The 113938-nt window shown below is 55.9% G+C and carries 107 protein-coding genes and 3 pseudogenes (2 of these 110 only partly in view); 65 read left to right on the forward strand and 45 right to left on the reverse strand.

The window, feature by feature from the left end; translation table 11 throughout:
- From ACR0EF_RS03010 to ACR0EF_RS03025, 4 genes are all read left to right on the forward strand, one after another.
- Positions 1-544, forward strand: the 3' end of a protein-coding gene (locus tag ACR0EF_RS03010) for an amidohydrolase family protein (RefSeq protein ID WP_253284273.1). The gene continues 875 nt to the left of window position 1, outside the view; 544 of the gene's 1419 nt are visible here — the last part of the coding sequence; the start codon falls outside the window, past its left edge; the stop codon is at positions 542-544.
- 26 nt (positions 545-570) lie between these two features.
- On the forward strand, positions 571-1335 hold the full coding sequence (locus tag ACR0EF_RS03015; RefSeq protein WP_170357374.1) for a DUF3299 domain-containing protein: 765 nt from the start codon (positions 571-573) through the stop codon (positions 1333-1335).
- Complete coding sequence (locus tag ACR0EF_RS03020; protein WP_170357375.1) at positions 1332-2510, forward strand: carbohydrate porin; 1179 nt, start codon at positions 1332-1334, stop codon at positions 2508-2510. The genes ACR0EF_RS03015 and ACR0EF_RS03020 overlap by 4 nt, the downstream gene beginning before the upstream one ends.
- Positions 2511-2624: 114 nt before the next feature.
- Positions 2625-3005 carry a hypothetical protein gene (locus ACR0EF_RS03025; RefSeq protein WP_170337130.1) on the forward strand — a complete coding sequence of 127 codons (381 nt, stop codon included), beginning with the start codon at positions 2625-2627 and terminating at the stop codon, positions 3003-3005.
- A gap of 745 nt (positions 3006-3750) precedes the next feature.
- Here ACR0EF_RS03025 and ACR0EF_RS03030 read toward each other — a convergent pair.
- The gene (locus ACR0EF_RS03030; protein ID WP_254433938.1) at positions 3751-4143 is read right to left on the reverse strand and encodes a helix-turn-helix transcriptional regulator; all 393 of its coding nucleotides are present in this window, start codon (positions 4141-4143) and stop codon (positions 3751-3753) included.
- Between the two features lie 1430 nt (positions 4144-5573).
- Between ACR0EF_RS03030 and ACR0EF_RS03035 the strand changes: the two genes are divergently transcribed.
- From ACR0EF_RS03035 to ACR0EF_RS03045, 3 genes are all read left to right on the forward strand, one after another.
- A complete protein-coding gene (locus ACR0EF_RS03035; RefSeq protein ID WP_170343549.1) occupies positions 5574-5711 on the forward strand; it encodes a hypothetical protein in 138 nt (45 codons plus the stop codon).
- Positions 5711-6400 (forward strand): hypothetical protein, encoded by a 690-nt coding sequence (locus ACR0EF_RS03040; protein ID WP_170357376.1) that lies wholly within the window; start codon positions 5711-5713, stop codon positions 6398-6400. Before ACR0EF_RS03035 ends, ACR0EF_RS03040 begins: the two co-directional genes overlap by 1 nt.
- A gap of 74 nt (positions 6401-6474) precedes the next feature.
- Entirely contained in the window at positions 6475-6723 is a 249-nt protein-coding gene (locus ACR0EF_RS03045; protein WP_170357377.1) for a ParB N-terminal domain-containing protein, read from the forward strand.
- On the opposite strand, the gene ACR0EF_RS03050 is transcribed toward ACR0EF_RS03045, so the two are convergent.
- Together ACR0EF_RS03050 and ACR0EF_RS03055 are read right to left on the reverse strand one after the other, a co-directional pair.
- Complete coding sequence (locus tag ACR0EF_RS03050; RefSeq protein WP_170357378.1) at positions 6715-7722, reverse strand: fatty acid desaturase; 1008 nt, start codon at positions 7720-7722, stop codon at positions 6715-6717. The two genes, ACR0EF_RS03045 and ACR0EF_RS03050, sit on opposite strands and share 9 nt — an antisense overlap.
- Before the next feature lie 72 nt (positions 7723-7794).
- Positions 7795-8001 (reverse strand): cold-shock protein, encoded by a 207-nt coding sequence (locus tag ACR0EF_RS03055; RefSeq protein ID WP_170357379.1) that lies wholly within the window; start codon positions 7999-8001, stop codon positions 7795-7797.
- A 239-nt stretch (positions 8002-8240) separates the two neighbouring features.
- Between ACR0EF_RS03055 and ACR0EF_RS03060 the strand changes: the two are divergent.
- Positions 8241-8381, forward strand: a pseudogene (locus tag ACR0EF_RS03060) (IS3 family transposase); the annotation flags it as partial.
- A gap of 68 nt (positions 8382-8449) precedes the next feature.
- On the opposite strand, the gene ACR0EF_RS03065 reads toward ACR0EF_RS03060, so the two are convergent.
- On the reverse strand, positions 8450-9793 hold the full coding sequence (locus tag ACR0EF_RS03065; RefSeq protein ID WP_170371461.1) for a metal-dependent hydrolase family protein: 1344 nt from the start codon (positions 9791-9793) through the stop codon (positions 8450-8452).
- Between the two features lie 524 nt (positions 9794-10317).
- Here ACR0EF_RS03065 and ACR0EF_RS03070 point away from each other — a divergent pair.
- Complete coding sequence (locus ACR0EF_RS03070) at positions 10318-11355, forward strand: AraC family transcriptional regulator (RefSeq protein ID WP_170371459.1); 1038 nt, start codon at positions 10318-10320, stop codon at positions 11353-11355.
- Positions 11356-11544: 189 nt separating this feature from the next.
- On the opposite strand, the gene ACR0EF_RS03075 is transcribed toward ACR0EF_RS03070, so the two are convergent.
- The 7 genes from ACR0EF_RS03075 to ACR0EF_RS03105 all read right to left on the reverse strand — a co-directional run bounded on the left by ACR0EF_RS03075 (position 11545) and on the right by ACR0EF_RS03105 (position 19025).
- Positions 11545-11820, reverse strand: coding sequence for a glycine zipper domain-containing protein (locus tag ACR0EF_RS03075; protein WP_170343544.1), 276 nt, complete (start codon positions 11818-11820; stop codon positions 11545-11547).
- Between the two features lie 285 nt (positions 11821-12105).
- Positions 12106-13404: a carbohydrate porin gene (locus ACR0EF_RS03080; RefSeq protein ID WP_170364430.1), complete on the reverse strand. Its 1299-nt coding sequence runs from the start codon at positions 13402-13404 to the stop codon at positions 12106-12108.
- Positions 13401-13766: a DoxX family protein gene (locus tag ACR0EF_RS03085; protein ID WP_170342826.1), complete on the reverse strand. Its 366-nt coding sequence runs from the start codon at positions 13764-13766 to the stop codon at positions 13401-13403. The genes ACR0EF_RS03080 and ACR0EF_RS03085 overlap by 4 nt, the downstream gene beginning before the upstream one ends.
- Positions 13767-13844: 78 nt before the next feature.
- The gene (locus tag ACR0EF_RS03090) at positions 13845-14246 is read right to left on the reverse strand and encodes a hypothetical protein (protein ID WP_170364433.1); all 402 of its coding nucleotides are present in this window, start codon (positions 14244-14246) and stop codon (positions 13845-13847) included.
- A gap of 68 nt (positions 14247-14314) precedes the next feature.
- Complete coding sequence (locus ACR0EF_RS03095) at positions 14315-15967, reverse strand: amidohydrolase family protein (protein ID WP_170364435.1); 1653 nt, start codon at positions 15965-15967, stop codon at positions 14315-14317.
- 103 nt (positions 15968-16070) lie between these two features.
- Positions 16071-17456 carry a metal-dependent hydrolase family protein gene (locus ACR0EF_RS03100; protein ID WP_170342821.1) on the reverse strand — a complete coding sequence of 462 codons (1386 nt, stop codon included), beginning with the start codon at positions 17454-17456 and terminating at the stop codon, positions 16071-16073.
- 51 nt (positions 17457-17507) lie between these two features.
- On the reverse strand, positions 17508-19025 hold the full coding sequence (locus ACR0EF_RS03105) for a metal-dependent hydrolase family protein (protein ID WP_170343540.1): 1518 nt from the start codon (positions 19023-19025) through the stop codon (positions 17508-17510).
- A gap of 164 nt (positions 19026-19189) precedes the next feature.
- On the opposite strand from ACR0EF_RS03105, the gene ACR0EF_RS03110 reads away from it, so the two are divergent.
- Together ACR0EF_RS03110 and ACR0EF_RS03115 are read left to right on the forward strand one after the other, a co-directional pair.
- Complete coding sequence (locus ACR0EF_RS03110) at positions 19190-20260, forward strand: helix-turn-helix domain-containing protein (protein WP_170364437.1); 1071 nt, start codon at positions 19190-19192, stop codon at positions 20258-20260.
- A gap of 127 nt (positions 20261-20387) precedes the next feature.
- On the forward strand, positions 20388-20522 hold the full coding sequence (locus tag ACR0EF_RS03115; RefSeq protein ID WP_261392068.1) for a hypothetical protein: 135 nt from the start codon (positions 20388-20390) through the stop codon (positions 20520-20522).
- 93 nt (positions 20523-20615) lie between these two features.
- Here ACR0EF_RS03115 and ACR0EF_RS03120 read toward each other — a convergent pair whose 3' ends face one another.
- From ACR0EF_RS03120 to ACR0EF_RS03140, 5 genes are read right to left on the reverse strand one after another with little or no spacing between them, the layout of a single operon-like run.
- Entirely contained in the window at positions 20616-21374 is a 759-nt protein-coding gene (locus ACR0EF_RS03120; RefSeq protein ID WP_010442231.1) for an SDR family NAD(P)-dependent oxidoreductase, read from the reverse strand.
- Between the two features lie 18 nt (positions 21375-21392).
- Entirely contained in the window at positions 21393-22214 is an 822-nt protein-coding gene (locus tag ACR0EF_RS03125; RefSeq protein ID WP_010442232.1) for an ABC transporter permease, read from the reverse strand.
- Between the two features lie 7 nt (positions 22215-22221).
- Positions 22222-23073, reverse strand: a complete 852-nt coding sequence (locus ACR0EF_RS03130) for an ABC transporter permease (RefSeq protein ID WP_093962199.1) — start codon at positions 23071-23073, stop codon at positions 22222-22224.
- 38 nt (positions 23074-23111) lie between these two features.
- Positions 23112-24275, reverse strand: a complete 1164-nt coding sequence (locus ACR0EF_RS03135) for an ABC transporter substrate-binding protein (RefSeq protein ID WP_093962198.1) — start codon at positions 24273-24275, stop codon at positions 23112-23114.
- A 34-nt stretch (positions 24276-24309) separates the two neighbouring features.
- Complete coding sequence (locus ACR0EF_RS03140; protein ID WP_170371949.1) at positions 24310-25422, reverse strand: ABC transporter ATP-binding protein; 1113 nt, start codon at positions 25420-25422, stop codon at positions 24310-24312.
- 153 nt (positions 25423-25575) lie between these two features.
- On the opposite strand from ACR0EF_RS03140, the gene ACR0EF_RS03145 reads away from it, so the two are divergent.
- Positions 25576-26331, forward strand: coding sequence for a helix-turn-helix transcriptional regulator (locus ACR0EF_RS03145; protein WP_170343062.1), 756 nt, complete (start codon positions 25576-25578; stop codon positions 26329-26331).
- A gap of 236 nt (positions 26332-26567) precedes the next feature.
- Positions 26568-26771 (forward strand): hypothetical protein, encoded by a 204-nt coding sequence (locus ACR0EF_RS03150; protein ID WP_058283652.1) that lies wholly within the window; start codon positions 26568-26570, stop codon positions 26769-26771.
- 446 nt (positions 26772-27217) lie between these two features.
- Here ACR0EF_RS03150 and ACR0EF_RS03155 read toward each other — a convergent pair whose 3' ends face one another.
- The 3 genes from ACR0EF_RS03155 to ACR0EF_RS03165 all read right to left on the reverse strand — a co-directional run bounded on the left by ACR0EF_RS03155 (position 27218) and on the right by ACR0EF_RS03165 (position 29097).
- The gene (locus ACR0EF_RS03155) at positions 27218-27754 is read right to left on the reverse strand and encodes a hypothetical protein (RefSeq protein ID WP_170343553.1); all 537 of its coding nucleotides are present in this window, start codon (positions 27752-27754) and stop codon (positions 27218-27220) included.
- Positions 27738-28508 carry a hypothetical protein gene (locus ACR0EF_RS03160; RefSeq protein ID WP_170343554.1) on the reverse strand — a complete coding sequence of 257 codons (771 nt, stop codon included), beginning with the start codon at positions 28506-28508 and terminating at the stop codon, positions 27738-27740. The genes ACR0EF_RS03155 and ACR0EF_RS03160 overlap by 17 nt, the downstream gene beginning before the upstream one ends.
- Before the next feature lie 73 nt (positions 28509-28581).
- Positions 28582-29097 carry a DUF805 domain-containing protein gene (locus tag ACR0EF_RS03165; protein WP_170357387.1) on the reverse strand — a complete coding sequence of 172 codons (516 nt, stop codon included), beginning with the start codon at positions 29095-29097 and terminating at the stop codon, positions 28582-28584.
- Between the two features lie 381 nt (positions 29098-29478).
- On the opposite strand from ACR0EF_RS03165, the gene ACR0EF_RS03170 reads away from it, so the two are divergent.
- The 3 genes from ACR0EF_RS03170 to ACR0EF_RS03180 all read left to right on the forward strand — a co-directional run bounded on the left by ACR0EF_RS03170 (position 29479) and on the right by ACR0EF_RS03180 (position 33471).
- Positions 29479-29778: a hypothetical protein gene (locus ACR0EF_RS03170; protein WP_170343556.1), complete on the forward strand. Its 300-nt coding sequence runs from the start codon at positions 29479-29481 to the stop codon at positions 29776-29778.
- Positions 29779-29902: 124 nt separating this feature from the next.
- The gene (locus tag ACR0EF_RS03175) at positions 29903-31441 is read left to right on the forward strand and encodes a ShlB/FhaC/HecB family hemolysin secretion/activation protein (RefSeq protein ID WP_170372910.1); all 1539 of its coding nucleotides are present in this window, start codon (positions 29903-29905) and stop codon (positions 31439-31441) included.
- Positions 31442-32763: 1322 nt separating this feature from the next.
- A complete protein-coding gene (locus ACR0EF_RS03180) occupies positions 32764-33471 on the forward strand; it encodes an IS6 family transposase (protein ID WP_170371456.1) in 708 nt (235 codons plus the stop codon).
- Positions 33472-33595: 124 nt separating this feature from the next.
- On the opposite strand, the gene ACR0EF_RS03185 is transcribed toward ACR0EF_RS03180, so the two are convergent.
- On the reverse strand, positions 33596-35413 hold the full coding sequence (locus ACR0EF_RS03185; protein ID WP_480771312.1) for an amidohydrolase: 1818 nt from the start codon (positions 35411-35413) through the stop codon (positions 33596-33598).
- A 455-nt stretch (positions 35414-35868) separates the two neighbouring features.
- Here ACR0EF_RS03185 and ACR0EF_RS03190 point away from each other — a divergent pair, with 455 nt between their 5' ends.
- The 3 genes from ACR0EF_RS03190 (at position 35869) to ACR0EF_RS03200 (ending at position 39151) form a co-directional block, all read left to right on the forward strand.
- A complete protein-coding gene (locus ACR0EF_RS03190) occupies positions 35869-36165 on the forward strand; it encodes a putative quinol monooxygenase (protein ID WP_170371452.1) in 297 nt (98 codons plus the stop codon).
- Positions 36166-36185: 20 nt separating this feature from the next.
- A complete protein-coding gene (locus ACR0EF_RS03195) occupies positions 36186-37613 on the forward strand; it encodes an adenylate/guanylate cyclase domain-containing protein (protein ID WP_170371450.1) in 1428 nt (475 codons plus the stop codon).
- Positions 37614-37918: 305 nt separating this feature from the next.
- The gene (locus tag ACR0EF_RS03200) at positions 37919-39151 is read left to right on the forward strand and encodes an alpha/beta hydrolase family protein (RefSeq protein ID WP_170371448.1); all 1233 of its coding nucleotides are present in this window, start codon (positions 37919-37921) and stop codon (positions 39149-39151) included.
- A 248-nt stretch (positions 39152-39399) separates the two neighbouring features.
- On the opposite strand, the gene ACR0EF_RS03205 is transcribed toward ACR0EF_RS03200, so the two are convergent.
- Positions 39400-40674 carry an adenylate/guanylate cyclase domain-containing protein gene (locus tag ACR0EF_RS03205; protein ID WP_170339966.1) on the reverse strand — a complete coding sequence of 425 codons (1275 nt, stop codon included), beginning with the start codon at positions 40672-40674 and terminating at the stop codon, positions 39400-39402.
- Between the two features lie 225 nt (positions 40675-40899).
- Here ACR0EF_RS03205 and ACR0EF_RS03210 point away from each other — a divergent pair, with 225 nt between their 5' ends.
- Positions 40900-41403 carry a hypothetical protein gene (locus ACR0EF_RS03210; protein WP_170371446.1) on the forward strand — a complete coding sequence of 168 codons (504 nt, stop codon included), beginning with the start codon at positions 40900-40902 and terminating at the stop codon, positions 41401-41403.
- A gap of 345 nt (positions 41404-41748) precedes the next feature.
- Entirely contained in the window at positions 41749-42237 is a 489-nt protein-coding gene (locus ACR0EF_RS03215) for a CHAP domain-containing protein (protein WP_170340103.1), read from the forward strand.
- A gap of 597 nt (positions 42238-42834) precedes the next feature.
- Here the strand turns inward: ACR0EF_RS03215 and yghX are convergent.
- The 5 genes from yghX to ACR0EF_RS03240 form a co-directional block, all read right to left on the reverse strand.
- Complete coding sequence (gene yghX, locus ACR0EF_RS03220) at positions 42835-43725, reverse strand: YghX family hydrolase (protein WP_170339342.1); 891 nt, start codon at positions 43723-43725, stop codon at positions 42835-42837.
- 89 nt (positions 43726-43814) lie between these two features.
- A complete protein-coding gene (locus ACR0EF_RS03225) occupies positions 43815-45338 on the reverse strand; it encodes a malonate--CoA ligase (protein ID WP_170371444.1) in 1524 nt (507 codons plus the stop codon).
- On the reverse strand, positions 45335-46633 hold the full coding sequence (locus ACR0EF_RS03230) for a malonyl-CoA decarboxylase (RefSeq protein WP_170371442.1): 1299 nt from the start codon (positions 46631-46633) through the stop codon (positions 45335-45337). The genes ACR0EF_RS03225 and ACR0EF_RS03230 overlap by 4 nt, the downstream gene beginning before the upstream one ends.
- Position 46634: 1 nt before the next feature.
- Positions 46635-47300 (reverse strand): GntR family transcriptional regulator, encoded by a 666-nt coding sequence (locus ACR0EF_RS03235; protein ID WP_170371440.1) that lies wholly within the window; start codon positions 47298-47300, stop codon positions 46635-46637.
- A 42-nt stretch (positions 47301-47342) separates the two neighbouring features.
- Positions 47343-47729, reverse strand: coding sequence for a YciI family protein (locus ACR0EF_RS03240; protein ID WP_170371438.1), 387 nt, complete (start codon positions 47727-47729; stop codon positions 47343-47345).
- Between the two features lie 36 nt (positions 47730-47765).
- On the opposite strand from ACR0EF_RS03240, the gene ACR0EF_RS03245 reads away from it, so the two are divergent.
- From ACR0EF_RS03245 to ACR0EF_RS03295, 11 genes and pseudogenes are all read left to right on the forward strand, one after another.
- Positions 47766-48698 (forward strand): fumarylacetoacetate hydrolase family protein, encoded by a 933-nt coding sequence (locus ACR0EF_RS03245; RefSeq protein ID WP_480771313.1) that lies wholly within the window; start codon positions 47766-47768, stop codon positions 48696-48698.
- Positions 48695-49360: a malonic semialdehyde reductase gene (locus tag ACR0EF_RS03250; protein ID WP_170339949.1), complete on the forward strand. Its 666-nt coding sequence runs from the start codon at positions 48695-48697 to the stop codon at positions 49358-49360. The genes ACR0EF_RS03245 and ACR0EF_RS03250 overlap by 4 nt, the downstream gene beginning before the upstream one ends.
- An 18-nt stretch (positions 49361-49378) precedes the next feature.
- Positions 49379-49834: an OsmC family protein gene (locus ACR0EF_RS03255; RefSeq protein ID WP_170371436.1), complete on the forward strand. Its 456-nt coding sequence runs from the start codon at positions 49379-49381 to the stop codon at positions 49832-49834.
- A gap of 34 nt (positions 49835-49868) precedes the next feature.
- On the forward strand, positions 49869-50942 hold the full coding sequence (locus ACR0EF_RS03260; RefSeq protein ID WP_170366813.1) for a C4-dicarboxylate TRAP transporter substrate-binding protein: 1074 nt from the start codon (positions 49869-49871) through the stop codon (positions 50940-50942).
- A 30-nt stretch (positions 50943-50972) separates the two neighbouring features.
- Entirely contained in the window at positions 50973-51524 is a 552-nt protein-coding gene (locus ACR0EF_RS03265) for a TRAP transporter small permease subunit (RefSeq protein ID WP_170363803.1), read from the forward strand.
- Complete coding sequence (locus ACR0EF_RS03270; RefSeq protein WP_170371434.1) at positions 51521-52825, forward strand: TRAP transporter large permease; 1305 nt, start codon at positions 51521-51523, stop codon at positions 52823-52825. Before ACR0EF_RS03265 ends, ACR0EF_RS03270 begins: the two co-directional genes overlap by 4 nt.
- Before the next feature lie 10 nt (positions 52826-52835).
- Positions 52836-53702: a dioxygenase family protein gene (locus tag ACR0EF_RS03275; protein WP_170371432.1), complete on the forward strand. Its 867-nt coding sequence runs from the start codon at positions 52836-52838 to the stop codon at positions 53700-53702.
- 21 nt (positions 53703-53723) lie between these two features.
- A complete protein-coding gene (locus ACR0EF_RS03280) occupies positions 53724-54530 on the forward strand; it encodes an amidohydrolase family protein (protein WP_170371415.1) in 807 nt (268 codons plus the stop codon).
- The gene (locus ACR0EF_RS03285; RefSeq protein WP_170371413.1) at positions 54527-54904 is read left to right on the forward strand and encodes a hypothetical protein; all 378 of its coding nucleotides are present in this window, start codon (positions 54527-54529) and stop codon (positions 54902-54904) included. Before ACR0EF_RS03280 ends, ACR0EF_RS03285 begins: the two co-directional genes overlap by 4 nt.
- Positions 54901-56031, forward strand: coding sequence for a cytochrome-c peroxidase (locus tag ACR0EF_RS03290; protein ID WP_170371411.1), 1131 nt, complete (start codon positions 54901-54903; stop codon positions 56029-56031). The genes ACR0EF_RS03285 and ACR0EF_RS03290 overlap by 4 nt, the downstream gene beginning before the upstream one ends.
- A 255-nt stretch (positions 56032-56286) precedes the next feature.
- Positions 56287-56538: pseudogene (locus ACR0EF_RS03295) on the forward strand (IS6 family transposase); the annotation flags it as partial.
- 296 nt (positions 56539-56834) lie between these two features.
- Here the strand turns inward: ACR0EF_RS03295 and ACR0EF_RS03300 are convergent.
- Positions 56835-57476, reverse strand: coding sequence for a TetR family transcriptional regulator C-terminal domain-containing protein (locus tag ACR0EF_RS03300; protein WP_170339930.1), 642 nt, complete (start codon positions 57474-57476; stop codon positions 56835-56837).
- A gap of 191 nt (positions 57477-57667) precedes the next feature.
- On the opposite strand from ACR0EF_RS03300, the gene ACR0EF_RS03305 reads away from it, so the two are divergent.
- The 7 genes from ACR0EF_RS03305 (at position 57668) to ACR0EF_RS03335 (ending at position 66473) form a co-directional block, all read left to right on the forward strand.
- Positions 57668-58531: an ABC transporter permease gene (locus tag ACR0EF_RS03305; RefSeq protein ID WP_170339927.1), complete on the forward strand. Its 864-nt coding sequence runs from the start codon at positions 57668-57670 to the stop codon at positions 58529-58531.
- The gene (locus ACR0EF_RS03310) at positions 58528-59322 is read left to right on the forward strand and encodes an ABC transporter permease (RefSeq protein WP_170339925.1); all 795 of its coding nucleotides are present in this window, start codon (positions 58528-58530) and stop codon (positions 59320-59322) included. Before ACR0EF_RS03305 ends, ACR0EF_RS03310 begins: the two co-directional genes overlap by 4 nt.
- A gap of 20 nt (positions 59323-59342) precedes the next feature.
- Positions 59343-60458 (forward strand): ABC transporter ATP-binding protein, encoded by a 1116-nt coding sequence (locus ACR0EF_RS03315; RefSeq protein ID WP_170371410.1) that lies wholly within the window; start codon positions 59343-59345, stop codon positions 60456-60458.
- Complete coding sequence (locus tag ACR0EF_RS03320) at positions 60455-61510, forward strand: ABC transporter substrate-binding protein (RefSeq protein WP_170371408.1); 1056 nt, start codon at positions 60455-60457, stop codon at positions 61508-61510. The genes ACR0EF_RS03315 and ACR0EF_RS03320 overlap by 4 nt, the downstream gene beginning before the upstream one ends.
- A 94-nt stretch (positions 61511-61604) precedes the next feature.
- Positions 61605-63671, forward strand: a complete 2067-nt coding sequence (locus ACR0EF_RS03325; RefSeq protein ID WP_170371406.1) for an oxidoreductase — start codon at positions 61605-61607, stop codon at positions 63669-63671.
- 8 nt (positions 63672-63679) lie between these two features.
- Positions 63680-64879: an aromatic ring-hydroxylating oxygenase subunit alpha gene (locus ACR0EF_RS03330; protein ID WP_170371404.1), complete on the forward strand. Its 1200-nt coding sequence runs from the start codon at positions 63680-63682 to the stop codon at positions 64877-64879.
- A gap of 25 nt (positions 64880-64904) precedes the next feature.
- Positions 64905-66473 (forward strand): trimethylamine methyltransferase family protein, encoded by a 1569-nt coding sequence (locus ACR0EF_RS03335; protein WP_170371402.1) that lies wholly within the window; start codon positions 64905-64907, stop codon positions 66471-66473.
- Positions 66474-66536: 63 nt separating this feature from the next.
- Here ACR0EF_RS03335 and ACR0EF_RS03340 read toward each other — a convergent pair whose 3' ends face one another.
- Entirely contained in the window at positions 66537-67931 is a 1395-nt protein-coding gene (locus ACR0EF_RS03340) for an aminotransferase (RefSeq protein WP_170371560.1), read from the reverse strand.
- A 189-nt stretch (positions 67932-68120) separates the two neighbouring features.
- Here ACR0EF_RS03340 and ACR0EF_RS03345 point away from each other — a divergent pair, with 189 nt between their 5' ends.
- On the forward strand, positions 68121-68699 hold the full coding sequence (locus ACR0EF_RS03345; protein WP_254437696.1) for a TetR/AcrR family transcriptional regulator: 579 nt from the start codon (positions 68121-68123) through the stop codon (positions 68697-68699).
- A gap of 632 nt (positions 68700-69331) precedes the next feature.
- On the opposite strand, the gene ACR0EF_RS03350 is transcribed toward ACR0EF_RS03345, so the two are convergent.
- Positions 69332-69535, reverse strand: coding sequence for a hypothetical protein (locus ACR0EF_RS03350; protein WP_170339910.1), 204 nt, complete (start codon positions 69533-69535; stop codon positions 69332-69334).
- A 482-nt stretch (positions 69536-70017) separates the two neighbouring features.
- Here ACR0EF_RS03350 and ACR0EF_RS03355 point away from each other — a divergent pair, with 482 nt between their 5' ends.
- On the forward strand, positions 70018-70773 hold the full coding sequence (locus ACR0EF_RS03355; protein ID WP_170371400.1) for an N-acyl homoserine lactonase family protein: 756 nt from the start codon (positions 70018-70020) through the stop codon (positions 70771-70773).
- A 49-nt stretch (positions 70774-70822) separates the two neighbouring features.
- Here the strand turns inward: ACR0EF_RS03355 and ACR0EF_RS03360 are convergent, their stop codons facing one another.
- Both ACR0EF_RS03360 and ACR0EF_RS03365 read right to left on the reverse strand, forming a co-directional pair.
- Complete coding sequence (locus ACR0EF_RS03360) at positions 70823-71551, reverse strand: SDR family NAD(P)-dependent oxidoreductase (protein ID WP_170357411.1); 729 nt, start codon at positions 71549-71551, stop codon at positions 70823-70825.
- Between the two features lie 296 nt (positions 71552-71847).
- Positions 71848-72492 (reverse strand): cation efflux transmembrane domain-containing protein, encoded by a 645-nt coding sequence (locus tag ACR0EF_RS03365; protein ID WP_170363787.1) that lies wholly within the window; start codon positions 72490-72492, stop codon positions 71848-71850.
- Positions 72493-72567: 75 nt separating this feature from the next.
- Between ACR0EF_RS03365 and ACR0EF_RS03370 the strand changes: the two genes are divergently transcribed.
- On the forward strand, positions 72568-72984 hold the full coding sequence (locus ACR0EF_RS03370; RefSeq protein ID WP_170363786.1) for a MerR family transcriptional regulator: 417 nt from the start codon (positions 72568-72570) through the stop codon (positions 72982-72984).
- A 122-nt stretch (positions 72985-73106) separates the two neighbouring features.
- Here the strand turns inward: ACR0EF_RS03370 and ACR0EF_RS03375 are convergent, their stop codons facing one another.
- Positions 73107-73418 carry a hypothetical protein gene (locus tag ACR0EF_RS03375; protein WP_170371398.1) on the reverse strand — a complete coding sequence of 104 codons (312 nt, stop codon included), beginning with the start codon at positions 73416-73418 and terminating at the stop codon, positions 73107-73109.
- Positions 73419-73523: 105 nt separating this feature from the next.
- Here ACR0EF_RS03375 and ACR0EF_RS03380 point away from each other — a divergent pair, with 105 nt between their 5' ends.
- The 6 genes and pseudogenes from ACR0EF_RS03380 to ACR0EF_RS03405 all read left to right on the forward strand — a co-directional run.
- Positions 73524-75098: an ABC transporter substrate-binding protein gene (locus tag ACR0EF_RS03380; RefSeq protein WP_170371396.1), complete on the forward strand. Its 1575-nt coding sequence runs from the start codon at positions 73524-73526 to the stop codon at positions 75096-75098.
- Positions 75099-75153: 55 nt separating this feature from the next.
- The gene (locus tag ACR0EF_RS03385; RefSeq protein WP_170371394.1) at positions 75154-76707 is read left to right on the forward strand and encodes an ABC transporter substrate-binding protein; all 1554 of its coding nucleotides are present in this window, start codon (positions 75154-75156) and stop codon (positions 76705-76707) included.
- Complete coding sequence (locus ACR0EF_RS03390; protein WP_170357427.1) at positions 76708-77676, forward strand: ABC transporter permease; 969 nt, start codon at positions 76708-76710, stop codon at positions 77674-77676.
- Complete coding sequence (locus tag ACR0EF_RS03395; protein ID WP_170339892.1) at positions 77673-78587, forward strand: ABC transporter permease; 915 nt, start codon at positions 77673-77675, stop codon at positions 78585-78587. Before ACR0EF_RS03390 ends, ACR0EF_RS03395 begins: the two co-directional genes overlap by 4 nt.
- Positions 78584-80272 (forward strand): ABC transporter ATP-binding protein, encoded by a 1689-nt coding sequence (locus ACR0EF_RS03400; RefSeq protein ID WP_170371393.1) that lies wholly within the window; start codon positions 78584-78586, stop codon positions 80270-80272. Before ACR0EF_RS03395 ends, ACR0EF_RS03400 begins: the two co-directional genes overlap by 4 nt.
- Positions 80273-80543: 271 nt before the next feature.
- A pseudogene (locus tag ACR0EF_RS03405) lies at positions 80544-80654 on the forward strand (integrase); the annotation flags it as partial.
- Between the two features lie 135 nt (positions 80655-80789).
- On the opposite strand, the gene ACR0EF_RS03410 reads toward ACR0EF_RS03405, so the two are convergent.
- The gene (locus ACR0EF_RS03410; protein WP_254435633.1) at positions 80790-81557 is read right to left on the reverse strand and encodes a VOC family protein; all 768 of its coding nucleotides are present in this window, start codon (positions 81555-81557) and stop codon (positions 80790-80792) included.
- 4 nt (positions 81558-81561) lie between these two features.
- Entirely contained in the window at positions 81562-82398 is an 837-nt protein-coding gene (gene rsgA / locus ACR0EF_RS03415) for a ribosome small subunit-dependent GTPase A (RefSeq protein WP_367646393.1), read from the reverse strand.
- A 962-nt stretch (positions 82399-83360) separates the two neighbouring features.
- On the opposite strand from rsgA, the gene ACR0EF_RS03420 reads away from it, so the two are divergent.
- Together ACR0EF_RS03420 and ACR0EF_RS03425 are read left to right on the forward strand one after the other, a co-directional pair.
- Positions 83361-84893, forward strand: a complete 1533-nt coding sequence (locus ACR0EF_RS03420) for a phospholipase D family protein (protein ID WP_170371387.1) — start codon at positions 83361-83363, stop codon at positions 84891-84893.
- Positions 84894-85006: 113 nt separating this feature from the next.
- On the forward strand, positions 85007-86083 hold the full coding sequence (locus tag ACR0EF_RS03425; RefSeq protein ID WP_170371385.1) for a PLP-dependent cysteine synthase family protein: 1077 nt from the start codon (positions 85007-85009) through the stop codon (positions 86081-86083).
- A 431-nt stretch (positions 86084-86514) separates the two neighbouring features.
- On the opposite strand, the gene ACR0EF_RS03430 is transcribed toward ACR0EF_RS03425, so the two are convergent.
- Entirely contained in the window at positions 86515-87840 is a 1326-nt protein-coding gene (locus ACR0EF_RS03430) for an HlyD family type I secretion periplasmic adaptor subunit (protein ID WP_170371384.1), read from the reverse strand.
- A complete protein-coding gene (locus ACR0EF_RS03435) occupies positions 87837-89576 on the reverse strand; it encodes a type I secretion system permease/ATPase (RefSeq protein ID WP_170371382.1) in 1740 nt (579 codons plus the stop codon). The genes ACR0EF_RS03430 and ACR0EF_RS03435 overlap by 4 nt, the downstream gene beginning before the upstream one ends.
- Positions 89577-89789: 213 nt before the next feature.
- On the opposite strand from ACR0EF_RS03435, the gene ACR0EF_RS03440 reads away from it, so the two are divergent.
- Positions 89790-91349 (forward strand): fasciclin domain-containing protein, encoded by a 1560-nt coding sequence (locus ACR0EF_RS03440; protein ID WP_170371380.1) that lies wholly within the window; start codon positions 89790-89792, stop codon positions 91347-91349.
- 200 nt (positions 91350-91549) lie between these two features.
- On the opposite strand, the gene ACR0EF_RS03445 is transcribed toward ACR0EF_RS03440, so the two are convergent.
- Both ACR0EF_RS03445 and ACR0EF_RS03450 read right to left on the reverse strand, forming a co-directional pair.
- Positions 91550-92584, reverse strand: coding sequence for a zinc-binding dehydrogenase (locus tag ACR0EF_RS03445; RefSeq protein ID WP_170371378.1), 1035 nt, complete (start codon positions 92582-92584; stop codon positions 91550-91552).
- Between the two features lie 50 nt (positions 92585-92634).
- Positions 92635-93507: a TauD/TfdA dioxygenase family protein gene (locus ACR0EF_RS03450; protein ID WP_217354722.1), complete on the reverse strand. Its 873-nt coding sequence runs from the start codon at positions 93505-93507 to the stop codon at positions 92635-92637.
- Positions 93508-93626: 119 nt separating this feature from the next.
- Here ACR0EF_RS03450 and ACR0EF_RS03455 point away from each other — a divergent pair, with 119 nt between their 5' ends.
- The 6 genes from ACR0EF_RS03455 (at position 93627) to ACR0EF_RS03480 (ending at position 98644) form a co-directional block, all read left to right on the forward strand.
- Positions 93627-94499, forward strand: a complete 873-nt coding sequence (locus ACR0EF_RS03455; RefSeq protein WP_170371376.1) for a LysR family transcriptional regulator — start codon at positions 93627-93629, stop codon at positions 94497-94499.
- 65 nt (positions 94500-94564) lie between these two features.
- The gene (locus ACR0EF_RS03460; RefSeq protein ID WP_480771314.1) at positions 94565-94741 is read left to right on the forward strand and encodes a hypothetical protein; all 177 of its coding nucleotides are present in this window, start codon (positions 94565-94567) and stop codon (positions 94739-94741) included.
- Entirely contained in the window at positions 94738-96156 is a 1419-nt protein-coding gene (locus ACR0EF_RS03465) for a circularly permuted type 2 ATP-grasp protein (protein WP_170339274.1), read from the forward strand. Before ACR0EF_RS03460 ends, ACR0EF_RS03465 begins: the two co-directional genes overlap by 4 nt.
- A gap of 2 nt (positions 96157-96158) precedes the next feature.
- Complete coding sequence (locus ACR0EF_RS03470; RefSeq protein WP_170371374.1) at positions 96159-97100, forward strand: alpha-E domain-containing protein; 942 nt, start codon at positions 96159-96161, stop codon at positions 97098-97100.
- A gap of 3 nt (positions 97101-97103) precedes the next feature.
- The gene (locus ACR0EF_RS03475) at positions 97104-97901 is read left to right on the forward strand and encodes a transglutaminase family protein (RefSeq protein ID WP_170371372.1); all 798 of its coding nucleotides are present in this window, start codon (positions 97104-97106) and stop codon (positions 97899-97901) included.
- 11 nt (positions 97902-97912) lie between these two features.
- Positions 97913-98644, forward strand: a complete 732-nt coding sequence (locus ACR0EF_RS03480; RefSeq protein WP_170339269.1) for a proteasome-type protease — start codon at positions 97913-97915, stop codon at positions 98642-98644.
- Between the two features lie 51 nt (positions 98645-98695).
- Here ACR0EF_RS03480 and ACR0EF_RS03485 read toward each other — a convergent pair whose 3' ends face one another.
- Entirely contained in the window at positions 98696-99058 is a 363-nt protein-coding gene (locus tag ACR0EF_RS03485) for a MerR family transcriptional regulator (RefSeq protein WP_170371370.1), read from the reverse strand.
- 66 nt (positions 99059-99124) lie between these two features.
- Here ACR0EF_RS03485 and ACR0EF_RS03490 point away from each other — a divergent pair, with 66 nt between their 5' ends.
- The gene (locus ACR0EF_RS03490; protein WP_170371368.1) at positions 99125-100381 is read left to right on the forward strand and encodes an NADH:flavin oxidoreductase/NADH oxidase family protein; all 1257 of its coding nucleotides are present in this window, start codon (positions 99125-99127) and stop codon (positions 100379-100381) included.
- Positions 100382-100563: 182 nt separating this feature from the next.
- Here the strand turns inward: ACR0EF_RS03490 and ACR0EF_RS03495 are convergent, their stop codons facing one another.
- The 4 genes from ACR0EF_RS03495 to ACR0EF_RS03510 form a co-directional block, all read right to left on the reverse strand.
- A complete protein-coding gene (locus tag ACR0EF_RS03495) occupies positions 100564-101844 on the reverse strand; it encodes a TRAP transporter large permease (RefSeq protein WP_170371366.1) in 1281 nt (426 codons plus the stop codon).
- 9 nt (positions 101845-101853) lie between these two features.
- Entirely contained in the window at positions 101854-102381 is a 528-nt protein-coding gene (locus ACR0EF_RS03500) for a TRAP transporter small permease (RefSeq protein WP_170371364.1), read from the reverse strand.
- Positions 102382-102456: 75 nt separating this feature from the next.
- Positions 102457-103440, reverse strand: coding sequence for a TRAP transporter substrate-binding protein (locus ACR0EF_RS03505; protein WP_093961689.1), 984 nt, complete (start codon positions 103438-103440; stop codon positions 102457-102459).
- Positions 103441-103491: 51 nt separating this feature from the next.
- Positions 103492-104277, reverse strand: a complete 786-nt coding sequence (locus ACR0EF_RS03510; RefSeq protein ID WP_170371362.1) for an SDR family NAD(P)-dependent oxidoreductase — start codon at positions 104275-104277, stop codon at positions 103492-103494.
- 259 nt (positions 104278-104536) lie between these two features.
- Between ACR0EF_RS03510 and ACR0EF_RS03515 the strand changes: the two genes are divergently transcribed.
- The gene (locus tag ACR0EF_RS03515; protein ID WP_170368244.1) at positions 104537-105217 is read left to right on the forward strand and encodes a GntR family transcriptional regulator; all 681 of its coding nucleotides are present in this window, start codon (positions 104537-104539) and stop codon (positions 105215-105217) included.
- Positions 105218-105252: 35 nt separating this feature from the next.
- Positions 105253-105564 (forward strand): cupin domain-containing protein, encoded by a 312-nt coding sequence (locus tag ACR0EF_RS03520; RefSeq protein WP_170371360.1) that lies wholly within the window; start codon positions 105253-105255, stop codon positions 105562-105564.
- 148 nt (positions 105565-105712) lie between these two features.
- On the opposite strand, the gene ACR0EF_RS03525 is transcribed toward ACR0EF_RS03520, so the two are convergent.
- The gene (locus ACR0EF_RS03525; RefSeq protein ID WP_170339859.1) at positions 105713-107350 is read right to left on the reverse strand and encodes a GMC family oxidoreductase; all 1638 of its coding nucleotides are present in this window, start codon (positions 107348-107350) and stop codon (positions 105713-105715) included.
- A 10-nt stretch (positions 107351-107360) separates the two neighbouring features.
- Positions 107361-108389 carry a LacI family DNA-binding transcriptional regulator gene (locus tag ACR0EF_RS03530; RefSeq protein ID WP_170339857.1) on the reverse strand — a complete coding sequence of 343 codons (1029 nt, stop codon included), beginning with the start codon at positions 108387-108389 and terminating at the stop codon, positions 107361-107363.
- A gap of 250 nt (positions 108390-108639) precedes the next feature.
- On the opposite strand from ACR0EF_RS03530, the gene ACR0EF_RS03535 reads away from it, so the two are divergent.
- The 5 genes from ACR0EF_RS03535 to ACR0EF_RS03555 all read left to right on the forward strand — a co-directional run.
- Positions 108640-110094, forward strand: coding sequence for an aldehyde dehydrogenase family protein (locus tag ACR0EF_RS03535; RefSeq protein ID WP_480771315.1), 1455 nt, complete (start codon positions 108640-108642; stop codon positions 110092-110094).
- 55 nt (positions 110095-110149) lie between these two features.
- Positions 110150-111124 carry an ABC transporter substrate-binding protein gene (locus tag ACR0EF_RS03540; RefSeq protein WP_093961695.1) on the forward strand — a complete coding sequence of 325 codons (975 nt, stop codon included), beginning with the start codon at positions 110150-110152 and terminating at the stop codon, positions 111122-111124.
- Positions 111125-111191: 67 nt separating this feature from the next.
- A complete protein-coding gene (locus ACR0EF_RS03545; protein ID WP_254437694.1) occupies positions 111192-112727 on the forward strand; it encodes a sugar ABC transporter ATP-binding protein in 1536 nt (511 codons plus the stop codon).
- Entirely contained in the window at positions 112712-113689 is a 978-nt protein-coding gene (locus tag ACR0EF_RS03550) for an ABC transporter permease (protein ID WP_170339851.1), read from the forward strand. The genes ACR0EF_RS03545 and ACR0EF_RS03550 overlap by 16 nt, the downstream gene beginning before the upstream one ends.
- Positions 113690-113692: 3 nt before the next feature.
- A protein-coding gene (locus tag ACR0EF_RS03555; protein ID WP_170357453.1) for an ABC transporter permease crosses the window boundary here: on the forward strand, positions 113693-113938 show its 5' end (the start). Its footprint extends 753 nt past the window's final position; 246 of the gene's 999 nt are visible here — the first part of the coding sequence; it begins with the start codon at positions 113693-113695; the stop codon falls past the right edge of the window.

The following is a 113938-nucleotide window of genomic DNA, read 5'->3' on the forward strand; positions in this document are numbered from 1 at the left end:
CGAGATTGCCGAGATTATGAACGAGAAAGGGGCTTACATAACGACTAACCTCACGGCTTTTGATCCGGGTTTGTTGGATATCCCATCGGTCAAGAACGAGCCCAAGAGCCTCGCGAAAGCGATATCGGCGTCCGCGACTTTCGCGAACTACATTCCGAATATGAAGGAATGCCCGGTAAAACGCGGCTTTCAGACCGATTGCGTGGGATCAGTGGAAGCATGCAACATCCAGATTGCTTATGAAAAACATCTCAATAACGAGTTCTTCGGACCGTACCAGTCGATGGTGACACTTACGTCAATCGGCGGTGAGGTCGTAGCTTTGTCAGGCGATTTTTCGAACCCTTACACGGCTGGCAAGCTCGGTGTGATCGAGGAAGGCGCCTATGCGGATATCCTGCTGATCGACGGTAATCCGCTCGAAGATTTCTCGGTGGTTGGTACGGGTGATCAATGGTTTGGGGCCGACCCGAGGCCTGAAAGCCCAGAAACAATCCGCCTGATCATGAAGGACGGTGTGATCTACAAAAACACACTGGATTGACCAGATAAAGCAGCCGGAGAGCATTCATGCGAAATTGGTTTTGCTCCGCAGTATTCGCAGGGTTGGTTTTGTGCGGTTATGATGCTGCGGCGACGCCTGGAACCGCGTTGGACTGGGCAGACCTGCTAGATCCGTCTGCGCAGGTCTTTGATGACCCCTATCGTGATCTCAGCCCTGAACAGTTCGACGATGTTCTTTTCGTTGTGCGTATACGCGGCAGGTTGCAGCAGGAGGTTGGCAGCGCCGAAGAACGGCAGAAATGGCAATTGCATTTAGCAGAGACCGAAGACGCCTTGGTGTCAGACGGAATTGACGTCGACTGGTTACTCGATCAGCGCGAGGTTGTGACTGAACGTCGAAGAAAGGCTGGAACGAGCGGAAACCCGCAATTCGACGGCCGAACAATCACACTCGCGGGCTTTGCCATTCCTGCTCCGAGCGATCCGGACGGCCGGCCTGTGGCGTATTTGGTGCCAGAAAGAGGGATGTGCAGCCACATGCCTCCACCTCCGCCTAACCAGATGATCCGTGTGCGGTTGAACGGGGACTGGGCGCCTAGCTATTTCCACGAACCCGTTCGGCTGACAGGCACGCTGACTATCGATCCTTCCGTTCATAATATGATGGTTGTGGATGGCCTCATGCCTATGAATGCGACTTTCCAGCTAGAGGCGGAACGTGTCGAAACTCTGGAAACCGAGGCAGACAGGTTGGAATGGAAGCAGCGTGCTGCTGATCGCATCCGCGCGGCAGGAAATCGCAAGACCGGTGGGGCACAGGCGTCAAAATGATAAGACTTCTGGTTGCCGCATTGAGCCTTGCATTTGCTGGCGCAGCGTCGGCTCAGGGACTATCCGGGCCATCTTCAGTCGAAGCCGATCTTGCGCCCGGAGACGGGCTCACCGATCCGCAATATCGTTCCGATTTTCCACGCAACATCGCACCGGGTTGGTTTCAGTGGAAAGACCGACTGGCTGAGGGTGGTTTTCGGTTCAACATTGACTACCTGGCATTGGGCCAAACCACGGATGCTGATCTGGGAACCGGCGAAGCAGCCAGCGGAATTGCGCGGTTCTACGGCAGTTGGCAGGCAACTGAACGGGGGTCTCTGACATTCAAGATTGAAGACAGGCACAGTTATACTGACGTTGCTCCGCAATTTCTCGGGCTGGATGGCGGAGCCCTTTCAATCACGGGAACAGCCTTCAATGACAACGGTTTGCTTCTGACCAATTTGTTCTGGACCCAAAGGGCTGAGAATGGGTCGTGGGCGCTGCAAGTCGGCCAGATTGATGTAACGGACTTTGTGGATATCTACGGGTTGGTAAGCCCCTACAGTGGTTTTCAAAACCTGTCTTTCAATACCAACCCGACAATCAACACGCCCAACCAAGGCCTTGGTATTGCCGGTGGGGTAAAGCTGAGCGAGAACCTCTACGCCGTTGCCAGCGTATCAGACGCAAACGCCGACCCGTCCGATCCAAACTTTGATGTGTTTAGCGACGGCAATCTCTTCAAGTCGCTCGAACTTGGGTACACGTCCGGCTTTGATCGCATCTACTTCGACAATATCCATCTGACCCTCTGGCATGCGGATGCGGCTGACGATGGCAGTCGAGCAGAAGATTACGGCGCAGCGTTTTCCGCCGCATGGTTTGTTGACAATAAATGGATGCCGTTCTTCCGTGCAGGGGCCTCGAAGGGAACCGCAGCGCTTTATGAACGGTCGATTTCTGCCGGTCTCGGTTACTATGGTCGCAACACCGATTTGGCCGGTCTGGGCCTAAACTGGGCCGAAGCAAGAGGCATAGATGGCGATCAGTTCACGCTTGAAGCTTTCTACCGCTTTTCAATCTCACCCGGACTGCAGATCACGCCATCGGTACAATTCATTTCCGACCCGCTTCTAAATCCCGATCAGGACCGGATTACCCTGTTCGGTCTAAGAACCCGGATCGTTTTCTAATGCGGGGTGAAGGCAGTCACTAAGGGGTGTGCCAAAGGGCAACTAAGAGAGATCAAGCGCGTGCCGGAATTTTCAACGCCGGTCGAATGAAGTTGGGAAGCAAAGGAACAATCTATGAAGATTGCATACGGAATTCTTGCAGCCTTAGCAGTTGTGTTTTTCATCCTTGGAGGCAGCGATGCCCATGCCAAAGACAACAAGGGTAAAAAGCCGAACAAGGGGGGCAAGAACGGTGATGTCAGCATTCAGATAGAAGACAAACCCGGCAAAGGCCCAAAAGCTGTACCACCTGGACAGATCAAGCGCTACACGCGCGGTGCCAAGCTCCCATCTGACCTGGAGTTCGAGGATATTGGGGACCTTTCCAAATGGAAGCTTGGGGAGCCGGGCAAAGGAAACCGCTACATTCTGGTCGATGACGAAGTCCTCGAAGTTACGAATGACCTGTCTACCGTGGTCGATGCCGTCGGCATCGTCGGTGATCTTCTAAATTAGGCGAAAGTACGATGTTTCAGGGCAAGAACTACCTCGTTTGCCCTGACGCTGGCCGGGGCGATCATTTGTGAACCCCGACCCAAGTTCAAAACCCGGATCCGAGGCGCTACGATGATAAAGGCCCTTCTTGTTCTTTTTGCGCTTGCTACCTTTTCGTCAGCACGCGCCTTACTCGCTCAGGAAAACGGTGCAACTGAAGTCCCGCAAACAATACGCTTTGAGGGCTATGTATAGCCCAGTCGCGAAGCAGAACTGTCGCCTTTGGTGGACAATGTGGTCAACCGGACTTTGCAAAGTCTGCTTTCTGCGCATCGCTGACCTTAAAGCGCGTTGAAGCATTTTGTATTTTGGGCTCCCTGCAGCCATCCGAACCGAGCCCGCCGAGCGACCGCTTCTGGCAGCGAATGTCAAGGTTTCCTGCTATCCCGATGACAGGGCTGAAGTTTCTGAGCGGTTCCAATGGCTGCTTTTGAGCCGTCATCCAAGCTTGAGCCGCTGCGCCGCCGCAAGGCGGCTACGAGCCCACTTTGACCGATGCTGCGCGATCCCCCAATTACAGCAATGCGCAGGATAGGGACCATTGCATAGTTTGAGGACGGCCCAAACCTGCCGTTGGTCGCGCTTCAGGGTTTCTGCAGTCGCAGCCCGCATTGCGGACATTCGCTGCGAGTGCCTGTTAGGGAAGTCGGCAAACCCGACGAAGCTACCGTTCGTATCGCCTAATCCAAGGTCCGCAATCTTGGCTTCAGGCTATCCCTGTCGCCACGTGTCGGTCGTGGCTCCATTGTCGGGGTGACTGGCCATACATCCGTTTGAACTCGCAGCTGAACTGGGAGAAGCTTTGGTAACCCACATCCCAGGCGGCCTCCGAAACGGTCTTTCCCTCGGCGATTTTCATCGCGGCTTTGTTCAGCCGCATCGATTTCACGAACTGGATCGGCGACATTGTCGTGGCTTCCTTGAAACGCCGATGGAAGACCGCGCGGCTCATGCCCACCCGATCGGCCAAATCGTCGATGGTGACCTGCTTGTTCAGGTGGTTTGCAAGATAGGCGATGGTGCGCGCGATTTCGTTGCCGACGCCAAAGGCACGTCTTGCGGCGGTGCCGGCCTCGCCCATGAGCACCGCGTAGCACAGTTCGCGCAACCGCCCGCACACGAGCCTCGACGGGCTCACCCCGCGGGAGTATCACCAATGGTCAGAAGAGGACCAAACCCTGAACAGAGCTAACCAATAAAAGCGGACTCCAAGGGGAGCAGGTCAGACCAATTCAGATGGGGAGGCTCACAGGCCCGATAAGGGCAACGCGAGACAAAGTTGGTATTCGCTGTTGGTCCAGCTCCAAATCTTTACAACGTCAGACCGGTGCCAGTTAATTTCTTTCGGAGGCTTGTTTGGCAACTTGGTCACCTGCAGTTTCAAATACTACCAGCCCTAGCGGTGCTGCCACGGCGACGAAGGAAAGTTCCTTGACTCTATCGCTGCCACGAACCACAAAAGTGTATTGGTGAAAGTATCTCGTCGCCGCGATGCTGCCGGTTACGATAAACCAATGGCCTTCAGACTAACTGTAGCATGTGCCCCAGCATAGGAACGGGTTTCGCTGGGGTCTTCGCTATGAGCTCGTTCCTCGCAAGCATTTGCAACTGTCACCGGACATGCACCTGTCATCGCGTGACCAAGGAAAGAAGGCGCCGCATGAACAGCACTTGGCACATGAGTTGCGTGTTTGATGCCCGATAGATCAGGTCTCTGGCTCCGTTTGGATCAGTCACTCATTGGGTTTACGCGCTGCATACTTTGTTTGATCTCGACACTTTTGGTGTCGCTCTCAGGAACGCAGCTTGCTGCCCAAGTCGCAGGCAATGCCAGTGCAACGGTTTGTGACGAAGGTTTCGAAAACAGAAACGGATCCTGCCAAAGTCCAGACGTACCCCAAAACGCATATTTAACGGGTAGCTCCTATGGCCGCGGGTGGGAATGCAATCACGGTTTTCAGAATGTCGGAGAACTCTGTGAGAAAATAAGAGTTCCTGAAAATGCCTACCTGGCATCAACCGGAGATCAGTGGACGTGCAATCGGCTGTTCCAGCGTGCCGGAGAAGAGTGTGAAGAAGTGATTTCGCCCCAAAATGGGTACGTCGAAACTCGGTTCGGCGTGCAGGAAATACACTGCAACTGGGGATTTCGTAAAGAAAACCAGGATTGTGTTGCAATAGATGTCCCAAAAAACGGTCGTCTGAGCGACAAAAGAAGCTCGGATGGATGGGTGTGCCTCAGAGGTTACAGGGCGGCGGAGAGCAGCTGTGAACCAGTGGCAATTCCACAGGATGCATATCTCGCCCCTGAGACTTTTTCCGGATGGAAATGCGAACGTGGTTTTCGCGCAAACCGGAACAGGTGCGATAAGATTCAAGTTCCTTCCAACGCTCATTTGAACCGAAGAGGTGACGGTTGGGAATGTAATCGTCCATTCACAAGACAGAACGATACGTGCACGGAAAATGTGCCATAACAATGCGTTGGTGGAAACCTATGCCGCATGAGAAATCAGGAAGGACAAAGCCGTGAACAATGACTCGATTGATGAAAACCTGGGCAAAAGCATCAAGGCTGAAAAGGCGCGTCGCCGGTCCAATAGGATAAAGATATCTATTGCATCGGCGGTGTTTGTCGCAGCGATAGTTGTAGTGGTGTTTCTCTGATGCGCAAAAATACCCCTCAAATTACCCTTTCCGGTTCAAAGATGTCAGCTCGAGGTCTGGAACAACGAGCATTTCAGGACCGCAGTGTTCGTAAGTCGCGGAACGCTGACGTATCAGGAGTGATTGAGGAAGAGTTTGGAAAGTACTTGATCAAGGCCGGCGTTCTGAGCGGCGATAGTGTTGCACGGGCGTTTCCCAAACCGCCGGCAAAAACGCAGACAATGATTGCCGATGCAGTTGGAGAAACACCAGCATTGGCTATAGAAGCCTTGAAAGAAATTCTCGAAGAACGAGACAGGAAGCGTAGCGGTCAACGCCGTTTTGAGGGAAACTCCGGAACCCTCGTTCCCAGTGAAAGAGAATATGCCGAGGCATTGCGCCAGATCAGGCTCACCCCTGCGCAGGTCAGGTTGCTGAAAGCACTTACCATCGCGGGCAAGGACGGTCTGACCATTGGTAACTTGTCTCAGGCGGCCGGCTACAAATCGCGCGAAGCCTCTATCAAGGTCTTCAAGAAAATCGGGCTATTGATTGCGGAATATCTGGAGCTGGATCTTCCCGAAGCCGGATCGGCACAGAATGATGGAGCCGCACAGGTTCTGGCATTTTCTCACATCGAAAGTGACGACGAGCCCGCAACTTGGATTATGCATCAGGAACTGCGCGACGCTGTTCGTTCGGTTCTATGACGCACGTTCCAGCCCCCGCTTTTGAAGTGAGCTCTAAATCGGAACACATGCACGAAAGGTTGGTCACGTAGCTTATGTTGGAGAAACGACCATATCCGCTCGACCTGATTTATGTACCTGTGAAACGGGCAAAAACGCTTGATCAACAAAAAGTTCTGACGCTGGCCGAAGATATCCTGAAGAACGGCCAGAAGACCCCGATCCAGATACGCGCGGACAACAAGAGGTTCGTGCTGATCGAAGGCCTTCACCGACTGGAGGCCATTCGCGCCCTAGGCGGTGACACTGTGGAGGCATATCTGGTGCGCGCCAGACTACACTGAGTAGTTATTGGCGTTCGACAAAGCCTCGGAAAATGTCAGCAGGCGCTGGCTTTTTTCGTCCCAAAGATGCAATCGTGCACAGTGAAGGCTCTCATATAGAGTAATACGTTGGCAATTTTCCAACTCGGAATGGTCCCGCAAAACTTCGTTTAGCCGATAAAACGGTATGCGGCTGGCAAGGTGGTGAACATGGTGAACGCCAATATTTGCAGAGAACCAAAGCAGGATGCCTGGTAAGGCATAATGAGAACTTCCATGGAATGCGGCGTCCTGAAGGTTCCACTCTTCTTCCCGTTCCCATGTCGTGTGTTCAAACTGGTGTTGAATATAGAAAAGCCAAATACCAATCGAGGCGGCGACGATCATGGTTGGCAGGAATACATAAACCAGCACATCCAGGCCTCCGGTCCAAAAAATCAGGGCCAGGACCACCGCAATCGCGGCGTTTGTTCCCATTGCGCTTGCCCAATACAGCCAGCCTGACCGCATGAAACCAAAGGGTAAGCGATTTTGCAGAAAGAACGTGTAGACAGGCACGATACAGAACAGGAAGAAGGGGTTCCGGATTAACCTGTAAGCGGCACGACCGGCCCGCTTGCGCTTCAGGTATTCCTCTACAGTCAACGTAGGGATATCGCCCATCCCGCGCCGATCGAGGTTGCCGGTTGAGGCGTGGTGAATCGCGTGGCTTTGCCGCCAGACGTCATAAGGTGTGAGGGCGAGAACACCCAAGACCCGGCCTGTCCAATTGCAAACGGTACGGTTTTTAAAAAATGATCCGTGACCACAATCATGCATGATGATGAAGAGACGCACCAGAAATGCAGCGTTAAGGATTGCCAGTGGAATAGCGACCCAGACACCAAGGGAAAGCGCAAACCACGCTGCGCCCCATAGTGCGAAAAAAGGGATAACAGTAATTGTCAGTTCAAAAACACTACGCTTGTTATCGGGTACGCGGTATTGAACGAGCGCCCGGGTCAATTCCTGCTTTTGCAACTGACTTTTTCTCCAACGGCTCTTGGGAACCCTCTGAACAAACGGGCACCCCAGAAGGATGCCCGTAGCAGGCTATGCGAGTGCCAGGTTGGAAGCGCTTTCGCGTCCGTCACGGCCAGCTTCGACGTCGAAGGTAACCTTCTGGCCGTCCTTCAATTCGCTAATGCCGGAACGCTCAAGTGCGGAAATATGCACGAACACGTCGCGCTTCCCATCTTCAGGCTCGATAAAGCCAAAACCTTTGGTTGAGTTGAACCATTTTACTGTGCCATTTGCCATGGTGGAAGTCTCCTAATGCTTGTCGCCCGCATCATTGCAGCGACTCGGCGTGGTCGGTCTGAATCGAGGGACTGAACGCCGAATTGAGGAGACAGCAGGTCGAAAAAGAAAAACGTAAGCCACGTATATATGGACTTTGGATACGCACGATACAAGCCCTGATGCTTTGGCTAACAACAGAGGCTTTGAGACTGCCGGGCTCGAAACTGTTCAAACGAACCGAACCACCTCTGACCGCCGATGCCGTCGAATGGGAAACCCTGAAATGGGTCGACTGGTTCAACAACCGCCGCCTGCTGCAGACCATCGGAAACATCCCGCCAGCAGAAGCCGAGGAGAAGTTCTATGAACAGCGTAACGAGTTCGATAAAGTCGCCTGAAACGGAGTAATCAGCCTCCGGAAAACCCGGGGCGGTTCAAGTGTCTATCTTGACCCTCGGCAAATCTCTCAGGCCAGATTGTTCCTGTGCGCTTTGCCGTTCTTCATAATCACATCGAAATTGTCCGCAGAGGCCATGACCGTAAGGTCGGCAATCGGGTCTCCGTCCACGAGCAGAATATCTGCGTAGGCTCCGGGTTGGATGACACCGACTGGACCAGCCTGGTAGGGATTACGCGGGCCGGTCAAGTCCCAAAGCTGACCATTCAGACCTGTTGCCTGCCGCAAAATCTCGGCGTTGCTGAACCATGGCGTCCTGAGCTGCAATTCCTCCAACTGCGTTGCTTTCGTTTGCCTCGATCCGACAAAGTCTGTTCCGAGTGCAATCTTAGCGCCGGACTCTCGCGCTAATCGAAGCATGGCGTCGAGACCATCAAACGCCATCTTTTGGCGTTCTGCCTGGGCGGGCGTGAACCCTGCCGGAATGTCTGCTGCAAAAAAGCCAACCTGGGTTGAAAGCCAGACCCCTTTTTCCACGGCCAACTCCATCGACTCAGGCGTCATGAGGTTGCAGTGTTCAATACATTGGTAACCTGCCTCAATGGCGGCCCGAACCGATGTGTCCATGTATGCGTGCGAGGTCGCGTAAGTGTTCCAACGTTTGGCCTCCTCTACTGCCGCTTCGAGTTCTGCCGGCGAATACTCGTTGATATCCAATGGGTCGTAGAGGCCAGTCACGGCGCCGCCTGAAAAGACTTTGATGAAGTGCGCACCCTGCCGGAACTGCTCGCGTGCAGCCGCCAGAACTTCAGGTACCCCGTCTGCGAAAAGTGTGATCCCAAGTCGCTCCGCTTCTGTGAACGGCGGCCCGCCGAAAGCTCTCGGACGCACAGAACGCGGTCGAAGGTCGCCATGACCGGCGGTCATTGAGATCGCAGCGTTTGACGCCTGAATACGCGGGCCGGGGTGGAGGCCCTCGTCTATGGCGCGAGCCAAACCGAGAATGCCACCACCAGTATCGCGTACACTGGTAAAGCCACGCATCAGGGTGGCTTCACTTTCGCTCAATGCCAATGCAGCAATGTAATCTGGACGTGCTGTCAGGAAACCAGCTGGGTCCTGGTTCCACTGCAGGTGTACATGCATGTCGAGGAGCCCCGGCATCAGGGTCCGCCCATCCCCATCGATGCGCGGCACCTCTTGCGCGGCATCGGCAGCGGGTGAGACATCTTTGATCATTTCCCCTTCGACAAGAACGTTCGTGAGTTCGGTCAACTCATCGGACATCCCGTCATAAACACGCACGTTCGTGAAGAGCGTTGCATCTGGAGCTTGAGCTCGGGCTCGCGCCGGCACCAGCGCCAGCGCAGCGGTCGATGCAAGGCTGGACAAAAATACGCGTTTGGAGATCATAACTTAACCCTCAAGATGGCGAAGAAGTTAATGAAGGCTACCTCAGGCTCGCCTGTAAAACCATCTGGTAAACCTGATGAAGAGGGTGACGTAAGGTATAGATTTTTTAGGGCGTAAAACTGAAGGTAATCCCACGTAGCAAGAACACCGGCTTTGGGTTCAAAGCAGCCATGCGGCGCTGAGGCGGGCCGCGTGACCACCTTGGTGGAGCCTCCTGACGCCTCCGGCCCAGAGCGGACTTTTAAGTAGCGCGCCGAGAATGGCGGCTTCGAAAGCCACAGCGAACAAGCAAGCTGCCCAACCCGGACGATGTGCGCCGCTACTCGGTGTGTCACACCGCACGGATCTCGAGTTACTCGCGACCGACGTCGCGCCTACCTTGGTGGCGAGTGTGTGAAAGGCACTGCGGGTATTGAACGAAACGGGCGTTGCGTTGTTCGAACGTTGGCTTTGGCAACTGGCAAGAAGGTCAGACGGGCCTTAACGTGGCGCAACACGTCAGACACCGAGACTACGGACCAGAAATGAAATCCGAGATTCCAAAACACTGCGCAATCTGGGGACAGATCATTGTCGGTGAGTTGAAGAAAACAGGCCTTTCCGAGCGGGATATCCGAAAGGAGTTCGGGATAACCAGATCTCAACTCGAAGACCCGGATGCTCGCTGGTCCTTCGACAAGACTGCCTGGTTGTTTGAAAAGGCGAGCGCTTTGACCAGGGACGACCTTGTCGGATACCGCCTGGCACAGTCGCCGGACCTGGTCAGGAAGGCCGGGTTGCTCGCCTATGTCGGCGTTTCGGCACCTACCGTTGGCGGTTACCTTCGAAACATCACCCGTTTTCAGCGCGTGATCGGTGACGCGAGCAAGACGGCCATGGAAGAAGGCCCGGAAACCACCCGGCTGACCTGGCACTACGATGTGCCAGCAAGCATTCCGACCGGGCAATATGCCGAGTTTGGAGCCGTTGGCACGGTCTTCGCCCTGCGGGACTACTCCAATCGGCAAATCCGTCCGACGCATGTTCGGTTCGCGCATCAGCGGCTGACCGGCACCGAGGCCCTCGACAGGTTCTTTGGCTGCAATGTCCTGTTTGGTGCCGCGGAGAACAGCATTGCCTTCAAGGCGGCTGATATGGATGTGCCGCTGTTGACGGCCGACGACAACTTGCAGCGGACGCTTTCGGTCATTTGCGAGAACACGCTGGCTCGGATGCCGCAGACACCCAACAGTGTGGCCCGGGTTGTTGAGAGGCAGATCACGGCGCGTCTTGCAGCCGGCACGGCCCAGCAGGACGCAATTGCGGCGGAACTTGGGATGAGCGCCCGAACGCTGGCCCGCCGACTGACCGACGAGGGCACGAGCTTCGCAGCGGTCGTCGCCAATCTGCGAAAGGCTCTGGCCCGGGACTATCTGCTCAACAGCACGCTTCCGCTCACCGAGATCGCCTATCTTCTCGGATATAGCGACGCCAGTACCTTCAGCACGGCATTCCGAAGATGGTACGGGCAGCCCCCCAGCGACTTCAGGGAGCAGCCAGCAACAGAAGCGCCCCTGGCATAGGGCGAACGATCTGAGTAGAGGCCGGACTGCTCGGATCATAGGCCCGCACTTTCACGTTTCTCCGTCTTCCTGAACCACCCTGACGCAACAAACCCGGCAGGCATGAGGCCTAACGGGTTTGAAGCAGATGCCGGATCTCTCCAGCGTCGGTTGGAAGGGGTAAACCGTTCCGGTTGTCTCGTTGCGGGATCAGCGCTTGTGCTTGTTGCCACCCTTCTTGCGATCGTCCTTGCGATCTTGACGATCCCGGTCTTCGGCGATCTTGCCACCGAGCGCACCGGCGGCTGCGCCGAGGGCCAGGCCGTCCTTGGCGTCGCCGCCGGTGATTTCGGTCAGCACGGCGCCGGCCACAGCGCCCTTGAGGGCTTTCTCACCGATGTCACCGGCATTGGCGGCCATCGGGGCAGCGAGGGCGAGTGAGGCGGCAAGGGCGGCGAATACGGTGTTCTTGAGGGTGTTTGTCATCGGTTCCAACCTTTCTGACGGTGGCGACCTCCGTGGCCGCCTTCTGTGGAAAGATCTAAGCGAACCGCCATGCCCCCGCTTGAGAGCATCCGACAGCTTCATTGGAATGGCTGACATTGCAGAGCAACAAGCCAAATTCGACGGTTGTTCTGCCGTCAAGACTTTCGCCTGACGCAATGCCAATCATCCAAGGGGTCGCCTCCTTGGCCGCGATGGCTGCATGGGCCGTTCCGGCGCAGGCACGACACTCCCAACCAGACGGCATTCTATCCGCCGCTACTCAGGTCAAAGATTGATCCGCAGCCTCAAGCCGAAAACGGTCGTGTCCTGATCGTTGAAGCCCGGGTTGATCATGTGCTGGACGTCCGCCGTCAGGGCGACATTGTCCGACAGGTCCAACCGATAGAAGGCCTCCATTGTGGTCTGGGTGTCGAGCGTTTCATCTACCGGGTCCGCAACGGTCGCGCCAAACCCAAAGAGGTCGTCATAGAGGCCCGGCCGCCATAGAAGTCCAGCGTTGGCTGCGCGTCGGGCGATCGGCGCCTCACCCTCCGACCAGCCGAGGCGTCCGTAGATCATGAATTCCTCGTTGATCGTGTGGTTGGCAGACAGGATCGCCCCGTAGCTCTCCGGCACGCCTGCCTCGGTGCGTTCATCGACGTGAAATACCCCGAGGTGAACGTTGGTTAGAAAGCGCTTCGAGCGTTCGGGCGTCCATCCGATCTCGGCGTATTTGTAGAACTCGGGGCCACCGGGAAACCACTCGACATCGGTCAGCGAGCCGTTTGCATCCGACAGGACACCGAGGGCATAGATCTGGTCGGTCAGGAAACCGCCCCCCGCAATGCCGAAGCCGGGATCGGGGATCGGCAGGACCGGGCTGAACAGGATCGAGAAATTGGAGAAAGTCGTGCGTGGGTTCACGTAGCCGAGGATGTCCGAGTAGTCTCCCGGATCGATCCGGCCGGCCACGAAACCGGCCTTCCCGCCAGCGAGCGTCTGGGACCAGTAGGCGACGGAGAGGGTCGTGTCGGTGTCACTGAATGTCGTTGCGGTGACGCCCGCATAGCCGATTTCCCCGGCAAGCCCGCTTGGCGCGATGTCCGTGCCGAGCAGATGGCGGTTCTCCAATGTGAAGACCAATTGCCCGGGATTTTCGCCGCCGCGATTGAGCAGCGTCCACTGGCCCAGAATGCGCGCCTGGCCCAAGGCGGCCTCGTCGATATCGGTCAGGCTCTCGGTCGCGGACTGGTAATAGGCCTGGTAGTCGAAGGAGAGGTTCAGGCCGGTGCGTTCGGCAAAGCGTTGCCGCGATGCCTCCAAGGGGTCCAATGCCGCATCCAGCCCCGGCCAGCGAGAGTCCTGCAACCGCCGCACTCGGTCTTGTTCCAGTTGGGCCTGCGTGGATGCCGGGCCACCGAGCGAGACCGCTGCGGCGGCCTCCAGGGCGGACGTTGGCCGGCTTTCCTGCGCCAAGGCTCCGGTTGATAACCAGAAGCCAGCGACGATGACCGTACCGAGAAGCCTTGCCTGTCCCATATGAGGTCTCTCTTGTTGCTCTTGATTCTTCTTCGGCCCGCTCATGCAAGTATCGCCAGTACGACATCCCGGCCCGTCCAGAGGACGAAGGCCGAAAGCGTAGCCGTGATCATGGCAGGCACACCGTCTTTCCAAGTGTCCCAGATCAGATGACAACCGATTGCGCCAAGCGACGTGCCCAGAAGGGCAGCGGCCCCGAGCGGCCCGAGCAAGCTGCCTTGAAACCAGATCGCCACCGCCCCGAAAAGCTCGACACCACCGACAAGCGCCATGATCTGACGGTTCAGCCCGTATTTGACGAACATCGCCAGTTGCGTTTCGAAGATGAGCTTCTGCCAGCCAAGGATCTTGATCGAACTGGCGAAGAGAAAGAAGGCGGACAGCAGGCCAATGGCAACTATTTGCATAATACGACTCCGCCGACACACACAGGGCTGAAGTTCATTTGATGTTCCCTTCTGGATCGTCCCGAGTGTGCAGTCCGGTTACTTGAGATCGTCCTGCGCCTTGATCTCCGGCACACGGGCGAGGGCTTCGGCCATGTCGGCGCTGCTCATCAACTCGATCATCTGGTAATCCTCCAGCAACCCGTCACCGAGACGGCTGACATAGAAGGCCTGGATGAAGGTGGGGTCGTCCGGCAGGGCGACGGTGATGTAGTTCTTCCCGTTCCCAAGCCCCCAATAGTAGCTCAAAAGCTCGCCGCCGAGCGCCTCGATCCCACCCTTCACCGAGGCCGCGCGGTCCCCGGGATTGGCGATCTGCATCTCCCAGGCGGCGCTGTTGGATGCGCCGATAAACAGGAAGGTGCGCATGTCTTTTGTGTCCTGCGCCGCTGCAACTGTCGCGGAGACGCAAAGGGCTGTCGAAAGAAGGATCCTGTTCATCTTGCCACCCGGAATTGCTTCGATGTTGTGGTCAGTACAGCATGGCTGCCCTGACCGTTCTTGTGGGTTCAATGCCCCGGAGCTCCGGGAATGGAGTGTTCCAGCTCGGCAGGGCGGAGCGGGAACTCGGAATGCTCATCCTCTGGCGTTTCGATGTCGGCGTGCCAGGTGAATTCCTTGTCCCCGAGGTCCAGATCGATCTCGCCCCCTTCGATGACCGGGTAACGGATCGGCTGCCCGGGCCGCAGGTCGATATTAGCGACACCGTCGTCGATAATGACCTGCCCGCTCACCAGAACGTAGGGGATTCCCTTGGTGAAGGAGCCGTTCATGCCCTTCTTCATCGATGATGTTTCGGTGATCGTGTCGGGGTCGAAGATCGTGATATCCGCGATCATGCCTTCCTGCATCCGGCCGCGTTCCTGCATCGCCTTCAGGCCCACCTTGGAAAAGTACTTCGCGGGAATGTAGGAGGCGTTGTTCACCATCTCCATCAGCGCGATGCCCTGTTCACGGGCCTCGCGGAACACGATGCCATAGGTGCCGGCATTGCGCGGGTGCCCCCCGTACTCCGTGAAATCGGCCTCGATCGGCAGCGGTTCGCCATCGACGGTGAAGCCGACGATGTCGTTGGCGATCGCAATATCCTTCATGTGGATCCAGCGCTCCAGGTCTGCTTCGGGGCGGACTGTGATGAAAATCGGCTTGCTCGGATCCTCCTTCTGCTGCCGGAAGAACTCCTCGTCGGACTCGTAGAGTTCGCCGGTGCTGGTATCGAAGATATCGCGGGTCGGAACGATATTGTTCGCCTCGATCTTGTCCGGCAGCAGTTGCGGTGTCGCGATGTTCGGATTGCCGGTGATGGCCGGGTAGTATTCCGCGAAGATGGTCATTCCGCGCATTTGCAGGCGGCGCGCAAGCTCGTAGATTTCTTCCCACCCCTGGTTCTGGATGTGGGAAAGGATCAGGGCCCCGTCGAGCGCAACGGCGTTTGCGATCACCTCGTTTGCGCCCAGGGAATAGTAGAGCGGCAGGCTCTCGGTCGGACCGAAACGGGTATGGGCGCCAAAGAAGCGGTCATACTTCTTCGCCATTTTCTGAAGCGCGAAAATCTCCTTCGGATAGGTGTTGTATCCCATGTATCCCACCGTCGTGTTGACGGTGATCGCCCCGGCGCGAAGACCCTTTTCATACATGGTCATGACTTCGACGAGCTGATCCGCAGTCGGAATATCCAGCGCCCAGCTGGCATGTCCGTCTTCTTCCTCGGCTGCACCGCGTGACTTGAGGATGTAGGTCGGATCGGATGCCAGCTCGACTGAAACCCCATCCATCACGACACGCCGGATCTCCTCGTGCCCCATCCCGGAACCGAAGTTGAGAAAGGAATTGCCCTCGTACTTGTCGTAGAACAGGTCGGCATCCGCCACGCCGCTCTCGGTATCGAGGATCGTCGTCGTGCCATCATGGGCCATCATCTTCTGATCGAAGCCGCCAAAGGAATGCGAATGGGTGTTGATGAATCCCGGCGCGACTACATGCCCGGAAACGTCGATCTCGCGCTTGCCCGTCAAGGCATCTTCGGTGATCGCGGTGATCCTGTCGCCGGTCACGCAGACATTGCGCACGGCATCAAGATTGGTTTCCGGGTCCATGACACGGCCGTTGAGAAGCGCGACGTCGCACTCCTGAGCAACCGCCATCGAACTGCAGAGGGCCATGAGAGTGGCAAGAGTGAGGTGTTTCACGGTCAGTCCTTCCGGGATGATTGCGTCGGGCAAAAAAAAACGCGGGGCGGACGAGGGAGACCGCCCCGCGCTCTCCTCAGTCCAGCGTGTTCTTGTAGATCACGCCGTCCTTCATGATGACCTTCAGGTTGGGATCAGGATCGGCCAGAAGAAGGATGTCTTCGAGCGGGTTGCCATCGACCAGCAGGAGATCCGCGTAAGCGCCTTCCTCGACCACGCCGAGCGGGCCGTCTTGATACGGATTGTTCAAGCCCGTAAGCCGGTTCATGCGGGCGCCGTTCGATGTGGCCATGCGCAGAATGTCGAAGGGTTTGAACTTGGCCTCGTGCAGGTATTTGAACTCGTCGTTCATCTTCTTGTCCTGCTCAAGCGTCTGGTCCCAGTTGTTGATGAGATCGGTGCCCAGAGTGTAGAGGTCGATCATGCCCGGTGTCGTCTGGATCACCTCGATCATGTTGGCGGCGGCGTCACGGACACTCTTCCATTTGGCGAACGAGGCTGGCGTGTAGAAGGCTTCCGCCTGTTCGGTCGTCACCGAGTAGACCGGGGCTACCGCCGTCGCGAACATGATCTGCTTTTCGACCATGATCTCGGCGGCCTCCTTGGTCAGGAACGGGATGTGCTCAACGGTCTTTGCACCGTTGTCGATACAGTTGCGGATCGCCTGCTCGGTGAACACGTGGCAGGTGACGTAGGTGCCCCATTGCTCGGCGGTCTTGACCGCCATCTGGATCTCGTCCGCCTGGTACTGAAGCGAATGCAGCGGGTCGAACTCGGACGTGACCCCACCGCTGACCATGACCTTGATCTGGGTTGCCCCGCGCCGCAGGTTCTCGCGCACCGCCATGCGGATCTGCTCCGGGCCATCCGCGATGAAGCTCATGTCCGTGTCGACCCAATGCGATGGGCCTTGCCCCGACAGGGTTGGATGCCGGTCGTTCAGCTTGCGGAAATCGGCATGGCCCGATGTCTGCGTGATGAAGGCCTCCGAGGAATAGATCCTCGGGCCGGGGAACATACCGGTATCGATGATCCGCGCGATGGACTTTGCCGGTCCGCCGAGGTCACGAACCGTCGTGAACCCGTTCATCAGGATGCGCTCGGACCGGATCGTTGCAACGCCACCAAGATGGAAGGGCGTGATGTTCTGGCGCAACCCGTCACTGAGCGGGTTGAACACCAGCAAATGCACGTGCTGGTCATGCATCCCCGGCATGAGCGTGCGCCCGCCGCCGTCAATCATGGTTGCGTTGGGCGCTTCGATCCCGTCCGTCGAAATTTCCTTGATCAGGTTGCCTTCGACCAGAACGCTGGCGTTTTCGATCCGCGCCTCGTTCACGCCGTCAAAAACATGGACATTGGTGAACAGGGTCTGCGGCAGCGCTTCGTCCTGCGCAGAGGACATGCCGGCAGCGAGAGACACCACGCCCGCCAGTAATGTGGACTTGAAAAGATGCTTCATAAGTTTGCCCTTCCGCAATGTTGACGGCGGGGCCAGCGCCCCGCCGAAAGTTCAGTTCAACGTGTTCTTGTAGAACTTGCCGTCCTTCATGATGACGCGAATGCTCGGCACGTCCTGCCCGCGTGGCTCGGCATCGAACCATGTATCGACAGCGCCGATGGCAGTGATGTCTTCGAGCGGGTTTCCGTCAACGATGAGGATATCGGCATAGGCACCTTCCTCGATCACGCCGAGCTTGCCTTCGGGATAGGGGTTTCCGCGTCCCGTCAGTGCGGCCAGTTCGCCGCCATTCGAGGTCATCATCTGCAAGGCCCAGAGGTTGCCGAACTCACGCGCCATGAAAGCCTTGGTGAAGTCCATCGACTGCCGGTACGGCACACCGGTCAGCAGCACGTAGTCGGAATCGAACACCATCTTCGGCTTGTACTTCCGCACCAGATCAAACAACTGCTCGCTGTTTTTCCGCAACCAGAGGAACTTCGCCGTCGGCGGGAAGGTCGGGTCCTGGTGCATCGGATGCTCAAGCGCCTCGGGCGCCAACGCGGTCAGGTTGGGCGAGAAGAACGCTTCCTTCTCTACCAGCTTCTGCATCGTCGGTTCCGTTATGGTCAGGCCGTGATCCACCACTTTGACCCCGAGATCGAGCGCGCGCGACAGGTCGCTATCCATGAAGACATGCATGGCGACATAGGAATCCATGTCCCCGGCCACCTCGACGGCAGCGGCGATTTCTTCGTCTGTAAAGGCGGACTGGTAGATCGGGTCCTTGATGGAGGTCACACCACCACTGACCATGATCTTGAGGTAGTTGGCCCCAAGCGCAAAGTTCCGCCGCGCGCCGTGGAGCACTTCGGCAGGGCCGTCGACAAGCCGCGTGATCTCCAGCCGTTCAAGATTGCTTTCGTTCTTGCGTTGCCCGGCGATCCCCCAGTCGCCATGACCACCGGTCTGGCTGAGGCAGGCGCCGGACGAGTATATCCGCGGGCCCGGAAGCGAACCCTCGTCGATTACCGCACGAAGTCCACCATGTGCACCGCACATGTCGCGCACGGTTGTGAAGCCCATCGCCAGCATTTCCTGCGCAAAGGCCGCAGAACGTGCGCCGATCTCCTCCCATGTCGTGTCCTGAAGGCCCGGGATCGTGCCATCCTTGTACATATTCACATGCACATGGCTGTCGATCAGTCCCGGCATCAAGGTGCGTCCGCCGCCGTCGATCACATTGACCTCGACCTCTTTGGTCTCGATACCGCGTTCGGTCTGGATGGTGAAAGAATAGCCGTCGATACCGCCAACAGGATCGGGCAGGCGCTTGCTTCCGCCCGTTCGAACTTCGACTTCCCACGTGCCGGATTCGGGAATGTCCTCTGCAATCTTGTGAATCTTGTTCTTGACGACGAGCACGTCGACATCTTTCAAGCCGTCATTCACCCCGTCGAAGACCATCACGTTCTTGAACAGCGTGACCTCCGAGGGAATGTTGGGGATATCCTGCGCAATGGCAGGCGTCGTGAGCGCAATTGCCATTGACATGGCCGGCAGCAACGCCTTCAGGTTGAGTGTTGTCATTCGGTGTCCTCCCAGGGGTCGGTCTTCCTGCGGACCGATCCTCCCACTATGCACATGTGCCCCGAGATTCTTTTGACCCGCTGATCCCGTGGTGCATTTTTCTGACCCGATCCGGTCAATTTCAGCCAATTTCTGCTTGGCCGTCAGGCGCCCGCGCCCGTAGCGTGTCGGAGAGCGAAAGGGTGATGTGGATGCCGCAAGGAGAACAAAAGGACGGTTTGTCCCTCGTACGTGCTACGGTCCTCGGCCCCGTCGTAGCGATGATGCGGCGGCTCGATGCGGATCCGGCCTTTGCGCTCGGGCTGCATGGATTGAGCGAGGAACAGGTCCTGAACCCGGCCGAGTTCATCCCGCATGACACGGTCTATGCGGCGCTGGCCTCCATCGCCGACATCACCCGGCCGGATATCTGCGCCTTGGCGGGACAACAGACAGACCTGTTGAAGTTCCTGCCGCGTGGGGCGCTCCTCGGCCAGTCGGTGACCCTTGGCGATTTCTTCACCCGGTTCACCCAGATCGTCTCGAAGGAAAGCAACGCGGTGTCCTTCCGGCTCCTGATCGAGGAGGAACACGCCTACTTCACCACCAGTCGCAATTTCGAACCCGAGGTGTCGCCGGGCCATTCGGACGCCTTTCTCGTCGGGATCTGGATCTCCCTGCTGCACCGTGTTCTCGATTTCCGATGGGATCCAACCCAGGTTGTTCTGCGCCTCTGCGATCCGACCCTGCTGCCGGAGCAGTTTCATGGCGTGCGGGGCATCAAGTGCAACAACAGGGGATTCTCCATCCGCTTTCCGGCGGCCTGGCTGTCGCTTCCAATCAACCCCGAACTCCTCGTGAACCACGACAATGATATCGAAGAACCGGTTCAGGTCGATGTGCCCCTGGACTACCTCGAAGGCTTCGAAATTCTCGTGCGATCAAGGCTGTCCGATCCGGCGCTGACGGTGAGCGAGGCCGCCCGGATGTGCAGCATCACCACCAAGGTGCTGAACAAGCGCTTGTCCTCCTACGGAACAACGGCGTCCAAGGTGATCAACCGGCTGCGGATGGAAAAGGCCTCCGAACTGCTCACCACATCTGATCATTCGATCAAGGAGATCGCCCAATTGGTCGGCTTGTCCGAAACATCGGCACTCACCCGAGCCTTCACGCGGAACTTCGGCATATCCCCGAAAGATTGGCGCAATAAGGAGGCACAAGAGGCCCAAATTGCCGGAGCGCCTGCAGATTAGCCTGACCCCGCTGCGACTTCTCGACTACCGCAATCTCTCGGAACCTCGGTCGCCAATGGTAATGCCGAAGAGATGCATGAACCGGCGAGCCCTTCGCGGGGAGCAATCGATGGGAAAGGAGACCTCCATGCTATCCGCAGCGAACTCCCGCTTGCCGCCCAACGTGCTGATCAAGCATGACCGCTTTGGGCTGATTGCCTCCATCGTTCTCGGCAATGGGAGCGGCGGATTTGTCCGCAATGCAGTCATTGAGCGTAGGTGAGCGAACGTCTGCCTCGAGCCCAAAGCGGACTGAAATTTGCTCGCCAAAATGAATTGCGGCGATAGACATTCTCTTGAGCGGTCTAACCCATCACTAAATGCATTCACCGCCATCGATAACCAAGGCTTGCCCCGTCATAAAAGCGGATTCATCTGAAGCTAAATAGACGATCCCATGGCCAATCTCTTCAACTGTCGCCCACCGACTCATAGGGATCGCCTGCTCGATGTAGCTTTCCAGTTTGGCACGGCCACCCATCTGCTTTTCGAAGCCTGCATTGAAGGGGGTGTCTACAAATCCTGGACAAAGGGCATTGAAACGGATTGCATGGACAGCGTAGTCGGCTGCCATCTGCCGGACCATCGCAACAGCTGCGTGCTTTGTAGTCGCATAGGCGATCATACCCCGGTCGTATTGAACCCCCGAATTGGAGGCCGTGACGATCACGCTGCCTCCACCTTGTGATTTCATATGGGGGACGGCTGCGCGCGCGGCAATGAAGTGAGCGCGGACATTCAATGCCCAAGAAGCATCCATTCCATCTGGTTCCACTTCTTCCAGCGTTCCTTCGATCTGCAACCCAGCATGAGAGTGCAACACGTCAAGCCGACCGAAGTTTTTTACTGCTTCGTCTATGGCTTTGGTAAGGGCATCGTCATCGGTCACATCAAGCTGTATGGCAGATGCTTGATTTCCCTGCGCAACGATCGCGGCCACAGTGGCTTCAGCAAGTGTTGCATCGCGATCGGTTACCACAACATTCGCACCCTCTTGTGCCATTGCCATTGAACCCGCCCGACCAATTCCTGATCCCGCGCCCGTAACGAGCGCGACCTTACCTGCAAGCCGCATGTCACTTGGCTCCTTTATTTAATTATTCGATTTTGAGGCGCCTCGGCGCAAAAGCAGCTGCGCTGCTACGAGCAACAAGAGCGACGCGCCCATAACCATAGTGCCGATGGCATTGATCTCGGGTGTTACGCCGCGCCGGATGGATGAGAATATGTAGATTGGCAGGGTTGTTTCTGAGCCAGCTACGAAGAACGCGATGATGAAATCATCAAATGAGAAAGTGAAGCTGAGCAGGAAGCCTGCCAAAATTGCCGGTGCTATCAACGGCAGGGTCACCTGTCGAAAGGTGCCCCACGGCGTCGCAAAGAGGTCAGCCGAAGCTTCCATGAGCGCGCGGTCCATACCCGATAGCCTTGCACGTACGATGATTATGACCAGCGCCATTGTGAACATGGTGTGTGCGGCGACAAGCGTGGGCATCCCCATGGAAAGTTGCGGGGGATTTGCTCCATCGGGCCATAGGCTTGCAAGAAGCGGGTTTAGCCAGCCGAATACAGTGACCAGGGCAATGAGTGTCGCGATGCCGATGACGATACCGGGTATCATTATCGCAATATAAATCATCGCATCAAACAAAGTTCGGAGCCATCCCTTAACCCCTTGTAAAGCGATGGCCGCCATGGTTCCGAGAGTGGATGCGAGGCAAGCAGTTATGAATGCCGCAAGCAGACTGGTCTCGAGCGCGTCCATTACAAATGGGTTGTTCAGCGCTTTACCATACCATTGGGTCGAGAACCCCATGAACTGGCTTGCGTGTCGTCCGGCATTAAAGCTGAAAAGCGCGATGATGCCGATTGGAATATAGAGAAAAAGGTAGACGCAAATCGCGTATAAGCGCATCGGACCCTCACATCAGCGAGACATCTTCGCGCTGGCCACCCAGGCGCGAGATGAATTTCATGTAAATTGAGACAGTGACAAGCATTACGACAACCAAAGTCATTGCGACCGCCGATCCGTACGCCCAGTTCCGAGACTGCAGGAACAGGTCCACCAGCGCATTTCCGACGAAAAAGACCTTTCCGCCGCCCAAGATCGCTGGGATCAGAAACTCGCCCATCAGCAAGATGAAGACCAGCATGCAGCCAGTTGCGATACCAGGTACCGACAAAGGAAGTGTCACCTGACGGAACGTACGCCATGGGGTAGAGCCGAGATCAGCCGATGCTTCCAGAAGGCGTTTATCCAGTTTGTCTAAGCTTACAAAAATCGGGAAAACCATCAGAGGTAGATACCCATAGACAATCCCGACAAGCACAGCGAACGGCGTATTTATCAGGCGGATATCATCGATGCCGATCGACTCCAGTAAAGCGGGCAAGCCACGCCCCCCAAGGATGAAAATCCAAGCGTATGACCGGATCAGGATCGATGTCCAGAACGGCACGATCACTAGGATCAACAGCGAAGTTCTCCACTTTGGTGAACAACGCACTGCAAGAAAGTAGGCGAGCGGGTAGGCAATTACCAACGCAGCGATAGTCCCCAGAGGTGCAAGGATCAAAGTGTTCTTAAACGCCGTCCATCGCGCAGGAAGGTTGGCATATTGTTCCAACGTGAACGCTGGAACGTAGCCTCCGGCGGCACCCCGTTCGCCAAAGGAAAAGACGAAGACGACCAGCAGAGGAAGGGCTAGCATTACCAAAAGCCATATTCCTGCTGGAGCCAGCAACAGTGCTTTTCTGCCTCGTTCGGTCATTTTGTCCTCGTCTTTTCCGATATTGGCGGCCTTGCCGCTTAGGCCGACTTGAAGCGGGCGAGCAACTCGGCACGGTTTGGATCGGTTAGCGTAGCCGCCGCGCCGAACTCGAGTGCATTCAGAAGGTCAGCTGCCGGATAAAGGATCGGATCTTCCAGTAGTTCCTTCGGCAGCAACGCATTGGTGCGAGCATCAGCCGATGGATAGCCGTGGGCGAGGACTTCTTTCGCATTAACTTCCGGGTTCAGCAGGAAGTCGATCAAGGCATAAGCGGCATCCATATGGGGTGCGCCCTTAGGAATAGCGTAGTAGTCGGACCAGAGTTCACCGCCCTCAGTTCCCAGAACGTAGGCGATTTCAGGCATGTCGACATTCATCTGCTTGCCGTCACCTGTCCAGCACATCGTCATCCAGGCGTCACCGTTACGCATCGGTGGCTGATAATCCGACGAGATTGCAAACAGATGCGGTTTGGCATCCAGTAACAATTTCTCGGCATCCGCCAGTTCCTTCTCATCGACCGAGTTGAAGGAGTAGCCGAAGTATTTCAGGGCATTACCGATGGTGGTGAGTTGGTAATCATGCACCATTGTCCGGCCTGAGTAACCTTCCATAGTAAGGTCCCAGAACTCTTTCCATGTGGTTGGAGTCGGAGCGCCGTCAAGCTTGCTGGTGTTCACTGCAAAGCCAGTCGTGCCCCAGTTTTTTGGGACCGCGTAAAGCTGGCCATCGACAGAACCGGCATCGGAAAAGCGCTGTTCGAATGAACCTGCGTCGTAGTTTGGCAGTTTGGACGTATCGAGCGGGATGATCAGATCTTCACCCACATACGTAGTGATCGTGTAGTTGGTTGGAACGAAAACGTCCCAGCCAGACCCTCCAGCCTGTAGTTTTGCCAACATCTCTTCATTCGAGCCAAAAACATTGACCTGAACATGGGCGCCAGTGGCTTCCGTGAAGGCTTCGAAGTTCATCTCGTCATGGTAGTTCGGCCATGTGGCGAGGATCACTCGGTCGCCAATGTCCCCGGCAGCAAATGCCGGGCGTGGACGCAACCCAGGAATGGCCGTGCCCAGAACGGCCGTTGCCATCCCAAGACCTGTCACGCCTAAGAAATGTCGCCGTGTAACCGAACCCTTTTGGTACCGGCGAAGCTCTTCCATGAACTTTTGCTTGGAAATAGTCCCATTATCCTTGGTCATTGTGAACCTCTCTGTTGTTGGATTGCGGGATTTGTTATTTTTCCAGGATCAGCAGTGCGCCTTCGCCCCATGAAACAAAGGCCTGCTCTCCTGCATTGAACGTCCCCTCGTTCAATTCCGCTTGCCTTGGCACAAGTACATGGAAATCACCCAGTGCTTCGTTGCGCGCAAGGTATTCTGTGTGCTCCCCAAGGAAGATCCGATTTTGAATGGTAACTGGCAGAGCGATTTCAGCTGTGGGTAGCGCGCGGGTCAGCGTGATCTGTTCAGGACGGATACTAACGCACACTTCCTGCCCTGCATCTATTGGAATCTCCGGAGTTCCGTGCACCTTTTGGCCACTCGCTAAACGCACAGTGATTTGGTCGGTTGCTGAGTCAGTCACAGTTGCATCAAAGAAATTTGAGGTGCCTACAAATCCAGCCACGTAGCGGCTGCGGGGCATGTCATAGAGTTCGCGTGGGCTGCCAACCTGCACAATACTGCCGCCTTCCATCACACAAATTCGGTCGGACATTGAAAGCGCTTCTTCTTGGTCGTGCGTGACGAGGACAAAAGTTATTCCCAGTTGTCGTTGCAGGTTCTGCAGTTCAAACTGCATTTCTTTTCGAAGCTTTCGATCCAGAGCAGCCATTGGTTCATCAAGCAGCAAAAGCTTGGGCTCGTTTACGATCGCACGCGCCAAAGCGACGCGTTGCTGCTGACCACCAGACATCTCCCAGATGCGACGTGGGCCAAACCCACCAAGACGGACAGTTTCCAGCGCTTGCTCAACCTTTGTCGCGATTGTTTGTTTGTCTCCGCGTGGTCGTTGTTGGCGCAGGCCGTACGCGATGTTGTCGAACACGCTTAGGTGAGGAAAAAGAGCATAGTGCTGAAACACCATGTTGACTGGGCGATGGTGCGCATCCAAGTCGTTGACGACTTCTCCATCGAGCAACACCTGACCTTCGGTTGGCTTCTCGAAACCTGCCAACATTCTAAGCGCAGTGGTTTTGCCGCAACCAGATGGGCCTAAGAACGACAGGAACTCTCCTTTCCCAATGGAAAGATTCAGGTCTTTGGCGGCGACCACATTCCCGAAGGTCTTGGTCACTCCTCGGAGTTCCGCAATCGTCTGCATGGTGACGCTCATGTCAAAGCTCATATACTGCCGTTTTCCTTTTGCTTGATTTTTTGGCATTTGTTGGCATACCACTCAAACAAGGAAAAAGTAACAATAACTCGGAATAACTGTATATACCACAATTGGGGTATAGAGGTGCTTTTCGAAAATCTGGAGCGGCGTGTGTACGATTGGATGGAAGAGGCCGGCAGGGTCGTGGAGAAGATCGGAACCCCAGAATTTCCATGTGCTTTGGCAGATGGCTTACGGCAGGTCGCACCATTTGATTTTACGGTGGTGTTTGGCCATGTTGGAACCGAAGCACCAATAGACCTTCACGACGATTTCCCCAAAAGCAAACGGCGTATTTTTGTTGAGGATTACCAAGCCGGGCCCTACGTACTTGATCCATTTTTTTTGGCCGCGACAAAACCAATAACACCGGGTCTGTACCGCATGCGCGATATCGCACCGGACAGGTTCTATCAGGGCGAATACTATCGCAGCTATTACAAAAGGACTGGGTTAGCAGAGGAGATTGGCTACTTTATCGATATCCCAGGCGCTGGGATGGTTGTGGTCTCGCTCATGCGAGCAGAGAAGCCTTTTTCCGCCAAGGAAATTCGTCATTTGCACGCTCTATGGCCGCTCGTTCGGGCAGCCTGTTGCAAACATTGGAGTGACTTTCCAACGATGGCCCGCGGCGCCGCAGCGAATGGCGTTAGTCGTCGCGTTGATCTAGCATTCCAGGCATTTGGCGATGGCGTTCTGACGCCACGAGAACGAGAAGTCGTTGAGTTCACATTGAAGGGCCATTCGGCAGAAGCTGTTGGCACAATTCTCGGCATCTCTCCAGGCACAGTCCGCATCCACAGACGCAACATTTACGCGAAACTTAGGATCAACTCGCAGGGTGAGCTTTTTTCAAAGTTCATTGAAAAGGCGCTTTAAAAGGTTCCTTGAACACCCACTTTATCCGTTTTGCCGACCTTGCTACCTTGTGACCCGGAAAACACCAAACATTTGGACGGCACTGTCTGATAGCCAAGGTACGCAACGGGAGAGGGTTGGGACGCCCGGGACCCATGTTGGGCTAAATTAATACCCGAAAACGCTTTCGGGCCATTGTCTATCTAACCGGATCAGCCGTTTTTAAAATGGCGTCAAGATACGAAAGGCAAAATTTCATGGACGCACCAGTTATCCAGTTGATTTTTATGCTCATCTTGCTGGTTGTCGTGATCTGGCTTTATATCCTGCCGATCACGATGGCAGGGCGGCGCAACCGATCCGGTTTGATCTGGTTCCTGATCGGTCTGGTTGGATCACCTCTTTTGGCTATTCTTTTGCTGCTGGCTCTAGGTGACGCACCCGAACAACCAACAACCTAATTTTGGGACGATACCATCTGACACTCAAAAGGGCTTAACCGGAAGGTATCTGGACGCTCGTGAGCCATAACGTCCTGCTCAGCATGCAATAAGGGTGCCAATTGAGACACTATACTTCCGGAAGTGAAGACAACAAATCCTTCTCACTCTCCACAACCGTGTACTGTAAACTTAAGGTCGGCCGATTTGATTGGAGAACCACAGACCGCTTCGTCCGCAATTCAGTCATTGAGCGTAGGTGAGCGAACGTCTGCCTTGAGCCCGAAGCGGACATTCGTAAAAAGATTTTGCAATTCCGAGACTGGGTGTAGGTGCGTTTAAACTTCTACATGTATAAGATTGATTTTATAAATTAATATGCTGAAACTTCGCCCAAAGTTTGCATGCTACAGAGAACCCATCGAACAAACAGGCTCTCAGGCTTCTATACGGTGCCCAATTGCAGTTTACTCCCAATCACCAGCAGACGAGCGCCACGTTTTAGCGTCCGCGTCCCAAACACTGGCCGTAACGCAAGGCGTTGGGTTTATTCCGTCGCAATCGGATCCATGAATACCTGCCACAACAACGCGTTGGCGCCCAAAATCAACGACTGTCCAGCCTTGATTGAGCAAGGATTGCACCTCTTCACCAACCCAAAAATGCGACATGCATCCGCCAGTTCCGCAATAAAGAGATGCGGCGCTTGAACACGCGAAACCAGACTCATTCAGAACCCAGTCGCGTCGTAGATCTCCGTCGAGGTCGACCCTCTCAACCGCACCCCAGTCTAAGTCAAACTGACCGTCGTTGAACTCCGCGCAGGCCTGTGCCGCCAGATCAACCTTCGCCTGCAAACCGGGCGGAAGTTGCGATACATCAGCCGCGACAGCTGGTGAGTTCCATACTAGACCAGAGACCAGCACAAACCTGGAAACTAAACCTTTCAATTGACGCACTATTTGGGAAGCTGTTTGGAAGGTGGCATCAATTGCACTGATCATATCTGTAGTCCCCGTATTCCAGCCAGTTTACCGAGCCTTCGCTAAAAATCAGAAACTCGGACCTGTCTTCCCCAAGCAGGGCGACGACAAATCCGGCGGGCGGCTCATAGTTTCCGAAGTAACTGTAGGCCGTCATGGCTCTGATCGACTCGCCGTTGACCGTTACTCGCGCGTCCCACTCCCCCTCTGGATTGTCCAGAATTACATATTCGATTTGGCGTTTTTTCGCTCCGCCACCACAATAGACGATGCCTTCGGGTGCTTCGTAGGAGGTCCCTTGGCTAGCATCTGAGTCGCAGGCGGAACGAAGGGATCGAATTGCTGCGCTGGAACCCTTCAAGTCAAAGATTCCGTAGCTGACATCTTGATCAATCATCGACAGATTAACCGATGCATTGGCCGCAAGCTGGTCCAGTACAAAACCATAGTCCTCTTGACTATTGAAACTGACCTCGACGGGATAGTTGTCGACGATCTGCACGGCAGCGTTTTCTGCGCCAACCTGAAATGCCCCAACCTCGGTAGTGCCGTTCTTCAAAAAACGAATGGAAAGCCCTTGCTTCTCCACAATGTCCTGGCTGTCCTCATATCCAGCTGGAGCGAAGCGGATACGGTTACACTGAAGTTCCAGGGTCATGTTTCCGGTTTGATTAAATGCATTGGGATTAGGCCCGGAGTTGAACGACCACTCCGCTGATGCTGTGGTCGCTCCTGCCATCAGTAGCATTCCAATGGAAATGGTTTTGAAGCTCATTTTTTCTCTCCATTGAGTTACGGTTCGCACTGTCATTCAGCAGAAATTCCGGCCCGTTGCCCGGACAACCAGGTCAGGAAACAGGCTCGCCGTATTCGTTTGCGCCTTCTTCCGAAGGGCGCGTCAACCACCAGATCATCAGAATGGACAGAACCAATTGAAGAATTGAGACAACAACAATACCGGTCACGCCCAGGACGGCCGCAGGTCCTCGCAATGCATCGGGGTTTTCCGTCCCTTGCTCCAATACCGAAAAGAACGCCACCCCACCCAGCATAACAAAGAGCGTTGTAATGCTGAGCGCCATCGGCAGCAGCAAATACCAGCCAGGTCGTCCTGTATCATGCAGCCTTCGCCAACCGGCGGCCAGCATAGGTATGAGAACAGCCAGTTGGAAAACAGAGGACAGGACCCGAGATCCCTGGCCTGTTTCGGGGTTGGTCCCGAATATGATCGTATCCAGCACAGCTAAAGCGGCACTCACGAGAACCACAAACAAGAAGAACCACCAGTATTCTGAGCGTATAGCCCGACCGGAGAACTGGAAGTATTTCGAGAAACACGTCTTAACGGCTTCACCAAATCCCATCTTTCAATCCCTTCATTGTTTTTGTGCGGCCTCAAATCGCTTCGCCGCTCAGGGGAACACACTCTTAGCTCCCAGTTACTTTTTTGTTTGAACGCAGAGGCCTATCGTACGAGAGCGTAGAGAAATTTACGCGCGGAAAAAATATTGATTTATTAAAAATTAGATTCAAACATGCGAATTCGACACAACTTTATTTTACCTCCGTTGTTGTCGGCCCCGGCAATCAACTCGATATCGTTCCCCCGACCAATCCGTTGGCGACAAATCTTTGAGATAGGTAAGCACCGGATCGAGCTGTGCTCAATTGGCTGAGTAGAAGCGGACGCTTCAAAAAGGAGCATCCAATTTCACTAGATTCGATGGACCCTGATGGAGAAGAAAATGACCAAAAAGACAGTGATGATTGCAGGCACAACTTTGTTTGCATTGCTTGCGGCATGTGACGAAACGAGTACGTCTAGCGCGTCCGCCGAACTCACACCCGCTCAGCAGGCGTGTTTGCGAGATGTAGCCAAAACAACGAACAATTCGCAAGTCGTTGTGCTCTCATCCGCGTTTAGCGAAGCTGGAACACAAGTCACTGTCGGTGTTGGTGAGGACCGTGCTCCTTGGAATTGCATTGCTTACAGTGATGGCGCGACAGCTGGTATCGAGTTCCTGGGCGACGAAGGCGCACTGTAATCTGGTCGCTGTGTATCTCGAAAGCACCAGTCGTGATCAAATTTGAGTACCGGTAAGCTCAGACATTCAAACCTCGTAATAGGATTGGGTTTTAACATGCTCAATCATGCTAAGGTTGTAGAAAATGCCCGTAACCAACTCGGTTGTAATTGCGATCATTTGCACTTTTTTGGCTATTGTATCAGTCCCAAAATACAGCATGGCCCAAACTTGGGACATCGCATCCCAGCACTCTGTCAGTGGCGTAACGGTGTATGATACCGATGAGCTGTTAACGTTTGCCGGTCAGTTGGCCTTTGACCGGTCGGGGCGCATCACAGCGGCGGATGTCGCATCAACGATTACGCAGATCTACCGAGAAGACGGTTACTTCTTGGCTGAGGCCTGGCCTGGACCCGATGGGCAGAGCATAGTTGTGGATGAAGGACGCATTCAAACCATCGAAATTGAAGGGGTAGATACGCGCACGTTCCAAACCTTGGAAAAGATCTTTCGCCCACTCACCACCGCATACCCGATAACTCTCAAACAATTTGAGCGGGCAGTTATGCTCGCCGAGGACATACCCGACTTGGACGTGTCGACCGAACTTGATTACCCGGATCAGGCTGGTGCTCGGCTGAGAGTATTGGGAGAGCCACTGCGAAAACAAGCCGGTAGTGCGACACTCGACAACCCTCCGCGTGAGCTGGGAGAAGCGCTCAGCTTCTATGTCGTGCAAGAGTTTTATTCGACGCTGACTGTCGGGGATTTGCTGCGATTTGAGGGGTCTGGCAACTACAATTGGGACAAAGACGACGAACACTCTTTGTGGGGCGCTGTTACCTATCGCACGCCGCTAAACAGCGATGGTCTATACGGTGAGGTTTTCTACGGAAACATAAATGCAAAACGTGACCTCTCGGGGGAGTTTGCAAGAACAGATGTTGATGGCGAGAACTTCACCGTCGCGTTGGGGTACCCCGTGATCCGCGATGTGGCCCGTTATGGATATCTTCTGCTGGATTATCGCCTTTCCGAGGCGGACTCAGTCAGTGGCGGCGTGCCATTATCCAGTGACGCAGGTGTCGTCGGCCTAACGTATCTCTATGGGCAAAACTATTCAAAAGGGCAAACTTTGGAGGCGGGATTAACCTTATCGTTTGGCAACAATAATACGACGGACGCGAATTTTGACGACGGCGACTCCTCATTCTGGCATCTACGGGGCGGCATTGGATACGAAAGCCCGCTTACGGGCTTGTCGCCCAACACAGCGTGGCGCACTGAGATCTGGGGCCAGTTCACAACCGACCGGCTGCCCTCGGTAGAGGAGTACTTCCTTGGTGATCGTTATGCTTTGCGCGGATATCGTTTTGACGAGGTTGACGGTGATTCCGGGATCTCCGCGGTTTTCGAAGTCTCTCATTCCTACTTCCCCAGGTCCCAGAGCATACATCGCTTGACGCCCTTTGCCTTTTTCGACGTGGGTTACATCTCGAACAATGACCCTGCGAGTTTTGAAGTTGAAAGTGCTACACTGGCATCGACTGGTCTGGGTTTGGACATTGAGTTTAAGCAGAACCTATTCTTGTCCGGATATGTCGCTGTTCCTTTGAGGGACGGTCCTTTGACCGACTCTGGCGATCCTGGCGCGTATCTTGCTCTGACAACAAGTTGGTGAGGATGTTATGAAACGGAACCGCATTGCTTTACTTTCCGCAGCTTGTTTGATTGCTGGACTGGCCGCCACGCAGGTCTTTGCCCGCGGAAACCAATACGGTTGGTGCCGAGGCGTAGGGAACCCACACCAGTCGAGCCAAGGATGCGGGCAGACCGGTGGGCAAGGGCCAGGCAATCAAATTACCGGCCCAACGCAGCCGGTGGCAAATCAATTGCCACCTCGAGGAACGCCGCAAACGCCCACGTCCGTTACAGTGCCGGTCCTTGCACCGGGCGCGGTACCGAACGCAATTCCCGGTCGGGTTCCTATCGCGACGCCAATAGCGGTTCCCGGTCAGGTTCCAACGCCGATCGTAGCGCCGACACTAGCTCCGCCATTGGTGCCAAACCCGACACCAAACCGGGTTCCGACGGCCGTTCCCAATCAGGTTCCGCCGTTGGCTACCGGACCGACTGCTGTGCCGCCGCAAGTTCCGACTGCGACTCCCAATCAAGTTCCGATAGCTGTCCCTGGCCAGGTTCCGCCTCAACCCAATGTGCCGCCCCTGGTGCCGACAGCAACACCTAACCAAATACCAGTCGCTGTCCCTGGCCAGGTTCCGCCTCAACCCAATGTGCCGCCCCTGGTGCCGACAGCAACACCTAACCAAATACCAGTCGCTGTTCCTGGTCAGGTTCCGCCTCAACCCAGCGGTCAAACTGCTGTGCCACCGCTCGTTCCAACCGCGACTCCCAATCAGGTTCCCACAGCAGTTCCTGGTCAAGTTCCACAGTTGACACCAAAACCTACGGCAACTCATGTGGCCGTCCCAGGACATCCGAAACCACAAGGCGTCGTGACAGTTATGCGCCCAAAGCCAAGGCCGACAACCGGTACTGTCCAGCCAACTGGCACAACACAAGTGACCCACCATTTGACCCACCAAAGCAATTCAAAGAAACACGATCATGTCGCAGCAACACCTGGACGGCATGACCCGCACGACTTACCCAGGTTCCGCAACGCAGCGACCAAGGAAAACTGGGAATGCGTTGCCAGCGGATTTGGACAGCGCCGTTACGATGCAGGGCGCGGTGTGTTGCTGAACAACGGAGCGTTGCGGCACCTCGGAAACGTGGACGCTATGGCACGAGATGTCCCTGCACGGCATCCAAAACACTCTGGATGCATTATTTCGGTTAAACGAAAGCAGCGCTGAAGCTCACTTGGTGGGTTTTGCTCGGACAATGAGATTAATCGACCAAAAGTTCCTCAATTGTCATCTGGGTCTTGTCAGAAGAACTTGTCTTGAGGCAGGCAGGACGGTTGCGTAGCTTTTGCCCATGACCAAACCTGCCTCTTTCAAGTACTTCAAAACCAGTCCCGAGGTCATCCGCCTTGCGGTGATGCTGTACATCCGTTTCCCGCTCTCGCTTCGAAATGTCGAAGATCTGTTGCACGAGCGAGGCATCGACGTGAGCCACGAAACCGTCCGAATTTGGTGGAACAGGTTTGGTCCAATGTTTGCAGCTGAGATCCGACGGAAGCGTGTGCAGCAGCTGCGCGCGTTCTCGAAATGGAAGTGGCACGTGGACGAGGTTTTCGTAAAGGTGAATGGCAAGCGACATTATCTGTGGCGTGCAGTAGATCACGAAGGTGAAGTGCTGGAAGCAGTTGTCACCAAGCGCCGAAACAAGGCTGCAGCACTAAAATTCCTCAGGAAATTGATGAAACGGCACGGTTGCGCCAAGGAGGTCGTCACAGATCGCTTCGCTTCCTACAAGGCTGCGCTCAGAGAAATAGGCGCGTTCGAAAAACAACAGACGGGCAGGTGGCTCAACAACCGCGCCGAGAATTCACACCTGCCGTTTCGACGACGCGAACGCGCGATGCAGCGTTTCAGGCGCATGCGAAGTCTACAGAAATTCGCCTCCGTCCATTCCTCCGTCTACGATCACTTCAACCAGGAAAGATCGCTAGCCAGTCGAGACACCTTCAAGCTGACCCGCGCCGCCGCTCTTAGCGAGTGGCGTCAGCTTTGTTCCGGATAGGTTCGCGGTTTCCGCGGCAAACTGAGACTGGTTCGAATTCGTCTGACAGCACCATCCCGAGCGCTCCCGCCTCAGGATCAGGCGCGCGAGATTTCGGATCATTCTGCTCCTAGAGCGAACGCACCTAAAGATGGGCGTGAACAACCGAAAGCGCGTGATTGAGAGTGTTCACTGCGAACTCTCTTTGGCTGTCCGGATCAATTAGAGGCAAACGTGCATCTTCCTGTTCTGGCTTGTCGCCCACAGGAAACTTTTCGCCTTCCAATACTGTTCCCCAAACCTGAATATCCTTGATTGCCATGGGATCCACCGTCAATGGGTTGTCATTCAAAATAGTGAAGTTCGCACGCTTGCCAGGTTCGATACTGCCAAGGTCCCGCTCAAGACGATGAGAATAGGCGGCGTTGATTGTCACTCCACGCAAGGCCTCTTCGACCGGGACCGTCTGATCCTGTCCTGCTACCCGACCGGAACTCGTCACGCGGTTCACCGCACACCACATTAGGAACAATGGATCACCTGGCGCCATCGGCATATCGGAATGCAATGACCAGGATACACCCGCTCGATCCAGATCACCAAGACGGACCATCTGATTGGCGCGTTCAGGACCAAGACCAGTTTTACTGTATTGATCCGCAAGTGCCGTCACGTAGTAGGGATTTGCTGAAACAATCGCGCCCAGACGTTTGATACGAAGGACCTGATCGGGCGCACTCACAGCAAAGTGCACGATCACCGTTCTATGATCGAAACGCGGGTTTCTGCGTAAGTTTCGCTCTAAGGCGTTCAATACACGGTCCAACCCGGCGTCACCGTTGACGTGAATATGAACTTGGTAGCCGGCGTCCCAATAGGTTTGAAACGCGCGTTCAAAGGCCGGCAGGTCCATCATCCACTCGCCATGGTAATCGCCAAGCGGATCGTCCCTCAGTTGAATGGCAAGGGAATATATCGCACCGTCCGCAAAAAGCTTGACGCTGCCTTTGGACATACTGGTCTTGCCACCATACCAGTCGACAAGTGCTTCTGTCTGTTCGATCACATCTTCAGCATTGTCATATTTGGCGATCAGGCTTTTTCCATCTGGAATGAAGCTCCACCGAAACGGCATTGAGGGTGCGGAGAATACAGCGTTCACCGCATCCTGAACCGGGCGTGCGAGAATGCCGCCGGGCTCGTTGCCGTAGGTCACGCCTTTCGCATGCAAATAATCGCGCATGGTCTCCAAACCAGCGCGAAACTTTTCAGGGGTCGCCACGTATGGCGCAATCAAAGGCAGAACTGCAAACAAACCCTGTTCCCAGAAGTGCCCATGCTCAAAGCTGGATTGCATCTTTTCTGAGTCGGACCAAGCGTCCATGACCTCCTCGGTAACGCCTGCGGCCTCCATTGCAGCTGAATTCAGGATGAATTCGTGGCAAGAGCGTGCCCACACAAAGATAGGTCGTTCGCTGCTGATCTGGTCAAGGTCCGACCGTGTCAATGGACCATAAAATGCAGCGTGGTATCCCCATGTCATGACAGGGGTGTCCGGGTCTTGCTGACCATCAACAGCTTCAGACAACCGTGCCAGAAAGTCATCCTTGTCCACAACGGCGCGTGATAAACCTTGTGGCAAGTCCCAGTCCTCTATCGAAAGAATGACGGACGAAAGGCTCAAGCCGCCCAAAACTGGGTGATCATGCTGGGCGATAAAGCCGGGAACGATGATGTGGTCGGCGAATGTGTCATCAACGGTGAAGGGCTGTTCACCAATCGCCTCTTGAACTTGCTCTCTAGTGCCGGTCGCCAAAACCCGACTGTTTACAACAGCAACGGCTTCGGCGCTTGGAAGGTCGGGATCAAGTGTGACGATCTCGCGCGCCGTAAAAATCGTGACTTCATCAAGATCGAGTATCGCTCCGCCAAGATCGGTCAGCGTGCCTTCTTGCCCGAACAATGTACTCGGAGCAACGAGGATCGTCGTGCTCGTCAAGAAGGACCTAATAAATGCCCGTCTGGAGGTGTTTCCCATGGTGGATGCCTCTCCCTAATGCACTTAACTAACACAAAATACGCAGATGTTTTCAATGCGGTTAACCAAAAGACGCCCGTAAGCCGCACCAGAAGAAACGCTATTCAGAGTTTTGCTGACTTGGAGTCCTTCGAACCGCAGTTCTTGATGGAGGCCAACCGAAGCATTCAGCCTCTGTCTTCCCCAAGCTGTCTTTGGGTTCGATCCGGTTACTCGCTCCATTGCGACCAATGTCTGTTTTAGTCCGCAGAGCAGTCATTCGTCCAAACTCTACGAGCACTGCTCGGAGTCATAATCTGACACTCGCCATCGAGTATGCTAAGCTGGATCGTGCGAGGCACACATACATTCAGAAACCGCATCTTTGGGAGGATGGATGTATGATCATGCGCATTTTTCAGGTGACAACGCGGCCGGGAAAAGAAGAGGAATTTGGCCGCTTTTTTCGCGGCACTGCGATCCCGTTGATGAAAAACACCCCTGGAATCGTGCACCTTCTTCCGGGAGCGCCGAGAGAGGATACGCCACGAGAGTTCAGTTTCGTTATGGTTTGGGAGAGCTTGGAGGCACTGAAGTCGTTTGTGGGAGAAAACTACCAAAGCCCGCACATCGATCCGATAGAAGCTGACCTCGTCGAGTCTCGATCCATCAAGCACTATGACTTGGTCGACGGCTAATCGCGAACGGGAGGATCAGGATGTCGAAGGGTAGGGGAAAATCGCTGCCAGAACGCGTCCTTGATCTGAACGAACCGAAGGCTGAGGACTTGGCGGCATTGGAACTCCGGTTGCGGGAGGCGCAGGATCGGCAAAGGGCGACCGCCAAAATCCTGGAGGTCGTCAACAGCTCAATTGAAGACCCTCAACCTGTTTTCAACTCGATTGTTGAAGCAGGTCAAACGCTGTTCCCAAAGTCGACAGTCAGCATTGGATTACAGGACGGCGACAAACTGATTTTGGGAGCAATTTCTGGTCCCGAACCGGCTGGTGTCGAGGCTTGGCGGCGTCGCTTTCCGGCGCCACTTCATCCAGAAACAATCCATGGCCATGTCATTTTGAACGGCGAGGCGATTGATCTGCCGGACGTCGCCGCATCGAAAGACAGGTTTCGTATAGGGGCTGGAAACTTCCTCGCCTCAGGGTTTCAGGCAGTCACCATGGTGCCGATTTCACAAGGAGGACAAACTGTTGGAGCTCTCGCCGTGTTGAGGCATTCAACCGGAAGACTTCAAAAAGAGCAGTTCGATATTCTCACAACATTTGCGGCACAAGCGAACATCGCCTTGGACAACTTGCACTTGCTGAGCCAGATGCGTGAGGCGAATGACACTTTGACACACGTGTCCAAACAGCTTGCCAAATACATGCCACCCCAACTCTACGAGTCAATCATTGCCGGCGACCAACACGCGGCTATCGAAAGCCGCCGCCGTAAGCTCACGATCTTCTTCTCAGACATCGTCGACTTCTCCGAAATCACAGATCATCTCGAAGCCGAGGAGTTGACTACTTTGTTGAATGAGTATCTTTCAGCAATGTCCGAAATCGCCCTGAAGCACGGCGCATATTTCGACAAGTTTGTCGGTGACGCCATGATGCTGTACTTTGGCGAACCCGAAAGCCTCGGGGTAGAAGAAGATGCCGCTGCATGTGTGCGAATGGCAATAGATATGCAACGCAACCTAAGACACTTGCAAACGGAATGGCAGCGCAAAGGATTGATCGATCGACCATTTCGCGCTCGCATGGGCATAAACACTGGCTACTGCACGATTGGAAACTTCGGCTCGGAAGACCGGATGGACTACACGGCTATTGGACGCGAAGTGAACCTTGCTGCGAGACTTGAGGCCGAGTGTGATCCCGGAGGTCTCTTACTCGCTGCCGAAACCTATTCTTTGGTAAAAGACTGGCTTGAGGTTGAGGAACGAGAGCCTGTTCGAGTGAAGGGATTTCAAAACCCCATTCGGACTTATGCTGCGACCGCTATTTATGAAAGTGCCGACCGCGATAGCCGCATTATTCACGAGGAAGATGAAGGCTTTTCTCTTACAGTTGATCGGGCTCGCATAAGCAAGGGGGCAATCCTCCGACTAAAGTCCCTTGTTTCAGGTCTGGACGACTAGCCAATTGTTGGGTCACGGCAGCTCAGTCCAAAACTTGTAACCTCACCTCTCAAAATGGCTGCACGACAATCGAAAGGCCAGTTTCCCGCCTCGCTGCGACGCCAGGACGTGCTTCATTGAGAATCCGCGTGTGCAAAAGACCGCTTGCACGCGTGCAAGTGGGAACCAAAGGCCATGCCAAACACGCTTCACAAGATGGTGAGTATCAGGCTTGGCAGCCCAGAGAGATGAGTTGCACTAATCGCACCGTGTACTGTGCTAAAAAAGGGTGGACTCGTATCACGTACAGCATCGGGGCATTCGTCATGCGTTTTTCTCTTGCCATCGCAACACTCGTTGTCTTGGCCACTCAGTCTTTTGCGCAAGACTCCTTTCTCATCGGGGACGCGCCGCTTCCCGTCGACATTGCAATTGATGTAACGCTAGATTCTCCTTTTCTTGGAATTTGGGCGGGGAGATGGGACTCTCGGAGAAGTCATATCCTCGTCGTCGAAAGCCGAGATGAGGATGGGTTGTTCAATGTTGTTTACTCGGTCGGACGTGGCCAGCATGGCCGCGGAAACTGGTTCCGGAGCAAAGCACGTTTAGACGGAAGCACGTTGGTGTTCACCGACAATGACTTCGGGGCGCGCTATTCAATTTCGGGTACGGGGCGACTGCGGGGCATCTATCCAACCGAGGACCGCGTCGCAATACTCGAGCGACAAACCCTCTCAGAAGTCCTCGCGACGGCGACCCGCCAGTGGTTTGAGGTTGGAACGCGAGACTTCCTTACGACGGAACTCCGAGAGGACGGCGCAACAGTCGAGCTTGCTGTGGCTATCTATCGACCTCCTGGTGATGGGCCTTTCCCGCTGGCTCTCGTTCATCACGGCTCAACCGGCTCTGGAACCGATCCGCAGGCTTTTAATCGGTTCTTTTCCAACGACTGGCTTGCGGACGTTCTGAACTCACACGGTTGGATCGCTGCGTTCCCACAGCGCCGCGGTCGGGGTGGGTCCGACGGATTGTATGACGAGGGCTTTGCTGAAGATCGGACCGAGGGCTATTCGACGGAGGCCCGGCTATCTTTGGCAGGGGCGGAACGTGCGCTGATGGATGCAAAAGCAGCGCTGCATGCGTTGCAGGAACGACCGGATGTGAGTGATGGATCGGTTCTACTGATTGGTTTCTCGCGCGGGGGCATTGTTGCCCTTATGCAGGCCGGCGACGATCCGGGAAACACCGCTGGTGTGATCAACTTCGTTGGGGGTTGGATGGCAGAGGGCTACGGTGATCCTCAAATCAATCCGACGCTCTTTCGACGTATTGGAACATTCGATGGGCCGGTGCTTTCCATCTATGGGGAAGATGACATGTTCTACAGCATCGAGCATTCCCTATCCAACCTCACCGCAATGGAAGCGATGGGTGCCAATAGTGAGACTCATATCGTGGCCGTTCCTGGCTACAACAAAGGTCATTGGGTATTGTGGTGGCCGATACTCTGGGAAGAGATCGTCAGCGACTACATCCGGCGCCTCCAGGATCAACGTTGAAACAATGAATTGGACTGCGACCCTGTTATCTCCGCGTTTTTTGCCGGATGCTTCGGTGAATTTCCGTTTCTGTCTGGAAGCAAGTTTTACCGATATGATTGGAATTGCGGCTTCTGTCTGCCGAGAAGCCAAACACTGAGTCTTGCGGGAAAACCGCTACGAGCCCGAAGCAGACCGTTGTCATTCTAGTGCCCGCGCCTCAAAACGCACATCAAAGCATGTTTGCAAAAGGCTCATGCAATTGAGCTTTACGTGACAATTCCGTAGGAAAAGACCTCTAAGTCTTCATCAAAACTCCGCAATGAATGCCGCCCCAATTTATGCGGCTCTTCAGATACCAGGCTGACAAAGTCGCCAGTTGCCAAAAGCCGCGCATCCAGTTTTCGCGTCAAGCTCTCTAACCTGCTGACTATCGCAACTGATGTGCCGGTTACCGTAAAATCCAAGCGCTTTTCAGTGCCAACATTCCCGTACACAGCCGCGCCAGTGTGCAAACCAATCCCAAACTCAGCACGGTCTGATGGATCAAGCTCTTTATGCCTTTGGAACGCTTCTCGCGCCGCCGACAGGGCAGCTTCGCACATGTCTTCGGGTAGTCTTCGTTGGCCATCAAAAGGAAAGATCGCAAGCAACCCATCGCCAACGAATTTCAGAACCTCTCCGCCGTGGTCGTGTACCGCCCCGCCGACGCAGTCGAAGAATTGGTTGACGGTCGCGACATATTTTTCCGGTGACAGGCGCTGGCTCAAAGCCGTAGACCCGTGTATGTCACTGAACAATAGAGCGCAGTCAATTTTGCTGACATCTCCCCGGGCTATTTGACCGTTCAATACAGATCGACCGGACACCTTGCCCAAGTAAACCTCCATCAACTCAGCTGCCAGGAACTGCTCTGACAGAACACGCGCTGTACCAAGCAAAGGTAGAGACAGTCGCGACAGACCATCTACCTCACGGTCTGTGAAACCAGAACGACGCTTTGTAGCAAAAGAGACTGACGCCCCCAAAGCCCACTCGACCTTGCCGTCAAATACAACGGTACGATTGCCGAATGGTGCACTGAATACGACGTAGTCGGTGACACCTGCCTCAGCGAGTTTTTGGAATAGCGGAAATCTGTCACGGGTCGCTTCGTCAGTCAGATCTGCTCGCATGAAAGGAAACTTGATCGAGCCGTTCGTAAGGTCGTCCGCCAAGTCCCAGACTTCCTTGTTGAAGTGCTGTTTCGCTATCTCATTGGCCAATTTCGAGTTCTCTCCGAAGGGTGCTTTGTCGAAGAGATCAGTTGTCACCGAGCTTCGTGGAAGAACAGTCCATTCAATTCGATGGTTGGAAGCATCCCATGTTGCGTCGAGCAATCCAATTACAGGGTGCATCATCAGGCGGCCCAAGGAAACACGCGAAACCGGCACGCCACCATCGATCAGCCTGTGACTTAGCTGCTCGACTAGCCCGCCAAGGTCGGCATCAAAAAAGGCCAGCTTCTGCAACCAATCTGCAATGCGGTCGAAAACATCCGCCATAACGTACACCTCTGCCACCATCTTGTTACAGCCGGAGGCTCATGTCATTGGGTTTGTCTTCGAACTCTCATTTCTCTTGCAATGGGTTTGCAAATTCTCACACGCGTACGCTCACGATTTTCAGACGAACGTCAGGTTCGAGCCCTCCTCAGACCTTGATCGCGTGCTCAGCATAGACAACGATTGGCTTGGTCTCTCGGCTGCATTCGACGACAAAGCAAAAGCATGTTTAAGGTTGTCAGCCCGCTTCGCACAATGGAGAATCAAATGCGTCGATCGAACCTGATGCTGCAAATAACTATGGGGGTAATGGGCGGTGCTGCATCTTCCCAACCGCTCTTTGAGGATTCCAAGGCCTTCAATCCTTCCAGCGAAACGGCAATGGCGATTACCGGGCCAGTAATCTTGTCTACCAAGCGGATAGTCTTCGAGACCGGCGCTTCTCTTGATCTCGAGGTTCATGACGCCAAGAGTTCAGGTAATTGGGGCGCGTCTGGTGACGTGCCTTTTGCTCAGGTATTCCGGGTATCAGGTGACGTCGGACCGTTGCGTCAGGGAAACACGCTTTGTGGAGACCAGCCAATCACATTTATGGCGGCCTGGAACGAAGAAAGTTCTGGGTTCGACTATCTCGGCATCGCGATGTTTACGGGTGCGGCAGCGCCTACAAGCGTTGATGACCAGACTATTTGTGCGACCTATTTCTACTCGATGGATGTTTCGGGCTAATTCAGAAGTTGTCCGAGGCTAGCCACTTCGTCCGCAAAGTAGTCACTCAGTGAAGACGCAGCGAACAGAGGATGTGAGCCCCAAGTGACCGATGCTGCGCGATCGACCGACGGCGGCTGTGCGCAGAAAGTTGACTTTGCAAAGTTTCGCGCTCGTCCTTTCGAGGATGAATATCAACTGGCAAATTTCTGCCGGGGATCCGGCTGGGCTCTTTTCATTACCCATTAGATCGCCTTAAAACTATCCGACCCCTCAAACCGTCAATGTAATGTCTTGAAGAACAGCGACAGCAAAGCGAATAAGAAACGGCCGTGCCTGCACGGTACTGCTCGCGCTGCGTTTGCGATGGGGCTTTTTGCTCTTGTTTCTGCCTGCGCTCAGGCCCCAAGCGGCGCGGATCTCGATCCAGAACGTCAGGCCATGGCGTTGCGCGAGGTCTCTCAAAAACAAGCTCGAGGGCAAAGGGTATGGTGCGTACCCTACGCACGTAACCTCAGCGGTATCGAAATTCGCGGAAACGCCAAGGACTGGTGGGGCAAGGCGCGCAATACTTTTGAGCGAGGCAATGAACCGGTTGTTGGTGCGGTCATGTCATTTCGAGCAACCCGAGGGATGCCGCTTGGTCACGTGGCTGTCGTATCCGATGTCGTCACTGACAGAGAAGTCATCGTGAACCACGCAAACTGGCACCGCAACAAGGTATCATTGAAAATGGGCGTCAAGGATGTATCCAAAAACAATGATTGGACATTGGTCCGAGTTGAAAGTCATCCGGGCCGGTATGGCAGCTTCTACCCGGTGAACGGGTTCATTTATCCCAATGTTGGGGAATAACTTAATTCAATTGTGAACCGCACACTGTGCGTATCCGACGGATGGGTCACAAGCGGCTCAGTAGTTCACGCGGGCCAGTGACGGAAAAAGTCCGCAAATCGGATAATTGTGGCGGTAGAGCGAGTGACCGCATCGAGCCCTCCGTGGAAGTGAAGAATTTACGCAGCGAGCGCTCGCAGCAAAATTACCCACCGCATCGCCGAAAATCACCCGCTGCATGACAGAGGAAAATGCGGACGTTCAGGCAGAACGCAGCGAGATTGCGATCCGGTATGACCGGGTCACGGACCAAAACAACCGTTCTCGTATTACTATGCAGCCAGTAAGTCGGATGCAAAATTGCAAAAGCTCGCGGCCGTTCACTCCGCCCTCTAAAATCACTTCAACCTTTAGCAATCTCTTACCAATCGAGACACCTTGAAGCTGACATGCAACGCTACCCTCGGCGAATGGCGCGAGCTTGGTGCAGCAAAAAGGCAGCTATTTGGGGCTGGCCGAGAATGCTTTGAGTTTGTTTGATGACGCTCTCTCGAAGTTTTTGAACACCGAAGCGACGACAGATTTTTTGCCGTCGCTTCGCCATTCCGCGAACTCAGTTCAGGACTTTAGGTAGGTGTCAAACCAATCAATGGTGCGGTCCCAGGCCAAGTTTGCCATTTCCTCGTCATACCGAGGCGTACTGTCGTTATGAAAGCCGTGGTTGGCATTCTCGTAGATGTAGGCCTCGTAAACCTTATTGTTGGATTGCAGCGCAGCTTCGAACTCCGGCCAACCTGCGTTGATGCGTTCATCAAGCTCTCCCATCTGAATCAGTAGCGGTGCCTGAATTCTAGCCACATCCTCGGAGGCCGGTTGGCGGCCGTAGAATGGCACGCCGGCTGCCAATTCGGGGTAGGCCACGGCAATTGCGCTGACCACACCACCGCCATAGCAGAAACCTACAGCGCCAACTTTCCCAGTACAGTCTTCCCGGTTCAACAGGTATTCGAAGCCATTGAAGAAGTCATTCATCAGCTCGACCCGGTCGACTGTCTTCTGCAACTCGCGCCCATCTGCGTCGTTGCCGGGGTATCCGCCAACCGACGTTAGGCCGTCAGGAGCCAGTGCCATAAAGCCTGCTTTCGCCAAGCGTCGCGCCACATCTTCGATGTAGGGATTCAGACCGCGGTTTTCGTGTATCACGAGCACCCCGGGCAGGGGTTCTTCCACACCAGCGGGACGAACAAGGTAGCCTCGGACATCACCCGTTCCGTTCGGAGAGGGGTAGGTTATGTAGTCTGCGTGGATATCGGGATCGTTGAACGACACCTGCTGTGCCAGCGCATAGTTCGGGCTGAGCATGTTCAATAACGCGGCAGCCGTTAAGCCGCCAACCGCGAATTTTCCGGCGCGGTCCAGAAATTGGCGTTTGGTGATCTTTCCGTGCGCATAATAGTCGTACAGATCCAGCAGTTCCTGATCGAAGTCTTTTGCTGTCATGCGAGTCATGGTCAATCTCCTGATGAGGTGGCGATTCAATCCGTGGGATACTATCAGTTCAAAGGGTTATGGTTTGTTCGAAGTTCTAGGCAGGTCGGCTAAGATATTGCCGTAGCGGGTTCCTTCTTCGTGTGCTGATCGCGCAGAACGTTCTTTTGGACTTTTCCCATGGTGTTTCGTGGCAACTCTTGGACGAGTTCGTAGCGACGCGGATGTTTGAAGCGCGACAGCCTTTCCCTGATGATTGATGCAATCTGATCCGTGTCGAGTTCTACGCCTGGCTCAGCAACCAGAGCGGCAATGATCTCTTCCCCGAAGTCGTTGTCAGGGACGCCAAAGACTGCCGACTCCAGTACGCCATCGATGTCGTTTAAAACGTCTTCGATTTCCTTGGGGTAGACGTTGTAACCGCCAGTAATGATGAGGTCTTTTGAACGACCTACAATCGACAGGTAGCCATCCTCGCTGTATTTGCCCAGATCCCCGGTGATAAAGAACCCATTCTCGCGAAGTTCTGCAGCGGTTTTTTCGGGCATCTGCCAATAGCCTTGGAAAACATTAGGGCCGCGTATCTCGATCATTCCAACCGCCCCTCTGGGCAGTTGCTCACCGGTTTCAGGATCAGTGACGATCACCTCGATGCCGGGCAATGCCATGCCAACAGTTCCTGCGCGACGTTCGCCAGTATAAGGGTTCGAGGTGTTCATGTTTGTCTCGGTCATACCGTAGCGCTCCAGGATGCGGTGGCCTGTGCGCGCTTCGAACGCCTGATGGGTTTCGGCCAGCAATGGGGCAGAGCCCGACACGAACAACCGCATGTTCGCCGCCGTCTCTTTGGTGAAACCGTCATCTGCCAGCAATCGAGTGTAGAAAGTTGGGACGCCCATTAGAAGGGTTGAATGCGGTAATTCCTCCAAGATCATTCCAATGTCGAATTTTTCCATCAGCCGAACTTCGGACCCGGCGACTAGTGACGTGTTCATCGCCACAAAAAGCCCGTGCGTGTGAAAGATCGGCAACGCGTGAACCAAGCGATCGTTTTTTGTGATACCCCACAAATTCGCGAGAGCTTGTGCATTGGTCAAAAGGTTCTGGTGGCTCAACATTGCGCCCTTAGAGCGACCCGTGGTTCCCGACGTATAAAGCAAGGCCGCAAGGTCGTCCGGGGCGCGATCAACGGTTTCAAACTCGCGCGGCTGCGTGTCAGCTTGGCGGCTTAAGCTTGATTTTTCACCGCCAAGGGTAAGCAGCCTTGCGCCATACTGATCCGCCAATTTTTTGATCTCAGCTTCGTCTTTGTCGTCGCAGACGATCACCGCAGGCAGGGCGTCAGATGCGAAGTAGTCCAATTCTGCCATTGTGTAAGCAGTGTTTAGCGGCAAATAGACAGCACCTGTCTGAACCGAAGCGGCATAGAGTGCAATCGTATCGGCCAACTTTGGGGCCTGCACAACGATGCGGTCGCCAGGAGAAACTCCGCTGTTCTGCAAAACATGCGCGATCTGCGCAGCGCGTTTCAGAAACGCGTCATATGACACTACCTTTCCGTCATCGAGTAGCAGGAACGGAGCCTCGTTTCCCACGTGGTGGGCAAACAAGCTGTCATAAAGTGTGTTAGTCACGCTGGATTTTCCTCTGGTCTGGCCGCAAGTACTGCGGTTGAAGCCGCGCGCACGGAACGCGAGGTTTCGATTGTGGCGTGCGTCACAAAGTCTTCGTGGTGACGTTCAGTCTTTTTCAAGTCGTAGAGGTAATTGACCATTGCGCCGCCGGATTGGGATCGTCCGTTCTGTGACGGATCGGCCCCGGCATGCAGTTCGTGAAGCTCGGCGCCATTGCCCAGGTGAAAGCGGGCCACAGGGTCCAGCGGCATCCCATCCTCGCGCTTGGCTTGTAACAGGTATCGGGCGGCCATCGCCCGCACGTCCTGCGGAGGGGCTGTTCCCGCAAGTACGGCTTCGGCAGCATGGCCATGCTCGGGATGTCCTGTTTCGCCAGCTAACCACCGGTTCATACCGGGTATCGGAGACAAGGTCACAAATGTGTCGAGGCCCGGAAGCTCTCGCGAAAGTTCGGTCACAACCTGTTTGATCAGCAGGTTTCCAAAGCTGATACCCGTTAAACCCCTCTGGCAGTTTGAAATTGAGTAGAATGCGGCGATTTTGGCCTGTTCTGGTTCGATCGGTTCTCGACCTTCGAACAAAAGCACATCAATCGCGTTCGGAATCTCAGTCGTCAAAGCAACTTCGACAAAAATCAGCGGCTCATCCGGCATTGAGGGATGAAAAAATGCAAAACAGCGACGGTCGGGTGGGAAAAGCCGGCGCCGCAAGTCGTCCAGATCATGAATCTGATGGACGGCCTCATACGCGACGATCTTGTCCAGAACGCGGGCTGGTGTATCCCAGCTGATTTGTTTGAGGACCAGAAAACCCCGGTTGAACCAGCTTCGCAGTAAATGCACGAAATCTACATCTGTGCGCTTGAGTTCGGGGTTGGATTTGAGATAACGCAGCAGGTCAACGCGCATTGCCACAAGCTCTTGCGTCGCGCCGGACGGTTGATTCAGACGGCGCAGCAATTCTTGCCGTTTGGGTTCGGCCGCCTCGCTAAGCCTTTTATAAAGATCGACACTTCTACACTCGGCATAACGACGCGCCGTCTCAGACAGTTGATCCGCGTCTAACTCAAGCTGGTCATTCAAATAAGCGAAGAAGTCCAGTTTTTCCGGGTCGTCCAAGGTCTGGTATCGATCCAGTATCGTTGATGCGAGTGCGAAACCTGATACTTCACCTTCCGCAGACAAGAGTGCTTCACATAGCTCTGATATGGATCGCTTGTCATCCTTGCCCCGCTTTTTGCCGGGGCGGTCGAACAGCTGATCAAGCAAATCGCCCAGAAACCAGTTCCGCTGCATTTCACGACTCCATCTGACTGCTCAGATACTCACCGGTTCGACGGTAATGATCGATCAAATGCCGCGTTGCGCTATCTGCATCGCGATCCAGTGCTGCGTCCAGTATTTCCTGATGCTCTGCGTTGATATCGCGCTTTTTGTAACTCGACCCGCCAGCCGCCAGATATCGATAGCGGATGTTCAGGTCGTAGAGCTGCGAGCAATACCGCAAGAGTAAAGGAAGCCTCGCATTGTCCAACAAGGCCATGTGAAACGCCTTGTGTGCGTCTTCAAAGTCGTGTTCCCCTTTTTGGCTCGCCTTTTTCATATGGTGGTGCCGCAAAACAAGCCTGTCTTCCCAGGCTGAGTCTGCATTGGCGATGGACTTGCGCAACGCGGTTTCTTCAAGACCGCATCGCAACATAAGGATTTCCTCGAAGTTGCATTTGCTTACTGGTGCAGCCCTGAATCCGCGCTGGTCAATTCGTTCCACCAACATATCCGATGTCAAAAGGCTTAGAGCTTCGCGAACCGGGCTTGCGCCGGTCTCAAGGAGCCCACGGAGCTGTTCGATCTTGAGCTTTTGGCCGGGCGGCAGCTCGCCAGTCAGGATCATTTCGCGCAGCTTTCGATACGCACCATGAGTGGCGGATGTCTCTTTAACCTCGGTATCAAGCATGGCTTCCATGTCTGGCATTCCCTTCTACGTGGTGCAGTCTGCTGGGAGCTCTTAGCTGAGCGTTCTCGTTCCAGTCGATAGCCTGATTGTGATGTTCAGCGAGCCCTCGTTTACCAACCATCGCCGCATTACAAAGCTGCGTGCCCCGCTTTTGTGCATCGGGTCATCTTCTGCCAGCTTTCGGGCGGCTTCGAGACTGTCGGCCCTATAGATGATGAGGCCAATCCCCTGCATATGCTCGCCGGTTTCATCCGACATGGGGCCTGCAAAAGCCAGTTGCCCCGAATGTTCAAGCTGCGCCTGATACGCCAGGTGATCTGGCAATGAAGCTTTTACATCTTCGGGCGCTTTGGCTGGCGTGCTCAGCGCGACGTAAAGCTCCAACGCAAGCGCACCGCGGCTTTTTGCTTCTGATTTGTAGTCTGCCCAAGCAACCATTCGCGGCCTCCAAGAAAATCGATATTATTTGACATATTGCAAAATAGTCGGCAAAAATCAAGCAAGCTAACATGGAAGGTGACAATGAAATACCTGGTGGGAGAGACTTCGGAAGGCACAGCGGTTTTTGCCGTGAACGGTGAAAACGCAGTGAATCTAACGGCTTTGGACCCTGCCGTCGGTTCCGACTTGATGGGTTTGATCAGCAAGCCTGGCCTGGCCGACTCGCTGGTTGAAAAAATCACCTCGGCAGATAGTGTGCCGTTATCCTCAGTCACACCGGCGTTGCCCGTGGCGTCACCCGGCACGATCATTTGTATGGGTTTGAACTATACGGATCACATCAAAGAGGGCGGCTACGACATCCCCGAATATCCAACGCTGTTCATGCGCGGTAAGAATTCGATCATGGCGGCGGGCCAGCCTATGGTGCGGCCTGCGTGTTCGGAAAAACTCGACTACGAAGCCGAGCTTATGCTGATCGTTGGAAAACGCGGCCGCCATATCTCGGAGCAGGACGCGCTGGATTATGTCTTTGGCTACACTGTATTCAACGATGGTTCGCTGCGGGACTATCAGCGCAAAACCGTTCAGTGGACGCCCGGCAAAAACTTTGATGACACGGGCGCGATCGGTCCTTTCACCGTGACGCCGGATGAGTTGCCGGAAGGGGCATCAGGTCTGAAGATCGAAAGCCGTGTGGGCGATGAAATCCTGCAAAGCTCGAATACGGCCAATATGATTTGGGGTGTCCGGCAGGTAATTGCGACGATTTCGGAATATACCACTTTGGAGCCGGGGGATCTGATTGCGCTGGGCACGCCGCCTGGTGTGGGACACGCCAAAAAGCCCAACCCCCGTTGGTTGAAGCCCGGCGAAACCGTTGAGGTCGAGATTGAAGGCATTGGAATTTGCGCCAGCCCAGTCATTGACGAAAAAGACGCCAAGTCCAAGGTGGCCGCAGCATGACCGCACCAACCGGGGCAGAGCTGGAAGCACTTCGCGCCAAGGCGCAGCAAGATCATCGTGATCTGCGCGAGCGCATTCCGCGTTTGTCCGACGATGCAATTGCCTTGATCCTTCGCGAGTCCAGGTCTCACTATGCGTGGACCGACCAGCCAGTTTCTGACGATCTGCTCGAAGAGATTTATGACATCACGATCAACGGCGCGACCAGCATGAATACGCTGCCCGCCCGCTTCGTTTTCGTGAAAAGTGCCGAAGGAAAAGAGCGGCTTGCCAAGTCGTTGAAGCCAAAGAACGTTCCAAAAATGATGGATGCGCCGGTCACGGCGATCATTGCCTATGACATGGACTTCTGGAAGGAATTGCCTTTTCTTTTCCCGCACGAAGACCGACGGCCATTGTTTGAGAACAATCCCGAATATGTAGCCGATACAGCGTTTCGCAATGGAACGCTTCAGGGCGCTTACTTCATGATCGCCGCCCGAGCGGTAGGGTTGGATGTCGGTGCTATGTCCGGCTTTTCGAACAAGATCGTCGACGAGGAGTTCTTTGCAGGAACAACGCTCAAGTCGAACTTTTTGTGCAATCTGGGCTACGCAGATGAAACGGGACTGTTTCACAAGCTGCCTCGCTTCCCATTCGAAAAGGTTTGCTCTTATGCATGAGGAGGTGACCCAGTGGCCATGAAAGTGAAACCTGTTGTCACGTACCGCACGACAGCTCAATGCCCGACGCACGCGCGTACCGAAATTCCCATTCGTGATTTGGAGGTTGTCGTCGACGAACCGGTCGAACGGGGCGGAACAAATCTTGGCCCGTCTCCGACCGAAACCGCGATGGCAGCGCTGATCGCCTGCACCAACGTCATTGGGCACAAGAATGCGCACCGTTTGGGAATTGATCTTGGCACAGTGACGATAGACGCGAAATGCAGGTTGGATCGGCGCGGCGTCCTAATGGAAGAAGAGATCGATGTTCCGTTTCCGGAAATCGTACTCACCGTAAATTGTGAAACACCCGCCAGTCAGGAGGAGCTGACACGCGTGGGTGAGGAAACGGCCAAATACTGTGCCATCGCAAAGCTGTTCGAAGCGGCAGGCACTGACCTGACCGTCAACTGGGTCAAAACAAGCAGCTAAAAGTCAATAGACCCGACTTTCTGGGAGGAGAGAAATGAAAAACTGGACCAAACGCAGCCTTGTTGCGGCTGCTGTGGCAAGCGTCATGGCGATGCCTGCCAAGGCGGAAGAGACCATTTCAGCCGTTGTGATTGATGGGTACCCAGATCGGGCCCTATGGGTGAAGGAATTCACCAATTTCTTCATTCCAGAAGTGGACAAGCGGCTGGCTGAGTCCGGTAACTACAGGATGAATTGGCAAGAGAACTATGGCGGTTCGATCGTCAAGCCGAAGGGTGTTTTGGAAGGTGTCCAGCTTGGCCTTGGAGATATTGGGATCGTCACAACGATCTTCCATTCTTCAAAGCTTCCCAGTCAGGGTATCTCGGGTTCGACGCCCTTCGTTGCATCCGACGCCCGTGCTGTGGCCAAAGCCGTGGATGAAATCGCGCGTGAGTTCCCGGCGATGCAAAATGAGTTTGCCGCGCAGAACCAGGTTTACCTGGCAACTGGTGTCGTGCTCGATACCTATCAGGTTTTCTGTACAGAGCCGGTTTCGGCTGTTTCAGATCTGGAAGGCCGAAAAGTGGCCGGAGCTGGACTGAACCTCAGATATCTTGAAGGCATCAAAGACGCGGCCGGGGTACGTGGTGGCCTAACCGATTTCTACAATATGCTTCAAACTGGCCTGGTCGATTGTGCGATGCTTTGGCCCGAGGCTGCCAAAACATTCAAGATCGCCGAAGTAGCTCCTTACATGCTCAAAGCTGACTTGGGTGCGGTGAATTCCAAGACGATAACAGTGAATTCTGACTATTGGGCAAAGTTGCCGGACGAAGTCAAAGACGTTCTTAAGGCCGTCGCCATCGACTACCGTGATCATGTGGCCGGTATCGCTATGGACCGTGCCGCGGCCTCAAGGGATGCCTATACCGAAGCCGGCGGAACGATTGTCGAAGTTTCGGACGAAGAACGAGCGGCTTGGGCCAACGCCATGCCGAATGTCGCACAGGAATGGGCAGCCACCCTGAATGAAAACGGAGAACAAGGCGACGCGATTTTGGCCGCTTACCTCGGCAAGCTGCAGGACGCGGGTTTCACCGGAGTTCGTGACTGGACGGCCAAATAACTGGCTGGCGATCCACGAAAGGGGCCTTTCATGCTGAAGACCGCAGTTGCTGGCTTGTCGCGGGTCGCCAATTCGCTTGCAATCGCCGCCAACGCATTGGGTACGCTTGTCGTCCTGGCGTTGGTGGTCATTCTGAATGTTGACGTCATTGCGCGGGGCCTGTTTTCGGCCCCACTGCGCGGAACCTACGAGATGGTGCAATTCTCGGTCGTGATGATCGTGTTCCTGCAGCTGGCCGATGTGGTCAGAGTGGATCGATTGACGCGCTCGGACGGGTTTTTGAACCTGCTACACCATCGTCGCCCCGGTCTGACAGCCAACCTGAGGCGCATCATCAACGCGATTTCCGCAATCTTCATGGCCCTGATCGCTTATGTAACCTTCCCGGAATTTCTTCATATGTGGGAGACACAGGACTACTTCGGAGTGCCCGGTCTTTTCACATTGCCTTGGTGGCCGGTCAAACTGGTCATCGCGTGCGGTACTGCGCTTGCCTGCGTGATCTTCCTGCTCAAGGTCGTCACGGCGCAGGACCGCCCGCAACTTGTCCGCACCCCAGAGCATGACGAGGCTGCAGAATGACCCCGATCGAGATTGGCCTGATCTCGGTCATCGCCATCGTCTTTCTGATTTACGCGGGCGTTTACATTCCTATCGCTCTGGGCGTGGTCTCGTTCGTGTCGATCTGGCTGATGCGGGACAACTTCACGCTTGCGCTCAACCTGTTGAAAGTGGCGGTTGGCGATAGCGCGATGGAGTATAGTTTTGCGACCATCCCGCTGTTTACCTTTATGGGGCTCATCGTTTCAAAAGCGGGACTAGGCAAGGATATTTACGAGGTCATGACCATGCGATTTCGCAAGGTCAAAGGCGGTATCGGAATGGCGACCGTCGGAGCAAATGCAGTGTTCGCGGCCGTTACCGGGTCGTCCATTGCGTCCGCATCAGTGTTCACCAAAGTCTCGGTCCCGCAGATGATGGCGCAGGCATATAATCCACGTTTTGCGGTTGGGGTTGTAGCCGGGTCTTCGGTCTTGGGGATGATCATCCCGCCGTCGGCAATGCTGATCATCTATTCCTTCGTGGCCGAACAATCCGTTGGGGATATGTTCCTGGCGGGGGTCATTCCAGGGATTATGCTGGCAATCGCTTATGTCGGCGCGATTTGGGTCATGGGGCGCTTCACCCCAGCTTTCGTCGGTGGTCGTGCTGTTGAAGACACCGAGTGGATGTCAGGACGCGAGATCGCCTCCAAGACACTGCCGACACTGTTCATCATTACAATCGTGCTTGGTGGTATCTACACGGGTTGGTTGACGGCAGTAGAAGCAGGGGCCGCCGGGGCTTTCGTTGCGCTAATCATAGCGGTTGCCCGCAAATCGATGTCTCCACGCGCATTCTGGGACGCATTGCTGGAAACCGGTCACATCACGGCGGCGATCCTGTTCCTGATCACAGCCGCTTCAATCTACAGCCGCATGCTGGGACTGGCCGGGCTGCCCAATCAACTGCAGGATCTGCTCGCGGGGAATTCCGCGTCCTTTTGGTCGATCATGCTGCTCTATGTTCTGTTGATGCTGTTTCTGGGAACATTGCTCGACACGGCGTCGATCATTCTAATCGTTGTTCCGTTGTTTCTACCTATGGCCGAGGCGCTGGATATGTCGCTGATCTGGTTCGGCATTATCACCGTGGTCGGAGCCGAAATCGGGCTTTTGACACCGCCTTTGGGCATATCCTGCTTCGTTATCAAATCTACGATCAACGATGACCGCATATCACTCAAAGACGTGTTCATGGGCGCACTTCCCTTTGCGTTCGTGATGCTGATCGTTCTGTTCATTCTGATCGAGTTCCCGATCCTCAGCCTTGCCCTGATTTAAGGAGGCCAAGATGCGCTCTGTCACCAAAGACAATATCACTGACGTCTTCATGGGGTACCTGTCCAAAGACTCCGATCCACGGATGCGCGAAATCATGGGCTCCCTAGTTAAACACCTGCATGATTTCGCTCGGGAAACCAACCTGACGCATGACGAGTGGCGGGCTGGGATTGCGTTTCTGGAAGGCTGCGCCGCGGTGGAAACCGAGGATAGGCATGAATTCGTGCTCGCCTCGGACGTGTTGGGCCTGTCGTCATTGGTTGACATGCTGCATTCCAGCCCTGACGCGACCAGTTCGTCTGTGTTGGGGCCGTTTCACGTCTCTGGCGCACCCCCGCTGCCGATCGGTGGCGATATGAAACGTCACTACGGCGGGCCGGTCCTTCTTGCTGAAGGCGTGATCCGGGATACCGAAGGCAACCCGATCGCCGGTGCAGAGCTGGATATCTGGCAAACGGCGCCAAACGGCCTTTACGCAAGCCAGGACGAAGAGCAAGACACCTTTTCATTCCATGGTCTGATGACGGTCGGCTCAGATGGCCGTTACGCTTTCACCACAGTCAAACCAGTTGAATATACGGTGCCATCTGATGGGCCAGTCGGAGACATTCTGCGAGCCTGTGGTCGCCATCCCTGGCGACCGTCGCACCTGCATTACATCGTCAAGGCTCCCGATTATCGCACTTTGGTGACCGAGATATTTCCCGACGATGATCCCTATCTGGATGAAGACACGGTGTTTGGCGTGCGCGACGATCTGGTGATGACATATGTTGAACGCCCAGCTTCTGAATTTCCTGATGGCATGGAGCTTTCTGGTAAGATCAATGAACCTTTCTTGCATGTGAATTTCGACGTGACGCTTGCCAAGGACTGATTGATAGATAGGAGGCTTGAGGTGCTGAAACGTATCTTCATTTTGGGCGCTGCCCTGTTTTGCAGTGCTGCCATCGCACAAGAGCGGCCCATCTTCGACGCGCATATTCATTACAGCCACGACGCCGTCGAACTGGTGCCACCAGAACAGGTGGCTAAAATCCTTCGGGATGCGGGCGTGCGGAAAGCGCTAGTTTCCAGCTCAGACGACAATGGCACTCAGCTGTTGTTGGCCGCGGCACCGGACATCGTCGTTCCAGCGTTGCGCCCGTACCGTCGTCGCGGTGAAATCAATACCTGGATGCACGATGGAACTGTAATTGACTATCTGGAGGAAAACCTGGCCAAAAACGACTACGAAGCTATCGGCGAGTTTCACGCTTACGGCGACGATATCAAAACGCCGGTCATCCAGCGTATGATTGCACTGGCCAAAGAGCGGAACCTCATTCTACACCACCACGGTGATCGAGAGGCAGTTGACCTGATCTTCGAGACTTGGCCGGAGGCGCGGGTTTTGTGGGCGCATTCTGGCTTTGACGACCCGGCCAGCGTGTCTGACGCTTTGGACACTTATCCCAGGCTTTGGGCGGACTTGGCTTTTCGGTCGGATATGGTTTCACGCGGCCGTTTAGACCCGGATTGGAAGGCCGCGTTCGAGGCGCATCCCGAACGGTTCATGGTTGGGACGGACACATTTGCGCCTGAACGTTGGTACTATGTTGGCCCGCACGCAGATTTTTCGCGTGAATGGCTGGACCTGCTGCCGGATCGGATCGCAGACAACATCGCCTATGCCAACGCTGAACGTTTGCTGGCATCAGAATGATCCGCTGGGTTGCCTGGCTTCTTGCTTCACCGGGCGCAGCAATTGCTTGTAACGCTGTGGGGCAACGCATGGGGTCGGAAGCCCCAGATGCGCCTGCGGTTTATTTGGGTGTCAGCGAAATTTCGTTGGCCCAACCGTTTTCCGTTCTGATTTCAGTCTGCAGTGAAGCAACACCACATGAGGTGCGTGTTGATGCAATCATGCCCGCTCATCAGCACGGTTTGAATTACGTTCCCGAAGTTTCGGCAATGGGCGATGGAATGTTCCAGGTCGATGACTTGCTGTTTCACATGCCGGGACTTTGGGAGCTGCAAGCTGACGTTCACATCGGAGGGCGATCGCTGTCCTACACATCAGAGATTACGCTCAAATGAAGTTCTGGGCTTTAACCGCGCTATTGACGCTTCCGGTTGCGGTACACTCAGAAATTCTATTGTCCGAAGAGGAAATACAGCAAACGCTTTCCTTCGGGCCGTGGCCGCCAACATACCAGCCAGACCCCAGCAACCGCGTTTCAGGTGACACAAGAGCTATTTCGCTCGGCGCGGCTTTGTTCAACGATCCGGTGCTGTCGGTAGACGGCGCTTTTTCTTGCGCGAGTTGTCACGACCCCGAACAGGCATTTGCAACATCCGAGGCACGGGCGCTCGGCCGTGTCAGGTTGGATCGGAACACCCCATCCCTGAGAAACCTTGCGAGTCTGCGCTGGTACGGTTGGGGTGGCAAGAGCGATAGTCTCTGGGCAGCAAGTCTGCATCCGATCATCGAAGAACAAGAGATGGCTCACAGCAGCGAAAGTCTAAAGGCGGCAATTTCCGAGAGTTCTTATGTTGCTGATTTTGAGTCCATTTTCGGCAATATCCGAAGTCAAGACCCGGAGTTGGTCCTGGTCAACACGGCCAAGTCTCTATCAGCCTATTTGGAGACGCTTAGAACCGAGCGGACACAATTTGACAGTTTCCGCGATGCGCTGGAACGCGGAGATCTGTTGGCGGCTGCGAACTATCCCGAAGCTGCTCAGAGAGGTCTAAAGCTCTTTCTGGGGCGCGGGAAATGTGCCCTTTGCCACAATGGCCCGGCATTTTCCAACAATGAATTTCACGACGCCGGTGTGCCTTACTTCCTAAGCGAAACCGAAGTCGATGAAGGACGGTTCGGCGGGTTGAACTTCCTATTTTCAAGCGTCTACACACTGGACGGGGAATGGAACGACGATCCCGCCAAGCAAGGTGCGTGGGCGGTTCGCAGTGTGCATAGGCGTCATTCTGATTTTGGGACCTTTCGTACGCCAAGTTTGCGGGGTGTGGCTGAAACTCCGCCCTATATGCACGACGGCAGTTTGATCGACTTGGACGCGGTGGTCCGGCACTACAGCGAGCTTGATACCGAAAGGCTGCATGCCGACGGTGAGGCCATGCTCTCAGAACTGAGCTTGTCCGAGCAGGAGATCGCTGATCTCATTATGTTTTTGGAGACTTTGTCCGGCGTTGCATGGCCTTGAGATACTCCAATTCAGCCAAAGTGCCGCCTGAGTTATGCGGCACGTCGCATTTTGCTGACCCCCTTTCCACGTCAGAGAGTGTGGCCAACAAAACAAGGTCGTTGCAGTCGCCCGAATGATCTATGCCGAACCCCTTGTTGCCTACTTTGGTCGGGCCGTTCCCGAGTAAAATATCGTCTTGCTCCAGCGCCTGCCCACAAAAACTTTCGTCACTGGTCGCTTCGCATGCTAAAAGGCTGCACTAAGGCAATTGGGTTGGTCGCTTTTAACAAACGGCAAACGGGCAGGTGGCTCAATGACCGCCTCGAGAACTCCCACCTGCCGTTTCTACGACTCGACCTCGCGTTACAGCGTTTCAAACACATGCGAAATCTACAGAAATTCGCCGTCTTCAAATCCTCTGTATTTGACCACTTCAACTAGGAAAGATCGCTAACCAGCCCAAGCCCCTTCAGGCTGATCCGCCTCGCCGGTCGTTGCGAGTGGAGTCAACTTTGTTCCGGATAGGTTCGTGGTTCCCGCGGTAAACTGAGACTGGTTCGACTTCGTCTGACAGCACCGCCACCCATTCCCGACTTTCGCCACTGTTTTCTTGCCACGGGTTTCTGTGGGTAGTACCGTGCGCTGTGCCGCTCTGCCTCGATCAGAGAAAGCGCGATATGCAGACTGAGGCAGCTTTTCCGAAGCGTGCAAAGTTTACTTAAATCCGCCGCGGTCCATTCATCTCTCTGCTTCCATGATGTTGACTGAAAGATGGGATTGCCCACCTCTACAATAGCCAGACAGGAAACCTTTCGCGATCTCTACTCAGACAACACTGCGCCATTCAGGTCAAAGTGCTTTGGGAACATTGCACGCAGAAACCGGAAGACAATTCTCATTGCTTCGTCGCGGTCAAATGAATCCGGGTGGAGTAGGTAGTCAGTCCACATGCCTTCGAGCATTGCGAGTGTGCCGTGTGTGGCGTCCCTGGCAACTTGATTAGGGTGTTCCGTCCCAGTTTCTTTTGCAATTCGAGCGAAAGCGTTGAAAACCAAGTTCCGAAGCTTGGCGTCGCGGGTATCTGAAAACGCAGCGATTGCTGCTCTGTTTCGGGCCTCGCCTCGAAATGCGTACCAAATGGAGACGTTTTTCTTGTTGAGGATGGTTTCACTCAAGTCGCCCCGAACAATCATCTCAATATGTTCCTGTCCGGTTTGCCCGGTCGCTTTCAACAAGTCATAAATGCCGTTGTAGTATTGTTCGGATGAATAGCGGGCGGCTTCGTCGACCAAGTTGTCCTTACCACCAAAATGAAGATGAATCATTCCGCGGGACAGATTTGCGCGTTGGATGATTTCGCTGACTGAGGTCTCGGAAATCCCTTTCTCTGCCACCGAGTCGAGTACGGCCTCGATCAGAGAAAGGCGATTTCGTTCGCGTATTTCTTGTCGTCTTCCAGTCATATGATTAGGCGGCTCTATTTGTTTTCAGTCTCTTGCGGTGGCGTCTAGTGGCCGATGCGAAGTCGGCCAGCCCCGATGTTGAAATAATCAGTTGACACAACTAGTGCAAAAATCCCAGATTTAAATGGACGATTGTCCATTTTGTGATCGACTGTTGTCGCAGCATCGAAAACGACATTCAGCAGGGAAGCATGGCAGGAGTACTACGAAGTGAGACGGGCAAGGGCCTGGCACTTAGCGCGCCTGCGACGCTCTACGTGGGGCTGCTTGTAGCCGTACCGCTCTGTATTCTTGTCGCCTACAGTTTTTGGACCCAGACATATGTCCAGATTGACCGGACATTGACTTGGGCGAACTACCAAGAGGCGTTTACTGACCCCTTGGTTCGACACCTAATGATCCGTTCGGTTGCAATTGCGGGTGCGGTGACATTGGCAACGGTTTGTCTGGCCTATCCGATTGCCTACTTCATTGCTTTTCGTACGCAAAAAAAGACCCTCTGGCTGTTGCTGATCACTATTCCTTTTTGGAGCAGCTACCTTCTGCGCGTGTTCAGTTGGAAACTCATTCTTGGTTTCAACGGGGTGTTGAACTCGGCGCTGATTTCATTGGGTTTGATACAAGAACCACTGACATTTCTTCTCTACAATGAGTTTGCGGTGGTCCTTACGCTCGCCCACGCCTGGGCACCTTTTGCCATCCTGCCGATCTATGTATCGCTACAAAAGATTGACCGCAGCCTTTTGGAGGCCGCAACAGACCTTGGCTGCAGTAAGTTGGAGCGCTTTGTACGTGTGACACTGCCTCTGACGGTGCCGGGGATCATCGCGGCCTGCCTGATCATTTTCATCCCAACCGTCGGCGATTACGTCACTCCGGCCTTGGTCGGTGGATCTCAGGGTAAAATGGTCGCGAACTTGATCCAGGTGCAGTTTGGCGCCGCCAACAACTGGCCATTGGGTGCAACCTTGTCTCTTCTCGCCATGCTTTCGGTCGGCTGCGTTGCGATCCTGTTCGTGGTGGTCGTCACCGCATTGGGTCGGAGGATCAGATGACCAGGGTATTTCGCATCTCATGGTTGCTGGTTTACGCGATTGCCTACCTGGTGTTTCTCTATCTGCCGGTTTTGCTGTTGCCGCTGTTTTCGTTCAATGACGGAACCATCGTGGCGTTCCCGCTCAAAGGTTTCACGTTGAAATGGTACGCGCAGTTGGGTCAGCAAGACACGCTATTGCAAGCCATGGTGAATTCGCTGATCGTCGGCAGCGTGACAGCCGTGATGGCAACTTCTCTGGGTCTCTTTGCAGCTCGCGCCTATGTCCGTTATCGCTTCACTGGGCGTGAGTTGTCCGAGGGACTGGTCATGCTTCCACTGGTCATTCCCGGCATCATCGTTGCCAGTTCAATGCTGGTTCTGTTTATCAGCATCGGGCTGAAACCATCGCTGACCACCGTGATCCTTGGGCATGTGTTTGTGGCGCTGCCCTTTTCCGTGTCGATCATGAAGTCTGCGTTTGACGATTTCGACCAGTCTTTGGAGGAGGCCGCGTTCGATCTTGGTGAAAGCGTTGTTGGAACGTTTCGACGTGTTACCCTGCCAATCGTCGCGCCGGGTATCATTGCCAGCCTGTTGGTCACCTTTACAGTGTCGTTTGACGAGTTCGTCTTGGCCTTTTTCCTATCCGGAAACAGCCCAACACTGCCGGTTTATATCTGGAGCCAGATCCGCTTCCCGGCAAAACTGCCCAACACGTTGGCACTGGGGTCGCTGCTTTTACTGTCATCGGTCCTGCTGCTGTTGATTGCCGAATATTTCCGCCGCCGTTCCATCCAGTCCTCAGATTGAAGCCAAAGGAAGCAAGTAAGATGAGCGAACAGAACATCATCGAAATTCGGGGCGTAGAAAAACGCTTTGGTTCCTTTGTGGCTGTGTCCGATCTGAACCTGACCTTGAAAGAAGGTGAGTTCTTTTCGTTGCTTGGCCCTTCAGGCTGCGGCAAGACAACGGCTTTGCGCATCATCGCGGGCTTTCAGGATCACGAAGAAGGCGAGATCCGGATCGATGGTCGAACGATGGGAGAGGTGCCTGCCAATAAGCGCCCTACAAATATGGTGTTCCAAAGTTATGCGATCTTTCCGCACCTGAACGTTGGCGACAATGTTGGCTTCGGATTGCGCAAGACAAAGCTGTCTCGGAGGGAAATCAAAGAGCGTGTTGCCGAGGCGCTTGAAATGGTCGAGCTTGGCGGCCTGCAGGACCGAAAAGCCAACGAATTGTCGGGAGGTCAGCGGCAACGTGTGGCACTCGCCCGGGCACTCGTTATGCGGCCCAAGGTATTGCTATTGGATGAACCGTTGTCTGCGTTGGACAAAAACCTGCGCGAAACGATGCAGTTGGAGATGCGACGCCTTCAACAGAAGCTTGGAATTACTTTCGTCATGGTCACGCATGACCAGTACGAGGCGATGACCATGTCCGACCGCATCGGCGTCATGTTCGCCGGGCAGCTCAAGCAGGTGGATAAGCCAGAGGTCCTGTATTCCCAACCCTGCAACCGGGAAGTGGCTTCTTTCATCGGTGGAATGAACTTTCTGGATGCCGAAGTGACTTCGGAGAATTCTGAAACGCTCGAAGTCAACGTCAAGGGCTTTGGAAAGATGGAAATCGGGGTGAACCCCAACGTCCAGGTACATGACAAGGAACTCCTTGTCGGGGTTCGGCCTGAGCAACTGGAAATCAGCTCGGAAGAACCGGATGGCTACGATGCTCTTGTTCAGGGCGAGGTTTCGGACGTCGCCTTTTATGGTGAGAGTGTCCACTACTATGTGCGCGTCGACGGTCTGAAAGACAGCATCGCCGTCGCAGTACCAAACTACTTTCACACGGTCGACCACACGCGCGGCGATACCGTCTGGCTTGGCGTTCAAAGCGCCTCGGTGATTGATTTGGGTAAGCGTGAATCTTTGGGAGGAGAACAATGATTAAAACAGCATCACTTACGGCAGCCGTAGTTGCCACCTTTACCGCGGGCCAAGCTCTGGCGAACGCCGCTGACCTGACCGTTTTTGACTGGTCCGGATATGAGGATCAGGGTTTCTACGGCGATTATGTCGAAAAGTACGGTGGGGCGCCCAGCTACACCTATTTTGGCAGCGTGGAAGAAGCGTTCACCAAGCTTCAGTCCGGGTTTGAAGCCGATTTGGCTCACCCTTGCACAGATGCTCTGAGGAAATGGGTGGCGGCAGATTTGATCAAGCCAATCGACACCAGCAAGCTGGAGAATTGGGACAAGTTGATGCCCAAGATCAAAGAGGTCGATGGCATCACGATCGATGGGCAGACCTACATGGTGCCGTTTGAGTGGGGCAACACTGGCCTGATCTATCGCACCGATATGATTTCGGCGGATGATGTTTCGCTGCAATTGCTTGCAGATCCCGCCTATCAGGGCAAAGTCGCCATTCCGGACGCCGCTTCCAGTGCCTTTGCAATGGCAGCCTTGGCAACCGGCGCCTCCAGCTATACCGATATGAGTGACGAGGAATTCCAAAAAGCGGCGGACTATCTGCGCGCGGTTCATCCGAACGTGCGGTTTTATTGGTCCGATGCCGGCCAACTGGATCAGGCAATTGCCAGCGGTGAGGTCACGCTGGGTTGGGGATGGAACCAATCGGAACTGAACCTGATCTGGAACGAAACCCCAGCGGTCATGATGCGTGATGTGGACAAAGGCATCGCGACCTGGGTCTGCGGTTATGTACATCTGAAATCTGCGAAGCAGTCGGATGAGCAGGTCTATGACATGCTGAACGCGCTCAGCTCCGCGGCAAGTGGGAAGTACATCATTGAAAGTTGGGGGTACGCCCACGCCAATGAAGACGCTTTTGCAAAGGCAGACCCGGAGTTGATCGAAACTTACGGGTTCTCGGATGTGGACAGCTTCTTTGAAGGCAGCTTGTTCTTCGACGCCGTTAACCCCGAGTTGGAGGCCAAGATGTTGAAGGAATTCGAGCGCATTAAAGCGGGCTTCTAAGGGCGCTCTTACAACACAGCCGGGAATGGTGGGGATGTAGAAACCCTTCCATTCCCACGAAACTATTTCCGATTTTCTTGGAGGAAGCGCGGCAATGTCAGGCGCTGACGGATATTCTGTACTCTTTGAACCGGTTCAAATTGGGCCAGTGACGGCTCGAAACCGGTTCTACCAAGTGCCCCACTGCAACGGCATGGGGCACTTGCGACCGCAGGCCGAGGCTGCCATGCGGGCAATGAAGGCCGAGGGTGGTTGGGCCGTCGTCTCCAACCAGGAGACGGAAATTCACCCGACTTCTGACCTGTCCCCGTTTGCCGAAAACCGACTTTGGGATGAGCGGGATATCCCGGCGCTGCGCCTGATGACCGAGGCGGTGCATGGAAAGGGGTCTTTGGCGGCTATTGAATTGGCGCATAACGGTCACCACGCGCAAAATCATCTGAGCCGGGCCCCTTTGCTGGCGCCTTCAGAACTTGCCTTGCAAACTGCTTATCCCAAGCAAGCCAGGGCGATGGATAAGGCGGACATTCGCGAATTTCGCAAGTGGCATCGCGCAGCGGCTCGCCGTTCGCGCGAAGCCGGGTTCGACATCGTGTATGTATATGCCGGGCATCACATGACCTTGCCTCATCATTTCCTGCTGCCACAGTTCAATGATCGAACGGATGAGTATGGAGGTTCACTGGAGAACCGGGTGCGGCTAACCCGCGAGCTTCTTGAAGAAACCAAGGAAGAGGTTGGAGACGATTGCGCCATTGCCCTGCGATTTGCGGTTGACGAAATGCTCGGGGCAGACGGCATGCAAGCGCAGGAAGAAGGCCGTGCTGTAGTCGAGTTGCTGGCCGAGCTTCCTGACCTTTGGGATGTTAACGTGGCAGATTGGAGCAACGACTCTGCAACTACCCGATTCGAGCCCCGCGACGGCTTTCAAACCTCATATATCGAATTCGTGAAACAGGTGACTTCCAAACCTGTTGTTGGCGTCGGGCGTCTTACGTCGCCGGATTTGATGGCGTCACTGGTCAGGAAAGGCATTCTTGATTTTATCGGCGCGGCGAGGCCATCCATCGCTGATCCGTTTCTGCCCAACAAAATCAAGGAAGGTCGCATCGAAGAAATCCGTGAGTGCATCGGTTGCAATATCTGTGTTTCATCCGACTCTCTCGGTGTCCCCATACGCTGCACACAAAACCCGACCATGGGCGAAGAGTGGCGGCGGAAATGGCATCCAGAGTTCATTGAGCGTCGGGGGAAAGAGAAAACTGCGCTCGTTGTGGGCAGCGGACCAGCCGGACTTGAATGCGCCATGCAATTGGCGCGGCGGGGATACGAGGTAACTCTGGCGGAAGCCAAGCAAGAGCTTGGCGGCCGTGTCTTGCAGGAGTCTGGTCTGACCGGGCTGTCCGCTTGGAAACGCGTCACAGATCATAGGATTTATGACCTTAGGCAAAGAGGGAACGTTCAACTGTTCACCGACAGCCTGTTGTCAGCAACCGAGGTTGTCGAGCTGGCTATTCCGAACGTCTTTGTCGCAACTGGCGCAAAATGGCGACGAGACGGGCGCGGGAAATCTGGATTTCACGGCGTATCAATAAGCGCCGGCGCTCAGGTATTTACGCCGGATGACATTATGTCAGGGACACTGCCGGGGAGCGGTCCGGTTTTGGTCTACGATGATGAACAGGCATATCTCGGTGGTGTATTGGCGGATCATCTGGCTCGGGCTGGACATGAGGTCGTCTTTGTAACCCCGGCTTCAATGGTTTCGCCGTTTACTGAACTAACGCTGGAACAAACTCGAGTACAACGCAGTCTTCTGGAGGGCGGCGTTCAACTGGTCCTGTCTCATACATTGGACAACGTGGCGCCGGGGCAGGCGACCGTGCGATGTGCGTACACGGGGCGAGAACAGACCAAAGACTGTGGTTCAGTTGTGTTGGTGACGCAGCGCGCGCGCGAAACCAACCTCTACGATGAGCTGCGCAGCTTGGCCAGCAACCCGCTGACTACGTTGGAATTGATCGGGGATGCAGCAAACCCCGGCTTGATCGCGGACGCAGTATATTCGGGCCACATGGCTGCTCGGAATTTCGAGCGCGAGGCGGGCGAAATTGACCGCGAATTTTTCCGTCGGGAACTCGTTTCCCTTGAATTTGTTTGAGGTGCGCCATGCCAAAAGATGATTTGCAAGTTATGCGCGACTTGATGGGCTCGCAACGTGAAGGGTTCGCCTTGCCTCGTCACTTCTACACGTCTCAAGCCGTATACGAGAACGATATCAGTGCGTTCTGGAACCGAAACTGGATCTGGGTCGGCCATGTTAGCCAGGTCCCTGAGCCGGGTGATTATTTCCTGTTCGACTATGGACCCGAGTCCATCATTATCGTTCGGGATCGTGAGGGCGAAGTGCGCGGGCATCTGAACGTATGCCGCCATCGTGGATCGCGGGTTTGCATCGAACGGAAAGGCAAAGCCCGCAACTTCATATGTCCGTATCACGCGTGGACTTTCGACTTGAACGGCAAACTGCGGAACGGTCGATCAATGGGATCGGATTTTGATCCGGGCCAGTATGGGTTGTTCCCGGTTCAGGTGAAGATATACCAAGGTCTGATATTCGCCTGTGCAGCCGCGAATGCACCACCTCTGGATGCCGCGTTGGAGCGACTCGCCCCACTTTCAAAGCCGTTTGACTTTGAAAATCTGAAGGTCGCTCATGAAGCCTCGTATCCGGTTCCCGCGAACTGGAAACTGGCCTTGGAAAACTATCTGGAGTGCTATCACTGCGCCCCGTCTCATCAGGACTATTCGCGCAGTCACTCGTTGAAAGATCCTGCTCAAGTTCTTGAGTTCAGTGGCGCTCTTCACGAGCGGATGGACGAAGTCGGAGTTCCCTTGGAGGAATTGGACCTGACCGGAGAAAACGCGTTCGCGCCGGGTGCAGATGTCTATTGGCGGCGCTACCCGCTGTTTCCCGGGTATTTGACGGGCAGCAAGGATGGTACGCCTTTGGCTCCCGCTCTTGGAGAGCTAAAGGGTCACGACGGCGGTGCCACCGATCTGGGGATCGGGACTTTGAACTACTTCCTCGTTTATGCAGATCACATGGTCGGCTACCGGTTCGTTCCGCGCGCCCTGCAGGAAACGGATATTCAGATCGTTTGGTATGTGCGCGGCGATGCTCGAGAGGGTCGTGACTACGACAAGAATGCGTTGACATGGCTCTGGCATGTCACGTCGCTCGATGATGAGCGGATCATCCGTCACAATCAGGAAGGTGTGAACTCCCACCATTTCGTGCCGGGACCGCTGTCCGAGATGGAGTGGAGCATTCCTGGTTTCTATCGCAACTACTTCAGCATGATCTGACACGCTCAGAATTCGGAGAAACACCATGACAGAGTTAACGAAGCGCAGATCAAGACGGCGCGGGGGCGGGCGCGAGGCACGTGCTGCCGTGCGAACCAGCAATGTCGCTTCGCAGGCAATCTGGCCGGGGATTGCCGGAGGAAGATACAAGCCCCTTTCAGACGCTGACATTGCGCGCATTCATGAAGCCGCCCTGAGTATTCTGGAGCGTACGGGCGTCGGTGATCCAACACAGGAAGTTCTTGATCTCGTGCTGCCCAAAGGGGCGACGGTGAACGAGCACGGCAGGCTATGCTTTCCTCGGGCCTTGATGGAAGACCTGTTGGCCAAGACCGCAAGCGAATTCTATGTCCATGCACGCGGATCTCGGGCCGGAAAGGACGATATGCACTGCACCAAGGACAAGGTGTATTACGCAAATTCCGGTACGGCGGTGACAACGTTTGACGCGGAAACGCGCAGTTACCGACCATCGACGCTCAAGGATATCTACGATTTCACCCGTCTTGTAGACCGGCTCGACAACATTCACATGACCGGTGATACGGTTCTGGCAACGGATGTCCCGCAGGACTACGAGCATGACATGAGCATGCTATACGCCATTCTGGCGGGAAGCGAGAAACCGTCCTGCCTGACATTCCGCACGCGCGAACACATAAAAGACGCCATTCATATGTTCGATTTGGCATCGGGCGGGGAGGGAAAGTTCCTTGAAAAGCCTTCGGTGATTTTTGGAGGCTGTCCCATCGTCTCACCGCTTCGGTTCGGGCGGGAAAACCTGGAAATCCTGATTGATACTGCAAAAATGGGCCTTGTCTGCGACCTTGCCGTTCCGCCACAAGCCGGAGCCACGTCACCAGCGCCATTGGCCGGCACGCTGGCGCAGGCGGTGGCCGAGACCCTTTCCTGCGTGGCCGTTGCCAACCTGATCAACCCAGGAACACCTGTCGTCTTTGCGGCTTGGCCGTTCATTACTGATCTGCGCACTGGATCGTTTACTGGCGGAAGTGGCGAGCAGGCTTTGATTTCAGCCGCTGCTATTCAGATGGGCAACTTCTACAACCTACCAACCAGCGTCGGATGTGGAATGACGGATTCCAAAATCCCCGATGCGCAATATGGGCTGGAAAAAGCGCTTACCTTCGCTTTGGCGGCCCATGCGGGAGCAAACCGGTTGTGCGAGTTTGGTGGAATGCTCGGCAGCCTGATGGGCTGTAGCTTTGAGTCAATGGTGATCGACAACGAGGCAGCGGGCATGATCTCTCGAACACTGCGCGGGATCGAGGTGAGTGACGATACGCTTTCGGTCGACGTCATCCATGAATGCGCAACAGATCCCGGTCATTTCCTTGGTAATGCGCAGACCTTGCAATACATGGAGACCGAGTATGTCTACCCAACCTTGATGGATCGGGAGCTTACCGACACTTGGGAGAAGGCAGGCCGTCAGGATATGTTCGAGCGGAGCAGGTCGGTTGTGAACGATATCCTATCCAATCACTACCCGAACTACTTTGGCAGCAAGGCTGATGAAGAGGTTCGATCCAAGTTTCCGATCAAGTTGCCGCCTGAAGTAATGCGGGCTGGGTGAGCGTAGCAGGTCGCGGTAGGGGCTCGCCACTTGCAAGGTTGCGAGGCCACCCCGAAGCCATTCCTAAGTTCTCAACGCATTCTGGCGCGTCAGGTCCTCGGTCGCCAGCCGGATGCCCTTTTCAAGGATGTCGAACATCTGGTTCAACTCGTCTTCCGAAATGATCAACGGCGGAGAAAACACACACATATTGATGATTGGCCGCAGGATCAGTCCGTTCTCCTGACAATGATGATCGATCAATGCGCCAACTGATTTATCAAGATCCAGCAAGTTATCGGCTTTGGCGTCCGCAACACACTCAACACATCCAACCAGCCCCATACCGCGGGCATCACCGACGAGCGGCAATTCAGCTAGGGCCTGAAGGCGTTCTGCGAACAGCGGCGTGATCGCGCGGACATGCTCAAGAACGCCGTCACGCTCCATGATTTCGATCGTCTTCAAACCGGCCGCCGCGCTTACTGGGTGGCCCGAATAGGTGAAGCCATTAGAAAAGGTAGCGTCCTGGGCGTGTTCGCCGCTTATTTCTGCTATCAGCCGATCAGAAATGATGCAGGCCCCCATCGGCACATACCCTGAAGTCATTCCCTTCGCGCAGGTGATGATATCCGGCTGAATACCGAAGACGGCTTCGGACGCAAACCAATGCCCAAGCCGTCCGAACCCAGTCACAACCTCGTCCGAGATATACAGGACATCGTACTTTCGGCAGATTTCCAGACAGCGCAGATGATATCCCGGTGGAGGTACGATGACACCTCCAGAGCACAAGATCGGTTCAGCGATAAAAGCTGCGACCTTGTCTGCTCCGGTCTGCAGGATCATGTTTTCCAGATCCGCTATTTTTTCGTCCAGAAAGTCGTCGACTGTCTGCTCGGGGCGACGCGTATAAGGATTCACATTCGGCAGGAAGCGCGTCAGGTGACTTGCCTGGTCCAGCCAACCTTTGTCTCGCTCTTTTCCGGACACTGAGGCCGCCAGGTAGGTCGATCCGTGATAGGCTTTCTGCCGCGATATCACGATCTTCTTTTCAGGCTTGCCCAGAAGGTTGTTGCGAAACTGCACAAACCGAAGAGCGGAATCCACGGCGGTTGAGCCACCTGTCGTGAAGAACACATGGTTCAGGTCGCCCGGCGTCCTCTTGGCGATCTCATGCGCCAACCGGGCGGGGGCTGAGTTGGCATTGTTGAAGGGCGAAAAATACGCCATCTCTTTCGCCTGCTGGGCCATGGCATCGGCAATTTCAGTGTTTCCATAGCCCAATTGCATACACCACATGCCAGCAGGGCCGTCTATTAGGCGCTTTCCGTCCTCAGTGAAGACGTGAACGCCCAGACCGCTTTCTGCAAAGGTGCGTTCGTTTTGGCCCAGGCATGACATACCTTCCCACGGGTGCAGGAAATGTTCGTTGTCCCACTCGCGAATGGACCGAAAGTCAGAGTTGGAAAGGGTCATGCAGCGCCTTGATGAAATGGAAATCACAAAATGAACGAACATTCATTCAATGTCAATTCTTGAACTTTCGCTCTGCTGAATGCGAGAAGACAAAGTGCGACCACCCAGCGGAGGACAAACAAGATTACTCTCGAGCCCAATATACCAACCAATGCCCGTGATCTGGGTAAGCTGCAGAACCGAAAGCAGTTGATCCAATCGGCTGCAGACGCCATCCATAAGTACGGAATTCGCGGCACAACCTCGGCGAGAATCCAAGAGTTGTCGGGACTGTCGCAAGGGATGGTAAACCTACACTTTGGCTCCAAAGAAAGGCTGCTGCTTGCGGTGGCTGAGGAATTGTCAATCCGCTACGCGGAGCAGTGGAAGGGCATCGCAGCCAATCCCGACTTGGACCCGGCAGACAAGTTAATCTCTATCATCAAAGCAGACTTTGATCCCTTGGTCCTAAATGCACGGGACGTCGCAATCTGGTTTTCCTTCCGGGCTGAAGCGGTCTCGAACCCGAAGGTATTTCCTTTCATCGACTCGCGAGACAAAGGTTTCAGGGCGGCGATACTGGAGCTGTTGGAGCAAATAAAGGTCGAAGGCCAGTACGATGACGTAGACGCCAAACTTGCAACAGACGCATTGGTTGCTTTGCTGGAAGGACTCTGGACCGACTACCACTTGCACACAGATATCTTCAAACCCTCAGAGGCTTTGAGGATCTGCCTGTTCGTACTGCAATCGATGTTTCCAAAACACTTTAGCAATCAGAAGATCTAAGGATGAAGGTGGCTTTGGAAAATAGGAACCTACCAAGGTCAATCCCTAATCCGTCCGTGTCTCGTGAATGAATCGCCGCAAGTCATTAGTCATTGGTTGGGCCCATAAGCCGCACATGAGCAATGCAAAACACCAAATAGCAGCGCGCCGATGATCAGCGAACTAGCCGAAGCTTCCAACCCGCGGCCGCGCGCGATCAGCAAGATTCCAATAACAAAGTCAGTAGAAAACCCCAGATGATAGTATGAGCTGCGCCGGCATCTTCAATCCCACCGGACATGACCGTTTGCGCAACAAGGACATCAGCGTCGGCATATGTAGCAAGAAGTCGCATGGTTGGGGGCAGGACATCCAAACGGACACCAACCTCATTGGTTGCTCCTAACGATGTCGGACGTTCGTCAGAACTGCCGACATGACCGGGTTACGGACAAAGTCATCTAGGATTCTTCAAACAGATCGGTCATCCGTAGGATTACACTACACGGCGGTGGAGAGTTGTTGTCTCTTCTGGGAGTATAGTGTCTCAATTCAAGCCCTCCTTGCATGCTGAGAAGGCCGTTATGGCTCACCGGTGTCCAGAAACCTTCCGGTTGAGCCTTTCTGTGTGTCTGACGGTATCGTTCACAAAACTAGGTTGCTGGATGCTCGGGTGCGTCACCCAAAGCCAGTAGTAAAAGGATGGCCAAAAGCGGTGATCCAACCAGACCGATCAGGAACCAGATCAAACCGGATCGGTTACGCCGCCCCGCCATCGTGATCGGCAGGATATAAAGCCAGATCACGCCAAGCAGCAAGGCTAGCATAAATATCAGTTGGATAACTGGTGCGTCCATTAAATTTCGCCTTTCGTATCTTGACGCCATGTATAGCACGGCTGATCAAGTTTGACAGACGGTGGCCCGAATGCGCTCTTGGGAAAAATTAAGTCGCGACATTGGTCCCGGGCGTCCTGGCACTCTCCCGGTGGCCTCCTTGGCTATTAATCGTTATAATCCCAAGGGTTGGGGCGTTCCGGATAGCACAGTAGATAAGTCGGGAATGCCGACAAACTTTCTGTGCGTTGGGGGAACTCTCTAAGTCTAGCCAAAATCTGCAGGTTGGCCAAAAATCAGTGGTTTTCTGCCAAGACGTTTAACTGTTGGTCACGTGACTAAAGAAAAGACCGCTTTCCGATCTGAACTGCCAATCTCGCTCAAAGCTTCACCCGCAGCACTGCTGGGCTGGGTGATAGCTAGAATAGTGGTCAGTGCGACGACGGACTCCTTGACTTTCACACTCTACTCAAAATCCTTGCAGTCGATGAGGGAGAGAGTTTGTGCAAGCTGAGGGATTTGTCAAAGGGCGGCCGATTGACCTGGCGGTATTGGACTACGGGCTGTTCAAGGTTCATTCCACTGGTCGCATCATTGGGATCTGCGGCTTTCTGATCCGGACGGATCTGGGAGAAGCCATACTCATCGACACCGGGTTTCCCGAAAAATATGCGACCGATACCGAAGCCGCGGTCAAAGAAGATCTTTTGTTCGAGTTTGGCGAAGTCCTGAAATGTGAACCGGAAAATCTGCCACGCGCGCAACTGGCAAAGCTCGGTCTCATTCCATCAGACATTACGTTGCAGATTTGTACCCACACTCATATCGACCATATCGGGGCATTGGGCGACTTTCCTGGCATTCCGATACTAATATCTTCCGTCGAGCGGGCTCTGCCGCGTCCATTGTATTGGGGCGGTGTGCGGCCTTTGGAATGGCCCGATCGGGATTACCTCTTGGTTGATGGCGACGGAGAGGTTGGACCAGGTATCCTGGTATTGGCGGCACCTGGTCATGCACCAGGCCAGATCGCCCTGATGGTCGATCTTCCCTCGGGTCCGGTTTTGCTCACCAGTGACGCGATATCCCGACCGTCAGAAATCGATGAGAAATTTGCAGGGTCATGGGACGAAGAAGCCGCGATTGCCAGCGCAGACAGGTTGATGCGTCTAGCATCCGAGCGAAACGCCTTTGTGATCTATGGGCATTGTCCAAATCAATGGCCAGTTCTGAAGAAAGCACCAGAGGTCTACCGTTGACCCCAACCGGTGGTCCACCTTTCCCGAAATCGATTGATCTTCCTGAAAACTACCTGACGTCCCGCCCTTGATTCAGAATGATTACATTTCCGCTGGAAACGTCACCGGCCGGTGAAATGAGAAAACTGACCCAAGAGGCGACTTGCTCGGGCTGCATCGCATGACCATGCGGCATGGCGCCAACGGCTTTCTCCAAGACTTCCTCAGACAAGACATTGAACAAGGGCGTCTCGGTCATGGCTGGCGCCAGCGAGTTCACACAGATTTTTTCCTTTGCGTATCGACGGGCTAGGTCTTTCGTAAGGGTATCCATCGCCGCCTTTGATGCCCGGTAGTGCGGAGGGTCAAATACATCGAAATTGTAAGCTCCGTTTGATGAGATATTCACAATCTTTTTGACGCCCTCGCGTTCCAACATCAATCGGACAGCCTGCTGGCAACAATGGAACGCAGAGTTGAAATTGATTGCCATCTGCCTTTCCAGTTCCTCGGGCGGTATATGCGGGAAGTCGGACATGAAGCAGGTGCCAGCGTTGTTTACCAAAGCATCGAGGCCGCCATAAGCTGACTTTATGCCATCAAACGTCTGCGCGATTGCAACTGGATCCGTCAAGTCAACGCAGAATTGTGTGAAATTTGAACCTAACTCTGCCGCCAGTTCATCCAAGCCCTCCTCGTTGAGGTCCAGTCCAAGGACGTGGAACTCACATGTCCGCAATTGGCGGCAGATAGCCTGTCCCATCCCTCCCGCGGCACCAGTCACAACGGCTGTTTTCATAGTAACTCCTCGAACCCTGGCGAAACAGTGGATATCTTGAACTACAGAAGGAAACCCGCAACGCAGGTTTCTGCAAGTATGGATAGTCAATCTCTAAAAAAATTCGGTGAGCGTCTGGTTTGGGCTCGGAGTTAGACCTTGCGATGTCATTCCACCGCGCTTTGGCGCCGGATGTGCTTTTCGACGTTGCAACTGAAGCAAACGGCAGCATGGTCCGCAATGCAGACGTTCAAGCAAGTTGCAGCGAATGACCGCTTTGAGCCCATACCTACCCGGTGTGCTCCCCGCAGCGAATGTCAGCTTGTCCGGGCTGCTCCATGCTCGTGCGCGGCGTCCTCGCGCCGTTCCTCAAGTGCCTGTCGGACAATTTGGTACGAAGATGACAAGAATAGGCTCGCCATGATCGCAGCGACAATGAGGTCAGGCCAGCCCGTTGCGGTGCCCCAGACACCCAAAGCGGCAATCATCACGGCCACATTGCCGATGGCGTCGTTCCGCGAGCATAGCCAAACCGACCGCACGTTGGCGTCTCCATCCTTGTAGCTGACAAGCAAGAGTACGCTCGCAAGGTTTGTTGCGAGAGCCAGCGCACCGATGATCCCCATGATTTCGGCCTCTGGAACACCCACGTAGAACACCCGATAGACGGTCGAACCAAACACCCACGCGCCCATCAGGAAGAGGCTGATCCCCTTCGCCAAGGCTGCGTTCGTTCGAGCGCGAACAGAAGCACCGATCACGGCGAGGGAAATACCATAGGTGAGCGCGTCCCCAAGGAAGTCTAACGCGTCTGCTTGAAGTGCCTGAGACTTTGCATAGTGTCCGGCGGTCATCTCGACCACGAACATTGTCGCATTCAGCGCGATGACGATCCATAACCGGCGTTTGTATTCGTTCGACATCCCGTCAAACTTCACGTCGCTACCGCAGCATCCTGCCATTTTTGAAACCTCTTCAGAATCGCCTCGGTTCTAATGTAGTCTCTCTAGTGACTAGAGGTTCAAGAGGGTTTTCGCATGTTCTCAATTGGAGAGCTTTCGAAGCGGACGAAGGTCAAAGTGCCTACCATCCGCTACTATGAAGAAATGGGTCTCCTGGCTCCACCGGAACGTACAGCAGGCAACCAGAGGCGTTACACAAACGATGGTCTGGAACGCCTGAGCTTCATCCGTCATGCGCGTGATCTTGGCTTCTCCATCGACGCGATCTCATCTCTGATCGAGTTGCAAAACCATCCAGACCGATCATGCGAAGCCGCCACCGAGATCGCCGAAGGTCAGTTGTCCGAAGTGCGAGCCAAGATCAAACGACTCAAAGCGCTTGAGAACGAACTGAAGCGTATTGCTCAAGGATGTGATGGTCGCGGCGTGGCAGAGGACTGTTATGTCTTGGCCTCGCTCGCAGACCATGACCTATGTGGCCGGGATCACTGACCCTCGAAAGCTGACATCTATTCGGTAACTCCGAACGGCAGCTTTGTCCGCACAGCAGACGTACGTCGCAAGTCTTTTCAATGTCTACCGTGCGGACCTAATATTTCGGTGGTGTGATCTGCTCAAACGACCGCTTTGTGCGCATTGCAAATGAGCGAAAGCACCTCGGGATGATTGGAAATCTGGCGGCGGGTCCAAAACAGCGTGGCAATCGCTTTAAGAAGCGGACAATTATCCAGTTTGTGAGCAGCACAGTTCCCGTCAGCGCTATCTGGATTTACTTGTCGGAACACGAAGCTTGATGATTGCGGTTTGTGTTCCTCTTGTCTGAGTAATAGACACATGATGCGGTGTTCTTTGGGAGAGTGGCTGTCCTCCTGAAGTCCCCTGTCGCTTGTGTTTAGCAAATCAATACCAGGTTGAACGATTGACATGCATTCGCAGTTGGTATGCTATCCGCAACCATAACGTTAACAGAAATTTGCGACACGGTATCGTGAATTCAATGCGGTCAAACGACTGCAACATGGGAGAAAATAATGAAAAATCCAATACTCGTACTGACGCTTTTGATGACGACGACGTCTTTGGCCAGTGCCGAAACTCTGCGTTGGGCGCGCTCGGGGGATGCGCTGACGCTTGACCCGCATTCGCAGAACGAAGGGCCAACGCATACCGTGCGCCACCAGATGTATGAACCTCTGATCATTCGCGATACGAGCGGTGCTTTTGAGCCTGCGCTGGCGACCGATTGGGCCCCCAGCGAGAGTGATCCGAATGTCTGGGTATTCAACCTGCGTCAGGGCGTGAAATTCCATGACGGCGCCGATTTCACAGCAGAAGACGTGGTGTTCAGCATCAACCGGGCGAAGCAGCCGAACTCGGACATGAAAGAACTGATCAATTCGATTGTCGAGGTACGCGCTGTCGACGACCACACGATCGAGATCGAGACGGACGGTCCAAACCCCATTCTTCCTGCGAACCTCACAGACCTGTTCATCATGGACAAAGGCTGGACCGAGGCGAATAACGCGGTCAACGTTCAGGACTTTGAAGGCGGCGAGATCACCTTTGCGACCGTCAATGTGAATGGAACCGGCCCCTACAAACTGGTCAGCCGCGAACCGGACGTCAAAACGGTGATGGAGCGGAACGAGGATTATTGGGGGCGCGATCAGTTCCCGATGGCGATCAGCGAAATCATCTATACACCGATCCAGAATGATGCGACCCGCGTTGCGGCGATGTTGTCGGGCGAGGTGAACTTCCTTCAGGATATGCCGGTGCAGGACCTGGACCGGGTGAATGCCGTCGACGGTTTGGTCGTCAAACAAGCGCCGCAAAACCGGGTGATCTTCTTTGGCATGAACCAGGGCGCGGATGACATCGAGGCGGATAACGTCGATGGTAAGAACCCCCTTGCCGACGTCCGCGTTCGTCGGGCCATGTCCAAAGCGATCAATCGAGATGCCATCCAACAGGTGGTCATGCGCGGTCAGTCGCAACCTGCCGGGATGATCGCCCCGCCGTTCGTGAACGGTTGGACTGCCGAGATGGACGGTGAAAGCAGCACGGACGTTGAAGGTGCAAAGGCGCTTTTGGCCGAAGCGGGTTATCCGGACGGATTCTCGATCCGGCTGGATTGTCCCAACGACCGGTACATCAATGACGAAGGTATCTGTCAGGCCGCTGTCGGGATGCTGGGTCAGATTGGCATCACTGTGAATCTGGATGCCAAACCGAAGGCGCAGCACTTCCCGCTGATCACGGACGGAAAGACCGATTTCTACATGCTGGGCTGGGGCGTTCCGACGTATGACTCGGAATACATCTTCAACTTCCTGGTCCATGGCCGTGAAAGCGACATTGGGACGTGGAACGGCACCGGGTATGACAATGATGAGTTGGATGCCAAGATCGAGTCGCTGGCCTCGAACACGGATCTCGTCGCGCGAGATCAAGCGATCGCCGAGATCTGGCGCGTGGTGCAGGATGAACAGTTGTATATTCCGATCCACCATCAAGTGTTGAACTGGGGTATGGCTGAAAACCTGGACATCAACGTTGATCCCGAAGATCAGCCTATGGTCAAGCATTTTGGCCTGAAGTAAGAAACGTGACCGGGCCTCGGGATGCGAGGCCCGCCACCAAAGAGTGGGAGCTATCATGAAACGTCTGACCACTGCCGCGCTATTCTGCGCGCTTGCCTTGCCCGTCGCAGGCGAAGAGTTCACGTTTGCCGTTACAACGGACCCGCAAACAATGGATCCTCATGCTGTCAACTCTGCCCCGGTTCTAGGTTTCTTGAACAACGTCTACGAAGGGCTTGTGCGCAGGGGCAAGGACATGACCATTGAACCGGCGCTGGCCACGAGTTGGGAAACCATCGGGGACGGAGCTGGATGGCGGTTCAAACTGCGCGAGGGCGTAACGTTTCATGATGGTTCTGAATTCAATGCGGATGACGTGATCTTCTCGTACCAGCGGGCGTCTGACGAAAAGTCGGACACACGCAGCTGGTTCGCACCCGTCAGCGAGGTGGTGAAGGTTGACGACTACACCGTCGATGTCATGACCACCGCGCCGAACCCGATTTTTCCGGACAGCATTGCCAACTGGATGATCATGGATAGCGGCTGGGCCGAGGCAAACGACGCAGCACTGCCTGACAAAGAATCGGGCAACTATGCGACCCTGAACGCCAATGGCACCGGTGCTTTCCGAGTTACCGCTCGAGAGCCGGGCCTGCGCACTGTTCTGGAGCCGTTCGACGGCTGGTGGGACACAGCAGAACACAACCTGACCCGCGCTGAATTGGTGCCAATCCAAAACCCGGCAACCGCTCTGGCGGCTTTGTTGTCCGGAGATGTCGACTTCATCAACCCGGTCCCAATTCAGGATGTGGCTCGGTTGCAAGGCAATCCGGATGTGAAGGTCATTCAGGGCGTCGAAGCGCGCGTGATCATGCTGGGGTTTGATCAGCAGGAAGGCGCGAGCGAAGCCGGGCAGGGTGGCTCGGACCTTTTCCGAGATGTGCGCGTCCGCGAGGCGGTAGCAAAGGCAGTTAACGTTCCCGCTATCCTGCAAACCATCATGCGCGGCAATGCTGAGGTGGCGAGCCAGTTGGTCAGTCCTGCGATGCGCGGCTATTCGGCTGCAAATGCGGACCCCTATGGCTACGATCCCGAGGGTGCCAAGGCTTTGCTGGCTGAGGCTGGCGCTGAGGGGGCCGAGATCAGCTTTAAGTGCCCCAACAATCGCTACCTGAACGACGAAGCTGTTTGCCAGGCGATCACCGCCATGCTGTCTCAGGCCGGGCTGAACGTGACGCTCGATGCGATGCCGGTTCAGAACTACTGGCCTGAACTGCGGGCCGACAATTTTGATATGTATCTGTTGGGTTGGTCACCCGGTACGTTTGATGCCGAGCATCCCGTGCGTTTTCTCGCTTCGACCCCGAATGAGGAAAAGAAGTTGGGTTCGTGGAACTTTGGCGGCTATTCGAACTCTCGCGTGGATGAATTGCTGCCGCTGATCCAGTCCGAGATTGACGAACCCAAACGTCAGGCAATGCTGGACGAGGTGGCAGGTATCCTGCACGATGAGGTGGCCTATGTACCGCTTTACGTTCAACCGCTGGTCTGGGGCGCGCGCAGCAATATCGGGCTGACACAACGGCCCGACAACTTCTTCCTTCTGCGCTGGGTAACGGTCAACTAAATGCTGTCATACATTATCAGGCGTGTGGCTCAGTCGGCGCTGGTTCTGTTCGTCGTGGGCCTGGTCGCCTTTTCCATGTTCCGCTTTGTCGGAGATCCGATCGACAACATGCTGGGGCAAGAGCGGACCATGGAAGATGTGGAACGTCTGCGGTCGCAGTTGGGGCTCGATCAGCCGTTTCCGGTGCAATATGTGAAGTTTTTGCAGGAAGCGGTACAGGGCAATTTCGGCGTCAGCTTCCGTCAAGGGCGTCCGGTCGCGGAAATCCTGGCCGAACGCGCTCCGGCAACGTTGGAACTGGCGCTGGTCTCAGCCGTATTTGCCATAGTCTTGGGCATCGCGCTGGGTGTGTTCACCGCAATCCGGCGAGACGGGTTTGCAGCGAATTTCATCATGTCAGCCTCTCTGATCGGGGTGTCCCTGCCGACGTTCCTGATCGGGATCCTGTTGATTTACATCTTCTCGGTCGAACTTGGCTGGCTGCCCAGTTTTGGACGCGGAGAAGTCGTAGATCTGGGCTGGTGGAACACAGGCTTGCTGACAAGCAGTGGACTCAAGGCGCTGATCCTGCCCGCGATTACACTGGGTCTATACCAGATGACCCTCATCATGCGGCTGGTGCGCTCCGAGATGTTGGAAGTACTCCGGCAAGACTATATCCGCTTTGCCCGCGCCCGTGGGCTGAGTGACCGGACCATCAATTTCCGCCATGCGCTGAAGAATACCATGGTCCCCGTCATCACGATTATCGGCCTGCAACTGGGGGCCATCATCGCCTTTGCCATCATCACCGAGACGGTGTTTCAGTGGCCGGGCCTGGGCCTTCTGTTCATCAATGCAATCCAATTCGTGGATATCCCTGTCATGGCAGCATACCTGATGATGATCTCGGTCATCTTTGTCACCATCAACCTTGCGGTCGATATCCTTTACGCCTTCATCGACCCGCGCCTGAGGGTCAGCGCATGAGCCGTGTGAAACGCATTCTGGACAGCGACCAGTTCTACGCCTTCCGCCGCTCGCCTGTCGCCATGGTGTCGGCGACAGTGGCATTGATCCTGATCCTGGCCACGATCCTCGCACCACTGATTGCGCCGACAAACCCGTTTGATCCGGCCAGCCTGAACCTGATGAACGGCTTCACCCCGCCGATGGAACCCAATGCCTTTACAGGCGAAACCTTCCTGATGGGCACAGACGATCAGGGGCGTGATGTGTTCTCGACCATCCTCTACGGAATGCGGATCTCGCTATTCGTTGGGGTGGCGGCCGTTCTGTTCGCGATGGTTCTGGGGATCATTCTGGGCCTGTTATCAGGGTATTTCGGCGGTTGGACCGAAACCATCATCATGCGCACGGCGGATGTGCAGCTGACTTTCCCATCGATCCTTCTGGCCATGCTGATCTTTGGGATCGCCAAAGGCATTACCCCGGTGGAGTATCGCGACCAGATGGCGATCTGGGTGCTGATCCTGGCCATTGGACTGTCCGATTGGGTGCAGTTCGCTCGTGTCGTCCGGGGCGCAACGTTGGTTGAGAAGAACAAAGATTACGTCGCCGCCGCGCGCATCATCGGGCAAAGCCCGCTGACCATCATGCTGCGCCATATCCTGCCCAATGTACTGTCACCGGTGCTGGTGATCGCGACTATCTCATTGGCGCTGGCGATCATTGCCGAGGCGACGCTCAGTTTCCTTGGCGTTGGCGCGCCACCGACCCAGCCCTCGCTGGGGACGCTGATCCGCATTGGGCAGGGATTCCTGTTCTCGGGCGAGTGGTGGATCCTGTTCTTCCCGGCCTGCACCCTGCTGGCACTGGCGCTGAGTGTGAACCTGCTGGGCGACTGGCTGCGTGACGTTCTGAACCCGAGGCTGAAATGACCGATCCCGTTCTTTCGATCCGCAACCTGACTGTGGAAATCCCCACACGCCACGGCATCTTCAAGCCGGTCGAGCATGTGACCTACGACCTGCATCCTGGCGAGATCCGGGGCGTTGTCGGCGAAAGCGGTGCTGGCAAGTCCATGACCGGCAACGCCGTGATCGGCCTTCTGGACCCCCCGGCCCATGTCTCCGAAGGTGAGGTCTGGCTGAACGGTCGCCGGATTGACGAACTGGACGCCGAGGACAAACGCCGAATCCGGGGCAAAGAGATCGGGATGATCTTTCAGGACCCGCTAACCTCGCTGAACCCGTTGTTCACAGTGGGCGAGCAATTGGTCGAGACGATCCAGCTTCACCTCGGCCTTTCCGCTTCCGAGGCCAAAAAACGCGCTATTGCGCTGCTGGATCGCGTGTCCATCCCCGACCCGGCGGACCGTTTCAACCAGTATCCGCACCAGTTCTCCGGAGGGATGCGTCAGCGGGTGGTAATCGCGCTCGCACTCTGTACCGAGCCCAGTGTTCTGATCGCTGACGAACCCACAACGGCCTTGGATGTTTCTGTCCAAGCGCAGGTGCTGGATCTGATCAAGGAACTGGCGAAGGAGCGTCAGGTCGGCGTGATCCTCGTTACCCACGACATGGGCGTTATCGCCGACACCACCGACTCGGTAACCGTGATGTATTCCGGTCATGTGGTTGAAAGCGGAACGACCGATCAGATCCTCGGCGCACCGAAACATGAGTATACCAAATCTCTGATTGCCGCCGTGCCGCGCCCGCACACCAAAGTCGAGCGTTTCCCAGTGGTCAATTATGGCGAGCGGGAAAGAACCTTCAAGATCGACGATCTGGCGGCCCATTGGGAAAAGACCGATCTGTCCAAATCCGGCAAACTGCTGGAAATCGAAAACATTACTAAGACGTTCCTGCAAAAGGGCGGGCTGCTGCCCTCGCAACGCAAGTACTTCACTGCCGTCGATCAGGTGAGTTTCGACATTCGCGACGGTGAGGTTTTCGGCCTTGTCGGCGAAAGTGGCTCTGGCAAGTCCACAGTCGCCCGGATGATTGGAACACTCTATCCCGTAGACGGTGGTAGGGTGATCTTTGACGGCGAAGACGTCACAGTGATGGAGGCAGAGGCCCTGCAAGCCTACCGCCGCCAGATCCAGATGATCTTTCAAGACCCGTTCTCCAGCCTAAATCCCCGCATGAGGGTCGGGGACCTCGTTGCCGAGCCCATCCATCATCACAAAATCCTGCCCAAGCCCGCTATTGAACCGCGCGTGCGCGAATTGCTTGACTGGGTTGGCCTGGCCAAGGACGCGTGGCGCAAGTATCCACACGAGTTTTCCGGTGGGCAGCGTCAGCGCATTTGTATTGCTCGCGCCCTCGCAACTCAGCCCCGTTTTCTGATCTGCGATGAGCCGACCAGCGCCCTGGACGTGTCCATTCAGGCGCAAATCCTGAACATTCTCAAAGACCTGCAGGAGCATCTGGGCCTGACTATGCTCTTTATCAGCCATGATCTCCCGGTCGTACGTCAGATGTGTGACCGGGTGGGCGTGATGCGACATGGGAAGCTGCTTGAAGTTCAGGAGACGGACGCGTTGTTCGAAGCTCCAGAGCATCCGTATACGCGGGAACTGTTGGATTTGATGCCACGGCTGAAGCAATTGGCATAACCGTAACGGTTTGGTCTTGCATCTGTTTTTCCAGAAGAAGTTGTTTGAGAGGCGCACGCGCAAGCGATCAACGGTAGTTTGAACTCAAACACCGACTTGAATTGGCTCCATCGCAAAGCGTCTGGTACTTGTTGTCGACCCATTTTCGGACCCAGACGAAGCCGAATGAAATGCAATCTCGGTCAATGAGGTCTGCGTCGAGGTCACAGCCGACGGAAGCAACGCGGTTTGCGACTTCAGAATTCAGGATATCCCTTGAAAGTCGGCTTTCCACGTCTCGACACGGAAGTACGCGAGACTTGTTAGGGACTGGGTGTCGGCCATTGGTCTCAAACCAAGCGGCTACGGTTCACACCCCCTATGCCGGACCAATGCATCAGAGAACTGACATCAGAAACAAGTCGGCGGCTGGATCCCAACCAACGCACTGTCCACTAGCGCGCATAGGCGCTGAGTTCCCGCCCCTGCAGAGCGGAAAATATCCGCTCTGCAGTTCCTGAGAAGAATCTGCGAGTGGCTAGAAGCGGTTTGTCTGCTTGCCGCCGAACGCAAACGGCACTCCGTCCGGATCACATAGGATGGGGATTTGAGCTTGAACGGTTTCGCTCACCTTCAAGGAGGCCGGACCTGCGCCTTTGGTTTCAGCAACACGGATGGGGTCGGGGACTGAAGTAACTTTAAGGCAAGGGACCCAAGATGCGTTTGAGGCGGTTGCCCAAGTCGCCGCATGCTGGATTGCAACAAGACGGCCCCGAGGCCCGAGGAGAGTGGCGCAATCCTGGTCCTTATCGGGAGACACCTGCCATCCGAAGAGTTCGATGTAGAACGCTTGCGGAAAGTCATCACCGTTGCCGATATACACTTCAGGGCCAAACTGCCGTCTCGGCACGGGGAAACTGTGCCGAGACAGCGAAATCCCCACCAACGCGCCGAGCGGATCGCGAACGAGTGCGTTGCGCCCGACGCCCGGCACCTCGAATGGCTCCCGAACGATTTTGCCTCCGAGCGTGTCGACGCGCTTGGCCGCCAGGTCCACGTCGGGGACCTCGATGTAGGCGACCCAGCCCTTCGCTTGCTCCGGAGGCGTCTCGATTAACCCCGCGCCCGCTTCGTCACCGGAAAGGGCGAGGACGAAATCCTGCTCGCCGCCACCCCATGCAAAATCCGATGCCCGCTCGACTTCATAAGACCAGTCGGCGACGTGCTGGTAGAATGCCATTGAACGCGCCCTGTCCGGTGTGAATAGGTCATGCCATACGATTTGACCGGCTTTCGACTGTGTCATCGCCTTACTTCCTGACATCTTTGAGTTTTTTGACTCCGCGGACCATCTTCCCGAACGCCTTGTCGCGCGACCTGCGTTCCGCAAGACTCGCCGAGTTAAACGCATCTTCGGCCATGAGCTTGCGCCATCTGCGAAGCCGATCGCTATCAAGAACACCCTCATCGATAGCCTTCAGAACAGCGCATTCCGGCTCAGAATCGTGCTGACAGTTCTTGAATCGACACTGCGCGGCCAACTCCTGAATGTCGGCGAAAAGATCATTGATACCTTCCGCTGCATCGGTGAGCTGCAGTTCCCGCATGCCCGGACTGTCCAAGACCAGACAGCCATTGGGCATAGCATGAAGCTCGCGCCGCGTTGTCGTATGCCGCCCCTTTGCGTCGTCCTCACGAATGGTTTGGGTTTCAATGGACTGACTCTCGAGCAGCGCATTGGCCAACGTTGATTTACCAACACCAGATGAGCCGAGAAACGCCACCGTCTTGCCGGGTTTGCACCAGGGAAGCAGTTTTGTCCGGGGCGCGTCGCCGCGGGCGTCAAAGGCGACCACGTCGATCATGTCCGATACCGCGCGAGCAGCGTCGATATAGTTCTGCGGGTCTGTCACGAGGTCGGTCTTTGTGACGACGATGACGGGTGTCATCCGTGCCTCCAAAGCCAGAGCTGCATAGCGTTCCAGCCGGGCCACCTTGAAGTCCTGATTGCAAGACGTGACGATAAAAGCCGTATCAATGTTCGCCGCGATCAGTTGTTCCTGCCGGTCGGTTCCGGGCGCACGCCGCTTTATGAGGCTTGTGCGCTCAAGAACCCGACTGGAGCGCGGACGTGTGGAGTCCAGCATCAGCCAGTCTCCGACAGTTGCGTCGGCTCCCGGCGGAAGTACCGTATCTATGCCGTCACCGACGACATGCAGCCCATTTCGATGCACTTCGACAACGCGAACGGGAGGTGTCGCGCACAAGTCCTCTACGCTGATCTGTTGGGCGAAAAACGGTTGCCATCCCAATGCCTGAAGAGGGCTGGGATTGGCGTGCGATCCCGCTTCGCTTGCGCGAGGCGGAAGGAAGTTGGAGTAATCCCTTGTCATAGGGTGTTCACTTTCATGTCTCTGGCCCAGGTCAGATTTGGGCGCTGATGGTAGGAAAGAGTGCGCACATCAAAACACTCCGTCGGCAACAAAGCGACGGCGGTGCTTCAGATCTTGAATATGCTCCGGGAGGCGCGCTGCCTCCCTTCCTTACCGGGACATAAAATCTCCATTTCCGATAAAGTGCACATAGGAAGACCGCGGGCAGAACACAACAGTTGACCGGTGATTTGGCGCACGTCGTCACTTCTCTGTAGCAACCGTTCAACACGAAGAAGAGTGTGTGAACTTTACCCGCGTAGCAGCCTTTTGTGCTGGAAACAGCGGTTGACGGCACCGAGCCGAAATTCCCCCAAAGTCCTCCTTGGGCCGTTATCACACATCCCTACAACCGGAATATTAGCGCCTTCGTCCGCAATGTGGTCTTGACCCCTGGAACTGGATCGAACCGAGTGCGAAATTTTGGGTGCATTTCTGGCAACAGGGGAGTGTAGCGATGCCGAAGAAACGATTCATCGGCGAACAGATTGCCTTTCGATTGTGGACAGGATGCTTCATCAGTCGATCAATCTAATACTCATGACGGGCTGACTGGCTTCGAACCGCAATTCCTCTGAAACGACACTACTTCAGGAAACCTCCTGACCTTTCTCGGAACATACTTGCAATCTTGCCTCTTGGCGTAGTCACCTATGGGTGACGAGCGGAGGAAGTCGATGAAGCCTTGGACAATCATGTTTTGTGCGTTCTGCACATTCGCTCTTGTCGCTTGTGCCCCAAAAGTTCGTACATATGAGAAAACCAATTCGGTTTCATTCTCGGCAAGGACAAACAGCACACTTGGGCAGACGGCGACCCGGCTTGGGGACCCCAAAGACGGCCGGTCCGGTGTCAAATTGATCAGCGACGGCGAACAAGCCTTGGTGTCACGGCTTCTACTCGCTGCAGCGGCTGAACAATCGATCGACGCTCAATACTACCTTTTGCATAACGACCCGACAGGTCACCTCTTTGCGGCCAGCCTTTTGCAGGCGGCGGATCGAGGCGTACGTGTTCGCTTGCTTTTGGATGACATGGACACATCCGGATACGACGCGATGACAGCCGCATTGGACTACCACGAGAATATTGAAATCCGTCTGTTCAATCCTTTCTGGCGCGACCAAAGCCTGATCATTGCCGGGCTCACGGATTTCAAGCGGATCAATCGCAGAATGCACAATAAGTCGATGACCGCAGACAACGTGTTCACAATTGTCGGTGGCCGGAATATCGGCGCCGAGTACTTCCTGGCACGGGAGGAAATGAACTATGCGGATCTGGATGTTCTGGCAGCCGGTCCTGTCGTAAATGAAGTTTCACACAGCTTTGACGAATATTGGAACAGTGAGTTCGCGGTTCCGGCCCGCGTGGTCGTCGGGCAACCTGAAGAATTTTCGCTTGGCCAAGCGCGAAGCAGACTGAATGATCTCGTAAAGGCGGCAAAGCAGACCCAGTACGGCGAAGCTCTCAGAAAATCTGCAAGGGAGAATTTTGCAGACGGCACGCTTTCCTTGGATTGGGTGCCCGCAAAACTCTACGCTGATCCGCCTTCCAAAGCCGCAGGGCTTGATAACTCAGATCCAATTCTTGCGTCGCAACTGCTGCCGTATTTCGAAGGTGCTGACAGGGAGGTCAATATCGTTTCGGCCTACTTCGTGCCACGCAACAACGGCGTGAAGTGGATGACCGAACTGGAAAACCGAGGTGTCGACGTCAAAGTCGTAACCAACTCGCTTGCTTCAAACGACGTAGCACCAGTCTATGCGCACTACGCCAAGAAACGCCGGGCGTTGCTGCGCGGTGGGGTCGAGCTCTATGAATTGCGGCCTGACGCTTATCAGGTCCAACGTCGTGGAATAAACTGGGCTCAATCTCGGTCAGGTCTTCATTCCAAAGCGTTCGCTGTCGATGACCGATATCTGTTTGTCGGTTCGTTCAATTGGGACCCGCGTTCAGTCAACATCAACACGGAAATGGGCATTCTCATCGACTCTCCTGCGCTGACCGCACAAACCATGGGAGCTTTGGACGATGCGCTTCCAGCATATACGTATCATGTGACGCTGGAGAGTGCTGGCCAACTCAAATGGAGAACACGGGGCGAGAACGGAGAAATTCTTGAATATGACTCAGAACCAACGGGTTCGGCTTGGGATCATATCGTGGCTGGATTTTTCAGTTTTTTGCCAATCGGCTCTCAGCTTTAGTAGCGTGGGAGAAGGTCCGTTCTTCTACTGTGCTGTTGACGTTCTATCAATTGCATCGCGCTTGTGGCAGTCTTCTTCGCATTTGAAGAAAAGTGGATAAGCAGGAGGGGCACATGGAAATTCGAACCACATCCGGGCGCGGCCGTTTATATGACAGCGTCTTGGATACGGTCGGCAACACGCCGTGCATTCGCATCAACAAAATCGCGCCGGCCAACGTGACGGTCTACGTCAAGTTTGAAGCCTTCAACCCCGCGGGCTCGGTCAAGGACCGCCTTGCGCTGAACATCATCGAAGCTGGCGAAAGGGAAGGTCGGCTGAAACCCGGGCAAACGGTCGTCGAGGCTACCTCGGGAAATACCGGGATAGGTCTTGCGATGGTATGTGCCGCAAAGGGTTATCCGCTTGTGGTCACTATGGCTGACAGCTTCTCGGTGGAACGCCGCCGGTTGATGCGGTTTCTTGGGGCCAAGGTTGTGCTGACGCCTCGTGCGCTCAAGGGTTTTGGGATGTACTCCAAGGCCAAGGAGTTGGCCGAGGCAAATGGCTGGTTTCTCGCCAGCCAATTCGAGACAAGCGCCAACGCCGACATCCACGAGGCCACGACAGCGAGGGAAATACTAAGCGATTTCGAAGGAGAGCGGCTGGATTACTGGATCACCGGTTATGGAACAGGCGGCACCGTTTCGGGCGTGTCGCGCGTGCTAAAGCGGGATCGACCTGACACCAAGATCATCCTGACCGAGCCTGCAAACGCTGCGATTGTCGGGTCTGGCTACGTGAACACCCGCAACGAGGCCCATCAACCTACTGAGAGCCATCCGGCCTTTGAACCGCATCCCATTCAGGGTTGGACGCCCGACTTCATCCCGTATGTGCTTCAGGAAGCTCTGGACAATGCATACTATGATGAACTGCTCCCCGTCGCCGGAGCGGATGGTATCGCCTGGTCCAGGCGTCTGGCAGCAGAGGAGGGGATCTTCACCGGAATCTCAGGGGGATCCACATTTGCCATCGCAATGGAAGTGGCCAAAAGCGCCCCGGACGGATCGGTGATGCTGGTGATGCTGCCCGACACAGGCGAACGGTATCTTTCGACACCGCTCTTTGACGGGATTGCCGAAGATATGACGGATGAGGAACGAGCGATTTCCATGTCGACACCAACGGCGCAAATGCCGTCTGAGTGAGCCCGGTCTCGTCGCTCATCGATCCGGGTATTAGAACGTTCGATATGTAGCGTTGATGCCGTCTGAAAGTCTGTGGACAGCGTGGTTGCCGCAATGCGTGGCCAGACGGTCAAACGATCCGGTTGGGTTGCGATTCAGAAGTTGAGCGGACTTCAACCGATGGCCGCCGAGTTCCCTGTGTCAAAGCCGCGTCTGTGCGGTGGAATGCTGACCTGAAGCGTCAAGCCTATCGTTGACCAACGATGTTGCACCGTCAACTGAACGGCGTTTGGGCGCCCTTCCGCAACGCAAAGTCAGCCTTTGGTTTGTTTAAGCGAGAGGTGCACAAGGTTCGTCGGAGCCAGCCGGAGCGCACGGGTTTCCCGCGCAGGGCCAGAGAGACCTATGTGAATCGCTCGTGGCTTGATTTGACGGCGACACGGGGCCCACACTCAAGTCTCACGAAATGCTTTCGCAAAGTAGTCGCTGAACGGTTTGATCAGGTAGGCAATCGGTGTTCTGTCCTGCGTCCGTATGAAGGTTTCGACCGGCATTCCAGGAACCAGAGGTGTTTCCGCGGGCAGTTTTTTCTGCTCGCCGGCGTTCAGTGCGATCTCGGCTGTGTAGTAGGTCTGGTTTGTCGAAGCTTCCTCGAACGCATCCGCAGAAACCAGGGTGACCCGTCCTGTCAATTCGGGCGTCTTGCGCTGATCCATGGCCGAAAAGCGCAAAACGACATCTTGTCCGACGAACATCTGGTCGACGTGAATGGGGTCGACGCGGGCACTTATGATCAGCGGACGATCCTGCGGAACCAGGTACAATACCGGATCAGCCGGTTTCACAACCGCGCCAAGGCTGAAGATGTTCAATCCGTGTACGACCCCAGAGACAGGCGCCGTGATTTCAAGGTTGGCGATACGCTCTGCAATATTCGTCGTTTCCTCGCGCAACTCCAGTTCCCGATACCGTAGGTCCCTGAGGCGGGTAATGGCATCTTCGCGACGTTTGCTTTGCAATTTGAGGATCTGAATCTCGATTTCTGTCTTTCGCCCTTCGGATTCCGCGATACGGGCTGTCAGGTCACCCATCGTGCCGCTCAGGCGTGCCTCTTCCCGTTGCAATGACAGAACGCGGGAAGCGGGGGCCAATCCGCGTTCAAACAAAGACTCCTGATCCGTCAGTTCCTTTCGGATCAGGTCCAGCTGGGTGGCAAGCGCCAGTTTTTGAGCATCAATCCCGACAATCTGGCTGTCGATCTGACCAACCCTTTTGACTTGCTGATCGATCTCCTGCGCGATGGATTGCTTGCGCGCCACAAACAATCGTTCCTGCCCATAGACCAAGTCCGCGATGTCGATGTCCAAAGATGCGGCTTGCTGAAGTATGGGATCAAAGCGAATTTCTTCGTTTCCGTCTCTTTCCGCCTCAAGCCGGCCGCGGCGGGCCATGAGTTCGTAAAGCTCTTTTTCGGCGATCGCCAATTTGGTGGCAAGGTCATTGGATGCCAGCTTGATCAGGACATCACCGGCCTCGACCAGGGACCCTTCGTCGACAAGTATCTCGGCGACCACGCCGCCATCGGGGTGTTCCACAACCTGTTGATTTTGATCGACTTCAATTCGACCGCTGGCAACTATTGCCCCGGCAATATTGGTCGTGAAGGACCAATATCCAAAGCCTCCAAGCAACAGCATCAGACCCACGAGACCCACGAGCACTGGTCCGCGCGCTGACCAGGAAAGGGACGAGTTGATGTCGGACCGTTCCGGTTTCATTTCAGGCCTCCCTGTCTGGCGGTTTTTGCGATTTGTTCGTGGTTGATAACGAGTTTCCGAAGCACGTCTTTCTTGGCGCCGAAGTCCCGGACGGTGCCGTTTTCAAGCATTATCAGCTTGTCGCATTCCTGGATTGCGGCCGGCCGATGGGCCACGATCAACACGGATTTTCCGTTTGCCTTGAACTCTTCAATTGCGCGATTGACCGCGGCACTGCCTTCGACGTCGAGGTTTGAATTTGGTTCGTCCAGCACCAGCAGAACGGGGTCGCCGTACATGGCGCGGGCGAGGCCGATACGTTGCATCTGACCACCGGACAGTTGCCCTCCGTTTGCCGATACGTAGGTGTCGTAGCCATCAGCGAGCCGTAGTATCATCTCATGCGCATCTGCCTTCTTTGCGGCTGCCACGACAGCGGCATCGTCCGGCTCGGGCGCCATTCGGGCAATGTTTTCGGCAATGGTGCCGTCGAACAGCTGAAACCGCTGCGGAAGATAGCCGATGAGGCCGCCAAGTTCGGTCGAGCCGTATTGATCCAGCGCGGCGCCATCCAGCCGGATCGTGCCGCTGTGCGGACGCCATACGCCAGTCAAGGATCTGGCAAGTGTGGACTTCCCCGCGCCGGACGACCCAATCAAGCCAACCGCTTCGCCGGGGTTCACGTTGAACGAAACGGATTTCAGAGCGGCTTGCCGTGAGTTCGGCGGAAATACGGTCAGGTTTTGAACAACCAACTTGGCCTTGGGTTTCGGCAGTCGCGTATTCACACGTTCGGGCGGTACGGTGCCGAGCAGTTCGGCCACACTATCCCAGCCCCTTTTTGCGGTCTGAACCAACTGCCATTGCGCCACAAGCTGCTCCATCGGTGCCAGCGCCCGGCCCAGCAGGATTGAGCTTGCAATCATTGCGCCTGCAGTCAGTTCCCCCTGAAGCACAAGAAATGCACCAACACCAAGGATGGCTGACTGCAGAAACAACCGGAAGGTCTTTGTTGCGTTGGCAAAGCTGCCGCTTACATCTGCCGAGCGGATCTGCTCCTTCAGCGCCCGGTCGCGCAACGTCTTCCACCGCGTGTAGGTCGCATCGCGCATACCCATCGCCTCAACGATTTCGGCTTCGTTCCGCAACTGGTTGGACATCGCTTCGGACGAGGCGACAGCACGGCTGGCATTCGACATGGGGCGTGCCGAAAAGACTCGGTTCAAGCCGGTCAGTGCCAAGATGACCAAGCCACCCAGCGCAGCGACAGCACCAAGCCAAGGGTGGAATATCCAGATGCCCAAAAGGAAAACGGGCGTCCAAAACACATCGAAAAAGGCCATTGGAACCGGAGAAGACAAAAGCCGCTGAACAGCCTCAAGATCGCGCAGGCCGGTTTCCGTTTGATCGTCCGGAGCGACCGAGGCTTTGCGCTGCACCGCCTCGAATACCCGACGGTCAAGCCGCGCCTGGAATCGGGCCGCGACGCGTCCGAAAATCCTCCCCCGAGCATATTCAAGCAGGCCCAGAATGCCGTACAAGAACGCAACAAGCACCGAGAGAGCGACCAGCGTTTCCACCGATCTGCTGCCCAGAACCCGGTCGTATACCTGCAGCATATACAATGGCCCGGTCAGCATAAGAAGGTTGGTGAAGCAACTGAGAACACCGACAAAAACGTAAAGCCGCCAGCTTTCCCGACGCACTTCGCGAAGTTCCTGACGCCCCGTTTCAACTACGAGTTTGGGTTTTCCCATTGGCCGTCACCTTTGTTCTCAACTGATGACCGATACGCTGATCAGACCCGGCCGGATTTGTTTTTTGAATTTGGCCTCAGCGGGCGCGGGAACGATCCACGCGGTGTCGCGGGGAACATATCGTGATTCATAAATATTTGATCCAAACGGCCTGTGCGCTCCGTACCAGCGGTAAGCCAATCATTGGCTTGCAAATCTCAGGTGGAGGAAATTATGACGACAATTGCAGGAATTGCCGCAGGAAATCCAAGCTTTAGCATTCTTGTCGCAGCAATAGGTTTTATCGATGACCAGAAGGGGACTGACTACCTCGGTGTCCTCAGTGGAACGGCTGGTGACCCTTCTGCGACCTACACGGTTTTTGCCCCGACAAACGCGGCATTCGGGCAGCTCGCAGCTGATCTGGGTTTTGCGGGCGACGTTACTGACACCGCAGCCGTAACCGCATTTTTGACGTCTTTGAACGAAGATCCCGTCGAAACCGCAACGCTGCTTGAGACGATCGTCACCTATCATGTTGCAGCTGGCACCCAAGGGTCGTCCGAGATTGCGTCGGCGGGTTCGGTGACCTCACTTCAGGGCGGCATGATCGACGCGTCCGAACTGCCAACGCTTGGCGATCTGGAGCCGGACCTCATCAACCCGTCGCTGGTGCAGACAGACATCCTGGCGGACAATGGCGTGGTCCACGTGATTGATCGCGTTCTGCTGCCGATCGATCTGCCAGGCAATGACGCCCCGACGATCACCGAAACCGTTCTTGCGGTAAGCGGCGCATCCGGCTTTGACGAAAACGGGGGTGATTTCGACATTCTTCGAGAAGCCCTGATCGCGGCTGATCTGGCGGGCGCCCTGAATGACCCGAATGCCGATCTTACGGCCTTTGCGCCGACCGATGACGCGTTTATCGCGCTCTCGAACTCACTGGGATACGAAGGCAGTGATGAGGGCGGGGCGTTTGCATACCTTGTTGACGCACTGCGTTTGCTCAACGGCGGAAACGATCCCATCGAGCTGTTGACGACGGTGCTGACCTACCATGTCTCGGGTGAAAGCCTGCAGGCCAGCCAGGTTCTGGCGTCTGAGGAAATCGAAACGCTCCAGGGCGGAACGATTGGTGTGGATGCCGAGACCCTTACCCTGGTCGATGCCGATCCGGACGTTCAGGATCCAAGCCTCATCGCGACCGACATTCAGGCGTCGAACGGTGTGATCCATGTGTTGAACGGCGTTCTGCTGCCCGCCGATCTGCTGCAATCTGACGGTTCAGGGGCAGTCGATTTCGTCATCGGAGACGATGGTCGCGAAGTCATCCGCACAGGTCGGGACAATGACCTGATCGATGCCAAAGGCGGCAACGATATCGTTTTCGCAGGAAGTGGTGACGATCTGGTTCTCGCCGGTGACGGTCGGGACAAGGTTTTCGGCGGCAAGGGAGACGACACCCTGAACGGCGAGGGTGGAAACGACATCATCTTCGGCGGCCGTGGAAATGACGAGATCGCGGGCGGTGCCGGAAACGACAAACTCATCGGCGGTTCGGGCTCTGACAGCTTCGTCTTCGAACAAGGCGGCGGTCATGACACTGTGTTCGGCTTTCGCGCAGGTCGCGACAAGATCGACCTCAGCGCCTATGGCTTCACAGACTATGAGGAAGTCGAGGATGCGATCAGCGGCCGTTTCTTCAAGACCAAGATCGATTTGGGAGACACGGAAATCTCGTTGCTCGGCGTCCGCGCAAGCAGCCTAGACGAAGGTGATTTCATTCTCTGATAGGCAAGCCCGCCTGGACCGACCAAAACTGTTTGGGCGGGCTTTTCTTGTTGAAACGGCTTCACATTATTTTTCGGGAACAGTGTTTTGGATGTGTGTGGCGACAGCCGGGGCAAACGCCGTTACTTGCCGTAAGCCATTAATTTCCAAAACTTTCAATCTTTCGGCCCGCGTGCATCCTGCAAGACACAGGCACCCAATCAAGGCCGAAAACTCGTGATTACAGCGGTGCCCGGCGAGGTCGGGCCGCGCATCGCGCGAAGCTCACTGCTGGCATCCTCAAGGCGGACTTCTCTGGCCACCATCGGCTGTATGTCAACGTCACCCCGCTCGATCAGTCCAAGCAGACGCGGGTACTTCCAGGACGGCATGCCCCGGGTGCCAAAAACCGAGAGCTGTTTGGAATATATCGCGCGCATGTTCATGCGCATCCAACCGTCACCCGACGGCATCCCAATCTGCACATGACGGCCCAAGATCGCGAGGCACTCCAGCGAAGCATTCGTCGTGGTTTCGATGCCCAGCGCTTCGATGGAAACCTGCGCTCCTCCACCGGTGATATCCAGGATCGCGGTCGCCGCATCCTCTTTGGATGCATTGACCGTCGCGTCCGCGCCGTGGAGTTTTGCGTGCTCGAGTTTCTCGTCGACGACATCCACCACGACAACCCGGCATCCCAGCATTTTCGCAAGCAAGAGAACGGACAGACCAATTCCACCGGTTCCATGGACGGCAACCCATTCGCCCGCAGCAACATCTGCTCGGTCCGTCAAAGCATGCCATGCGGTGGTGACGCGGCAGCCCAGGCCGGCGGCGAGGGCAGGGGAGAGTGTGTCTGGCAAGTGAACCAAGTTATGGTCAAAGGGCACCGCAACATATTCCGCATAGGCGCCCGGAGCGCCAAATCCGGGAACGATCTGGTTGGCGCAGGTATTCGACACTCCGGTTTGACAGGCATGGCAACTGCCGCACCCTAGGATGAATGGGGCGATGAGGCGGTCACCCACTTTGTGTTTCGCATTGGACCCGGCCTCGACCACGGTGCCACAGTATTCGTGCCCCAGGATGGAGCCGTTTTGAACTTTCGGGTGGGCACCGGACCAGCCGTGGTAGTCCGAGCGGCACACGCCGCAGGCGGCGACCTCCAAGACCACTCCGTTGTTGGGGCAGGTTGGGTCCGGGACCGTTTCAATCGAAAGGTCCTCGTTGAACTCTCTGACGACTGCAGCTCGCACTTCGCGCTCCAAAATGGTTTCTTCGACCCAGAAATCCCGTCCCGTCAGAACTAGACGGGTCGGTCGCCTTTCACGGTTACACGCCGCCCCTTTCGTTCCGCGGGCCAATAGTCCCAGATGGCACGATGCATACAGCAACGATTGTCCCAAAACGCCATATCGTTGAGCGACCACCGGAACCGGATTTGATAGTTGATCTGTTCGGCATGCTCGAAAAGCATGTTGAGGATCGCCTCACTTTCCTTGGCCGACAAGCCGATAATCTTCGTTGTGAACGTTCGGTTGACGAACAGCGATTTTCGTCCTGTCTCGGGGTGAGTTCTGACGATCGGATGAATTGCTTCGGGGCAATCAATATCCGCGTCCTTTTGGCCCCGGTCGCTGTACCGGCCCTTGTATATGTGTTCGGAGCTGTGGAGGGCGGATAGGCCGTCGAGCATGCTTTTGATCGGTTCGGACAGATTATCGTAGGCCGCATACATATCGCTGAACATGGTGTCCCCGCCGCAAGGAGGGGCAATGTGGATCTGAAGCATTGTTCCCAATGGGGGCGTCTCATCACATGACACGTCCGAGTGCCAGAACTCACCGTTGGCCACCTTTGAATTTTTGGTGGCATGGATCTCGAATATCTCAGGATATCCTTCCATCGTTGGGGCTGCGGGGTGTGCGTGGAGCGGCCCGAAGCGTTTCCCAAACTCGATGTGCTGCGCAGGCGGTATCTCTTTCTGCTCTTTGAAGAACAGAACCTGATAGGTGTGAAAGGCATCGCGGATTTCGGCAAACTGGTCGTCGGGCACAGGCTGGCTCAAATCGACCCCATAGATCTCGGCCCCGAGGTTAGGAGCGAAAGGCTTGGCAACGATGGACGTGTAGGTGTTGGACTTTGGGGCAACCATGGGGACCTCGGGGCGCTGTTTCATTGAGCCTGTTTCGTGCAGGGTACAGATCAAAAAATGTAAACAAAAACGAAAATGATTTGATCCATCGGTGAAAATCTCTCACCTTTTGCGGGTCCGGCAAAAGTGGTGAGGTCTTTGAGATGAGCATTCGAGCGTTGCGAACTTTGATCGCAATACATCGGCATGGAAGCTTTCGAGCAGCATCGGAGGCCGAGCATCTGACGCCGTCGGCGGTAAGCCATCAGATGCGGAATCTTGAAGCCATGTGGGGGCTCGACTTGTTTGACCGGTCGGCGAAGACACCCAAACTGACCAGTGCGGGGCTCATGCTTGTTGAAGAAGCGGCGGCGGTCGTCGCCGCGTATGATGGCCTGGCTGACAAGGTGAGATTGGACAAGGAACTTGCCGGCGAGATCATCTTGGGTGCAGTTCCAACGACTTTGACGGGTTTGGTGCCTGCTGCGTTATCAAGGCTGAAGTCAGAACATCCTGACGTGCGTGTCAGAATTGTTCCGGGCTTGACCAATCAGCTGCTGTTGCAGCTGGACCGCAAGCAGGTTCACGCAGCAATCATCTCACGCCCGGATATTCTGCCGAAGTCGCTGGAGTTCTCGGAAATCGTGACCGAGAAACTGGTCCTGCTCGTCTCGGAAAACACTCCGGATCATTCTCCCGAAGAGCTTCTCGGCGCACTGCCGTTTATCCGGTTCACTCGCGACGCGGTTGTGGGGAGGCAGATCGAGACCTGGCTGCAAAGGATGGGCATAGAAGTCAAAGACGCCATGGAGCTTGAAAGCCTCGAGGCAATATCAAGCATGGTCGCCGCTGAACTCGGGGTCTCGATCATACCTGACAGTCGTCTGGCGTCTTATGACCATTTGCGGCTCAAAAAAATTCCTCTGGAGCAGTTCGGACCCCGACGCATCGTCGGTCTTGCGAGTGTGGCAATGTCACCCCGTGCCAGAATGGTAGACGCTGTCCGGGGTGCGCTGCTGGATGCGGTGGGAACCTAGTCGGTTCTCAGGCGGAGCCGAGGCCCCTGATTGCTTTCGAGAATTGCTTTGGTGGCTGCACGTTATTGAAGCCAGAAGCCGGTAAAGTGGCGGCGATGATTTTCGCTGCACCCAGAACCAATTTCGTCACCGACGGGCGGGCTGCTGTTCGCTCGAAAACTGTGCATTTCTTGGTAGGCCGCCAACTGGAAAAGCCCGTACAACTTGCAAAGTTTGAATTGATCGTCACACTTCTCGTATGAGCGAGTATTTTGATGAGATGTTCAACGGCGACGGATCTCTCAGAGGTCCTTACGAAGAGATCGGACGTTGGTTCAATGCGGAAGATGTCTCACGGCTGAGGGCCAAACAGCGCGAAGCCGAAGAAGTTTTCAGGCTGACGGGGATTACTTTCAACGTCTACGGCAAGACCGAGGCCGAAGAACGTTTGATCCCATTTGACATCGTTCCGCGCGTGATTTCAGGACGCGAATGGCAACGTCTGGAGCGTGGCATCGAACAGCGGGTTCGGGCGATCAATGCGTTTCTTCACGACATCTATCACCGTCAGGAAATCGTGCGTGCCGGTCGCGTGCCGGCAGAGATGATTGCCAGCAACGAAGCCTTCCTGCCGCAGATGCTGGGTGTCTCACCGCCGGGGCAGGTCTACACCCATGTGGTTGGTGTCGACCTGGTGCGTACCGGGCCAGACGAGTTCTTCGTGTTGGAAGACAACGCCCGCACGCCGTCCGGGGTCAGCTACATGCTCGAGAACCGGGAAACCATGCTGAAGATGTTCCCCGAGCTTTTCAGCGCCACGAATGTGCGCAATGTATCCGATTATCCCCGCAATCTGAGACGCTCGCTTGCGGCCAGTGCGCCGGCCTGCGCGGATGGTGAGCCGACCGTCGCGGTATTGACTCCGGGGATCTACAATTCAGCCTATTTTGAACATGCGTTTCTGGCCGATCAGATGGCCGTGGAACTGGTCGAGGGCCACGACCTGCGGGTTGTCGATGGGCGCGTCTGCATGCGCACCACGCGTGGTTACAAACCAATCGACGTTCTTTACCGCCGGGTTGACGACGATTTCCTGGACCCGCTGAATTTCAACCCGGACAGCGCGCTGGGCGTTCCCGGCATTCTGGACGTCTATCGGGCCGGGGGCATCACGATCGCCAACGCGCCGGGCACGGGCATTGCCGATGACAAGGCGATCTATTCCTACATGCCTGAAATCGTTGAGTTCTACACGGGTGAGAAGCCTCTGCTCAAAAACGTTCCTACGTGGCGCTGCAGCGACCCCGAGTCGCTTTCCTACGTATTGGACAACTTGTCGGATCTTGTCGTCAAAGAGGTGCACGGCTCGGGCGGCTATGGAATGCTGATCGGCCCGACCGCCAGCAAGAAAGAGATTGCGGCCTTCCGTGACAAGCTCAAGTCGCGGCCGTCGAACTATATCGCGCAGCCCACGTTGTCTCTCTCGACAGTACCGATCTTCGCCCGTTCGGGACTTGCCCCCAGGCATGTCGATCTGCGGCCATTTGTTCTGGTGTCCCCGGATGGGATCGAGATCACCCCCGGCGGCCTGACGCGCGTTGCGCTCAAAAAAGGGTCTCTGGTCGTGAATTCAAGCCAAGGCGGCGGGACCAAAGACACCTGGGTTCTGGAGGATTGACCATGCTGGGAAAAACTGCTGGCGGGTTGTTCTGGATGTCCCGGTATCTTGAGAGGGCGGAAAACACGGCCAGACTGCTTGAAACAGGTCAGAGGATGGCGCTGACCCGGACCAAGAATTCCGATGCGGAATGGGGCTCGGTTCTGAAAACAGCCGGCGTTTTCGGTGGATACAGCGCCAAATATGATGAGATTTCAAAAGACAATGCCGTGGATTGGATGTTGCGTGATGCCGACAATCCATCCTCGATCAAGTCAGTCTTCAAGCAGGCGCGAGATAACGCGCGCGTTGTTCGAACTGCATTGACCCATGATGTCTGGAGTGCGGTGAACGCCACGTGGATGCAGATTGATCAAGCCATGAAGCGCCGCGTGAACGAGAGAGACCTGCCGGGGACGCTGGAGCTTATTCGTCAACAGGCGGCTCTGGTTCGTGGTGCGACGCTAGGGACCATGCTGCGCAACGATATTTTCGACTTCACCCGGATCGGCACCTTTGTCGAGCGGGCCGACAATACCGGGCGCATCCTGGACGTGAAGTACTATGTCCTTCTACCCACGGCCTTTTCGGTCGGTTCGTCACTGGACAACATCCAATGGGAGAGCATCCTGCGGTCCGTGGGTGCGGGTGGTGGCTATCGCATGACCCACGGCCAGAATACCCGGCCGTCGGAAATCGCTCAGTTTCTGATCCTCGATCAGCGGATGCCACGCAGCCTGCATTTCTGCTGCAGGAAAATCCAAGAGAACCTTTCTTATCTCAGCAAAGACTATGGCTTTGCGGGGCCGTCGGTTACGGCGGCCAATGCGCTGTCCGAGAAGTACCACGACCGGCAGATTTCCGATATCTTTGACCTTGGGCTACACGAGTACATTCAGGACTTTTTGAAGGATCTCGGAGACTTGAGCCGCCAGATTGAAGTTGACTACCGGTTCTATGAGTGACCAATGAAACTGCATATTCGCCACGAGACACGATACGATTTCGACGCGCCGGTTCCCTTTGGCCTGCAGCAGCTGAGAAAGACGCCCAAATCCTTCCGCAATCAGAATATCCTCTCTTGGAGCACCGAAGTGACCGGGGGGCGCAAGGAACTGAGCTTTGAGGACTACCATCGCAACACGGTGGAACTGATCAGTTTCGAAGCGAATACCCAAAGCATCTCATTGATCTCCGAAGGTGTTGTCGAGGTTGAAGACACGCATGGTGTGTTGGGGCGTCACGAGGGCTCGACACCATTGTGGCTTTTTCAGCGGAGCACGCCTTTGACAATGCCGGGCAAGGGTGTTGCAGACGTGATTGCCGCTTTGCCGGATGGTGAGCCGCTTGAGCGGATGCATGCCCTGTCCGAAAGCGTTCGGGCTCAGGTCTCCTACGAAGTGGGAGGCTCGCACCCGGACTGGAGCGCAGAAGACGCTCTCAAGGCCGGGCGCGGCGTGTGCCAGGACCATGCGCATGTGTTCATCACCTGTGCGCGGAAGATCGGTGTGCCGGCCCGCTATGTCTCGGGTTACCTGATGATGAACGAAACCGAATTGCAGGATGCCACTCACGCGTGGGTCGAGGTTCATTTGGACGGGCTTGGCTGGGTTGGATTCGACGTGTCCAACGGGATTTCACCCGATGATCGATACGTGCGTGTCGCAACCGGTCTGGACTATGCCCAGGCGGCCCCGGTAATAGGAAACAGAATTGGGGCAGCGGGCGAGCAGTTGACGGTTCAATTGCAGGTCGCACAGCAGTAACGGAGAACCTGATGACCTATGCTGTGGGCATGCGGCTGAACCGCGGACTGGTTTTCATGTCGGACACGCGCACGAATGCAGGTGTCGACAACGTGTCCACCTTCAACAAGATGTTCAATTGGACCGTTGAGGGCGACCGTTCGATCACCTTGTTGACGGCCGGCAACTTGGCGACCACCCAAGCCACCATAAGCCTGCTGGAAGAACGTACAAAAGCCCCGGAAGACCGGTCGCCGTCGATCCTTGAGGCGCCGACGATGTTTCAGGTCGCCCAATTGGTTGCGGCAACGCTGAACGACGTCATCGAGGGGCATTCCCGAGCGGGCCAACAGGCAGACAGCGCCTTCCACGCGACCCTGATCCTGGGGGGGCAGATCAAAGGCGGCCCGTCGCGCCTGTTTCTGATCTATCCCGAAGGCAATTTCATCGAGGCCGGTGAGGATACCCCGTTCTTTCAGATCGGTGAGACGAAATACGGCCGCCCCATACTGGTACGCGCGTTTGATCCGGACATGAGCTTTTCCGAAACGGTAAAGCTGTTGCTGGTCAGTTTCGATTCAACGATCAAGGCCAATTTGTCCGTCGGCGCACCGCTTGATCTGCTGCTTTATGAGGAAGACAGCCTTACGGCCGGCACGCGTTCAAGGTTCGAGCCTGACGATCAGTACTTTCGGACAATATCCGAAGGGTGGGGCGATGCGCTGAAGGTCGCCCTGTCAAAGCTTCCGGCATACGAAGCCTGAGGAGCGAGGTCTTGTGCTCCCGCAGGGCGCAGGTTTCAGGCTGCCAGACCCTCAGCAGCCATTTGACTCGGGGTCACTCAGATAGGCGATCATCTCGTCCAGGTCGCGGCGAATCCCGTGCAGGTCTTTGATCTTTTGATCCACATCGGCCAACTTGCTTTTTAGGTTCGCAATCACTTCGGGCCGCGGGATGGTGTTTTCCGGGTCTTCCGGAAGGAAGCGCTTGATTTCCGACAGAGAAAAGCCAAGCGACTTGCTCATTGCGATGGTCTTGATACGAGAAATCATCGCGTCGGGATAGTCGCGATAACCGTTCTCTAGGCGCTCGGGCGGTGGGATCAGGCCGTGTTTTTCGTAGAACCGAATGCTTGACGCTGACACGCCCGTGGCTTCTGCCAATTTTCCGATCTTCATGCCCTTGACCTTCAACCATTGTCGAAGGTTTATATCACCTGGGATCGTGAAGAAAAGGATCCCAAGATGACTGTTTCACCGCTGTTCGAACCGCTCACATTGCCAAATGGCGCGGTTCTCAGAAACCGTCTGGCAAAAGCTGCAATGGAAGAAAGTCTGGCGACTTTCGGGCAGGTGCCAGACGAGAAAATTCACCGGCTTTACCGCCGCTGGGCCGCGGGCGGCGCGGGCCTGTTGATCACTGGAAATGTAATGGTCTCGGCTGATGCGCTGTCGGGCCCCGCCAGCGTGGTTCTGGAAGACGGAACCGATCTTGCGCCTTTCCGGGAATGGGCCGAGGCAGGGCAGACGCGCGGCGGAGCAATCTGGATGCAGATCAATCATCCCGGTCGTCAGGTCCTGGCGAGCCTGGGAGAAGAAACGGTGTCGGCGTCCGACGTTCCGGTCGAGATCCCCGGCATGTCCAAAAATTTCAACCCGCCGCGGGCCCTGACCGAGGCCGAAATCCAAGACCTGATTGCCCGTTTTGCTCGAACAGCCGCGTTGGCCGAAGAAGCAGGATTTGACGGCGTTCAGATACATGCCGCCCACGGCTATCTTATCAGCCAGTTTCTATCGCCCTTGACCAATCGCCGTACCGACCATTGGGGCGGCACTTTGGAGAATAGGGCGCGTATTCTTTTTGAGGTCGTTCGCGCGATCCGGGCCGGCGTGTCCAAGGGTTTCACCGTTTCGGTGAAGCTGAACTCGGCTGATTTTCAGAAAGGTGGATTTGGGCAGGATGATGCCAAATGGGTGGTCAACCAACTTGGCGATATGGCTATTGATCTGGTCGAATTGTCTGGCGGTTCCTATGAGAGTCCGGCCATGCAGGGCAGGCAGGAGGATGGCTCCAGCACGGCCCGGCGCGAAGCCTATTTTGTAGACTTTGCGCGGGAGATCGCTGCTGACGCGAAAATGCCGATCATGGTGACCGGCGGCATTCGCTCTCGGGCTGTTGCCGAGGATGCATTGGCCAACAACCGGGGCGAGATTGGCGTCTCGGTTCTGGGGGTGGCCCGCGCGATGGCCTTCGAACCTGATCTTGTCGAAAACTGGCGGAATGGCAAATCAGAGTCGGTCAATATCCCGGAAGTGTCTTGGGAAAACAAAAGGCTGGCCGGGTTCGCCTCGATGGTTCTGGCGTATTTCCAGCTTGAACGACTGGCAAATGGCAAGCCACCGAAGGTACCGCACTCGGCGTTTCTTGCGCTGATGCGAAATCAGTTGCGGGCGAAGCGATGGACGAAACGTTACCGTTCTTGGCGCGATGCCCGAGCATAATGTGGTCAGGGACGCCTAAAGCAGGGATCCAACGGCGTTTGTGCGGGTAATCACCGTGTGGCGGCACCTTTGACGCTCGGCTTCCGGCGCCGACCGCAGGTGTTTCTTCCGTTGCCGCCAGTGCCGGAACCGGGCGCACCTTTACCCAAGGTGCGTCCGGACCTTTTGCCTGCTCGCCCTTGCTATCCAAGCAACCCTGGCAGGGTCAGCGAGATAGCGGGCACAAAGGTGACCAGCATCAGGGCGACCAGAATTGCCAGGTAAAAGGGCCATATCGTCCGAACCGCCTTTTCCATCGGCAGTTTGCCAACGGCGCAGCCGACAAACAGGCAGGAGCCAACCGGAGGAGTGCACAGTCCCAGGCCCAGATTCACCAGCAAGATCATTCCGAACTGCAGGGGATCAATGCCAAGGCTGTTGGCAACCGGCAGGAAGATCGGCGTGCAGATCAGGATCAGGGCCGCCATGTCCATGATCATACCCAGAAGCAACAAAACCGCATTGATCATCAGCAGGATAAGGATCGGGTTTTCCGTCAGGCCTGTCAGCAGATCCACCGTTTTGTCCGGCACTCTGTAGAAGGTCAGCATATAGGCAAAGGCACCCGCGCAGGCGATCAGGATCATGACCATGGCCGTCGTACGTACGGCCGACGCAACCGCGATGCAGAACTTGTCCCAGGTGATGCTCCGGTAGACCACGAGCGTGACGACAAAGGCATAGATGGCGCCGAACGCCCCGGATTCGGTGACCGTGAAAATGCCCGACAGGACGCCTCCGACGATGATCACGGCAGTCAGCAGCCCGGGGATCGCGCTGAGAAAGCTGATGACCAGAGCCTTCCAGCCCGGAAAGGTTTCGGCCTGATACCCTCGGCGCACCGCAACAAGATACGCGGCGACGGCTAGGCAGAGGCACATCAACACGCCCGGAACTACACCCGCGAGGAAAAGCTTTGAGATCGAAATGCCGCCCCCCGCCGCAATGGCGAAGATGATCATGTTGTGGCTGGGAGGGATGATGATCCCTGCGATCGACGACGTGACCGTCACATTGACCGCATAATCCGCGTCGTAGCCTTTCTCCTTCATCACGGGAACAAGAATTGAGCCGAGAGCAGATATGTCGGCGATGGCCGATCCGGAAATTCCACCAAACAACATCGACGAAAACACATTCACGATGCCCAAGCCCCCACGAACGGCGCCGACCGCGGCTGACGCGAACCGCACCAGACGCATGGCGATCCCGCCGTGGAACATCAGTTCGCCGGCGAAGATGAAGAACGGGATTGCCATCAACGAGAAAACGTTGATGCCCGAGATGATCCGCTGGAACCCGATCATCAGCGGCAAACCTTCGAACCAGAAGGCCGAGATGGCGGCAATGCCCAAGGCGAAGGCCACGGGTGTTCCGATCAGTACACACAGGGCGAAGACGCCAAGCAAAAGAAGAATTCCCATGATCCGCCTCTATTCGATGCTGTCTTTTCGCTCGTCAAAACCGACGCAGAGGCGGATCAGGTGACCAACGGAAAACACAAGGATAAGGCCCCCGCCAATGGTCAGGGGCAATGACCGCAAGCCTTCTGGAACCTGGATCAGGGGGATGAGCGACCCCCATTTGAACATCGTAAGCCGCGCCCCGAACACCAGCATCAGAGCGCCGAATCCGGCCATGATCACATCCGTGCAAACGACCAGAGCCGTCCTGAATCGTCGCGGAACGGCCGAGCGCACGAGGGACACGGACAAATGCGTGTTGTCGTGCACACCGACCGCCGCGCCGATGAATGCGATCGTCATGACCAGCAGCAGGGCGACCTGCTCGACCCACGTTGGCGTTGCGTTCAGGACGTAGCGGCCGAAGACGAGCCAGCCGAATATGACGGTGACCACGACCAGCGCGACACCGGTCACGATCCGGCATGCATCGGCGATGCGGTCGAGGATCCGGACCATAGTGCGCACTGAGGACGGGGGCGGAGATGTATTGCTCATAAGCCTGAAACTCTTGATCAGATGTCCGGCCCCGCATTGGCAGGGCCGGACTGTATCAGATCCGATACGGTTCGATCACTCGGTCGCCTGGATGGTTTCAACCAACGGGCGGAGGTCAGGGTTCGTTGCGAAATAGGCCTCGTAGACCGGGGCCATAGCGGCCTGGAACGGCGCTTTGTCGGCCACTTCGTTCACTACCACACCCGCAGCCTCAACCGCCGCGCGGCTGGCCGCTTCACGTTCGGCCCACAATTGCCGCTGCAACTCGGCGGACTCTTGCGCCGCCTCTCTGACGGCGGCCTGCAGTTCGGGCGACAAGGCGTTGAATTTGTCGGTGTTGACGCACACGCATTCAGGGATGATCAGGTGCTGGGACAGCGAGTAATAGCCGGCAACCTCGAAATGGCCGGTCGACTCGTAGGACGGCCAGTTGTTCTCGGCGCCATCGACGACCCCGGTCTTCAGGGCCTGATAAACCTCGGCGAAGGCCATGGGCGAGGGGTTGCCGCCAAGTTCGGCAATCATGCCGGTGAACAGATCGTTGTTCATGACCCGCACTTTCATGCCCTGGACATCGGCCGGGGTATTGATCGGCTTGGTCCCGTTGTAGAAGGATCGGGCACCGGCGTCATACCAGGCAAGCGGGGTCAATCCCTTGGCTGCCATACCGGCCGCGATCGCGGCACCGCCCTCGCTGTCCAGAACGCGGAACATGTGTGGGACGTCCTTGAAGATGAAGGGCAATGAAACGACATTTGCCTCGGCGACAATCGGGCCAATCGGACCCAGGTTGAAATTTCCGACCTCCAAGGCGCCAGCGCGGACCTGTTCGACCGCATCGGGCTGGCTGCCCAATGTGCCGCCGTGGAACATTTGCAGGTTGATTTCACCGCCAGTCTTTTCGGTGACCAGTTCGGCGAATTTGTCCATCGCGACAGTATTCGGGTAGCCGTCTGCGTGGATGTTCCACCCGCGCCAATCCTCGGCCAAAGATGCACTGCCCGTCATGACGACCATGGCTGCGGCGCCGATCAGTGTTTTTGTAAGTTTGGTGTTCATGCTTTCCTCCCTAGAAGCAGACAGATGTTTTTGGTGATCGGTCGGAGCCGGCTATGAAAAGAGCAGGCCTCCGTTGATGTCGATGTTCGCGCCCGTAATGAAAGCGGCGGCGTCCGAGGCCAGAAACGCGACGAGGTTTGCCACATCCTCGGACGTGCCTTCGCGTTTCAGCGGTGTGGCGCTGGCCACGTTGGTGCGGACTTCGGTCTTGGTGAAGACATTGTGGAAGTCTGTGTCGATCATGCCCGGGCAAACCGAATTGATCCGGATCTCGGGCCCCAGTTCCTTGGCCAGCCCACGTGTCATCGTCATGACCGCCCCCTTCGAGGCCGCATAGGCAACCGCGCCGGGACCACCCCCGTCACGACCCGCCTGACTGGCGAACCCGACGATCGCGCCGCCTTTTTTCATGTGCGGCAACACCGACTGAACGGCGCGGGCAAAAGAAGTGGTGTTCAGGTCCATAACGTAACGCCAGTGGTCCATGTCCATATCGGACAGGGTCTTTCGGGCCACCAACCCTCCGGTCACGTGGACAAGAATGTCGATCCGGGGCCCGAAAGCGGCAATCGTTTCTGAGACCAGCCTGTCCACATCCGCGCCTGACGTCATGTCGCCCTGTACGGCAATCGCCTGACCGCCGGCAGCCGTAATCTCCTGGACCGCAGACTCTGCACCCGTGGATGAGCTGTGATAGTTGATTGCGACCGATGCTCCGGCCTCGGCCAGTTTCAGAACGCAGGCACGGCCGATGTCCCGTCCGCCGCCGGTCACGATCGCAACCTTCCCTGCAAGGTCCCGGTTCCGGCCAATCTGTTCAGCGTTCAATTCGGTCATTCTCTTGTCCCTTTGGATCCCCGGTCAGCCTTCCGGCGCGCCCGTTCCAATTTTTGAGTTCGAACGGGCGTGAAGCAGTGTTGCGTATTTTAGTCGACTAGGATACTAGTATTGTCAACAACTTTGTTTGAGGATCGCAAAGGGCATCGCACGGCGCGTGCCAAATCAATTGGCTGGAGTTACATTGAGGAGTATCGAGGGAGGGGTCTCGAGCCACGGAAAACCACCCGAGTTGGTCACGCGCAGAAAAAGGCAGGAAATGCAAAGTATTACGGACAAAATCGAGCGGCGCACAACCACCGACATCGTTTATGAGAGCCTGTACGAGGCGATAGTTTCGCTTGAAATCCTGCCGGGGACGAAACTGTCCGAAGCAGACATCGCAAAGAAGTTTGAGGTGTCCAGGCAGCCGGTCCGCGATGCTTTCAACAGGCTCGAGGCGCAGGATTTGCTGCTGATCCGTCCTCAGAAAGCCACTCGGGTCCGTAGCTTTTCAATGGAACGGATCGGTCATGCACGCTTTGTTCGCCTGGCCGTCGAGTTGGAGGTGGTGCGCGCTGCGTGCCAGGTTTGGAAGCCCGAATACTCGAAGCTGCTGGAAGACAATCTCAAGCGGCAGAAAGACGTGGTTTCAAGGAACGATGCCGAAGAGTTTCATCAACTCGATTACGACTTTCACCGGTTGATTTGCGAGTTGAGCGGCAACCCGCTGGCCTTCGACACGATTCAGGAATGCAAAAGAAAGATCGACCGCCTGTGCGTTCTGAGCCTTGGACGCGAGAGCGAGGCCGAGACTCTGGTTCGGGATCATGTGGCACTGGCCAAGGCGCTTGCAGACCGCGACGAGGCGAAGGCGAGCGAAACCATTCGCCGTCATCTGGGCCGTATCGACAAGACCATCGAAGAGGTTCACGCGAAACATGCCGAGTATTTCGAGTGAAATGAACGCCGCCACCTGACCGAGGACAGTGCATCATGACCAATAACTATCCGATTGTGTCGCCCGCCCCGGGCGTCACGCGCCAGGTTTTGGCAGATCACGAAGACCTCATGATGGTGTCTTTCCGCTTTGAGAAAGGTGCCGAAGGCGCACTGCACGACCACCCGCATGTGCAGTCGACATTTGTGCGGTCCGGGCGGTTCAATTTCGTTATCGGAGATCAGGAGCGAGAGCTGGGGCCTGGCGACAGCCTGATCATTCCGTCCGGCGTTAGCCATGGTTGTGTTTGCCTGGCGGCCGGAGAGTTGATCGACTGTTTCACGCCCAGGCGGGACGACTTTCTGTAAGGCGCATTCCGCGAACGCGCTTGCCGTGGCCCGCGATTACCTTGACCCCATGAGGCCGGTTAACCTGTTTTTCGGCGAAACGGGTCGGGCAGGGGGCATATCATTGCGCCGGAAATCGGATCAACCGACAGCGGCCCCGCAGCTTGGGCTAGGAATTGCGGTCCTCACGTGCTGATCCAATGCCAAGGATCAGGTCGGCGCATCGTTCGCCCAGCATCATCGCAGGTGCGTTTGTGTTGCCGGCGTTGATGTCCGGCACGGCGGACATGTCGCACACCCGCAAGCTCTCGACCCCGCGCACGCGCATTCTGGGGTCCAGCACGGCCATTCCATCACCGTCACGGCCCATTCTGGCAGTGCCCGCCGGGTGATAGTTGGTTTTCACGAACCGTTTGCAGTGTGCTCGCAGCGTCTGGTCGTCGTCCGCTGTCGGAATGACAATTTCGCGGATCCTTTGCGCAAGCGGGCCCGAGGTGAATGCTCGACGAAAGAAACTCTGCCCCCGGATCATCTCCTGCATATCGTCTTCATTCTTAAGAAGGTTGGGCGAAACTACTGGCATGGCGTCGGGGTCTGCCGAGCGAAGCCGAACCTCTCCGCGTGATTTCGGTTTGACTACGACGGTCGTAACGGTCAGGCCAAAGTCATCCTGCACCTCGTCAAGCGCGTCGCGATCCAGATAGACGATGGGAACGCAAAAGGCCTGAATGGTTGGTTCTCCATCAGGGTTCGACGGATTGACGAACGCGCCGGCTTCGACCCCGGCCGAAGTCACCGGGCCGCTGCCGAACAGCTTGAACTGAATACCGTTGCGCAGCATCCGCCAGCCCTCACCTTGTTTGAAATATCCGTAAGGGCCGTTGGCAAAGGCGGTGATCGGAACTTCGGGGTGGTCGATCAGGTTTTGGCCGACCCCGGGCAATGGGCAGACCACGGGAATATCGTGTTCAGCAAGATGTGCATCCGGTCCGATACCCGACAGCATTAGAATTTTCGGCGTGACCAGGGCACCAGCCGCAAGCACAACCTCACCATCACATCGGACGGTGTGGGACCCGCGTTTGTCTCGATACTGCACGCCGACGGCCCGGTCGTTTTCGATGATGATTTTGCTGACTTTTGCGCCCAGCCGGATGGTCAAATTCGGGTCCGTCTCGAGAGGAGCGAGGAAAGCGTAAGCTGACGAGCTGCGCTTTCCGGCGCGATTGGTGAACTGATAGAACCCGACGCCGCGCTGGCTTGCGCCGTTGAAGTCCGTGTTGAATGGTTCGCCAAGGGCCTGCACAGACTGAACGAACCAACGGGACATGTCGTCGATATGCCCCGGATCCGAGACCTGGACCGGACCGTCGCTGCCGTGCAGGTCGTTGTGCAGCCTGTTGTTGCCTTCCATCCTGCGGAAATAAGGCAGCACATCGTCCCATCCCCAGCCGACCCCGTCGTTGGTCTGTCGCAGCAGGTCGTTCCATGCGTCATAGTCAGAAGGCCGACCGCGCATATAGACCTGCGCATTCACCGACGACCCGCCGCCCAGAACGTTGGCCTGCGGAATGTCATGCACGCGGCCGTCCAGGTGGTCCTGCGGTTCGGTCTGGTGGTAGGTCATGAACTTGGACCCGTTGATCATCTTGAAGATACCCGGCGGCATGTCCAGCAGTGGATGGCGATGCGAATGCCCCGCCTCCAGCACCAGAACACTGCACTTGCCTTTGTTGACCAGCCGCGCTGCTGCCGCGGCGCCCGCCGAGCCGCCGCCGATGACGATGTGATCGAAGGTTTCCGTCATGATTTCGCCTTCAGGTCCGGCGTTTGGGTTCGCTGATCGAGTCGCGCTCGACCAGTTCGCACTCAAGCTTCACGAGTGGGTGCCGCTGACCGTCCGTCGGTCCGTGGAACAGCTGTTCGACGACCCAGCGTCCCATCGCCCGGGTGGGAAGGATCATCGAAGTCAGGGGCGGCGACAGGTGCCGCGCGGTTTCGTCATCGTCAAATCCGATGACTGAAATGTCCTCGGGGATGGACAGGCCAAGTTCCTTGAGCGCCTCATAGCAGCCGATGGCCATGCGGTCGTTCTGGCAGAAAATGGCGGTTGGCGGAGAGGGCAGGTTCATCAATTCCCGCGTGGCGGCGTAGCCTGCGCTGGGCAGCCAGTTGCCCTCGATGACCAAATCCTCGTCAAATGGGATGTCGGCGGAAGCCAGGGCGTTTCTGTACCCGGTCGTACGCCCGGCGGCGCATTCCATGAACGGCTCGCCGGTGATGGTGGCAATTCGTTTGTGCCCGGCCTTGATCAGGGCGTTGGTCGCCGTATGTCCGGCAGCGACTTCGCCGGGGATCACCGCAGGAAAAGAGAGGTCGTCGCAAAAGCAGTTCAACAGCAGAACCGGGGTGGCCGTCTGCCTGAGGATCTCCGGCACGACCACCCGCCGCGTGAAAACGGTCGCGTAGATGATGCCTGCAACCTGTTGGTCGAGGAAATACCTCAGCGTTCTGGGCTCGACCTCGGGGTCGTTTTGAGTCTCGGCCAGCAACACAAGATTTCCGGTGTCCCGAACGGCCTGTTTCACGCCGTTGAACGCGTTCACCATCTCGGGGCTCGACGCCAGATCATCCACGACGAAAGCGATGGTTCCGTCCAGCGCCGCGGGCCGGCGCGCGCTGTCCTGGGGTTTCCTGAGTTGAGAGGGCATGGCGTATCCAAGCGTGTTGGCGGCATCCAGGACCCGTTGCTTGGTATCCTCGGAGATCTTGACGGAATCATTCTTGTTGAGAACCAGCGATACTGTCGTCTGCGAACACCCGGCGACGCGCGCAATGTCGTGCATCGTCACGCGCTGCCGGCCCGCGACTCGTCCTACACCCCTGTGCTGCCCGGCTTTGTTCGCTTGATCGTTCATCGCTCAACCTTTTTGTTCGCATCCTTTTTATCGACTATGCGGAGGGTGCGCAACTAATATTAGTAGGTGATAATTAATATTAGTGTTGACGAAATAATATTATTAGTGTTTTGATCGGCGGTGCGGTCGCCATTGTGGTCTGGCCGAGCAAGTGCGGGAGGCGAAATTGCGGTCTGTAGTGGGGGAGTTGGGTCAAGTCGTTCGCCATTCGATGTTCATCGATGGCCGCTTTGCCGACTTTGACGCGGACGCGGTCGATGTCGAAAACCCTGCAAATGAAGAAATCGTAGCACAGGTTCCAGATGGTGGTGCCATGCATGCCGATGCGGCGGTCGAGGCGGCCCGCAGGGCTTTTGGCGCGTGGTCTGCGCGCCCGGCGATCGAGCGGGCGCAAATGGTCCGAAAGCTCGCCGAGGCCACCCGGGTCGACGCCGCGCGTCTGGCTGCTTTGATCACAGCCGAGCAGGGCAAGCCGATCTCGCAGGCCCGAGGTGAAGTGGATGCCGCCGCTACCTTTCTTTGCCATGCAGCTGAAGAGGCCCGGCGGATTTCGGGTGACATAGTGGCCTCGGACAACAGGTCCGAAGAAATCCAGATTCGGCGCCATCCCTACGGCGTTGTCGTCGCGCTGACGGCCTGGAACTATCCCTTGGCATTGGCGGCCAGGAAAATCGGGCCAGCGCTGGTCGCGGGCAACACCGTTGTTTTGTTGGGACATGAAATCACGCCGCTTTCCGGTCTTGCGGTTGCCGAGCTTGCGGACAAGGTCGGGTTTCCGCCCGGTGTTCTGAATGTTCTGACGGGGAGAGGGCCGGTGGTTGGGCAGCGGTTGGTCGAACACCCCGATACGTCGCTGATCACGATGACCGGCAGCACGCGCGCCGGGAAAGAGATTTTTCGCACAGCGGCCGACCGGATCAAGGTTGTCCGGCTCGAGCTTGGGGGCAAGGCTCCGTTCATCGTGATGGAGGATGCGGATGTTGACGCCGCCGTTTCGGCCGCCATTGCCGCCCGGTTTGCCAATTGCGGCCAGATCTGCACCTGCAACGAGCGTATGTATCTGCATCGCGGCATTGCAGATCAATTCTTGGAAAAATTCGTGTCAGAAGCCCGCGCTTTGTCGATCGGGGATCCGATGGAGGACTGCGACCTGGGGCCCAAAGTCAGCAAGGTCGAAGTGACCAAGGTCGCCGAAATCATCCAACGCAGCATCGCAGAGGGTGCCACGGTGCATCTCGAAGGTGGGCCTTTGACGGACGGCGCGCACGGCAAAGGGCACTGGATGTCCCCGACCGTTCTCGAGGTCTCCGACAACGGCAATGCCGCGATGCAGGAGGAGGTCTTTGGCCCCGTGGCGACAGCCATGCGAGTCGATGATTTTGATCAGGCGATAGCCTTTGCGAATGACACGTCATTCGGGCTGTCCGCCTATCTCTTTACGGCATCGCACCGCCGATTGATGGAGGCCCCGAGCCGTTTGAAGTTCGGCGAACTGTACCTGAACCGTTCGAACGGCGAAGCCGTGCAGGGGTTTCACACTGGTTGGGGGCTGTCCGGGGTTGGGGGCGAAGACGGCGCCTATGGCTTCGATGGCTATCTGAGGAAACAGACGACTTACATGAATTGGGCATGACCTGAAAACTCGCGGTTAAAACGGAGGCGACCGCACCAATGGAGGAGGAATAACCATGAAACGCAGAACTCTTTTGATCTCGACGGTTGTCGCAGGTGCGCTGTTGGGCACCACGGCGATGGCGCAGGATCTGCCGCCGCTTGAGCAGAAAGATCGCTACAAGGTCGGCTTTGCGCAGATGGAGTCGAACAATCCCTGGCGCATTGCCGAGACTAAATCGTTCCATGACACGGCCGAGGCCTGCGGCTGGGATCTTATCGCGACGGATGCCGCCGGATCTGCGGCCAAGCAGGTTGCGGATGTGGACAGCATGATCGCGCAAGGCATCGACGTCCTGTTCCTGCCCCCGCGGGAAGAAAAGCCGCTGATCCCGGCCGTTATGAAGGCTCGTGCCGCAGGCATTCCGACCTTTCTGGTGGACCGTTCGGTTGATCCAGCCGTCGCCAAGCCGGGCGAACATTTCGTGGCATTTCTTGGATCGGACTTCATTGATCAGGGCAACCGGGCCGCGCAATGGCTGATGGAGAATTTCGAGGGCGACAAAGGCATCATCGTCCAGTTGGAAGGCACGACAGGGTCCTCGCCTGCAAATGACCGCAAAAAGGGCTTCGACGACGCGATTGCAGCGGATGACCGTTTTGAGATCGTGGCCTCTCAGACCGGGGACTTTGCGCGCGACCTGGGTCGTCAGGTGATGGAAACCCTGCTGCAGGCGCATCCCGACGTGAACGTGGTCTACGCCCACAATGACGAGATGGCGATCGGCGCGATCCAGGCTCTGGAGCTGGCGGGCCGCAAGCCCGGCGAGGACGTGACCATCGTTTCGATCGACGGGACACGCGATGCGCTACAAGCCATCATCGACGGCAAGATGGGCGTCACGGTCGAAAGCTCGCCTTTCTTCGGCCCTCTGGCCTGTGAAGTCATGAAGAAATACGCGGCTGGCGAGACGATCCCGGAATGGGTGAAAGTCGAAGATCGCATCTTTACCAAGGACAACGCGGCCGATCACATCGACGAAGCCTATTGATTCTCCCTGGTGGGTGGTGCTGGCCTGTGGTCGGCGCCGCCTGCAAGCAATCGGAGGAAGACATCTCATGAATGCGCTCGTCTCGATGTCGGGAATTGAAAAGTCCTTTGCCGGCGTACCGGCACTCAGCCAGGCCAGCCTGGAGATCGCACCGGGCGAGGTTCATGCGCTGATCGGTCAGAACGGTGCCGGCAAATCGACGATGATCAAGGTCCTGACCGGAGTTTACGACCGGGATGCCGGCGACGTGCATCTGGCGGGTGTGCCGAGCCGCATCTCCACTCCGCGCGAAGCGCAGGAATCCGGAATTGCCACGATCTATCAAGAGCTCAACCTGGTGCCGCTGCGGTCAGTGACCGAGAACATCATCTTGGGGTACGAGCCCAAACGTCTTGGCTTTCTGGTCGACTGGCGCGAAGGCAACAGGCGCGCACGCGAGGTTCTTGCGCGCTTTGGCATAGATATCGACGTGACCGAGCCGCTGGGAAATTTCTCGACGGCGATCCAGCAATTGGTTGCGATTGCGCGGGCTGTGTCATTGGACGCAAAGCTGGTGATCATGGACGAACCCACCTCGTCATTGGATGCCAGCGAGGTCGAGGTTCTGTTCGGTGTGGTGCGCGAGTTAAAGAAACAGGGCGTTTCCGTCCTGTATGTCTCGCATTTTCTCGATGAGCTGTTCCAGATCTGCGACCGGGTTACAACGATGCGAGACGGCCGCACAGTCAGCACGCGCAACGTGCAGGACACGACCAAACTGGAAATGATCGCGGACATGCTGGGCCGCAACAAGGACGAGATCGCGGCAGACGGGCTTACGGACTTCGCCGGCGCCAAGGCCAAGAAAGGCGATATCGTTTTGCGGGCTGTCTCTGTCTCGACAGGCCCGCGACTGACGCATTTCGACCTCACGCTCCACCGCGGGGAGATCGTTGGGCTGGGCGGGCTTCTGGGCTCTGGCCGGACAGAGGCTGCGCGCGCGTTGTTCGGTGTGGACGGGGCCCGCAGCGGCGCAATCGGGCTGCACGGTGCGGTCGGGCAACCGTCCGGACCGGGTGACGCGATCGCAAACGGGGTCGGCTTTCTGACCGAAGATCGCAAGGCCGAAGGGATCATTCCTGACATGTCCGTGCGCGAGAACATGACGCTGGCCCTGCTGCCGAAACTGGCCAGCCGTGGTCAGATCGACTTTGCCCGCGAGCGCGAGATCGTTCAGGCCTTCATCGACGACCTGGGCATCAAGGCGGCGCATATGGACCAACCCATTCGCGAGTTGTCCGGCGGCAACCAGCAGAAGGTGCTTCTTGCCCGTTGGCTGGCGACACAGCCCGACATCCTGATACTCGACGAGCCGACCCGAGGCGTGGATGTCGGCGCCAAGCGAGAGATCCAATCTTTCATTCGGTCTTATGTCGAAAAGGGGTTCGGCGTTGTCCTCATCAGTTCGGAATTCGAAGAACTGGTGGAAGGCGCTGACCGCATCGTGGTCATGCACGAGGGGCGCTCGGTCAAGGAACTGACCAACCCCGGGATTACCGAGAATATACTGGTGCGCGCGCTTGCGCATCATGAAGAAGGAACTGGTTCATGGACCGCGCAATGAAGTTGCCGCAACGGGTCGCATCGATGCCCTTTCGCTTTCATGGCGGCATCGCCGCGTTGGTCGCCCTGCTGGTGTTCAATGCGTTTTTCACCCCAAATTTCCTGCAGCTGCAGACCCTGTTCGTGAATATCAGTCAGGTTGCCACGATCGCCATCGTGGCCATGGGCATGACGCTGGTCATCGCCACGGGTGGGATCGATCTGTCGGTTGGCGCGGTCATGGCTTTGGCCGGGGCGCTGGCTCCACTGATCTTTCTGTCGGATCTGGGCGCCGCCAATCCGATGCTTGGCGTCACTTTGGCCATTGTCCTGCCGCTGCTCGTCGCGGGTTTATGCGGGGTATTCAACGGCGTGATGGTTGCTGTGTTGAACGTGCAGCCCATCGTTGCGACGCTCATTCTCTTCATCTCTGGTCGGGGTATTGCCCAAGTCTTGACGAACGGGAACCTGCAGACATTTTCCAACCCTTCATTCAGTTATCTTGGAACCGGCAAGGTGCTTGGCTTGCCGTTCCAGGGGTGGCTGGCGCTGGCGATTGCCTGTGTGCTGTTTTGGGTGATCACCAGAACCACTTGGGGCCGCTACCTGCTGGCGATCGGCGGCAATGAACGTGCGGCCTATCTGGCGGGTGGTCCCGTCCGGCGGGTCAAGATCGGGGCCTATGTCATCTGCGCGGTGCTTGCAGGCCTGGCCGGTCTGATCGTGGTTGCGATCAACTCGGCCTCGGACGCCGCGCGCAACGGCAATCTGATGGAGCTTGATGCCATCGCGGCCGCTGTCGTTGGCGGGGCTCTTTTGCAAGGCGGGCGGGCGCCGATCTTTGGCGCCATTCTGGGTGCCGTGATCATCCAGTTGGTCAAATATACATTGTTGGCCAACGGGGTAGAGGACGAAGTTGCACTGATCGCCAAAGCCGTCATCATAATCCTGGCCGTTTGGGTCCAGCAGTTCCGGAGGGCTTGATCGATGTTGGATGAAACGGCTTTTGACCTGCGAAAGTACCTTCGGCGCAATTCGGCCTCGGTGACGGTGTGGATCGCACTGCTGGCTTTGATTCTGTTCGGGCTGATGCGCTATGACAACTTTGGCAGCGCCTACAACTTCTCGTCTTTCCTGAACTACAACGCGATGTTCATCGCGATTGCGCTGGGCATGTGCTTCGTGATCATGACCGGCGGGATTGATCTGTCGGTTGGATCCGTGGCGGCCTTT

This window comes from Ruegeria sp. CG8 (assembly GCF_056537165.1).

Bases quoted from the DNA above. Each gene is read 5' to 3' on its own strand.
- ACR0EF_RS03170 (WP_170343556.1), top strand. From the start codon at position 29,479: ATGACCAAAAAGACAGTGATGATTGCAGGCACAACTTTGTTTGCATTG.
- ACR0EF_RS03285 (WP_170371413.1), top strand. From the start codon at position 54,527: ATGATCCGCTGGGTTGCCTGGCTTCTTGCTTCACCGGGCGCAGCAATT.
- ACR0EF_RS03215 (WP_170340103.1), top strand. From the start codon at position 41,749: ATGGGGCTTTTTGCTCTTGTTTCTGCCTGCGCTCAGGCCCCAAGCGGC.
- ACR0EF_RS03320 (WP_170371408.1), top strand. From the start codon at position 60,455: ATGATTAAAACAGCATCACTTACGGCAGCCGTAGTTGCCACCTTTACC.
- ACR0EF_RS03025 (WP_170337130.1), top strand. From the start codon at position 2,625: ATGAAGATTGCATACGGAATTCTTGCAGCCTTAGCAGTTGTGTTTTTC.
- ACR0EF_RS03540 (WP_093961695.1), top strand. From the start codon at position 110,150: ATGAAACGCAGAACTCTTTTGATCTCGACGGTTGTCGCAGGTGCGCTG.
- ACR0EF_RS03175 (WP_170372910.1), top strand. From the start codon at position 29,903: ATGCCCGTAACCAACTCGGTTGTAATTGCGATCATTTGCACTTTTTTG.
- rsgA (WP_367646393.1), bottom strand. From the start codon at position 82,398: ATGCTGGACTCCACACGTCCGCGCTCCAGTCGGGTTCTTGAGCGCACA.
- ACR0EF_RS03165 (WP_170357387.1), bottom strand. From the start codon at position 29,097: ATGGGATTTGGTGAAGCCGTTAAGACGTGTTTCTCGAAATACTTCCAG.
- ACR0EF_RS03150 (WP_058283652.1), top strand. From the start codon at position 26,568: ATGGACGCACCAGTTATCCAGTTGATTTTTATGCTCATCTTGCTGGTT.
- ACR0EF_RS03525 (WP_170339859.1), bottom strand. From the start codon at position 107,350: ATGACGGAAACCTTCGATCACATCGTCATCGGCGGCGGCTCGGCGGGC.
- ACR0EF_RS03265 (WP_170363803.1), top strand. From the start codon at position 50,973: ATGCTGAAGACCGCAGTTGCTGGCTTGTCGCGGGTCGCCAATTCGCTT.
- ACR0EF_RS03410 (WP_254435633.1), bottom strand. From the start codon at position 81,557: ATGACACAGTCGAAAGCCGGTCAAATCGTATGGCATGACCTATTCACA.
- ACR0EF_RS03390 (WP_170357427.1), top strand. From the start codon at position 76,708: ATGCTGTCATACATTATCAGGCGTGTGGCTCAGTCGGCGCTGGTTCTG.
- ACR0EF_RS03255 (WP_170371436.1), top strand. From the start codon at position 49,379: ATGAAAGTGAAACCTGTTGTCACGTACCGCACGACAGCTCAATGCCCG.
- ACR0EF_RS03385 (WP_170371394.1), top strand. From the start codon at position 75,154: ATGAAACGTCTGACCACTGCCGCGCTATTCTGCGCGCTTGCCTTGCCC.
- yghX (WP_170339342.1), bottom strand. From the start codon at position 43,725: ATGACTCGCATGACAGCAAAAGACTTCGATCAGGAACTGCTGGATCTG.
- ACR0EF_RS03135 (WP_093962198.1), bottom strand. From the start codon at position 24,275: ATGACCAAGGATAATGGGACTATTTCCAAGCAAAAGTTCATGGAAGAG.
- ACR0EF_RS03395 (WP_170339892.1), top strand. From the start codon at position 77,673: ATGAGCCGTGTGAAACGCATTCTGGACAGCGACCAGTTCTACGCCTTC.
- ACR0EF_RS03375 (WP_170371398.1), bottom strand. From the start codon at position 73,418: ATGTCAATCGTTCAACCTGGTATTGATTTGCTAAACACAAGCGACAGG.
- ACR0EF_RS03240 (WP_170371438.1), bottom strand. From the start codon at position 47,729: ATGGTTGCTTGGGCAGACTACAAATCAGAAGCAAAAAGCCGCGGTGCG.
- ACR0EF_RS03495 (WP_170371366.1), bottom strand. From the start codon at position 101,844: ATGGGAATTCTTCTTTTGCTTGGCGTCTTCGCCCTGTGTGTACTGATC.
- ACR0EF_RS03085 (WP_170342826.1), bottom strand. From the start codon at position 13,766: ATGCAAATAGTTGCCATTGGCCTGCTGTCCGCCTTCTTTCTCTTCGCC.
- ACR0EF_RS03455 (WP_170371376.1), top strand. From the start codon at position 93,627: ATGAGCATTCGAGCGTTGCGAACTTTGATCGCAATACATCGGCATGGA.
- ACR0EF_RS03190 (WP_170371452.1), top strand. From the start codon at position 35,869: ATGATCATGCGCATTTTTCAGGTGACAACGCGGCCGGGAAAAGAAGAG.
- ACR0EF_RS03290 (WP_170371411.1), top strand. From the start codon at position 54,901: ATGAAGTTCTGGGCTTTAACCGCGCTATTGACGCTTCCGGTTGCGGTA.
- ACR0EF_RS03160 (WP_170343554.1), bottom strand. From the start codon at position 28,508: ATGAGCTTCAAAACCATTTCCATTGGAATGCTACTGATGGCAGGAGCG.
- ACR0EF_RS03105 (WP_170343540.1), bottom strand. From the start codon at position 19,025: ATGACAACACTCAACCTGAAGGCGTTGCTGCCGGCCATGTCAATGGCA.
- ACR0EF_RS03435 (WP_170371382.1), bottom strand. From the start codon at position 89,576: ATGGGAAAACCCAAACTCGTAGTTGAAACGGGGCGTCAGGAACTTCGC.
- ACR0EF_RS03430 (WP_170371384.1), bottom strand. From the start codon at position 87,840: ATGAAACCGGAACGGTCCGACATCAACTCGTCCCTTTCCTGGTCAGCG.
- ACR0EF_RS03440 (WP_170371380.1), top strand. From the start codon at position 89,790: ATGACGACAATTGCAGGAATTGCCGCAGGAAATCCAAGCTTTAGCATT.
- ACR0EF_RS03055 (WP_170357379.1), bottom strand. From the start codon at position 8,001: ATGGCAAATGGCACAGTAAAATGGTTCAACTCAACCAAAGGTTTTGGC.
- ACR0EF_RS03470 (WP_170371374.1), top strand. From the start codon at position 96,159: ATGCTGGGAAAAACTGCTGGCGGGTTGTTCTGGATGTCCCGGTATCTT.
- ACR0EF_RS03360 (WP_170357411.1), bottom strand. From the start codon at position 71,551: ATGAAAACAGCCGTTGTGACTGGTGCCGCGGGAGGGATGGGACAGGCT.
- ACR0EF_RS03205 (WP_170339966.1), bottom strand. From the start codon at position 40,674: ATGGCGGATGTTTTCGACCGCATTGCAGATTGGTTGCAGAAGCTGGCC.
- ACR0EF_RS03275 (WP_170371432.1), top strand. From the start codon at position 52,836: ATGCGCTCTGTCACCAAAGACAATATCACTGACGTCTTCATGGGGTAC.
- ACR0EF_RS03300 (WP_170339930.1), bottom strand. From the start codon at position 57,476: ATGACTGGAAGACGACAAGAAATACGCGAACGAAATCGCCTTTCTCTG.
- ACR0EF_RS03070 (WP_170371459.1), top strand. From the start codon at position 10,318: ATGAAATCCGAGATTCCAAAACACTGCGCAATCTGGGGACAGATCATT.
- ACR0EF_RS03425 (WP_170371385.1), top strand. From the start codon at position 85,007: ATGGAAATTCGAACCACATCCGGGCGCGGCCGTTTATATGACAGCGTC.
- ACR0EF_RS03520 (WP_170371360.1), top strand. From the start codon at position 105,253: ATGACCAATAACTATCCGATTGTGTCGCCCGCCCCGGGCGTCACGCGC.
- ACR0EF_RS03210 (WP_170371446.1), top strand. From the start codon at position 40,900: ATGTTTAAGGTTGTCAGCCCGCTTCGCACAATGGAGAATCAAATGCGT.
- ACR0EF_RS03310 (WP_170339925.1), top strand. From the start codon at position 58,528: ATGACCAGGGTATTTCGCATCTCATGGTTGCTGGTTTACGCGATTGCC.
- ACR0EF_RS03045 (WP_170357377.1), top strand. From the start codon at position 6,475: ATGTTGGAGAAACGACCATATCCGCTCGACCTGATTTATGTACCTGTG.
- ACR0EF_RS03370 (WP_170363786.1), top strand. From the start codon at position 72,568: ATGTTCTCAATTGGAGAGCTTTCGAAGCGGACGAAGGTCAAAGTGCCT.
- ACR0EF_RS03250 (WP_170339949.1), top strand. From the start codon at position 48,695: ATGACCGCACCAACCGGGGCAGAGCTGGAAGCACTTCGCGCCAAGGCG.
- ACR0EF_RS03335 (WP_170371402.1), top strand. From the start codon at position 64,905: ATGACAGAGTTAACGAAGCGCAGATCAAGACGGCGCGGGGGCGGGCGC.
- ACR0EF_RS03040 (WP_170357376.1), top strand. From the start codon at position 5,711: ATGCGCAAAAATACCCCTCAAATTACCCTTTCCGGTTCAAAGATGTCA.
- ACR0EF_RS03080 (WP_170364430.1), bottom strand. From the start codon at position 13,404: ATGAGCGGGCCGAAGAAGAATCAAGAGCAACAAGAGAGACCTCATATG.
- ACR0EF_RS03270 (WP_170371434.1), top strand. From the start codon at position 51,521: ATGACCCCGATCGAGATTGGCCTGATCTCGGTCATCGCCATCGTCTTT.
- ACR0EF_RS03490 (WP_170371368.1), top strand. From the start codon at position 99,125: ATGACTGTTTCACCGCTGTTCGAACCGCTCACATTGCCAAATGGCGCG.
- ACR0EF_RS03400 (WP_170371393.1), top strand. From the start codon at position 78,584: ATGACCGATCCCGTTCTTTCGATCCGCAACCTGACTGTGGAAATCCCC.
- ACR0EF_RS03015 (WP_170357374.1), top strand. From the start codon at position 571: ATGCGAAATTGGTTTTGCTCCGCAGTATTCGCAGGGTTGGTTTTGTGC.
- ACR0EF_RS03505 (WP_093961689.1), bottom strand. From the start codon at position 103,440: ATGAACACCAAACTTACAAAAACACTGATCGGCGCCGCAGCCATGGTC.
- ACR0EF_RS03065 (WP_170371461.1), bottom strand. From the start codon at position 9,793: ATGATCTCCAAACGCGTATTTTTGTCCAGCCTTGCATCGACCGCTGCG.
- ACR0EF_RS03095 (WP_170364435.1), bottom strand. From the start codon at position 15,967: ATGGCCCTCTGCAGTTCGATGGCGGTTGCTCAGGAGTGCGACGTCGCG.
- ACR0EF_RS03340 (WP_170371560.1), bottom strand. From the start codon at position 67,931: ATGACCCTTTCCAACTCTGACTTTCGGTCCATTCGCGAGTGGGACAAC.
- ACR0EF_RS03155 (WP_170343553.1), bottom strand. From the start codon at position 27,754: ATGATCAGTGCAATTGATGCCACCTTCCAAACAGCTTCCCAAATAGTG.
- ACR0EF_RS03420 (WP_170371387.1), top strand. From the start codon at position 83,361: ATGAAGCCTTGGACAATCATGTTTTGTGCGTTCTGCACATTCGCTCTT.
- ACR0EF_RS03200 (WP_170371448.1), top strand. From the start codon at position 37,919: ATGCGTTTTTCTCTTGCCATCGCAACACTCGTTGTCTTGGCCACTCAG.
- ACR0EF_RS03180 (WP_170371456.1), top strand. From the start codon at position 32,764: ATGACCAAACCTGCCTCTTTCAAGTACTTCAAAACCAGTCCCGAGGTC.
- ACR0EF_RS03130 (WP_093962199.1), bottom strand. From the start codon at position 23,073: ATGACCGAACGAGGCAGAAAAGCACTGTTGCTGGCTCCAGCAGGAATA.
- ACR0EF_RS03485 (WP_170371370.1), bottom strand. From the start codon at position 99,058: ATGAAGATCGGAAAATTGGCAGAAGCCACGGGCGTGTCAGCGTCAAGC.
- ACR0EF_RS03195 (WP_170371450.1), top strand. From the start codon at position 36,186: ATGTCGAAGGGTAGGGGAAAATCGCTGCCAGAACGCGTCCTTGATCTG.
- ACR0EF_RS03305 (WP_170339927.1), top strand. From the start codon at position 57,668: ATGGCAGGAGTACTACGAAGTGAGACGGGCAAGGGCCTGGCACTTAGC.
- ACR0EF_RS03545 (WP_254437694.1), top strand. From the start codon at position 111,192: ATGAATGCGCTCGTCTCGATGTCGGGAATTGAAAAGTCCTTTGCCGGC.
- ACR0EF_RS03145 (WP_170343062.1), top strand. From the start codon at position 25,576: ATGGAAGAGGCCGGCAGGGTCGTGGAGAAGATCGGAACCCCAGAATTT.
- ACR0EF_RS03120 (WP_010442231.1), bottom strand. From the start codon at position 21,374: ATGCGGCTTGCAGGTAAGGTCGCGCTCGTTACGGGCGCGGGATCAGGA.
- ACR0EF_RS03090 (WP_170364433.1), bottom strand. From the start codon at position 14,246: ATGAACAGGATCCTTCTTTCGACAGCCCTTTGCGTCTCCGCGACAGTT.
- ACR0EF_RS03510 (WP_170371362.1), bottom strand. From the start codon at position 104,277: ATGACCGAATTGAACGCTGAACAGATTGGCCGGAACCGGGACCTTGCA.
- ACR0EF_RS03515 (WP_170368244.1), top strand. From the start codon at position 104,537: ATGCAAAGTATTACGGACAAAATCGAGCGGCGCACAACCACCGACATC.
- ACR0EF_RS03380 (WP_170371396.1), top strand. From the start codon at position 73,524: ATGAAAAATCCAATACTCGTACTGACGCTTTTGATGACGACGACGTCT.
- ACR0EF_RS03020 (WP_170357375.1), top strand. From the start codon at position 1,332: ATGATAAGACTTCTGGTTGCCGCATTGAGCCTTGCATTTGCTGGCGCA.
- ACR0EF_RS03115 (WP_261392068.1), top strand. From the start codon at position 20,388: ATGCTATCCGCAGCGAACTCCCGCTTGCCGCCCAACGTGCTGATCAAG.
- ACR0EF_RS03235 (WP_170371440.1), bottom strand. From the start codon at position 47,300: ATGGAAGCCATGCTTGATACCGAGGTTAAAGAGACATCCGCCACTCAT.
- ACR0EF_RS03475 (WP_170371372.1), top strand. From the start codon at position 97,104: ATGAAACTGCATATTCGCCACGAGACACGATACGATTTCGACGCGCCG.
- ACR0EF_RS03330 (WP_170371404.1), top strand. From the start codon at position 63,680: ATGCCAAAAGATGATTTGCAAGTTATGCGCGACTTGATGGGCTCGCAA.
- ACR0EF_RS03365 (WP_170363787.1), bottom strand. From the start codon at position 72,492: ATGGCAGGATGCTGCGGTAGCGACGTGAAGTTTGACGGGATGTCGAAC.
- ACR0EF_RS03230 (WP_170371442.1), bottom strand. From the start codon at position 46,633: ATGCAGCGGAACTGGTTTCTGGGCGATTTGCTTGATCAGCTGTTCGAC.
- ACR0EF_RS03350 (WP_170339910.1), bottom strand. From the start codon at position 69,535: ATGGACGCACCAGTTATCCAACTGATATTTATGCTAGCCTTGCTGCTT.
- ACR0EF_RS03550 (WP_170339851.1), top strand. From the start codon at position 112,712: ATGGACCGCGCAATGAAGTTGCCGCAACGGGTCGCATCGATGCCCTTT.
- ACR0EF_RS03480 (WP_170339269.1), top strand. From the start codon at position 97,913: ATGACCTATGCTGTGGGCATGCGGCTGAACCGCGGACTGGTTTTCATG.
- ACR0EF_RS03260 (WP_170366813.1), top strand. From the start codon at position 49,869: ATGAAAAACTGGACCAAACGCAGCCTTGTTGCGGCTGCTGTGGCAAGC.
- ACR0EF_RS03465 (WP_170339274.1), top strand. From the start codon at position 94,738: ATGAGCGAGTATTTTGATGAGATGTTCAACGGCGACGGATCTCTCAGA.
- ACR0EF_RS03500 (WP_170371364.1), bottom strand. From the start codon at position 102,381: ATGAGCAATACATCTCCGCCCCCGTCCTCAGTGCGCACTATGGTCCGG.
- ACR0EF_RS03075 (WP_170343544.1), bottom strand. From the start codon at position 11,820: ATGACAAACACCCTCAAGAACACCGTATTCGCCGCCCTTGCCGCCTCA.
- ACR0EF_RS03100 (WP_170342821.1), bottom strand. From the start codon at position 17,456: ATGAAGCATCTTTTCAAGTCCACATTACTGGCGGGCGTGGTGTCTCTC.
- ACR0EF_RS03325 (WP_170371406.1), top strand. From the start codon at position 61,605: ATGTCAGGCGCTGACGGATATTCTGTACTCTTTGAACCGGTTCAAATT.
- ACR0EF_RS03125 (WP_010442232.1), bottom strand. From the start codon at position 22,214: ATGCGCTTATACGCGATTTGCGTCTACCTTTTTCTCTATATTCCAATC.
- ACR0EF_RS03530 (WP_170339857.1), bottom strand. From the start codon at position 108,389: ATGCACGACATTGCGCGCGTCGCCGGGTGTTCGCAGACGACAGTATCG.
- ACR0EF_RS03140 (WP_170371949.1), bottom strand. From the start codon at position 25,422: ATGAGCTTTGACATGAGCGTCACCATGCAGACGATTGCGGAACTCCGA.
- ACR0EF_RS03450 (WP_217354722.1), bottom strand. From the start codon at position 93,507: ATGAAACAGCGCCCCGAGGTCCCCATGGTTGCCCCAAAGTCCAACACC.
- ACR0EF_RS03315 (WP_170371410.1), top strand. From the start codon at position 59,343: ATGAGCGAACAGAACATCATCGAAATTCGGGGCGTAGAAAAACGCTTT.